The sequence below is a fragment of the Erwinia sp. MMLR14_017 genome (assembly GCF_033657285.1).
In the GTDB taxonomy this organism is placed as follows: domain Bacteria; phylum Pseudomonadota; class Gammaproteobacteria; order Enterobacterales; family Enterobacteriaceae; genus Erwinia.
The window spans coordinates 226507-340912 of the sequence record NZ_JAWVWP010000004.1 but is presented as its reverse complement, the minus strand read 5'-3'; the positions used below and the strand labels follow the sequence as shown (position 1 = coordinate 340912).

Sequence of the window (114406 nt, the reverse complement as noted above, 5' to 3'; positions counted from 1 at the left end):
CTCGGTGCTGACGCTGGAAAACCAGCCGGCGGTGATCGACTTCAGCAGCACCGCGTTTATCACCGCTATCGGTGAGCGCGTAGCGGATATTCGCGAAATCACGGCGGGCACCAGCCTGCGCGTTACCCCGCGATCTATCGGCGATACGCCAGGCAAGGCGTCGGTCCAGCTGGTGGTGGATGTGGAGGATGGCAAGCTGAATAAAAACACCGACGGCAGCGCGCAGGGGACGGAAAACGGCGTGATAAGCACGCAGGCGCTGGTGCAGGAGAAGCGTTCGCTGGTGATGGGTGGCTTTCACACCAAGCAGAGCGGTGATGATGAAGAGCGGATACCCATTTTGGGAAAAATCCCCTTTATCGGCAAGTTGTTCACCTCGAACAACCGTACCGCGTCACAGCGTGAGCGACTGTTTATCATCACGCCGCATCTGATTGGTGACCAGGTTGATCCTTCCCGCTATGTCGATGCAGAAAATCGTGACCAGGTGAACGACACGCTGCGTGATATCAGCCGTCGTCATCAGTTTGGTGATATGAAGCGCACCATTGAGGGCGCAATGCAGGACCTGGCAGAAGGCCGTGTACCAGGCGGACTTCAGGCCAGCCAGAACGGACTGACGCTCAGCTCGCTCTGTAATGTCCCGCTCACCTTCCGCAGCAGCGCCAGACATCAGTGGTACGGCAACGGATCTATGCAGATCGCCGTCGGCGTGCTCACTAACACCAGCGCTAAAGAGGCGCGTTTTGATGAAGCGGCCTGCCGTAACGATCGTACGCTGGCCGTCTCAGCCTGGCCGCATACCTCTCTTAAACCCGGTGAGTCGACCGAGGTTTACGTTGCTTACGATACGCAGATCCCGGCCCGGCCTTCACGCGTTTCGCTGTTGAAATCGCAGGATGGCTATCTGCCGGCGGCATCAGGGGTGTCGGGCAGCGGATCGTCCACCCGCCTGCTTTCGCGCTGATAATAGAGAGAGAGAAAATGAAAAAATCGCTGTTGATCCTGGCGCTGGCCATGCTGTTGACCGCCTGTGCGAAACCAAAGCTGCCCGGCTGTAACGATGTCTCCTGCCGGCCAGTGTCGGACGATCATACTATGACCATCTGGTGGCAGCCCGATATGCGTAATGGCGCGTTCGATTACACCCAGGCTTCGGTTAACGAATGAGTATGAGCATGGCGGCCTTTCTGGATGCCTGGCAGCGTGGTGATGCCTGCTGCCAGGCATTCCGGCCAGGCAGTGAGCTGAGTTTTTCACCGCTGCCGCGACCTACTCTTACCTTGCGCATTCACCCTTCTTTCCTGCACGACAAGCTTATACGCCAGGTCCTCACCTGGCGCTTCCAGCATCCTGGTCGCTACGACGGCTGCTTTATCAGCATGGAGGCCGACGGCTCTCTGGCCGTGCTCTGTCATCCCACGCCCGATGACGAAGCCTATGCGTTAATCGGTAAGCTCAGCTCCCTTTTGGATTTGCAGTAGCTTTCATCCTTTTGCCTTCCCTTCTCCTGACGCCCTGCAACGGGCCTTACAGCCTCTTCTCACCAGCCATAGCTGTTAATAAGTCTCAGAGTCGGAGAGGCGATAAAGGTTACAAAAGAGGGGCGTTTGGGCGGGCGGCTAACTGCGATCTGCCGGAGAGATCGCAGTTCGGATTGGTAGAAGAGTGGTCGTTAAGCAGTGGTGTGGTCTGTCAGAGAATAAAGGTTTGATCTCTTTGCCTTAATGGATGATGGCAATTTTTTTTAACGGGGAAGCGATCAGAATTGTAATTTACTTTGCGAGGCTGCGGTTGATTCTTTAGAGGAGGCATCCGCTACCGCATTGGTGAGATAATTAGTGAAATCCGTTTTCATTTTCTCCAGCATATCCTGCTGTGATTTCATCTGAATATTTTTCATTTGCTGTGCATAATCGTTCTGGGCATTATCTGATGAACTTAATGATTTAAATGTCATAACATTCTCCCTTCATCATTTGGCTGTTCGTTTAAAAGTATTATGCAGTGAAGCTGATAAAAAAGGGCCCGAAGGCCCTTTTTTTACTAATACTGGATTTTATTCTGGTTAGCCGCTGAAGCAGCAGTTGTTGCGCTGTTCGCCTGGCCGTTGGATTTAGCGAGGATACGATCCGTTTCTGCTTTCTGCAGGTTATCTTCCTGTGACTTCTTCATGATATCAGTCATTTGCGAAGCATAGTCTGCGCCATTGGTCGCCGTCTCGATCTGATTTTTTGCAGAAGAAACAGAGCTGATGCCTTGTGCCACATTGGATGAAATACTTGACATGTTATTATCCTCTCGCTGTTAAAGTATGAATACCCATGCATTCGTAATTTAAGTGGGTAACCGGCCAGAATGGTTCCAAAAAAGAGTAAACTAAATTCACTTTTTTTAATTGCAGCCGCTCAACTGAAAAATTAATCCTCTATCTCCAAAATACCGTCCAGCTGCTGCTCCTCCAGCTCCTTCAGCAGGCGATACACCTGCGCTACCGCTTTCAGCGTTTCACGCGGAATATATTCCCCTTCTTCTACGGTGCGGTAGAGCGTGCGCGTCAGCCAGATAAAGCGGATCACCGGGACGTTGCGACTCTGTGCTTCGGCAATAATATCCTGCGCCTCATAGCCTGCCGCCTTGAACACCATCGAGGGCAGCGGCGTTTCGCCCGGCCGGTAATAGAGCCCGACAGCATAGTGCGTAGGATTGACCAGCACCATATCAGCATCCTCCAGCGCAACTTCCCGCTTGGGTTTTGGCGCTTCGTTGAGAATTTCCTGCGACATGGATCGGCGGTGCCCTTTCATATGCGGGTCACCTTCGCTCTGTTTGAATTCGTTGCGGATATCTTCATGGCTCATACGCTGCTGCTTCAGGAAGAAATATTTTTGCAGGCCAAAATCCATCGCGCTCATCACCAGCAGCAGCATCAACGTTTCCCGCACAATCTTCTTAAACAGCGCCAGCACGGAAAGCCAGAAGCCGTTGAGATCGTCACCGTATGCCAGCTGAGCCAGCGGCCCTAAATCAGGTTTGATCGCCAGATAGAAGACGGTACCAATGGCGATAGATTTCAGCACGCTGGTCAGCAAGGTGGTCATCTGCCTGGCTGAAAACATGTTTTTAAGGTGGCCTACAGGGTTGATGGCATCAAATTTCGGCTGCAGCGCTTCGGTGGCAAACAGCGGACCAAACTGGATCCAGCCGCCAATTATCCGCAGCAAAAAAATCAGGGCGCAAACGATACCGCAAAAGTAGAGCAGCACCATCAGCCCATCCATCGCCACCTCCTGCATCGCATGGCCGAAGGGATCGTTCAGCCTGCCCAGCGGCAGCATAATCATCGCCTCAAGCCGCTGCATTCCCCCGTCGACCAGGGCAAAAACCGTTTCCATCACGCCGATACAGATCAGCAGCTTAGGAATATCTGGCGTCTGCCCTACCTGCCCCTTTTTTCGCGACTCTTTAAGCTTTTGCGGCGTGGCGTTTTCGGTTTTCTCTGACATTATTTGCTCCCCTGACCAAACATATCGGCGAGATGCGGGATCAAATCCTTGAGTTCATAAAGTTTTTCGCCGCCCACGTAGTTGAGGATCGGCAGATAGAGTACAAAGAACAGCATCCCCAGCAGGCATTTGGCGGGCATCGCCAGCACCGTTGCCTGCAGCTGAGGGCTGTAAATACTCAGAATACCGACGCTGAAATCCACCAGCAGCAGCAGAGCCACCAGCGGCCCGGCATAAAGCACCATATGCGTGAATACGCTGCCGAGCAGGTCGAGGTACACCCGGAAGCCCGCCTCGCTGGGGAACGGCATCCACTGCATGGCGGGCCAGAGACGATAGCTGTCCCAGATGATTTGCGTGATGGTTGAAAGACCCAGCCCCACCACCAGCAGCAGAATAATAGACTGCTGCATCAGAAAACCGAGCGGCGTAACGTCCGGCCCCAGTTGCGGATTGAGCTGCCCGCCCATCAGCGCCCCGCGCTGGTTATCAAACAGCGCGCCCACGGACTCGAACAGCCAGAAAGGCATCGCCATCAGCAGGCCAATCAGGATGCCGATGATCACCTCTTTCACCGCCAGCGCCGCCAGCAAAAACAGGGAGGGATCGTCAATCGAGAGCTGCTGCTGGATCATCGGGGCAGGAAACAGCGCCAGCGCCAGCACAATACCCGAGCGCAGTCCCCCTTTGATGGCGTTGAAGGAGAAGACGGGTGAAAGCAGCAGGCAGGGGAAGATTCTTGCCATCGCGAGCGTGACGGCAAGGATAAAATGGTAGCCATCGAACAGGGTGTTATGCCCCATATCAATACTTCACATTGGGCATCATGGCAAAAGCGCTCTGTGTCAGCTCCATCAGCTCCACGCCTATCCAACGCCCGGTCAGCGCCAGCGCCACGCCCACCGCCACCAGCTTAATGGCAAACGGCAGGGTCTGATCCTGCAACTGCATCACCGCCTGCAGCAGCGAGACGATAACGCCCACGATCACCGCCACAATCAGCGGTGGCGCAGAGAGCACCACCACCAGCAGCATCGCCTGACGAAACAGCGTCAAAATATCCATTCGTCCCTCACATATAGCTGTAGAACAGGCCATCCAGCAGACGCGTCCAGCCGCTGACCAGCACAAACAGCAAAATTTTCAGCGGCAGCGAGATAGTCATTGGCGATACCATCTGCATACCCAGCGCCAGCAGCACGTTAGAGACAATAAGATCCACCACAATAAACGGGATAAAGATCAGAAAGCCGATCTTGAACCCGTTCTGCAGTTCAGAGAGCACAAAAGAGGGGATTAGCAGCAGCGGGCTGTCATGCTGGACCGAGTCGGCCATCTCCTTCGGCCACATCCGCTGGGCGTTCTCCTGCAGATGGGTAAGAATATCGGGATCGGTATTTTTCACCATAAAGCGCTTTAAGGGTTCAACGCCGTTAGAAACGGTGTAATCGAGCCGGTCGGCAGATTGCGTATCAATCGGCACCGTTTTCACCCGCTGGCTCATCTCGTTAAACACCGGCGCCATGACAAACAGTGAAGCGGCCAGCGCGATGCCGTAAATCGCCATATTGGGCGGCACCTGCTGCACCCCCATCGCGTTTCGGGTCAGCATCAGCACCATCGAGATCTTCAGAAAGCAGGTGCAGACAATCATCAGAATTGGCACCAGCGACAAGGCCCCAAGAAACAGGGCCAGCGTCATTGGATTCAGCGACATATTCTCCATTGGCTAACGAGCCAGCGGATTTTGACTGCCGGGCAGCATATGGGTGATTTGCAGGCCCAGCCTGCCTTCCACATCCACCAGCTCACCCTTGGCTAACGGATAGTCGCCGTGGCAGAGAATAGCTTCGCCTGGCGTCACGTTGTTGATCATGACCATTGAACCCGGGCCAAGTTGCTGAAGCTCCCCCAGCGTGAGCTTCAGCTGTCCGCAACGAACCGACAGGGAGAGCGGTAACGGGGCAAAATCAGTTTCTGCCGCCTGCGGCTCAGCATCCCAGTGGGGATCAGGGGACGGTACGGGCGCGTGCTCAAACTCTTCAGGGGTAAGGGTCACGTTCAATCTCTCCATCTTTGTAAGAATATAATGGGCCATCTGGCCAGGCTGCTGCTGGATCTCCCCGTAAAGCAGATGAGAAGCACAACGGATAACGCCGCGTCCCTCAGGGGTGAAACAGGGCGCGGGCGGCAGCAGAACATCGCCTTCACGCAGCGCCAGCAGCGCGTCTGATGACAAGACGATCTCACCAACAGCCAGCGGCAAAGTCAGCGTCAAACTTTCCGGTAACGGGCAGAGGGTCTGCTGCCAGCCGCTTTTTGCCAGCAATGCCGACAGGCTGGCTGCCGGGAGTGCTAACAGGCTTCGCCCCTGCTGGCCGCCCCATGTCACTGACAGGGTCAGCAGCAGGTCGCCAGCTTCCGTTTGGTCTCGCTTATTAGCTAAGTGGCCGAACAGCGCAAGAAGTTCGGCTGAAAGTTGTTGATGCCACCGGGACCAGTACCAGGCCTGCTCCGGCAGGTCGGCGGATGGGGCAAACGTCGGGCATTGCGACATCAGAGCGAGCACGGACTGGGCATCGGAAAAATGCAGCATGCCCACTTCTGACTGCCAGTGGCTCATCTCGCCTGGCTGACGTCCATCCGCCAGGGTCAGAGAGAGCACGCCCTGCTCTCCCGCCAGCTCAAAAGGGTAAAAACAGCCTGCGCCGATACGCTGACGCAGGCTCGCTTCCTCACTACTCAGGCTTCGCAGACGCAATCTGTTCATCCTGCAGACTCCCGATCCTCATCCGCACGACGCTCAAAGCGTAATTTCACCCGACAGGCCATTTTCTGACGCAGCGAGAAACGGCAGCGCTCCTGATGGGGCAGCAAGGCCTGCCACGCGCCGGGTTGCAAATGCAGAGCGATATCCCAGCCTCCGCCCGGCAGCGAAGCCATCTGCGCCTGCACATTTCCCAGCTTCGGCAGCATCAGCGTCAGCATCATCTCCCCTGGCGGCTGTTCAGCCAGAGCGCCCGCCAGCGCAGGCTCTATCTCCTGCCACAACGCCATCGCAGGAGGCGCGCCAGAGAGCGACGATTCCTCCAACTGGGCAAATCCCTGCTGCTGATCCGATCCCTGGTCCAGCATCAGGCGGGGGGCCATCACGTCGTCAGCTTCAAGCAGCGAGCTGAATAACGAGCGATCTTCTGCGGCGGGACGGCGGGTTTCTTCAGGTTGCAGGCGCTTGCCAGCAGAAGGAGCATCCTGAGCCTGCGCAGGTTGAGGCGTCGCGCGCGGATCGTTACGCCGGGCATCGCGATTCTGCAAAAAAAGCTGGCGACTCTGGCGCTGTTTATCCCTTTGCTGCTGTGCCTGGCGTTCAGAGGCCTGCTGCTGTGCAGTGGTCTGAGAGAGAGAGCGGATCATCCTGTTACCTCGTTTTGCTCAAGAAGATACTCCAGCTTCTCGACGTCGCGCTGCCGCAGTCGGGTTTCCTGCTGAGCCTGCTCCAGGCGCTGCTGTTGCTCAATCTGCTGCTGCGCCAGCTGATGCAGGTTCAGGCGTTCGTTATCCACCTGCTCCGCCGCCTGCTGCTCGGTCTGCAACGCGCGTTCAAGAAGAAATTTTTGCTGCTGCACGCCGCCGTTATTCTGCATAAAGGTGGCGCGGATCTGCTGATAGGCACCCCGTTTTTCCGTCAGCCGCTGCTCCGTCTGCTGCGTTTCCTCGACCACGGCCCGCAGCGCCTGCTCCTCTGCCCGCTGCTGACGCTCGCTGCGGCTGAGCCGCTGACGGCGAATGGGCAGCAGCAGGTTAAGCGTGCGCTGCAGTTCTGCCGCAGCGGCATCAATTTCAGCTTCAGGTTCAGGCGGTGAGTGACGGCGCATAGCGGCTTACCTCCGACAGGTGAAGACAGGTTTGATCGAAATCTGACGGGTCGCGCATCGCCTGCTGCAGATAGCCGTTGATAGCGCTCTGCGCCTCTACGGCGGCGTCGGTCAGGCTGTCGTTGCCGGGCTGATACTCTCCAAGCCGGATCAGCATCTCCACCTGCTGCCAGGCGGCCATCAACCGGCGTACTGTTGTGGCCTCGCTGATCTGCTGCCTGGCCACCACGTTGGTCATGGTACGGCTGAGGCTGGCCAGCACATCAATGGCGGGATAGTGGCCCCGCTCCGCCAGTTTACGGGTCAACACAATGTGTCCGTCGATAAGCGAGCGCACCTCATCAGCGACCGGATCGTTCATAGAGTCCTGCTCGATAAGCACGGAGTAGAGCGCGGTAATGGCGCCGGTTGAAGTTTGTCCGGCCCTTTCCAGCAGCGTTGGCAGCAGCGTATAGACGGAAGGCGGCAAACCGCCGCGTCCTGGCGGTTCGCCCAGTGCCAGGCCAATTTCGCGCTGGGCACGGGCAAAACGGGTCAGCGAATCCAGGATCAGCAGCACGCTTTTTCCCTGGTCACGGAACGCTTCTGCAATGGCGGTGGCGGTAAAGGCGGCGCGAGCGCGCTCCATGCTGCTGCGATCGGAAGTGGCGCAGAGCAGCACCGTGCGGCTGCGCAACTCGCTGTCCAGTTCATGATCGAGAAATTCGCGCAGCTCGCGGCCACGTTCGCCAATCAGCCCGAAAACAATCACGTCGCACGGCGTATTACGGGCAAGTTCCGCCAGTAAGGTGGTTTTTCCGCAGCCCGCACCGGCAAAAATGCCGACGCGCTGCCCTACCCCCAGCGTTAATAAGCCGTCAATAGCCCGCATGCCGGTAGGAAGCGGCGTGTCGATTCTTGGCCGTTCAGTAGGCGGCGGCGCATCACCCAGCACCGGTTTTACCCCGTCAATCTCGCCCGGCTGCGCAAAGGCGCTGATGCTTCCCGCTTCAATGGGACGGCCAAAACCATCCAGCACGCTGCCCAGTAGCGCCTCGGAGACCCGAATACTGTGCGGCTGATAGAGCGGCGTTACTCTGGCCCCCTGCGCAATGCCATCCAGCTGTCCCAGCGCGGAAAGCAGCGTGTGGTGTGGATTGAACCCCACCACTTCGGCCAGCACGCGCGTATTGTTTTTGCCCTCAATGCGACACAGGTCGCCGATCCTTGCGCCCGGCAGGCTGCTTTCCAGCAGAATGCCGCTGATGCCGGTAATACGTCCGAAGATCTCCACCGGCGCGAAGCGTGTCAGCCGCTGTTGATGTCCATGGAACCAGCTATCCAGCTCTGCCTGCATTACCAGTTCACCTTGATATGTTCACGACCGGCGAATTCGATCTCGCTGGAGGTGATGGCGACCAGGCGGAGGTCATCGACTTCATCGCCGATAAACAGCCGTTCTCCGGCATCGGTCACTACGTTCGCCCGCTTCCCGGTGGTGATCTGCACGATGCGGAAAGGGAGTTTGGCATTATAGAGACGGGTATTGTTGACCAGCTTCGGTAATACGTTGTACTGCGCCTGAAAGCGAACCAGCATGCGTTCCAGAATTTGCAGCTGCTCTTTATTCAGCTCGCCGTTGAGGATCAGCGTGCCTTTGCCCATATCAATCTTGACGCCGGGCGTCAGTCCCCGATCCCGCAGCATCGCTACCAGCGGCGGGCGAACCTCCTGTAGCGTCTCCAGCACTTTACGGTTGGAGCCGGTGGTAGAGGTTTGCGCCACGGTCGGCTGGAGGATCCAGCTGATAATGGTGAAGCTGAGCAGTAAAATCAGGCTGATGGAGAGTACCTGAACACCGCGGGAGAAGGTGCGCGAAGGCACCGGGCTTTCCTTGGTTGTCACTGCCGCCACAGCGGGGGCCGTGGCAACAGGCTGCGGCTCACGGTTCATCGCTTCCCAGGGCCGATCTGCCGGCACGAAACTCAGCCAGGCCTCGCCCAGGGCAAAAGGCGTATCTGCGGGAAGAGGATCGATCGGCTCTGCCATCTCTTGCTGAAGCGTACGGATCTTGCCTTCCACCGGCTGCAACAGCCAACGATCTTCAGCAAAGATCAGCGTGGCATGGTGCGCCAGTACGCCCTCATCGCTCAGCAGCAGGTCAGCTTCTTCCGCGCTGCCTAATGTCCACTGACCGCCAGTAACCGGTAAGGCCGCCCCCTGATGACGACCTGAAAGTACGCGTAGCTCAAACATAATCAGCTCCTTATGCATCAAAGGACTCGGCTGAATCTTCCAGATCGAGGCGACCCACTACGTTAATCGACAGGCTGGACTGCAGTTCCGCAAACGACAGCACCGGCACCTGATGGAATTCGTCCTGAAGCAGGCCCCGCAGCGGGCTACGCAGATCCTGCGCCACCAGCAGCACGGCAAAAGCGGGGTTTTCCGGCGAAAAAGCGTGACGAAGCTGCGCCAGGATAGCCATGCTCTGCTCCTGAGCCAGGGCGAAAAAGACCTCGCTTTGCGTCTGGCGCAGCGAATCCCGCAGCTGCTCTTCCATCTCCGGCGTCAGCAGCCAGACGTGCAGACCATCTTCCCTGGTGTACTGGTAACAGATGTGCTCTTTCATCGAGATACGCACCAGGTCGCTCAGCAGGCTGATGTCCCGTTCATGCTGGCCGTGTTCAATCAGTGCTTCGGCGATGGCGCGCACCGAGCGCAGCGGGATACGTTCCGCAACCAGGTTTTGCAGCACGTTAGAGAAGCGGGCAATGGGCATTACCCGCTGCAACTCCTGCGCCAGTTCCGGCTGTTCCGACTCCAGCCAGCCCATCAACGCCCGCGTCTCCTGCAGGCCAATAAAGTTAGGCGCGCTGGCATGGATGGCATTTTCCATGCGCTGCATCAGCAGGTCATGGAAGCCCCAGCGTTGCACCTGATCGTTTTCTAAAAGAGGGTGCTCCGCAGGCAGCCAGATCAGATCCGCCTCACGCCGCGCTTCCGTCCCGACCACCACGCCCTCTTCCTCCGCCAGGTGCTCATGTCCCTGACGGCTGACGGCGAACAGGCCGACGTTGAAGGTGCCGATCACCCTGGGGATTTCATAGACCGAGTAGCGGAATTCGTCGGCTGGCAGCGAATCCTGAAACTCGATATCAAAGGCGGGCAGCGTGAAGCCGTAGTTGTAGACAATGCTGTTGCGCATCCGGCGGATAGCCTGAACCAGCTCCAGCGTCTGTGCCGTGCCGCGCGCGCTGCTGGGAAATTGCAGCAGATAAGGGCGCGTCGGATTGAACTGGCGCAGATCCTCCGTGCCGTTCAGCTCCGGCGGGATCACTTCGTTCTCCATCTGCGGCTGGCTGGAAATCAGCTCCCGTTTTGCCCGCCAGATCTGAAAACTGCCTGTCGCCAGCGTCAGCACCGCCAGCACGATAAACACGCCGGTGGGCATCCCTGGCAGCACGGCGAAACCGAACATGCCGATTGAGGAGAGGATCCAGGCTTTGGGCTGGCTGGTCAGCTGCTCGGCGATTTCCCGGCCGATATTGTTATCCAGGGTAGTGTCGCTGTCGGAAGAGACGCGCGTGATAATCATCCCGGCGGTCAGTGAGATAAGCAGCGCCGGGATTTGTGCAATCAGTCCGTCACCAATGGTCAGCACCGAGTAAGTATGCATGGCGTCCCCGGCTGGCATGCCCAGTTGCATAACGCCGATGCTGAAACCGCCGATCAGGTTGATAAACAGGATCACCAACCCGGCAATAGCATCCCCTTTCACGAACTTCATTGCGCCATCCATTGCACCGAACAGCTGGCTCTCTTTGGCCAGATCGACACGACGGCGCTTGGCGGTATTGACGTCGATCATCCCGGCACGCAGATCGCTGTCAATGGACATCTGCTTGCCGGGCATTGCGTCCAGGGTAAAGCGGGCCGCCACTTCAGCCACCCTTTCAGAGCCTTTGGTGATCACCAGGAAGTTCACCACCGTCAGGATCAGGAACATTACCATCCCCACCGCCAGGTTGCCGCCAACCACGAAGGTCCCGAAAGCCGCTACGATATGACCAGCATCCTGCTGAACCAGAATCTGACGGGTGGTAGAGATAGAGAGCGCAAGGCGGAACATGGTGGTCAGCAGCAGCACCGCCGGAAAGCTGGAGAACGCCAGCGGCTTTGGCAGGTACATAGCCAGCACCACCAGCAGCGAAGAGATACAGATATTCAGCGCAATCAGGGTATCAATCAGCCCCAGAGGCAGCGGAATGATCAGCATAAACACGATGGCCATAGCAAACATCGCGCCGATAATTTCAGAACGTTGCATCGCCACCAGAGCGATGCGGTTCAGGATCAGAAACATGCTGTTCATTCGTTCGCCCTCACCCTTTCGCCGCGGCTTTGTGCTCGTTATCCACCATCATGCCGATCGCGCTTCGTAACAGCTTCGCCGCCGCCGGGCGGTCGTTAAGATCGCGCCACAGCATCCGTGGCATGGCGTTCATCAGCGGCAGAAACCCGTTGAAAAACAGCATCTGAGCTGTGGCCTTTTCTCCGGCAAACTCTTTGCCTATGCCGGTAATGTCGCGCCCCTGCAATCCGGTTTCGGCCACGTTCAGCAACCGGCGGGTCATCTCAATACCGCCTGGCGCGGAGGCAGGAATTTTGCCGCGAGAACGCAGGTCGCTCAGCAGTTTGTCACTGCCGGCCAGCACATGCGTGAGCTGCCCGGCCTCGCTCAGGGCAAGGTGGATTTTGTGCAGCGAGCGGGAGGAGATGGAAGGCGTCAGTGCGGCAATATCTTCCGAGAGCGCACGCTGTAACGTGCGCAGACCGGGTTTAAACTGCTCCCGGCCAAAACGCTCCAGCAGACTGTCAAGCATCACCGCAGGCGACTGATGCTTCACAATGCTGTGATAGTAGAGATCCCGCATCCCCTGCTTTTCATTGGGATCGGTGGTGAAGCTGGCAACAGCTGGCGCGGTATTCAGGCCCGCACGCACTTTGTCGCCAAACTTTTCATGCAGGGCGTCCAGACCATTACTGGCGGCGGCAGCAGTCTGTATATCGCCAGTGCGGTCAGCTTCACGCAGCGTCATGCGCAGGAGTAAATCGCACCGCGCGGGGTCATTATCCGCCGCCTCTACCAGCGTCTCCGCTTCCGGTTCACTCTCTTTGCTGAGCACATCCTTCAGCGCGCTGAGGCGGGTTTCCAGCCGATCCTGCTGCTGCCCGTCCAGCATCTGATAAAGTTCACCCAGCCGTTCAATGCGTTCCACAGCCCCGCGATTACTGCGCAGATGCTGAGTATTGATCTGGCGACGGTTCAGCCCTTTGGTTTTTTTCTCAACCTTTTCGCTGAACATCATGCCGATCTCTTCCAGCGAATCGCTCAGCGAGGCGGCAGCAGACTGGGTGTTCACCGGCCGGGCACGGAGATCGGAACCCATTGCCCGAGGGCTATCCTGCTTGAGCAGCGTTTTTGCCAGGGCCTGCTGATACTGAAAGGAGGACTGAACTTTTATCATCTCGGGCTCGTCATTGATTTCGCGATTCCCTTACGTGGCTATCCTGCGCAATAAGTTCCCGAATAAAATGCCCTTTAACACCTATTTAAAATGTCTGATTCAGCTGAAACATTAAACCGCCGTTATTAGTGTCAATTGTTGCACAGCTATTTTTCGCAAATGGTCGCCATTTGTCTCAGATAATTCTTAACTCAAATAAAAAACGCTGAAATAATCTGGCACCACAGCCTTTTTCTTTTCTGGCACGCTCCTTGCTATATGACAACTCTCAGGCTGTTTATTAATTTCAGGAGCGTAAAAATGTTAACTTCTTCAACCGCAGGAATAGCTGAAGTCCCTGTTGTAGTTTTATGGCAGGAGATCCTTTGCCAGCAAAATCGTAAACTGCACAACTTTATTCGTAAGCGTGTTTCTAATCGTGAAGATGTTGAAGACATTGCACAGATGACCTGCCTGGAAGTGCTGCGCAACAGCCATAAATTTCTGGGGGCTTCCCGACCTGAAACCTGGCTGTTCGGCATCGCCGCCAATCTGATCCGCAACTACTACAAGACCCATCAGAACCGTTTTCTGTTTGACAGTCTGAATGAAGACAATCTGCTGGAGTTGATCCAAGAGTGTGATCCCAGTGACATTATTGCCAACGATGAGCTGCTGGACGTCATGGCGGTATCGATAGAGAAACTGCCTGAAGAGACGCAGCAGATGCTGACCATCCTGGTAGAACGTAACGGCAGCTATCAGGATGTCGCCACTTCTCTCGACATCCCTTTGGGGACGGTAAAATCCCGATTGTCCCGCGTGCGTGAAGCGCTGAAGAGCACAATAAGCTGAATAAAGTAAACTTTTCAGACTGAAAAACGCCATAATTATTTATCTGCGCGCTGCCTCAACTTTCAGATGAATAACAATGGTCAGCAGAGAAATTATTTGTTGTAATTGTTCCTTACCGACAAATTGTCGGATGAACTGTTCTCTGCGGTAATATAATCTATGCTTAGCGTAACGACATTTTTTAACCTTCAGAGAGAGAAATGCTTTCGTCTGAAATATTCAGCCTCAATGTGAGTAAAAATCCTGATGAGAGCCGGGCTATCCTGCCCGACTTTGCGCTTGACAAGGTCAATGACGCTATCTATTTAGTCGGCAAAAATGCCGCGCTGATCTATATCAATAATAAAGCCTGCGAAATGCTGGGCTATAAATATCAGGAATTGATCCGCTTAAGCTACGCCGATATTGATGGAGAACTGCTGGATCCTGACGTGGCGGGGCTGTGGTGGAAGCTCAGTATGCGCCCGGAAGGGATCCGCTTTACCTCTCAGCACCGGATGCGCTCCGGCGAGTTGATCCCAGTTGAGGTCAGCTCCAGTACCTATGAACACCAGGGACAAACCCTGGTGCTTAACGTAGTGCGTGACGTGCGGGAGCTGAAACAGCGAACCGAACGTTACCTTCAGCAGGAGCAGCAGTTTCGCTCCCTGGTTGAAAATTCTCCCGATCTTATTGCCCGCTTCGATACCGATATGCGCTGTCAGTATGCGAATCCGCAGGTACTGGAAGTGATTGGTTGCAGTGAAGAGAAGGCGCGCGGCTGGCGCTTAACCGACACCATTCCTTTTGATGAAGTAGGCATGCGTCTGTTCCGCCTGGTCTCCAATACGCTGGCCAGCGGTGAAAAAAGCGAGGCGGAGCTGGAAGCGCGCTTTGGCGACCGTGCCAGGGTTCTGCATGTTCGCTGCGTACCGGAATATGATTTGCAGGGGGATGTGATCTCTATCCTGGCGGTAGGGCGTGATATCAGCCGCCTGCGTGAAGTGGAAAATGAGGTGCGTGCCGCCCATCAGCAGATGCGGCTGCTGGCGAGCAATCAGCAGCAGCGCACCGAAGATGAACGCAAGCATATCGCCCGTGAAATCCATGATGAGTTGGGTCAGCACCTGACCAGTTTGCGCGCCGGTTTGTCGGTGATGGGTATGCAGGCTGATAACCCAGCCCGCGTGATACAACAGGCGGATTATTTGATGACGCTGATCGACAGCACCATTCAGGTAGTCAGAGATGTTTCCACCCGGCTGCGGCCCAATATGCTAAACATGGGCCTGGTTCCTGCGCTTGAATGGTTACGGGATGAGTTCGTGAAAAACAGCGACTGCGCCTGCATGTTAATCGTGCCGGAGGGCAAGCCTGTTGCGCTGAGCGATCAGGCCGTTACGGCGGTATTTCGGGTGGTGCAGGAGTCGCTGACCAATATTTCCCGGCACGCAAAAGCGAGTAAGGTCTCGATCATCGTACAGGCGAGCCGCGAGTCGGTGGTGGTACAGATCCGCGATAATGGCCAGGGCTTTAAAATGCAGGCGGTGCGTGAAGATGCTTTCGGCCTGCTGGGCATTAAAGAGCGGGTCGATATGCTGAACGGCTTTGCCTCTATCACCAGCGAACCCGGCCAGGGCACGCAACTGGAGATCACCCTTCCCCTTTCAGCATAATAGTCACAGCGAGCTGCTATATTTTGCGCTCGCATCAGGCATCTCCAACCAGGGAACCAGCATGAGTGAAGTAATAAGGTTAGTGATTGCCGACGATCACGCGCTGATGCGCGAGGGACTGAAACAGATTTTTGCGCTGGATGAGATGATTAATGTGGTCGGCGAAGCGGGCGATGGCGGCCAGGTGCTGGAGCGGCTGCGGCTCGGCGGGCTGGATCTGCTGCTGCTGGATATTTCGATGCCGGGGATCAGCGGAGAAGATTTAATCAACCGCATCCACTCTCAGTATGCGTCGCTGCCGATTCTGGTATTGAGTATGTTCAATGAGCCGCAAATCGCCCGTCGCGTGCTGAACTGCGGCGCGCTGGGTTATATCACCAAAGATAAAAACCCGGATGCGCTGCTGGCCGCCATCCGCAGCGTAGCCAAAGGGTCTCGCTATATCGATCACGATTTAGCCCAGGAGATTGTCTTTGCCGAATACCAGAACGGCAACCGCGCCCTGCACGAAACGTTAACCACCAGAGAACGTCAGATCCTTTTGATGCTGGCACACGGTGAGACCATCAACGCCATCGCCGATGCGCTGTCGATCAGCAATAAAACCGTCAGCACTTATAAATCGCGCATGATGGAAAAAATGCAGTTCTCAAGCAACGCCGATATTGTGAAATACGCCATCAACCACCAGCTGGTGCAGTAACCTCAGGCGGCTGAGCCTCAGCCGCTTCCTCTTCGGACGTTTCCGGCTGGAAATCTCTTCGTAAACGCTTACTGACCAGAAACACCGGCGCAGCCAGAAACAGCAGCAGGCTGCCAGCCATGCCGCACACCAACAGACTGATGCAGCCTGCCCAGCCCTCTCCTGCCGTTACGCCCGCAATCACCAGCGACAGAATAAAGAAAAACGAAAGGGTCAGGCTGACCGGCCAGATGTTGGTGATATCCATATCGCTTAACGCCATTTTCACCGGCTTTTGCGCCCGTTTTGCCGCCAGCGCCTCAGCTTTTATCGTTTCATTAATGGCCAGCAGATCGATACAGGGCGCGACGAAATCCCCGGCAGGCGCAGGATTATACAACTCGTTGAAGATGCGATCCGTTGGCGGGAACGTCAGCGGCCAGCTGCCGCTGTGAACGCCATAAGTGGTCAGCGCCGGAAGAGTGATTCGGGGCCACAGAACAGGTTGCAGATAGCGGTCGTTGAGCACGACCCAACTTTGCCGCGTCTGCCCTTTAGTGACGTGATAGAGGCGAAAGCGGTCTGCTGGCGGGTAATTCAGATTACTGACGCGCGCGGTAATAAAAGGAATATGGCGCTGGCGGCAGTAATTCACCCGGCTCTGCCCCTGAGCGGCAAGCAGCACGCCCAGAGCAGGCAGAAAATACCACGACGTGCTTTCTGCGGCATGAGGCCCATCCAGATGCTCCAGCAGCTTGGTTTCACTGGTGGCGCTCAGATGATCGGGCCACCAGCGCCAGCTTCGTCCGATAACCCGCTCGGTAGGGACGCGGAAAATCCCCAGCGGCTCCGTTTCGGCAGGCAGCATGGCAAAGGGAAAGATTTTGCTGAAGAAGGTTAAGGCATCGTCCGGCCCGTCCCACTCGCCGCTCGCTTCCAGGCCGTGCAGGTTGGCCGTCAGTTCGCCCCACCCCGTTTTGCCCAGCATATCGATCTGATATTTGGTATCCGCCAGGCGTTTACCCAGCCGCAGTATCTCCTGCGGGATACCCTTCAGCGGCAGCTCAGGAAGCAGCTGCGCCTGTTCTTTTTCATTTTCCATACTCTCCATCCCCAAAGGCAACTGCCCGCAAACCTGTTAATAAAAAGGATAATTAACCGTAAAAAAGAAAGGTGTTGGGTGGCCTGCGCCAAAAGGGGCAAAGTGGCTTAACAGCGGTTGTTATAATTATGAGTATAAAATTTGGCTTTAGTAAAAAAATCAAATACTTTCAAGGCGATAGTATACTTAGCAAACGGCTTTCATGGCAACTCCCGCCACCAAAATCGCGCCTTTATCAGGCAAATGCTCATGACCCGCTCAGGGATATTTTAACGACAGCGGCGAATTATTCGTTTAAAAATAGAGAGTAATCAGCGACGCAGGAGAGAGAGATGGATCGTATAGCAGGTGAAATTCGCATCGAGAGCAGCAGGCTTCAACGTTTAGTTCAGGCACTCTGGCAGCATGCGGGCAGCAGCGAGACGGAAGCCCGCCTGGTGGCAGAGCATCTGGTGCAGGCAAATCTGGCGGGTCATGATTCCCACGGCGTGGGAATGATCCCGAGTTATATGCTTTCCCGTAAGCAGGGACATTTACAGCAAAACCAGCACGTGGAAGTGGTAAAGGATGCAGGCGCCGTCCTCACCGTCGATGGGCATAATGGCTTTGGTCAGGTTGCCGCCAGCGAGGCGATGGCGCTGGGGATTGAACGTACGCGACAGTTGGGTATGTGTGCAATCGCGCTACGCCACTCCCACCATATCGGGCGTATTGGTCACTGGGCTGAGCAGTGTGCCCGCGCAGGGTTTATCTCTTTCCATTTTGTTAATGTCGTCGGCGACCCGATGGTGGCGCCGTTCAACGGCCGCGATCGTCGGTTTGGCACTAACCCGTTTTGCGCTATCTTTCCCCGTGACGGGCAGCCCCCTTTGTTGCTGGACTTTGCCACCAGCGGTATCGCATTCGGTAAGACCAGAGTGGCTTATAACAAAGGTGTTCCGGTTGCGCCCGGACATTTAATTGACGACCTGGGCCAGGCAACCACCGATCCGGCCGTGATGCATGAGACGCCTTACGGTTCGCTGTTAGCCTTTGGGCTGCATAAAGGGTATGGCCTGGCCGTGATGTGCGAAATTCTGGGCGGCGCGTTATCGGGCGGTAAAACGACTCATCAAAGCACGCTGCAAAACAGCGTGGCGGCCATTTTCAACAGCATGACCACCATCATTCTTGACCCGCAAGCCTTTGACGCCCCGCAGATGCAGCAGGAGGCGCAGGCCTTTATCGACTGGGCGAAAGCCTCACCTCAGGCTGGCGACCAGCCAGTTCAGATACCGGGAGAATTTGAAGAGGCGCAACGTGCAGAGCGGTTAAGTAAGGGTATCCCGATCGATGCCAATACCTGGCAGCAGCTCCTGACTGCGGCCCGCGAAGCGGGAATGCCGGAAGCCGAAGTGGCGGAGTTTTTACGCTGAGCATAAAGATCAGAGCTGGCTCGCTGTTCAGAGGTTGGTTTGCCAGCGGAAGAGGTTAAAACAGCCGCAGCCTGAGAGCTGCGGCTGTAGAGGGAATGCTGAACGAAGCGGTTTACACCACCATCTGCAACAACAGGCAGCCAATCAGTCCGCACACGGCGATCACCGTTTCTAAGCCGGACCAGGAGCGCATGGTCTCGCCAATGGTCAGGTTGAAATACTCTTTGAACAGCCAGAAGCCCGGATCGTTAACGTGAGAGAAGATCACGCTGCCAGACCCTACCGCAATCACCATCAACTCCGGGCTGACGCCGGTGGTGGCGATAATTGGCGCCACGATGCCGCCAGCAGTAATTGCGGCCACCGTGGCAGAACCCAGCGCAATACGCAGCGCAGCAGCGATTGACCAGGCCATCAGGATCGGAGAAATCGTGCTGCCTTCCATCAGGCCAGCGATATATTTGTCCACGCCGCTGTCCACCAGCACCTGTTTGAACGCCCCGCCGCCACCGATAATCAACAGCATCATGGCGATGATTTTGATTGAATCGGTCAGGGTGCCCATCACTTCATCCATGGTACGACCACGGTTCAGACCAAAGGTAAAGAGCGCAATCAGCACGGCAATCAGCGTGGCGATAATCGGGTCACCGAAAAATTCTGCGTAAGCCAGCAGCGAATGGCCTTTTGGCAGCACCATCTCGGCCACGGCTCGCAGCGCCATCAGAATAACCGGCACCAGAGAGGTCCAGACGCTGACGCCAAAGCCCGGCATCTCAGCTTCGGTAAAGGTTTTCTTGTTATACAAACCTTCCGGGATTGGCTTGTCGATGCTTTTCAGGAAGCGGGTATAAACCGGACCGGCAAGAATAACGGTTGGGATACCCAGCAGCGTGCCGAACAGCAGCGTTTTGCCCATGTCAGCATGGAACAGCGTGGCGATAGCGGTGGGGCCAGGATGCGGCGGCAGAAAACCGTGGGTAACGGAGAGCGCCGCAGCCATCGGAACGCCCACATAGAGCAGAGGAACGCGGGCAGAAGCGGCGATAGTCAGTACCAGCGGCAGCAGCAGCACAAAACCCACTTCATAGAACAGCGCAAACCCCACGGTAAAACCAGTAAGCACTACGGCCCACTGAATATATCTGGTGCCGAATTTGGCAATCATGGTAGTAGCAATACGCTGTGCCCCACCGCAGTCGGCAAGCAGTTTACCCAGCATAGCGCCAAAGCCCATAATCAGGGCCAGGCTGCCCAGCGTGCCGCCAACGCCAGCTTTGATCGAGCCAACAACCTTGTTAACGGGCATTCCCTGCATCACGCCGACCGCCAGCGCGACCAGGATCAGGGCTATAAATCCATTCAGTTTAAAGCGGATCATCAGCAGCAGTAACAGTACTACGCCAATCGCAACGATGACTAATGGCATAAATTCTCTCCGGTGCGTGCTCCGGACCGCAGTCAGGATCACGTAAATTTTCTCCCGCCTTGCTTCTGCGTGACGGGTATCAGTTTCAGGGCTGTCAGCCTGGGCTGACGAGGTGTTACCGGGAACATGTTAACGGTAACACCGCCAGGCTGATACGCCCCCGCAACGGTGAATTTACATTTTGAGATGAAGATCAAACTTTTGTCACAGGAGAGAGGGTTTGAGCATTTCACCGGGAGAGCAGAAGTTTAATGCCTGCAATAGCGAAAAATAGCGCAAAGAAACCTTCAATCCCCCTGCGACTTTTCAGATAGGCCTGGCTCAGGGTGGGGGTGGAGAAAAGCAAAGCATAACTACTGAACACCACAACACCAATACAAGCGCAACCGCCTACTATGAATGGCAAAACCCAGGGCGAGGCGTCAGCGTGAATGCCAAGTGAGATGATGGCCAGCCAGACTAAAATGGCTTTGGGATTGGCGAGATGCAGAAGCAGACCGCGTAAATAATATTTTCTTAATGGCACCACGGCAGATATTTTATGGTCCGGTATTTCAGCCTCGCCTTTTCTTCGGGCGCCCTTCGCTGCCTTAAAGGCCATATAAAGAAGATAAGAGCCGCCTGCCACCTTAATAGCAATAAGCGCATGAGTATAAGCTAATAATAAAGATGAAATTCCCGTGGCGACGATCAGTGCCCAAAACAGCGAGCCGGTAATAACGCCCGCGGCCATAATCAAGGCGGGAAGCCGGCCCTGACGCATAGCGAGGCCCATAATGGCAAGATTACTGGGACCGGGGCTTGCCGTACCAAGAAAGTAAGCGGCATATACGGGCAATAACGACAGCAGAAGCGTCATTTTTATCATTCCTTTAACATATCTCTGAAATCACACCTTAACTGACCAGGTATTGACCTTCGACAAAAAAATGCAGGTAACCGCCCGCATAAAAGTAACCAAATGTTTCTTAATGAATCAAAATAAGAAAATAAGCTTTAACATTTACAGGGTTTTTCATATTCGCCTCTGGTGCACGGCCACCTGTTACTTACCGATAACAACCCAGAGGAGTTCGTAAAATTTACCCCACCCATCGTTAACATTAAAACAACATTGCCGTTTACAAAGCCGCTGATTTCCCAATTAATTTCCAATTTGTGCCCTGATGCATCGCTATTATGTGCGAAAAAGTTATATGTCCGGGCGGTTTTATAAATAAAAGCAAAGTAATTTTCACACTTATTTTTCACCCCGCCTGCGGCCTGAGAGATAAAAAAAGGATGACCGGGCAGAAAAATACACTATTTTTACATCACAGCATCATCTGGTATGAATGAATTAACAGATCCTCAAAATACTTTAACGCAGCGATGAAACAATTCATCGCAAAGATCTATGCTGTTATAGGCATGTTCCCGATTACTGTTGCTACTCCTTCACCTGATTTGGTCTTAGGATCAAACCTTCGATGAAATATCCGCTTAACGGCAGCTTCATAAAGCTTTTATGTAGCCCTGTTGTTAATAGTCGGTAAATAAAAAAGAAAGGCAATTTTTTTATGTTAGATCGAGGTAAGCAATGTTTGGATTAGATGCGTTCCACCTGGCAAGGATACAGTTCGCGTTTACCGTCTCCTTCCACATCCTGTTCCCGGCTATAACCATCGGGCTCGCCAGCTTCCTGGCGGTGCTGGAAGGTTTATGGCTGAAAACCAAAAATGAGGACTATCGCGACCTTTATCATTTTTGGTCGAAAATTTTCGCCGTTAACTTCGGGATGGGCGTGGTGTCCGGCCTGGTGATGGCGTATCAGTTCGGTACCAACTGGAGCGGCTTTTCGCAGTTTGCCGGAAGCATAACCGGTCCGTTACTGACCTATGAAGTGCTTACCGCGTTCTTCCTCGAAGCGGGCTTTTTGGGCGTAATGCTGTTTGGCTGGAACCGCGTAGGCCGTGGCCTGCATTTCTTCGCCACCTGCATGGTTGCCCTTGGAACCCTCATCTCTACCTTCTGGATCCTGGCCTCTAACAGCTGGATGCAAACGCCTCAGGGCTTTGAAATACAGAACGGTATGGTGATCCCGGTTGACTGGTTCAAGATCATCTTTAACCCTTCCTTCCCGTTCCGCCTGCTGCATATGTCTACTGCCGCTTTCCTGGCCAGCGCCTTCTTTGTCGGCTCTTCTGCTGCCTGGCACCTGCTGCGCAAAAACGATACGCCAGCGATCCGCAAAATGCTCTCTATGGCGATGTGGATGGCGCTGATTGTGGCACCGATTCAGGCGGTACTGGGCGATGCGCATGGTCTGAATACGCTTGAGCATCAGCCTGCTAAAATTGCGGCGATTGAAGGCCACTGGGAAAACCCACCCAATGAGCCAACGCCGCTGATCCTGTTCGGCGTGCCGGATATGGAGCAGGAAAGAACCAAATATGCGCTGGAAATTCCCTATCTGGGCAGCCTGATCCTGACCCACAGCCTGGACAAACAGGTTCCTGCGCTGAAGACTTTCCCGAAAGAAGATCGCCCTAACTCCACTATCGTCTTCTGGTCCTTCCGCGTCATGGCCGGTTTGGGAATGCTGATGATTCTGCTGGGCGTTTGTAGCCTGTGGCTGCGTTTTCGCCAGCGCCTCTATACCTCGCGTCCGTTCCTGTGGTTTGCGCTGCTGATGGGGCCATCCGGTCTGATTGCGCTGCTGGCAGGCTGGTTCACTACTGAAATTGGTCGCCAGCCGTGGGTGGTTTATGGCCTGCTGCGCACCAAAGATGCCGTCTCGGCGCATGGCGAAATGCATATGAGCATCAGCCTGCTGGCCTTTATTCTGGTTTATTCATCTGTATTCGGGGTGGGTTATATCTATCTGATCAATCTGATTAAGAAAGGACCAAAACCAGGGGAAGGGAATCATGATGACGAAGGCGGTCCGGGTACAAGACATACCCAGGCACGTCCGCTGTCTGCCGTGAAAGAAAAGTTAGCCACGCCGGAAGGGGATAAATAAAGTGGGTATTGATACTTCAATTATCTGGTTTACCATCATCGTCTTTTCGACCCTGATGTATATCGTGATGGATGGTTTCGACCTCGGTATCGGCATCCTGTTTCCGTTCAATAAGGATGCCACCGAACGCGATATGATGGTGAATACCGTTGCCCCCGTCTGGGATGGCAACGAAACCTGGCTGGTGCTGGGCGGCGCGGCGCTTTATGGCGCCTTCCCGCTGGCCTACGCGGTGATTCTGGACGCGCTGTCCGTGCCGCTGACCGCCATGCTGATCGGCCTGATTTTCCGTGGCGTGGCGTTTGAGTTCCGCTTCAAGGCGACGGAAGAGCACCGCGCATTCTGGGATAAATCCTTTATTGCCGGCTCGATTCTGGCTACCTTCAGCCAGGGTGTGGTTTTGGGCACCTTCATCAACGGTTTTGAAGTCACTAACCGCGCTTACAGCGGCCCTGAGCTGCTGTGGCTGACGCCCTTCTCGCTGTTCTGCGGACTGGGTCTGGTGGTGGCTTATGCTCTGCTGGGCAGCACCTGGCTTATCATGAAAACTGAAAATGAACTGCACCGCAAAATGACAGCGCTGACCAAACCGCTGCTGCTCGCCCTGTTGGCGATCATCGTGATAGTGAGTATCTGGACGCCGCTGGAACATGCAGACATCATGAAACGCTGGTTCACGCTGCCAAACGTCTTCTGGTTTGTTCCGGTTCCGGTACTGGTTGTTCTGGCCTCATGGGCGCTGATGCGCTCGCTGAACCGTCATGCGCACTATTCGCCGTTCCTACTGACGTTGGCGCTGGTCTTCCTCGGCTTTACCGGCCTTGGCATCAGCATCTGGCCAAATATTATTCCACCGCATATCACTATCTGGCAGGCGGCTTCTCCGCCGCAGAGTCAGGGCTTTATGCTGGTTGGCGGCCTGCTGATTATTCCGGTTATCCTGGCGTATACCTTCTGGAGCTATTACGTATTCCGCGGAAAAATTAACCCGGACGAAGGTTACCATTGATTAACCAGCGGTTTGTAAACGCCGTGAGATGAAAAGTATTGGGAGGAAACGATGAGAGTTGCAACCGAAACTCAGCAAGTGACAAAATCCCCGGCGTGGAAACGCCTGCTATGGATGATTGTTATCTATGCCTGTAGCGTTATGGCACTGGGCGTTGTGGCTACCCTGTTCCGCTTTATGATGACCGCTGCCGGCATGAAGTCACACTGATATTCTGACTGCCAGTCATGCGCAAAGGGCCGACAATTGTCGGCCCTTTTCTTTACGTTCGTCATAAATAGTCACATAACCGGGGCGGTATAACGCCAGGGATGGTCTACGCTTAGAGTTCTTCCATGAGGAATCATGCCAACACAAAGGAGACAGTATGAGTCTTTTAGATAAAGCGAACGATAAAGCAGACGAAGCGCTGGGCAAAGGTCAGGAGCAGTTTGGTAAAGCTGTCGATTCTCCAGAGCATGAGTTCAAAGGGCGTGTGCGCCAGGGCGCAGCGAAAGCGACCTATGCGGTGGATGATGCGCTGGATTGCGTGAAAACCAAAACGCAGGACGCGCCGTTTGTCTCGCTGGCGATTGCCGCTGGCGTGGGCTTCCTGGCGGCGAAGATTTTTGGTCGCCGTTAATCAGCCCAGGGCGGCTTAACACTGCTCTTCCAGAAAAGGCCGACATTTTCGGCCTTTTTTATGCCTGCAGCCTTTTGAAATACAGCATTTTCTCTCCTGCTGTGTCCACTTATTGACCACGCATCGGAAATCAGCCCAAAGATCGGGGCTATTAAAAAACAGCCATCGGGCTGTTTTTTTGTTGAGATCCTTATCCCCAGGCTTCAGCCAGGCGAATGGAGATCACTTCTTCACCCCGGCAAACTCTTCCCGGTACTGGCTGTTCTGTACTTAACGCGCGGCAGATATACGCTCAAGTGCCGCCTGAGCCAGAAATCCCGAGCGGCTCTTAAACTCGGGGTTCGAAGCAACACAGCGATCAATCCGGTCAATCAGCGACTTGGGCAACGTGACGTTGATTTTTTCAGAGCCGCCCAGCAAACGGATAACATCCACATCAACCAGCGCCCATATATAGCCTGCATAGCCAGGATTAGCAGCTAATGCCTCAATAGTGGAGACTGGCGGAATGTCATGCCCAAGCTCAACGGATAATTCGATATGTCCGGTAATCGCCTCTTTTGCATTTGCTATGGCCTCATCCAGGGTGTTACCAGCGGAGAAACACCCTGGCAGATCTGGAACGGTAACGCCATATGCGTGTTCGCTGTCGCCAGCTTCAATGGCAATTGGATAAAACATAGTCATCCTCCTCAAGTAAGTAGGGGGTTAAACTCCCGCTTGTTTCCTGATGCTTTTTACCGTGCCAATCGGTAAATCTTTTTTGGGGTGAGGTATTGTTACCAGTCCCGGTTTTGTCGGGTGAATAAAATGGTGATGGCTCCCATTTACTCTTACCAGAATCCAGCCATCGGCCTTGATTTCTGCCATTAGCGTCCTGCTGTTCATCCTCTTGCCCTGTGATGTCCCGGTAAATGAATAATAACCCCAGTAACCCCGAAAAACCACCTTTTCAGAGTTATTGGGGTTATTAATTTCCGGCTTTTTTTATGCCTGCCTTTCCGCAACCCTCTTTTTAAGAAAGCCGTTCTCCGCTCTGCTACCGCCTGTTTCCCTTAAAGTGTGATCCACTTTGAAATTTTGCACTAAATCCATACTTTGCTAATCATTTCAGCACTAATTAAAACAACTAAACAACCGTTTAATGCTCTTATTCGCTCTGTTAAGGCCGCAGGTTCAGGCTTATGTCAGCACTTCCCCCCTACACAGATCCCCTGAGCAGGAGAAAATGCTTAAAAAGCAGCAAGGCCGTAACGTTCCCTGCCCGACGTTATGAAGGACAGTGTTATCCCTATAAAAAGAAGGTGTTTCACCATGAAAAGCAAGCTCCCGCAAACCACGTTAAAAAGATCGGTGGCGTTCTGTGGTTTTGGACTGATGCTGGCATCCGGCTCTGCGCTGGCAGATTTTACGCCGCTAAGCCTGGATTCCCCCTATGCATTTGGTGACTGGGAAGGTTACCGCAGCCAGTTAAAAGAGGACGGCGTAGAATTCCAGGTAAACTACACCATGGAATCCGCCAGTAATTTCTCCGGTGGTTACCGGGACTCGACCACGGCCCGTTACACTGATCAGTGGGGCTTTGGCACCACGCTGGATCTGGACAAGCTGCTGAACTGGAAAGACACCCAGTTCCAGGCCACCATCACCAGCCGTAATGGTCAGAACCTGACGGATCAGATTAACGATCCCCGTTCAGGTGGCCTCTCCTCAGTGCAGGAAGTGTGGGGACGCGGGCAAACCTGGCGTCTGACGCAGTTCTGGTTGAATAAAGGCTTCTTTGATAACGCTGTAGAAGTGAAGGCCGGACGCGTCACCGTGGGTGAGGATTTTGATACCTTCGACAGTAATTTCCAGAACCTGGCGTTTGGTAGTGGACAGGCGGGGAACTGGCGCGGCGACCGCTGGTTCAACTGGCCAGTATCCCAGTGGGGTGGCCGCGTGAAGTTTAACTTCACGCCAGAGCTTTTCTTCCAGGTGGGCTTCTACAATCAGACAGCATCAAACTACGACACCGCCAACGGTTTCCGTCTGGATACCAGCCCGACGCTTGGCAATATGGTGCCGGTCGAATTAGGCTGGCGACCTTTCCTGGGTGCTGACAAGCTGCCGGGTAACTATCGCATCGGCATGTACTACTCTTCAATGAAAGGTGATAACTACAGCTCTTACAGCAATGGCGAATATGGCGAGGAGAACCACGCTTACGGCGGATATTTACTGCTGCAACAACAGCTGACGGCGATGGATGGCGACAACAATCGCGGGCTGGGCATTAACGTTCAGGCCGTTATGAACGACCATAAAACCTCGAAAACCGATAACTACCAGTCGGTAGCGTTCGTCTGGAAGGGGCCGTTTGACGCGCGTCCGAAAGATGAGATCGGCGTCGGTGCCGCCCGTATTCACGTTAATGATGACTATGGCAATATGCTGCGCGAAACCAACCGGGAAAATGGGGTAAACGATTACGACAACCCGACTTACCTGCCGATACAGAGCGGCTCCGAATATAACTATGAAATCTACTACAACGCTCAGCTCACCAACTGGCTGAAACTGCGGCCAAACCTGCAATATGTCACTTCACCAGGTGCGGTCAGCGAAGTAAAAGATGCCTTTGTCGGCGGCATCAGCGCCAATATCAACTTCTGATTTGGCCCTGGAGGCGGATCGCCCGATCCGCCTCTCTTTTACGTTTAACGCAGCTGCGCCCGCGAGGTAAAGAAGCGGCGGTATGCCAGATAACCGGCGATAATCGTCGAGAGACTGGCGGTGCCCAGCAGCATAAACGTCACCATAATCTGATATTTAATCGCTTTTACCGGATCGATGCCGGCAAATATCAGGCCCGACATCATGCCCGGCAAACTCACCAGCCCCACCGTTTTGGCAGCATCCACCGTTGGGATCATTGCGGCGCGAATGCTGTCGCGAATAAGCTTCCCCGAAGCAACTTTCACTGACGCGCCCAGGCACAGCATCTCCTGAATTTTCTGCCGGTTATCGGCAAAACGCTGATTGAGATTGCTGTAGCAAAGCCCCACCGCCACCATTGCATTGCCGGCGATCATTCCTGAAACAGGGATAACCTGCATCGGCATAAACTCAATTGACCCGCTCAGCACCAAAACCAGCAGCGTCAGCGTGGTGCTGGTGGTAATAGCGATAAACGACAGCACAAAAGCGTTGCCGATATTTCGGCTGCGCTTGCGGGCGTTGAGCGCGGCATTAACGCAGATAAAGAGCACCATCACTACCGTCAGTATCGCGTTGTTCAGCTCGAAAATGTACTTGAGCAGATAGCCAACGATAATCAGCTGCACGATGGCGCGACCAACGCTCCAGACGATATCCTTCTCCAGCCCGAGCTTCTCTCGCTTGCTGACCAGCAGGGCAATCAGCACCAGAACCAGCGCCAGTGCCAGCGACTCGTTGGTAATATTATGCTGACTCATCGTTTCCCTTCCCTGACGGTGGCGTTAATGTCACTACCCGGTGTGCCTGCTCTGTTTCCGCCGCGTCATGACTGATCCAGATTACCGCCACGCCTTTCTCCCTCACCAGTCCGTGGATCAGCTGGTTAATTGTCCGTTTGTTTTCTTGATCCAGCGCGCTGGTGATCTCATCCAGCAACAGCACCTGCGGCAAAAATTGCAGATTCCGCAGCAGAGCGACGCGCTGTTTCTCGCCGCCAGAGAGCTGCTCACACTTTTTATCCAGCATCTCTTCGGGCAGATTCACGCTTGTGAGCCACCTGCTGAGCACAGCCCTGTCAGCTTTTTTCTGTCGGATGTGCCACGGCAGCGCCAGATTGTCATACACCGTCTCGCCAAACAACGTGGGGGTCTGAAAACAGTAAGAGACCTGCTGACGATAGTGTTCCGGCTTCAGCTCGCGAACAGGCCGCCCTGCGAAGCGGATCTCGCCCTGAGAGGGTTCAAGTAGTGAGGCGATGATTTTCAGCAATGTGCTTTTACCACTGCCGGAAGGACCGGTCAGCAGGAGAAACTCCCCCTGACTGAGGCGCAGCGAAACGGGGGCCAGCAGCGTCGTGCCATCCTGAGCATAGCCAATATCCTGCACATCCAGCAGGGGAGAAGTTTGCGACATGAGTCAGTCAACCTGATTGAAATAAACGCCCGAATGATAACGCCTGGCGGGAAAAAAGCAGGCGTTTTTTACGGTGAAAGAGAGACAAAAAAAGGGCAACCGCCGAAACGGTTGCCCTGCTCAATTCAGCATCCAGTCTGCGGATGCCGGGAAGTGCTGTTACTTCGCGTCGTCAGGCAGCGCGTAGGCAACGATGTAGTCGCCAAGCTTGGTGCCGAAGGAGCCATGACCACCCGCTGCGATCAGCACATACTGCTTGCCGTTCACCTCGTAGGTCATTGGCGTTGCCTGGCCGCCAGCGGGCAGACGAGCTTCCCACAGCGCTTTACCATTGGTGACGTTAAACGCACGCAGGTAGTTATCTGCGGTTGCGCCGATAAACATCACGTTACCCGCCGTAGAGATTGGCGCGCCCAGCATAGGCATACCCATTTTGAACGGCAATGGCACCGGTGAGCTGTCACGAACGGTACCGATGCGTTTTTTCCACACGATATCGTTGGTTTTCAGGTCCACCGCAGAGACATAGCCCCACGCAGGTTGCTTACAAGGGAAGCCCAGCGGCGACAGGAACGGGTTCAGGGTCACGCCGTATGGCACGCCATACTGCGGCTGAACGCCGGTTTCTGTCCCGCTGCCGCCCTTGTCGTTCTCGCCAGGCCACAACGGGTTATTTGGACCACGTGGGATCAGACGGGAAACAAACGGCAGCGCCATTGGGTTGGTCACGGCGATCTGGCGATCGGTATCCACTGAGATACCGCCCCACTCGAACATGCCCAGGTTACCCGGGAACACCAGCGTGCCCTGCTCTGAAGGCGGAGTAAACGGACCTTCATAACGCAGGCTGTGGAACATCACACGACAGATCAACTGATCGTAGATAGTCGCGCCCCACATGTCTGCACCAGACAGTTTGGCTTTTGGACGGTAGGTCAGCCCGGAGAAGTGCTGAGTAGGATTGACATGGTCACCCTTAGCAGCGCCCTGCGGCACCGGCGTTTCCGGAGCCGGAACGACTTCTTTACCGTTACGGCGATCCAGAACAAAGATGTCGCCCGTTTTGGTTGGGACATAAATTACCGGAACGCTGCTGCCGTTTTTATCGGTAATGTCAGCCAGAGTCGGCTGCGCCGGTACGTCCATATCCCACAGATCGTGGTGCACCGTCTGATAGAACCACGCCAGTTTACCCGTAGTGGCGTTCAGCGCCAGCAAACCGGTAGCGAAACGCTCCATTTCCGGGGTGCGGTTGCCGCCCCAGATATCAGGCGTCGCCACACCGATTGGCAGGTAAACCAGATCCAGCTTCGCATCATAAGAAGCGGGCGCCCATGAGTTTGGTGAGTTAGCCACATAGTGCTGGTCAGCTTCCGGCAGCACATTAGGCTCTTTAGCGCCGGTATCGAAGGCCCACAGCAGTTTACCGCTGTTAACATCGAAACCACGGATGACGCCGGAAGGCTCTTTTGTGGAGTAGTTATCGGTCACGGCACCAGCAATCACAATCACTTTATCAGTGATGATTGGCGGTGAAGTCGGCTCGTAAGCACCGGCACGGGCGTTAGGCATGTTCTGCTGAAGGTTCAGCTTGCCGTTTTCGCCAAATTCCGGGCACAGCGCGCCTGTTTCCGCGTCCAGCGCATAGAGATGACCATCGTTCACCGGCAGGATGATGCGGCGTGCGCACAGCGCAGGTTTGCTGCCAGCTGGCAGGGTTGCCACTTCAGGTGTCTGGTAATAAGAGACACCGCGGCAGGTCACGTGCTGGAAGGACGGGTCGGTTTTCAACTGTGGATCAAATTTCCACTTCTCTTTACCGCTAGCGGCATCCAGCGCAAACAGGATCTGGTGCGGCGTACAGAGGTAAAGGGAATCACCGATTTTGATTGGCGTCACTTCATCGGTAAGCTCACCCGGATCGGTTGGGCGCTTCATGTCACCGGTACGGAAGGTCCATGCTTCCTTCAGCTGACCAACGTTTTTGTCGTTGATCTGCTTCAGCGGCGAGTAGCGCGTTCCGGCCTGAGTACGACCATAAGCAGGCCAGTCTCCGGCAGCGATGCCTTCACCAGACTTCTCAATGTTTGCAGCCTGTTCAGGGCTGAGGGAACCGTTGATTTCCTGCGGATCGTTAAAGACCGAGTAGACCAGCGCGATAACGGTCACCACCAGTACCAGGCTCAGCGCGCCACGGGCAAATTTGCCCTGGCTCAGGCCACGGTACACAAACGGCAGAACCAGCCACAGGCCGAGGAAGAAGGTGACGTCAAGACGCGGCGTCAGCGCCCAGAAATCGGACCCCACTTCCCACAGCGACCAGACCAGCGTCGCCAACAGGAATACCGCGTACAACAGCAGCGCTGAAGAGCGGCGACGGAACAGCAGCCAGGCGACAACCAGCTCAATCACACCAGCGATGATGTAATAGAACGAGCCGCCGATTTTTGCCAGCCAGATACCGCCAATCAACAGGTACAACCCGCTGAGGACGGCGAATACAGCCGTAATCATCACGAGGATCCGTGATAACGGTGCTTTACTTTGCATAGTATGGACCTTACCAAAATTTAACGTCTTCGATTTAGATCGTATGCTAAATCGCAAAAAACACTCGGTTAATACCGCTTATCCATCCCGGTGTTTTGAACCCACCGCCAGGCTTACGCTGAACGGCAGGCTGTGCTGGATACTTGATTACAGGAACGTATAAGAGAGCGTAGCGCCCACGCCGTAATTACGCCCTGGCGCTGGCTCGTAGTAGCGACCATTGCCTTCGTTGACGATCGCTGAGCCTACATATTCTTTGTCAAAAAGATTATCGACGCGGCTGAACAGGTCCAGAGACCACTTATCCCAGCCAAATTTATAGCCCGCGTTCAGGCCCACCACCGTATAAGAGGGCGCTTTTGCGTCGTTTTCATCATCAGCCTGAATGCTGCTCATGTAGCGAATATCGGCGCCCGCATGCAGACCCTGTTCTGGCAGCCAACCCAGCGAAGCATAGCCCATATTCTTCGCTACCCCCGGCAGACGATTGCCGGAAGGGGTACAGTTGCCATTGTTATCGCAGGTTTCATTACGATAGGTGGCATCCAGCCAGGTCCAGGCCATTTTCATCTGCCAGTTTTCAGCAAACTGCTGATCGAAGGAAAGCTCCACGCCACGGCGGCGGGTTTTACCGGCATTTTTGTAGACGGAGCGTCCGTTGCTGCTTTGTGCCACCACCAGCTCGTTATCGGTGTTGGTCTGGAAGAGCGCCGCAGTCAGCAGGCCATAACCGAGGCGGGTTTTACTGCCCAGTTCAAAGGTGTCGCTGGTGGCGGGCTTCAGGCCCAGGTTCAGACCGGTCTGGCTGCCATCTACCGAGCGGTAGGAGAGTTCATTAATAGTCGGCGTCTCAAAGCCACGCCCCGCCGAGGCATAGAGATTCCAGGCATCGGTTACCGCATAGTTCAGCGAGCCCATCGGCAGCAGCTTGTGGTAACGCTTGCTGCCGCTGTCATCCCCGTTGCCGGAAGTGACATAGTAATCTTCAGAATCAAAGCTCACCGTGCTGTAACGCACCCCTGCATCCAGCGTCCATTTTGAGGTCAGTTCCCAGCTGCTCTGCAGGTAGGGGTCCAGGTTCCACATCACATTCTTTTCGTTGCGGCGCTGGCTGCCCTTCTCGCCAAATTCCGGTACGCCATTCACAAGATTGTAATTCTCAAATCCCTGACGACGTTCGGTCATGGTCTCGTAATCCAGCCCGCCAGTAATGCTGAACGGCACCGAGCCAAGCTGATCCTGATGCTTCCAGCGGGTATCGACGCCGGAATATTTGCGTTCCAGCACAATCACGCCGCCAGGGTAAGCGGGCCTGAGCTGTGGGGCCAGCGGAATAGACTGATACTGCGTGGTATGCCGCTCCCCGTGCCAGGTGGTCAGCGTCAGCTGGTCGTTCTCGCTCATCTCCCGCTGATAGCGCAGGCCAACCTGAGTCTGGTCGAGGCTTTTGCGGGTATTGAAGTTATCACCGCGTGGCGACTGGCGAGGATTCGCTTTCCACTCTTCACGGGTGAGGCCGCCCGGATCGTTGGCATCAACCGAAACGCTGTTCAGCATCAGGGTGAGCGTGCTGACATCATCCAGGCGCACACCCAGCTTGGCGTTGCCGAGGTTTTTCTGGGTGCCGCTGTGGTCACGGTAGCCGTGCGTGGTAAAGCGTGAGCCGGAAATGGTGTAATTCACATCGCCCGCCCGGGTACCGTCACCGGTAGCGCCGCTGGCCTTAACACTGTTACGCCAGCTGCCGTAGCTGCCGTAGTAAGTCCCCGCCGTCAGCGTGGTGGGCTGGCTGCCGGTCTGGGTATCGATATTGACCACGCCGCCAGAGGCATTGCCATAGAGAGCGGAGTAAGGGCCACGCAGCACGTCGACCTTATCAATGGAGTTAATATCAATGTTAGAAGTCTGCCCCTGCCCGTCCGGCATGGTGGCGGGGATGCCGTCCACATAGACCCGCACGCCACGAACGCCATACATTGAACGGCTGCCGAAGCCCCGCACGGAAAGCTGAAGATCCTGGGCATAGTTCTGACGATTCTGGATCTGCAAACCAGGAACGCTGCCTAACCCTTCCGAAAGATTGACCTGCGCCATGCTGTTGCGCAGATCGTCTCCGCTGACTACGCTGACGGCAGCAGGCGTGTCCAGTTCAGACAATCCGCTACGCTGCTTAACAACCATCAGGGTGTTGCCCTGCGCGGCAGCCTCTCCGCGCTGATCGGTTGGCGACTGAGCATAACTCACGACAGGTTGCAGTAAAAACAGCGGCGTAATTAACAAGGCAGAGGTTTTGTTGTTCACAGGATCGGTTCGTTGTTTAAAAGTTTATCCGTCAAAAGTTCCCCAACTGGCCTGCACAAAAAACTTTTTGTACAACCCAACGCCGTTGAGAAACGCACACAACCATGCTGGAAAAGTATACAAGCAGTTTTGAAACTTGCCCGCCAATTCCCCCTACAAAATAGAAGGCATCAGCGCAATCAGTCGAGTAAAACGGCTGTTCAAATGCAGAGAATAAGGGGAAAGTGTCAAAATCGGCAAAGAGTGTAGCACTCAATAATCGCTTTGCGAACCGTTGTTACCTTTTTAGCTGAATTGATTCAGTTTTACCCCACAAAATGATAACAAGAGGCTTACAAAGGCGCTTAAGGCGCGCTTTCACCCTTTAATTGTCAGGGTTTTCAGCAAGGGGAAATTTAACAAACTCCCCGCTATACTCAACCCATTACCCGATGAAAAGGATGCATTATGGTGTGGCAGGATAAAGCCATTTTTAACGAGACGGGATTCAGCCGGAGAGTAAGGCGAATTGGCGTCGCCGCCGCGTTGGTGTTGTTAACAGCCTGTTCAGGCGGTGAGCAGGGAATGATCTGCCAGGGAAACCTGCAGACGCTGGATGGACGCAATCTGGGCAATCTTGAAGGAAAAATTGTTGACCGTTTTACCTCTTTCAGCGTTACGCTGCCGGAAAAGGTAGTGGAAAGCGGCCCTTTGCACTCGGCCGACCGGCAGCAATATGTGCCTGCCGCCGTGACCAAAGAGGGCTGGCTGGCGATGCGCCTCTCCGATACCCGCTTTATGGTGGTGAATGCGCCGCAGGACAAAGTTTTTACCTTTAGCTGCCCTTCCCGCTCGATTTGATCTTTAGCCTGCTGGCAAGGTAGCCTGTCTGCTCTGTTTCTGACCCTACGGGAAAACCCATGAGCACCAGCCAGATGATAGCTAACCGTCATACCTTTTTTGGGCGCGGAAGCCTGCGTGAACTGCTGCCGTTGCTGCAGAAAGAGGTTCAGCCTACCTTACTCTTTTGTGGTCGCTCCTTCCTGCAGAGCGCGAAGTGGGAGGCGCTGAAAGCCGATCTGGCACCGCTGCTGCTGGGGCATGAGATTGTCAGCCACGAGGCTTCGCCTGCTGAGATCGATCAATGGGTTACCCGCTGGCGTGGCAAGGCAACACGGGTGGTCGCCATTGGCGGCGGTAGCGTGCTGGACGCCGCTAAAGCCTTTGCGGCGCTGAGTCAGCATCCGCTCAACACGCTGCGATATCTGGAAAAAGTCGGCGACACGCCGCTGACTGGCGCAACGCTGCCGCTGATTGCTGTGCCTACCACTGCGGGCACCGGCAGCGAGGTGACGCAGAACGCGGTGGTTACAGACAAAGCAGAGATCAAAGTTAAAGCCTCGCTGCGCCACGCCAACTTCGTCCCTGACATTGCGATTCTTGACCCCGACCTGTTACAGGGCGCGCCCGATCACGTGCTGGCGTGCTGTGCGATTGACGCCTTCACCCATCTGTTTGAAGCCTACCTTTCCAGCAAAGGCAATTTCTTTAGCCGTCAGACAGCCCTGACGGGAATGCGTGCATTTATCAGCGCCTGGCCGCATCTGAATCGCGATGATGAACAGGGTGACAGAGCACGCGAGCAGATGATGTTCGCTTCCTGGCAAGGAGGATTGTCGCTGAGCATGGCGGGTTTAGGGGTGATCCACGGCATTGCCGGAGAGCTGGGGGCGATAAAGGATTACCATCATGGTGAAGTGTGCGGGCGTTTACTGCTGCCCTTCCTGACCATACTTAACAAGACGGAAGATGAACAGCAGCAGGTATTAATGGACGATTTAGCCACGGCCCTTTTCCCGGGGTTTACCTTGCCGCCCGCCAGAATGTTGCAACACTGGCTAAAGGACAACGCTATCACCCCCTTCTGGCACGATGCGCAGCCGCTTACGGCAGCGGAAGCAGACTGGATCCTCTCCCGCTCCAACAGCAAAAATTCGCTGGTCAGCTACAGCGAAGAGGAGCAGCGCTTTATGCTGGAACAGGCTTATTCGATAGCTTGACAAGAACCGGCTTATTCCGTCGCCAGGCAAACTATAGCTTAGCCCCGAAACAGGCCCGTTCTGTTGCAGAGCAGACTACGCAGTAATGCCCGCCCACTCCTGTTTCAACGCTTGATAAAATATGGCGTCCGGGTTGCCTTCCGGACGTCATTTCTCTCACATCCAAGGCTCAGCCCATTTCGTTTAGTCTTTCAAGCGCCTGAGCAGGTAAAGTCAGCCTGACAGCCGCCATATTTTCCTGCAGATGCGCCACCGAAGAGGTGCCGGGGATCAACATAATATTTGGCGAGCGCTGCAACAGCCAGGCCAGCGCTACCTGCATTGGCGTCGCCTTTAGCTCCTGAGCGACGTCAGACAACCCGGCAGACTGCAACGGCGTAAATCCACCCAGCGGGAAGAACGGCACATAAGCGATACCCTGTTTCGCCAGCGTTTCCACCAGCTCATCATCCTGCCGGTTCGCCAGGTTATAGAGATTCTGCACGCAGGCGATCGGCGTCATCCGCTGAGCATCTTCAACCTGTTTTGCCGTAACGTTGCTTAACCCAATGTGGCGGATCAGGCCACGCTCTTTCAGTTGCAGTAACGCTTCCAGCGGCGCCTCAAGAGAGCCTTCCTGCGGTTTATGCACGTTTAACATACTGCGCAGGTTGACGACCTCCAGCCTCTCCAGCCCCAGGTTTTGCAGGTTCTCCTCCACCGCACGGGTCAGCTCTTGCGCACTAAAAGCGGGAAGCCAGCCCCCTTTTTCATCCCGACGGCAGCCCACTTTGGTAACCAGAGCGAGCGAGCTGCCATAAGGGTGCAGCGCTTTTTTGATCAGCTGGTTAGTGATATGCGGACCGTAAAAGTCGGACGTATCGATCATTTCAACGCCGGACGCTACGGCGGCACGCAGGACTTCCAGGGCAGCCGCCTGGTCTGAAGGAGGGCCAAAAACGCCAGGACCAGCGAGTTGCATGGCGCCATAGCCCATCCGGTTAAGCTGTCGATCGCCGAGCGTATAAGTAAGTGAAACAGTCATAGCAGATCTCCTGAGTAAGTGACCCACTGATTGTAGCGACCCCGTTACTGTGCAACTATCCGGTAAAATAACGACACACTGTACGGAGAGACGGACAATGAAGCTGGATATCACGCTGTTGCATGCTGTGGTGGCGGTGGCTAAAGCGGGGGGCTTTCGTGAAGCCGCACGCGTTACCGGCAGTAATTCCTCCCGTCTGAGCGATGCGGTGCGGCGCGCGGAACAGCAGCTCGGCGTCAGGCTGTTTCACCGCACGACCCGAACCGTAGCGCTGACCGAGGTTGGCAGATCGCTGATGGAACGGCTGCTGCCCGCCATGAACGAGGTGGAATCTGCGCTGGATGATATTAATCGTTTCCGTGAAACACCCGCAGGCACGTTAAGGCTCAACGTGCCGGTCAGCGCATCCCGGCTGATCCTGCCCGCTCTGGTACCCGCCTTCCTGGCCCGCTATCCGGATATTCAACTGGAAGTGGTAGCGGAGAGCAACGTTCAGGATGTCTTCCGCGACGGATGTGACGCGGGGATCCGCTATGACGAAACGCTGGAGCAGGATGTGATAGCCCTTCCCATCGGCCCGCGCCAGCAGCGTTTCGCCCTGGCTGCCTCTCCGGCCTATCTCGACCAGGCTGGACGCCCCACCCACCCGCACGAGCTGATACAGCACCGCTGTATTCGTGGTCGTTTCGCCAGCGGCGTGGTACCGGAATGGGAATTTGAAAAAGAGGGCGAGCGGCTAAAGGTAAAACCTGGAGGCCAGCTACTGGTAAGTATCGGCAGCGGCATGGATTTAGCCGTGGATACCGCTGTTGCGGGCGGAGGAATAATCTACCTGTTTGAAGAGTGGCTAAAGCCTCTGCTTGAGAGCGGTAAGCTTGAACCCGTCATGCAGCCCTGGTGGCTGACCTTTCCCGGCCCCTGGCTCTACTATCCTGACCGCCGTCTGATCCCTGCCCCCCTGCGCGCCTTTATCGATTTTGTGCGTGAAGGTGGCGGCTAGCGCCCACGCTTAGTCAGCTTTTTGCAAGCTAAGCGTAAATTTAGCGTTAAGGGCGCTGTTCTTAAGATTATTCATCTTGTTCTTCGGCAGCTAACCCGCCAAATTGGCTTTATCAACAAAAAGTTGGGCGATACCAACAAGGGAAAAAAGATGAAAAAATCAGGCATTGTTATCCTTTCTGCGCTGCTGTTTGCCACCACCAGCCTGGGCGCATTTGCGGAGGGTCCGCAGCAGGGCCATGGCGAGCAGTCGGTGAAACGGCCACCAGAGGGCGGCCAGCAGCAGCATGGCCAGCCCCAGGAGCATAACGCACAGCCTCGCCAGGCTGAGCATCGTGAACCGCAGCACCAGCAGCCAAACCATCAGCAGTCGCACCATGCAGATTTCCACCGTGGCCGTCCGCTTCCGGAGAAGTATCGTGGTAAAAGTTATCAGGTTACCGACTGGCATAAACGTGGTCTGAAAGCGCCACCGGCTGGTCATCGCTGGCAGAACGTCAACGGCAACTACGTGCTGATTGCGGTTGCTACTGGCGTGATCACCTCCATCATCACGCATCAGTAACCTCTCTTCTCTGTTAAGAGGAACGTAAAAAGGCCCCGCCAGACGCTGGCGGGGCCTTTTTGTTACTGCCGGAAAAACGTTGTGGCCATGGGGGATAACCCGGCGTACGGCTGAAAGCGCCTTTTCTTCAGAGCGGGCGCAGATCCTCAACGTTGCTGAGGATCAGAACGAACTCCAGTTATCCGTTGCCAGTTCAGCTTTAAGCATTGCAGGTTTAGACAGCGGTTTCGCCAGTGCAGGCTGTTTTACCGCTGGCATCGTGCTGCCGCTCTGGACTTTAAAGGCGCCGACCAGATTGCTAAGCGTAATCGCCTGCTCCTGCAACGATTGCGACGCAGCAGAAGCCTGCTCCACCAGGGCGGCGTTTTGCTGGGTGACGCTATCCATCTGGCCTACGGCAAGGTGCACCTGTTCAATACCCTGGCTCTGTTCCGAAGTGGCGGCGGCCATCTCACCTACGATGTCAGCAACCTGGCGGATAGATCCCTGCACTTTGGCCATATTATCCCCAACGTTCGCCACCTGAACGGCACCGCTCTGCACCAGCTGCGCAGAGGTGACAATCAGATCCTTGATCTCTTTCGCTGCGGTTGAAGAACGCTGAGCAAGATTTCTGACCTCGCTGGCCACCACGGCGAAGCCACGACCCTGTTCACCGGCACGGGCAGCTTCTACCGCTGCGTTCAGTGCCAGAATATTGGTCTGGAAAGCGATCCCTTCAATCAGGCCGGTAATATCGGAAATCTTGCTGGAGCTGGCTTTGATGTTGTCCATGGTGTTGACCATCGCCGATACCGCATTGCCGCTCTGTTCCGCCATCTCGTTGGCGTTGCTCGCCAACAGGCTGGCCTGTTTGGCATTTTCAGCGCTCTGCTTCACCGTATCATTGAGCGCGCTCATGCTGGCAGAGGTTTGCTCAAGCGAAGCAGCCTGCTCTTCTGTCCGCGCAGAGAGATCTTCGTTACCGGCAGCAATCTGCGTGGAGGCCGAACTCACCGACTGGGCAGAAGCGGTTACTGCGGTCATCGCTGCGGCCACGCGCCCCATCAGGGCGTTAAAAGCAAAGGCGGTTTTACCAATTTCATCGCTACGGCGGTCGTCAGCCTTGCGGGTCAGATCCAGCGACTCACTGGTTTCCACCATCACCTGCTGAATATTATTCAGGCTGCGGCGAACGCCAAAAATGGTTTTGCAGGCCAGCGCCCCCATCAGCAGGATCACCACGGCAGAAAAGCTCAGCAGCCCCCAGAACACGCGGGAGTAGAGAGCATTATTTACTTTACGCAGCTCTTCACCCAGTTGAATATTGAACTCAATCTGCGACTTAAGATCTTGCGTTAATTTACGCACCGCAGCGCCAATGCCCGCTTCACCCTGTAACATCGGCAGCGTGACGGCATCACTGTGCGCCAGGGATGCGGTAATGTACCCCGGCAGTACGCTCTGAATAGCCACGATATCGGCCAGCGCGCCTTCGCTCATCTCTTTATCCCGCTCGTTAGACACATCGTTTGCCAGATAGTAATTCACCTGCGTTTTAAGATCGGCGATCAGACCGTCGATCTTTTTCTCCGCCAGATTCTGTTTCCCGCTCTCCGTTTCGCTCTGATGCTCATAGAGCGCTACATTGAGCTTGCTGGCGGTGCTGATGGTCTTATCCAAATCTTTGATACTTGGAATAGCATTCCGCTGAACATATTCAAATCTGGCCTGGAACCCAGTGATGGCATACAGAGAAAAACCGGCCAGTAAACACATAGCCAGCGCAAGCAGGGAAAAAATAGAGAACAATCTTTTGGTGATACTCATGCGGGAACCTCAACATCAATGACTGGCTTGCTTTTAAATAGCTGACGGACAGCGTCCCTCACCCATTGGATGAAAGCCGGGTCGAATCGAAGCTGGAATCAAGGCCAGAGAACGGCCTTAGTTGAGGTTATCGGTAGTGAAGAGGATAAACTTTACCCTGATTAAATTATATTCATCAGCGCGGCGATAAAGGCGAGCGAAGAGGGAATTAAAACGGTAAAACGGCTGGCACAAGCTGTACCAGCCGTCCGGGAAACTTAGTTGAAGGCGTTATTCAGCAGGATAGAGGTAATGATGCCGGTCGCTGCGGCAATCAGCACATAGTTGCCGTCAATGTAAGCCCAGTGTTCACCACGAGGCGGCTCACGCAGACCACGCTCGTGCCAGTTACTCACGCGATAATCGTCACCGCGGAAGCGTGGCGGCATGCGTTCCCCACGACGGAAGTCATGGCCCTGCCAGGCAAAGCGGTCACGCGATTCATAATGACGATCGGGACCCCGTCCACGATCGTCATGACCATGATAGTCGCCACGGCCATCATGTCCATGGTCCGGGCCACGACCTGGAGCACCGTGACCATCATGGCCGCCGTGCCCGTCATGACCACCCTGCTGATGCCACTGCTGTCCCGGAGGCCCTTCAGCCTGGCTCAGGGGAGAGAACAGGGTGCTCGCTGTAAAGACGGTCATTAAAAGTGCCAGAGTCGTTTTTTTCATGGGTCTGTCCTCATTTTGCTCACGGCTTCTGTTGCGCCGCTGAAGGAGACTATCGGCTACTCTGACCCGGAAACATAGTTCCAAATGTCTTAAAACCCAGAGACTTACGCTATTTTACTCCTTCTTATCACTTCCTTAACACTATGAATGGATTAAGGAGCTGGTTGACGGCAATGATTTGTGTTAAGGCGGCTCACGCTGCCTGAACGACCTCCACGATAAATTCCCTGACCTGCTGCGCCTGCAGAATAAATCCCTGCAGGCTTTGTGTGAACAGCCTCTCATCCAGGGTCGCCACGGCAAGCTGGCTGCACAGCCTCAGGCTCTCCTCAGCGTCCAGTGCCAGCCAGCATCCCCGCATGGCATTCATCTCGAAATTCAGCGCAAGCAGCGTTTTCAGCATCTGCGGAGCGGCATCGCCTTGTAACGTCTCGATCCTGCAATGAAAGAGCACGCTGTCGCTCCCCTGCGGCAGCTCTACAATCGCCACCTCCTGATGGTGGTTATCAAACAGGGCGCATACCCCCTGCTTTAAACTCAACTGCGCCCCTATCTTGCGGCCATAAAAATGCAGAAAATGGTTAAGCTGTTCAGTCGCTGACATGATTATCCCTTGAGTACAAAATCGTTTTCCTGCCCTTGCTGCAAGGCGGCGGCAAGTTCTGTGGTAGCTTTGGCAATGCGCCCATCCAGCGCGTACTGGGTTGGCGTGTTCTGGTTCTCTCCGTAGCTGAAAGTGATTTTTCCCAGGTTACGTTTCATAGAGACGGAGGCGTTATTGGAGCCGCCCAGCAGAAAAGCGGGGGTGGCAAAACCATCCGTTTTGATCTGCGATTTGGTAAAAGCGATCGATTTCAGCCGCAGATTATCGCGGTTGGTCAACTCTGCCATCATCTCCTCCGGGCTGTTGCCCTGTTCCAGCCAGCGCTGCTCAAGCTGCTCCCTGACGTCATCTTTCAGCTCCAGCGTGACGGTAGCGTCGGTGCTGACGTTATCCTGCAGGGTGGCAATCAGCGACTGGAGCTGATGATCGCTGCTCATCAACTCACGGATTTTGGTGGCGTTGCTGGCATTCAGCTGACCATCAAGCAGGTGAGAAAGCTGGTGCCACAGGTCATTGCTGTTGACCTTACTGAGATTGGCATAGGTGGTCTGGTACTCGCCGTTTTGCAGCAGTCTCTTGCCCTGCTCCGCCGCTTTTTGCTGCCGAAGATGCTTATCAAGATCCCGTAGTACCGCCTGCTGCCCATTATTGAGCATGGTTCGGTCGCGTGGAGCAAAATGCGCTACCAGTCTGTCGAGCTTTTGCCGGGGCGTAAAGGGAACCGTCTGTTCGTCATCGCTTTTGTCCTTGAGTTTTTCCAGCAGCCCGGCGCTGGCGGGATCGCTGAAGGTTTTTCCCAATGTTTCCATGAGTTTGTCGATATGCACCGGCTCAAGAGGACGGGCATTTTTTGTCTCCAGCGACAGGCTCTGTTTGGTGCGGTTATCGATAGAGAGCTGAACGCTGGCAGCAGGACCGGCGAAGAGCGGCAAGCGCCCGTCGTCGCCTCTTACCAGCACCCCTAAGGGCAGCGCAAAGTTAGCCCCGACAGAGGCTTTATTTAAGCCGCGCGGGCGATTGTTGCTGCGGCTGAAGGTGCTGCTCTCCTCTTTGCTGGTAGTCCCGCGCTCGCGGGTTCCTGAAAGGACGTTTACCCCGGCATAAGCGCCGCCACCTACCCGGACGCTGGCGGGCGTCTCCTTCTCATGCTTGCTGGTCAGCGGAATGCCGGCAGAGGCCAGGGCCGCCGCGTTGGCATCCAGGCTGACGTTCATCACATCGCCATGCTTAACGCTGTGGTTGATGCCACGATTCATCAGCGTCAGCGGATCCAGCGTTCCTTCGGTCAGCCCCTGAATAAAAGCAGGAAGCTCCGCTTCGGTGATGTCGAAACTGATGCTGTTCTGCTTTTTCACATCGAGCGGCGTTGCCGAGATCACGCCGCCAAGACGCACTGCCGGAGCCAGATTGCGCTCATGATCGATCGGCACGGTATGCGCAGAGTCCTGCATAAAATCGGTCAACAGGTTATAGCCAAACCCGCTGAAGGCTGTCACGCCGCCGCCGCCGTCACGGCCGAAGCTGACCGTGACGCCGCCTTCGCCTCGCGTCAGGCTCATGCTGTAGCCGCGATCGATATTGCCCCTGCCGCCCACGCCAGCTATCACCTGGGTACCTGGCACCCCGGTGATGGTGGTGGCCGCGCCATAAGCCCGGCTGAATGAGATGCTCTCCCCCTTCTCCATCGACAGCACCGTCCCCTCCATACGGCGAGCCAGCGTCTGCTGATCTTCAGCCTGCATCACCGTACGGGTGGTGACATTCATGGCATGATTCTCTTTAGTGAAGGCTTTAGTCATGGACTTGATGGCATCGTAATTGGACTCCAACTTGTCGTTACCGGTAAAACCCTGGCTGGTAACCTGCTTAAGTGGATTGCCTTCCCATTCGCTTTCCCGCAGCTCGCGAAACTCCCTGCCCAGGGCATTTAACGCTTTTTCACGGGTCTCGCCCTGCAGCGCCATTGCTGTGGCGAGCCGTCCGGTGAGATCGTGCATTTTGGCGTTAGTCAGTCCGTCAAGGATCAGACGTGATTTGATCAGTCCCATGGTGTCATGTTTATCACGATGCAGGCCGAGGGGGATCTCTTCCGTGGGTTTCTGGTGCGAAAGCTGGACGCCTTCACTCTGTAGCGAGGAGAGCGCCAGCTGCGCCAGATTCCCTTTGCCGCTGGGCTGTAATGAGAACAGCTGGGTCAGTTTTGTGGTTAAATCTTCACGCTGGGTGCTGGCCGGATTCATGCGGCCGGTCACTGAAGCAAGCTGCTCCTTTATCCCGCCCGAAGGCTTACCGTAATGCTGCTGTAACAGGCGAGCCTGATGGGCTGCGCTGTCGGCCAGCGTGGTGTTAAATTTCTGCATTTCGCCGAACCAGTCGGGCAGGTCAGGTTTGGCGGCAAGGGTTTTAAGCTTCAGGCTCAATGGCTCTTCCGGTCTGAGCGCGCCCGGCGCCTTAAAACGCTGTAGCCGCTGTAAGTGCTGGTTAAGATCCCGCATCTGCTGCTGTTGCTGCTGATAAATCACTGAGAGCCCCTGCCTGCCGCCGTGGGCATGCTGAATCAGATGCCCCATATTCTTTAGCGGTCGGGGGGTCGCCATGGTCGGGCGAAAAACAAAGGTGCTGAGGCGCGTCCGGAAAGGCGTATGAACTTTATGACCATCATGACCGGACTGCCCAAAGGTGTTAACTTCACGTTTGAAGGTCAGCCCGGTTTTCCCTAATTTTGCGTCACGGGTGGCCGCGCTCAGCCGATCGTAATGCTGGTCTGCCAGACTTTCTGCCTCCTGTACGCCAGGCGAATGGTCGCCACTCAGGCGTTCCCAGCTACCTGCGTTCAGCCTCAGCATCTTGCCGTTATCCATCTCTAACAGCAGAGAGCCTTTCTGATTGCCATGGAGCTTCTTTGGCTTCGCCGCTTCGCCAGGTTCGCCGAAAGCGGCCTCATCGCCAGCTGGCAGTGCTGGCATCCTCTCTTCACGCATTGGCGAAAGCTGCCCCTTTTCCCACGCCTGCTGCGGCAGGCTGAAAAGCTTGCCTTTGTCGCTCAGCAGAAACAGCTGATTGTCCGGCCCCGTGGCGATATCGGTCAGCTTGTGCTCCAGGAGAGGCTGACGCGAGTCGATAAGGTTTACTGGCCGGTTCATCGCCTGGCTCAGCGCCTGATGGCTCAGCGTAACCGTCATTTTTTTGTCGCGGCGGCTTTCGCTGTCTACCTGATGGAAATGCACCTCGCCGCTCTCCTGTAGTGTCAGGTATCGCCCGCTGTCCAGCACCGCAGCGGCCAGCGTTTTCTGATTTTTATCCAGGCCGGGCAGCGCCAGCTCGTCGCTGACGCTTTTCTTAACCTGATGAAGAGCAAAAACATTTTGGTTAAAGTTGAGTTTGTTACTGGAGAGATTCACCTTAAGGCGCTTGATCTGATTATCTTTCAGCACCCAGGCCTGACCATCCTGCCCGGCGATAAGACGATCCGCCTTTACTTCTGAAGCTTCCCACTGGCGGGTGGTTTCATTAAAGAAATGGACTTTGCCCTCCTGCAGGGCCAGTTTGCCCGCCATGCCGATATTCACCACATCCATCCGGCCGGGCGAAACCGACGGCAGCCCTTTCTGAAAGTCCATCACCAGGCTGTCGCTGAGATTCCAGGCCGAAGCAGCCTCTGGCTGACGCGGCGTGAGGTTCAGCGCTATGGCATGCTGCCGATCCATGCCATCTTTCACCAGCGCATGCAGACGCCCGCCTTCTCCCTGGATAAAGTCAGTGACGTGAAAGCGATCGCCCGTCACCGCCGCAATTTGCTGGTGCAGCTGATTACGCAATACCTGGTTCTCTTCCCTGCCGAAATCCAGCGCCGTCCTCTGCGTGCCGGGGCGGCTGGCAACCAACAGACGACCGTTATGATCGGCAGCAATTACCTGGCTGGGAGTTTGGGTCAGGCTTGCCAGCGTGGTGCCGGATGGAAAGAGGTTAAGCGTACGATGCGTCTCTGCAGGACTCTCTGCACGGGCCAGCCATTTCACACTTTGCTCTTTGCTCTCTTCCCCGGTCAGCAGCAGCAGCGCCTGGCCATCCTGCGCAACGGAAAAGTGGCTGATTTTCTCTTCGAAACGCGGGCTTTGCGTCTGGGTTTGCAGATTGTGCAGATGGTGGCTGTCATGGACCAGGTAAAGAGCATTATCAGCCTGACGGGTGAGTTTTGACTGATCCTTCTCTTTATCCAGCAGCGGAGACTCTGCCTGCTTCCACCCCTCCTCCTGCGACGTCATCTGCCAGAGTTTATCTTTATGCAGGCGAAACTGCGCCGTACCGCTGGCTGTTGTCTGCTGATAAACGCCAGAAAGCTGGCTGAGTATCCCCTTATCGGGCAGCGAGATCTCGCTAGCAGGACGCCCTGCAGGCGCGCCGTTACGGTTGATCCGCACCTTTTGTTGATCCTCACTCAGAGTCAGCGCATGGTCGGTTACTACCGCGGGACGTCGTCTCGGGAAGGTGGTTCCCGGCGTCTCTTCCCGCTGCCACCCTGGTTCCGCTTTACTGTGCGCTAACCCGATGAGACTGCCGGGGGAGGAGTGCAGTGAAAGAAGCCGACCGCTGTCATCCAGCAGGGTGTGCTGCTGCCTGTCGGCACTGGCGGCCACGCTTTGATAGTGCATTTTGGCGTGGCCCAGCGTTTGCCTGATTAAGGCACTCTGAGGGTTGCGCGTTGCCGGAGCCGCAACCAGAAGCTGGCGTTTGCTGTCCAGACGAAGAGTGACTGGCGAGGTCGCCACATCAGGCGACGGAGCGGCATGCTGATTGCCGGGCTGCGCGGGCGGGAGTGAAGGTTGAGCAGGCGCTGATACCTCCTGCGCGGAGGGCTGAGCGCTCGGTGCGTTATTTTGCGCCTGAGGCTGCGCATTAAGAGAATCCAGCCCCGCCTGCAGTTCGCGATCCAGCCAGCCCGCCTGCGAGGTGGGAAGAGAAACATTCAGTCGATCAACAGGCTGCATTTCGATAACTGCTGCGCCATTTTGCCCCTCCGCTCTGGAGAGGGTTCCCGGTCCGGCGATAGCTGCTGGAACCGCATTCCTTGCACTGTTGCCCGCCGGGCTGCGGCGGAAAAGCCGATGTTGCGTGAAGGCTTTAAAACGTCCCCCTCCTGTTGCACGCTCTCTGCTGCCCTGATGAACCTCCTCTTCTGCTGGCGCGCCCTGTTCACGGGCATGGCCCGCGAGCGTGCCACCACCCGTCTGCCTGGCCCGCACTTCCTGCTGAACCACGGCTCCCTGCCGCTGCTGAACCCTGCCCGTTCGCTGAACGTTTTGCAGTGTTGCTGCGTTAAATGCTGTTCTGATCCCCGATACCACGATGTTCTCCCCGGCGAATGAAAGCGTTTTTAGCTGGTTCTGTGTGGACAGAAAACCGGGTCGGTTCCGTGACATCTTCATGACAATTACAGATAAGAGTGGCGCTGTCGCGACGAGATCCAGGCCACAGATTGAGGAAAAAAAGGGAATAGCGTAAGGAAGAGAAAAAAAGAGAGGCTTTAAGCCTCTCTGTATATGATAACGAAATGTCATTCGTGCTTTAAATTTGTCCTTCAGAGAGAGGTATTGCACCTCTCTCTGAACATGCCCCAAACAAGGCGGACCTATTTTTGCAACGTTTTTCTGACTTTCGCCACTTCATCTGCGGTAACGGCAGAGGCTTTGTTGCTCCAGCCCTGACGAATAAAGGTAGCCAGCTTCGCCACTTCATCATCGCTCAGACGTTTAGCAAACCCTGGCATCGCCAGCGTCGAAGGCGCTTTCGCTGTGGAAGGCTGCTGCGCACCGGCAAGAATGGTATGAATCAACCCACCCGGATCGCTCGCGTTAACAATCGTCGCCTGGTCCAGCTCAGGGAACACGCCTGGCGCACCTTTACCGGTCACGAAGTGACAGGCACCACAGTTATCCAGATAGAGGCGCTCGCCTGCAGAGAGGTTTTTGGCTGCCGTCAGCTTCGCTTCCGTTGGGCTGATTGCCGTTTCCTGCGCAGCCGGAGCCGCAGGATTGCCACCCAGGAACTTCACGTAGGCCGCAATAGCTTTCAGGTCCGCATCACTCATATGCGAAGTACTGTGCTCAACCACAGAAGTCATCTCGCCACCCACAGCGGCTTTATCATTGCGTCCGGTTGCCAGATAATCCACCGTCTCCTGCTCGGTCCAGCGCGGCAGGCCGCGCAGTGAAGGCACTTCCCAACCGTTCAGATTGCCGCCCGCCAGGAAGCTGCTGTCGCTGCTGTCGAGCGCTTTCTCATTCATGCCGAAACCACGAGGCGTATGGCAACTGCCGCAGTGCCCCAGGCTTTCAACCAGATAAGCGCCACGGTTAACCTCAGCAGAGGCGCCGCCTATAGGCTGGAACGGCTTGTCCGTAGCGAAGGCCCAGTTCCAGAACCGCATACCCCAACGCTGACTGAACGGGAAGCTCAGATCGGTTTCAGGCGCGGCTTCCGCAACGGGCTTTACACCCTGCATAAAATAGGTGTAGAGCGCATGCATATCCTGATCGTTGATTTTGGCGTAATCAGGATAAGGCATCGCCGGATAAAGACGCGTGCCGTCTGGCAGCAAGCCTTTACGGACCGCATCATTAAACTGCTGCTCGGTATAGTTGCCGATGCCGTGCTCTTTGTCCGGCGTGATGTTGGTCGAATAAATAGTGCCCAGATTCGACTCAATCGCCAGCCCGCCGGAGAAAGCTGGTTTACCGGGAAGTGAGTGACAGGCGCTACAGTCACCCAACCGGGAAATGTACTCGCCCTGCTTCACCAGCGCCGCATCATCTGCCTGCGCCATCTGCATAAAACCGGCACCCAGCAGCACCGCATTGGCGATTAAAAAACGCTTTAATTTCATCTTCATATCGCTTATGCCTGTACCAGTGGACCGGGATTTTTCAGATAGTGATCTTTGATAGCCTGTGCCGCCATCAGCGTGATTGCGCCAATGGTGTCGGTCGGGTTCGCCTGGAAGTTCTGCGGGAACGCATTACCGCCCGGAACAAAGACGTTATGGACATCCCAGCTCTGCAGGTATTTGTTCAGCGCGGAAGTCTTCGGATTATCACCCATCACCGCGCCACCCACGTTGTGGGTAGAGACATATTTGGTGAGGTCAAAGTGCGCATCCATCGGCAGGAAGCTTTCGCTGTAGCTGTCCGGGTTAAGCTCTTTGGTGATATTTCCCACGATCCCTTTCAGATACTGCTGCAGCTTAAGTTCATTCTCTTTCCAGTCGAAGGTCATACGCAGCAGCGGGTAGCCATACTCATCTTTGTAGTTCGGATCCAGGTCGAGATAGATATCGCGATAGGACTGGCAGGTGGTGGTGATGCTGATCTTCATGGAATGGCCATACCACTCCTCCATCCCCTCTTTCCAGCCCGATCCCCAGGTTGGCGTGCCTTTAGGCAATGCGGTGCTGATTGGCGTACCGGTTGCCTGAGAACTGTGGATTTTTGCTCCGCCGATAAAGCCCAGCGATGGGCCATCAAAGTTGCCTGGAGAGATATCGTTAAACATCTGTCCGGTAGCGCCAGCGGTGGCAAACGGGTTGAAGTTTTTATCTTTAAAGAACAGCGTTGAGCCGCCGTTGCTCAGGAAGGCATAGTTACGACCCACCACACCCTCTTCGGTGATTGGGTTGTAAGGTTTGCCAATGCCGGAGAGCAGCATCAGCCGCACGTTACAGAACTGGAAGCTGCTCAGTACCACGATTTTCGCCGGCTGGAAGCACTCGTTGCCCTGCTCATCGATATAGATCACCCCTTTCGCGGTTTTCTTATCATCATGCAGCACCACTTTCATTACGTTGGCGTGGACTTCATATGAGAAGTTATCCATACGCTTTAACGCATCCATTACCGCAGTCTGCGGCGAGGCTTTAGAGTAGTTCAGGCAAGGATATTTACTGCAATAGCCGCAGTAGTTGCACGGCGCGATCTGGTTGCCGTAAGGGTTAGTCCAGGCGCGGGAAACGCAGGCAGAAGGGTTAGGGAACGGGTGATAACCCATTTTCTTCGTCACTTCGGCGAACATAGTGGTGTTCAGCGTATCTTCCAGCGCTGGCAGAGGATAGGGCGCAGAGCGCGGCCCCTCAAACGGGTCGCCCCCTTCCAGGATCTGCCCACGCAGGTTACCGGTTGTGCCGGACTGACCGCAGATGTTCTCAAATTTGGTGTAATACGGCTCAATTTCATCCCAGGTGAAGGGGAAGTCCATGATGCGCATATCTTCCTGCAGGATGCCCGGCTTGTAGGCCTCGTCCGCATAGGTTTTCAGTTTGATATCGGTTGGCGTTGGACGGATCAATACCGCTGTCCAGTGCAGGCCCGATCCGCCTACGCCGGTGCCCGGTGCAAAAGCACCCCATTTACGGGTTGGCAGTGCGGTTTCACTCATGTTGTAGCGAACGGTAACGGCAGCTTCAGCCGGGGTTGCCATCACTTTGTTACGCACGCCGTAGGCGTATTCATCCGCCGGTTTCGGGTAGGCGAAATCTTCGTAAGTCCTGTCACCGCCACGCTCAAGCGCGCGGACTTTCAGACCGGCCAGCGCCAGTTCAATGCTCATCAGCGAGCCAGCCCAGCCCAGGCCGACGACTACAACGTCGACTTCTTCTTTATTTACAGTTGCCATCTTAAATTAATCACTCTCAAAAAAACGGAAATAGCTTACTCAGGCTTGCAAGCCCAACAGGCTGACCGGGCCAAGCGGATAAGGCACGTTGTGCTGCTTTACCCATTCGGTAAAGCTGGCCCGTGCGCCAGGGAAGCCGATGGCGATCCACGCCTTCATGCCTTTGTTTCCGCCGTAGATAGGATCGGCGAGGTAACCGTGCTTGGTATCGCTCAGCAGTCCGCTAAAGAACTGCGATCCTTTCAGCGATCCTTCGCCCAGTTCGGAGAAGCTAATCTTGTTCTTCTGAACCTGTGTCAGTACGGCGTCTTTGTCCGCATCAGAGAGTTCGTGGAAGGATTTTTGATGGTTTGTCTGGCACCAGCTCTCAACCAGTTTGATACCGGTCTTATAGATCTGCTGCGGACGGAACGGGATCTGATAACCCATAGTGGCGGGCGCGTTAGTATTGAACGGCCCCTGCATATAGATCTCTGCGCCCATATCGGTATGCATCTGCTGATCGATAAAGATCGGCACGTTGGTTTCCAGAGCGCCGGGCGCTTTGCCGTTGCCGCCAGCAGGGATCAGACGATCGCAGGCGGCCATGATGAACTGCCACTCATCAGCGCTAAAGAAAACAGGTTTATAATCCACTAATTCAGGGGCGGCCATTTCCGCAGCCTGAGCTGCAGTTATTCCCTTAAGTACCATATCGCCCAGCGGTAAAGCCAAAAGCGATCCTATTAAAAACTTACGACGGGTAGTTTCTTTTTGAAGGAGCATAACACCACGACTCTCACATGCTAATAAAATGTAATTTGAGTTAATTAGTATCGTTATCGACGAATCTTCGCGTAATGTTATGGATACAAGAGTTACAAAATGTAAATTTTAAATTCAGCATATATATAGTTAAGTTTTTATCACACTGTTAAATTTTATATTGATAATGATAATGCCATGTTATGGTTAAAAAAACCGCTTACCCCTTACGTTTATGCTGATTAGAAGCTAAATTCCGCACAAATTACCCGGTTATAATTTATTAGCGTGACAATGACCACCCTGAATAAATGGAAAAAACTCGTCTGAGGTTAGTTTTTAACCTTAACCTGATATGAACATTGAATTAACAAATAAAAAACATTATCGGCTTTGTATTTCCCCGCTGGCGGGGAAATTTAAATAGCGAGGGCAATCAGTGGCGATTAAGGCGGGAATGAAGAGAGTAAACGTTATTTTCTGGTTCGCTCTCTTCAGGGGGAGCAAAACGGGCGTTATAACGCAGACGAAACGCCTGCATCTCCTGAGCATCCGGCTCCAGCTCACGCAGGAAAGTCATAGCCAGACGAACATGCTCATTGCTGAGTTCAAGAGGTAAATAAGCTTTGCGCAGCACGCCCCGCCAGAACAGCAGGCTCTCTTCTGACTCATCCACAATAAATACCTGATAGATCAGCAGAACGCTGGCACCATTAGCGATATGCGCTTCATTATCACGGGCCAGATAGTGCACAAACTCCTCCCCTGCGGTTCGGCCCATGGCGCTGATAAGCGACTCCACGTGTACCGGCTCCAGGTTCAGCCGTTTTGTCAGCGCCTTTGTCGCGCGTCGTGCCTCTGAATTAAGCACGCGAAATCCAACGATAAAAACCACGACCAGGGTCGCAAGCATCAGCCAAATCATCAACTATCCTGTTTCAGGCGTGCGCCGCCCCGTTTCATTCGGGCCGCGCTGTCAGCGGGGCGTCAGAGTAACAGCACTCCATCGGGCCTGGCAACCATGAGAAAAGGCTGCCCTGAGGCAGCCCTGAGATCACTGTTTTTTCATGCAGCAGAGTGGACATAACCGGCTGCTGCCATACCGTTTGTTTGCTGTAAGTAATGCATCTGCTGAAGTGTAAAACGTGCCTAAAAACTCTCTTTGTCTGTTCAGGATACTTAGCTTCAGGCATCCGGATCGGTGGACAACTTTGAGAGCTTCCTGGCGCGGTTTCTGCTCCAGATAATAGTAATCGCCCATTGTTATCTCTTTGTCATAAAGTGCCCGACAAAGAGACAGTACACCGGTGAAGGTGATAAAAATGCCTTTATGTTCAGCTTTTAGCCAGATTCAGAACTATTACCAGGAAAAACTTCAGGTCAACGGCGCAGGGCGGAAGGAGTAATGCCATAGACACTTTTGAAGCGGTTGCTGAAATGGCTGGAAGAGTTAAAGCCACAGGCTAGCGCGATCTCTGTCAGCGGTTGCAGCGTATGCCGTACCAACTGGTCGGCCCTGACCATTCTTCGCTGCATAACATATTGATGAGGCGCCAGTTTCAGCGACTGCTTAAACATTCTGGCGAAGTGAAATTCGCTCAGTCCGGCCTGCAGAGCCAGTTCCGCCAGCGTTAAAGAGCAGGCCAGGTTCGCTTCTATAAATGCCACAATATTGCGCAGTATGGCGGGCGCCAGGCCACCGCGAACGGCAGGCAGCTTCCACAACACCTCACTGTAATGTTGCAAAATATGGGTCATTAACAGAGAGGAGGCGCTGCTCAGCATCAGGTGATTGGCCGGTTGCTGCCAGTCGCAGCTCAGCAGAAAGTGACGGTAGAGCTGCGTAATACGCTCATCCTCTGCAAAGATACGCTCATCCAGCGAGAGAGCTGACGGGCTTTTATCCCATATCTGTTCGGCCAGCTGCCGCAGGTGCACGTTGGTGCAGTAGAGATGCACAAAGGAGAACTCGGAGCGAATATCCCAGGTAGATTCGCTGTTTTCCGGCATCAGGCAGAACCGATCCGGTCCACCACCGTTTTGCCAGCCTGTACGCGTTTTATGCCAGGTGTTGAAACCTGCATCCACATAGAGGCTCAGAGTATGGTGATCGCTACGCTGCGTAACGCAGTCAAAATCATTTCGCCATGCCGCCAGTTGGATACCGGAACCAAGCTGGATAGTGTTCTGCAGGCGAGTGCGATGCTGACGCAAGTTTTCAAAAGCCTGATAAGACATAGCAAGAGTTCCGGAAGCGATAGAGAGAGTCAGTGTAAGTAGCCTCCGGTTGAGACTCCAGCGCTTATCCCCCTTGCGCTAAAAAAAACCGCAAGATTCTGCAAGTCGCCGCAAAGGGGTGAAAGCACCTTCGCGCCCTTCACCCGATACTGACGCTATTGATGCGGCGAAAGAGGTAGTGATGAACGGACTTTTATATCTGTTGGTGGTAGTGATTTGGGGGACGACCTGGATAGCCATCGTGATGCAGCAGGGCGTGGTGTCGGTGACCGTTTCTGTTTTCTGGCGCTTTCTGGTCGCGGCCCTGGCGATGGCGGTAGTGTTGGGGCTGCTGGGGCGGTTACGCAAAATCAGTCTGCACGATCATCTCTGGTGCCTGCTGCAGGGCTGCTGCGTATTTGGCTTTAACTTTGTCTGTTTTTACCATGCTGCTTCTTATATCAGCAGCGGTCTGGAGTCGGTGATTTTTTCAATGGCAGTACTCTATAACGCTTTGAACAGCATGCTGTTTTTCCGCCAGCGTCCCCACCCTAACCTGCTTCCGGCTGCCACACTGGGTATTATCGGTATTGTTGCGCTGTTCTGGCATGACCTGGCGGCAACCAGCATGGCTCCTTCCCTGCTCACCGGCATTGGCCTTAGCGCACTGGGCACCTTTGGCTTTTCGCTGGGGAATATGATCAGCACCCGCCACCAGCGGCGAGGGCTGGAGATCCTCTCGACAAATACCTATGCCATGTTCTACGGCGCGCTGGTAATGGCCGGGATCAGCCTGTTTTACGGCGATCAATTTATTCCCGACCTCTCAGTACGCTACCTGGCATCGCTGCTTTATCTGGCCATTTTCGGGTCGGTGGTTGGATTTGGCGCTTACTTCACGCTGGTGGGGCGTATTGGCGCCAGCCAGGCGGCCTACAGCACGCTGCTGTTTCCGCTGGTTGCGCTGACGCTTTCCACACTTTATGAAGGTTATGTCTGGCATACCAACGCGGTGATTGGCCTGCTGATGATCCTGCTCGGCAATCTGGTTATGTTTGCTAAACCCGGCTTTTTCAGGCTTCGTCGTTGTGCAGCGGTGCCGAAAAGGTCGTGATGCAACAAGCTTATGTTGCTGCAACGCCAGCAGATAAAGGCAGCCTGACTCTTCTTGCCTGATATAACAAACGGGCTGATTTTTGCGCCAGCCCGTTTGTTTACAGCGGATCAGCGAGGCGCTTCTTCCAGCACTTTGTGGATCACGGCGGAGAGCTGATTGATCTCAAATTTCGCCACATAGCCATTGGCCCCCACTTTACGAACGTGATCTTCGTTGGCGCTGCCGGATAAAGAGGAGTGGATCACTACCGGGATTTCCCGCAGCGTAATGTCGCTTTTGATATTACGGGTGAGCGTAAAGCCGTCCATCTCCGGCATTTCCAGATCGGTCAGGACCATGGAAATTTTGTCGCGGATCGAGACGCCTTCTTCTTTAGCCTGCCGCGCCATCACTTTAATCTGCTCCCAGGCTTCCAGACCGGTGTTATGCATCTTCGCCGGGATACCCATCGCTTTCAGCCCCTGCTCCAGCATCTGGCGAGCCACTTTTGAATCTTCCGCCACAATAGCCACCGAACCCGGTTTGATAGCGAACTCTTTCAGCTTGATATCGCCCTCTTTCACTTCACGCACCGAAGGGATAACGTCATGCAGGATCTGCTCAACATCCAGCACTAACGCCATAGTGACGTTTTGCTTGTCGCTGTTGAGACAGGCGATACTGGTGATATTGCGGCTGCTTACGCCCGCTTCCGCAGCGTGCACCTGGCTCCAGTCCAGACGCACGATATCTTCAACAGACTCCACGGCGAAGGCCTGCGTGCTGCGGGCATACTCGGTTACCAGGATCAGGTTCAGACCGGTTGTTGGCGTACAGCCCACCACAGCCGGAAGATCGATAACCGGGATAAACTGTCCACGGATATTAGCCATTCCCAACAGCGGCGACTTCATACCGGCCGCTTTGGTGATAGTGGTCATGGGAACAATTTCACGCAGCTTAAAGACGTTGATACCGAATAACTCAGATTTTTCTTCGTTGAGATCGGAGCCTAAGCGAAACACCAGCAGTTCAAATTTATTCGATAAGGCCAGATTTGCCCGCTCGTCGATCTCTTTCTGAAAGTTATCCATCGTTACCCTCTACGTTAACAGTGTGCGCCGCGGTCTTATGCACTCACGCAGGTCAGGGATCGTACTCTTGCTTCCTGAACGCCGTTGCGCGCGTCAAATCATTCTTAATGAGTTATCGGCAGCGCACGAGAAAAGTACAGGGGAGGTTTATCCCCTGTAAGGGAACAATGAAGAATGTCACAGCTGAAGGTTTTTACTGCTTTGCCGCGGCCACCAGCGAATCGCGGGTTATTTCGGCAATACTACTGGCACCGGTCAGCGTCATGGCAACGCGCATCTCTTTTTCGACCAGGTTAAGAAGATTGGTGACGCCCGCTTCCCCCGCTGTTGCCAGGGCATAGATAAAAGCGCGCCCCAGCAGAGCCGTATCTGCTCCCAGCGCAATCATGCGCAGTACGTCCAGCCCGCTGCGCACGCCGCCATCAGCCAGAATAGTGATATCCCCTTTTACCGCATCTGCAATGGCAGGCAGCGCGCGGGCAGAAGAGAGAACGCCATCAAGCTGACGGCCGCCGTGATTGGAGACCACAATGCCATCGGCCCCGAAACGCACGGCGTCACGGGCATCTTCAGGATCGAGAATGCCTTTAATGATCATCGGCCCTTTCCAGAAATCCCGTATCCACTCCAGATCCTGCCATGAGATAGAGGGATCAAAGTTTGTCGCCAGCCAGCCAATATAATCCTGCAGATTTGTCGGTTCGCCGCGATAGGCGGAGATATTGCCAAGATCGTGCGGTCTCCCGTTCAGCCCCACATCCCAGGCCCATTGCGGGTGCGTTACCGACTGAAGATAGCGGCGCATGGCGGCTTTTGGCCCGCTCATGCCGGAATGGGCATCGCGATAGCGTGCGCCCGGTACCGGCATATCGACGGTAAACACCAGCGTGGAGCAGCCTGCGGCTTGCGCCCTCTCCAGCGCGTTGCGCATAAACCCACGGTCGCGCAGCACGTAAAGCTGGAACCACATTGGCCGGTTCATCGCGGGTGCGACCTCTTCAATCGGGCAGACAGAAACGGTTGATAGGGTAAAAGGAATACCTTTTTTATCCGCAGCACGCGCGGCCTGGACTTCACCACGCCGGGCATACATGCCGCATAATCCCACGGGGGCCAGCGCAACCGGCATCGACAGCGTTTCGTTAAAGAGCCGGGTCTCAAGACTCAGAGAGGACATATTGCGCAGGATACGCTGACGCAACGCAATATCAGCCAGGTCTTCACAGTTGCGCTGTAGCGTTTGCTCGTCGTAAGCGCCTCCGTCGGCATAGTGAAAAAGAAACGGTGGGATCCTGGTTTTAGCGGCTGCGCGGTAATCTTTGGCTGAGGAGATAATCACAGGTGTGCCTCACTTTATAGGGGAATTAGTGTCCGGGATACGCAGGCTGCGGGCATGGCGCGCCTCCTGCTCGGTCAGGCTATGCAGCGTCCTGGCGACAAACTCCAGATGGAGCAGGGTCGCCTCGCGCGCCGCATCAGCCTCACCTGCGGCAATGGTCTGGTAGATAGTCAGATGCTGAGCGGAAAGCTGCTCCAGGATATCTGGCTCGGCATACATTTTCTGACGACTCTGCATCACTGAAGATTGCAGAAGATCAAACAGGCCGCGCATCGCCTGGAGCAGCACCAGATTGTGGGCAGCTTCAGCAATGGCCAGATGAAAACGCACGTCAGCATGCGCAGCAAGGTCAGGATCGTCGCGATCGGAGATAGTCTGCATCGCCTCGAAACAGAGCTTCAGACGGGCTTTATCCTCAACGGTGGCGCGGCTGGCTGCGTGCCAGGCCGTTCCCGGCTCAATCGTCATACGCGCCTCCAGCACGTCATAGCGATAGCCGGGATCGTCAGCCAGCAGCGCGCTCAGCGGCGTGACCAGCCGCGCTTCGCTCCAGTCACTCTTCTCTTTCTGAAGCCAGGTGCCGCCACCGCGACGGCTGAACAGCATCCCCTGGCTTATTAGTTGCTGCATCGCCTCACGCAGCGAGGATCGTGAGACGCCAAGCTGCTGCGCCAGCTGGCGTTCAGCCAGCAGCCGTGCGCCAGGCTGAAGCTGATTGTTATAAATCCAGGCCTGCAGGCGCTCAACAAGAAGTGGGTTGCTCATGGGAATTGGTCCTACCAAAAAGGGCGTTTCCCGATGATTGTTTCTCTTTTACCGCCTAGGGATCAACAACTGCGTAACATTACAGGTTGAAAGCATTAGCAAAGTCACAAAGAAGCGGAATTGGTAGGACCAAAAATAACGTGTGCGGCGAACCAGAACGGGAGAAATAAGGGGGAGTTTTAAATTGAGTAAAGCGATGCCGGGAGAGCAGGCTCCCGGCAGGGAGAGAGCTTATTTCAGTTCGCTGATCATGCAGACAGCGCGGGCGGCTTCAGCCCCCTTTTTGATGAAATGCTCACTGTAGAAACCGGTGAACTCATCGGCAGGCTGGAAGTTATGCGGCGTCAGAGAGACAGAGAAGACCGGCACATCCGTGGCGAGCTGAACATCCATCAAACCGGTTACCACAGCCTGAGCCACGAAGTCGTGACGATAAATTCCCCCATCCACCACCAGCGCGGCGCAGACAATGGCATCCACATCACCCCGTTTCGCCAGGCGCTGTGCCAGCAAAGGCATCTCAAAAGCCCCCGGCACATCGAGCACGGTGATCTGACAGTCAACGTCTCGTGCTGCCATCTCATTTTTAAAGCCGGTCAGTGCCTGATTAACGATATCGGCATGCCAGTTAGCTTTGATAAAAGCCACTTTCAGCGAGGAAACCATTCATTACTCCTGTCAAACGGGCGACGATAACCACCCTGAAGCGGGCTAGTTTAAGCCCCGCCGCCGCAATCGGAAAGCCTGTTTCTAAAACATTTCATAAATGTTGACGGCTAAGCTACTTATCCTGGAAGGGATCGTGCTTATCATCGTCACTGTCATCACGGGTGCGGGGAATTTCACCATGCTGGTCAGGCGCATCTTTTGCCGGGTGATCCTGCTCGCCAGGCTGGGGCTTTTTCTCTTCATTACTCATAGCATTCTCCTTTAACGTTTTGTTATCTAAGCGTAGTCGATAGCGCTACTCTGCAACGGACTCTTTGCTTCTCTTTAAGGGTAAAAACGCCACAAATGACCCATTTATTTACACTTTTAAGGCGCTTAAAGCCCCTGCCATAACAACAGGTTATAAAAAACATGCCCTTACCGCCTTGCACTCCTGATGCGGCATGCCACAGTTAACATGATGTTTTTTAATAGAATTAAAGCCTGACAGGAGGACGATATGAGACGTTTTCAGCAAAAAGTAGTGGTGGTCACAGGGGCAGGTTCAGGAATTGGTGCCGCTGCGGCTAAGCGATTTGCCAGCGAAGGTGCTTCTGTGGTGCTGGTTGGCCGCACCCGTGAAAAACTCGAAAAGACGTTGGCTACTCTTGCTCAGGGAGAACATCTGGTTGCTCCCTGTGATGTTGCCGAAGCCGACCAGGTAAAAGCGCTATCAGAAGCCGTGTTAAAGCAATTTGGCAAAGTTGATGTGCTGGTCAACAACGCGGGCGTGATAGTGCAGGGCCGCATTCATGAGATTGATTTAGATGAATGGAAAAAATTAATGAGTGTGGATTTGGATGGTGTCTTCCACTGCGTGCACTATTTTATGCCGGCGCTACTGAAGAGCCGGGGCAACGTGGTGAATATCTCCTCTGTTTCCGGCCTGGGCGGAGACTGGGGCATGAGCGTTTATAACGCCGCCAAGGGCGCGGTGACCAATTTCACGCGTTCCCTGGCGATGGATTATGGCTCTGAGGGCGTGCGGGTTAACGCCATTTGTCCCGGCTTCACGCTGACCGATCTTACCGAAGATATGAAGGATAACCAGCCGTTAATGGAGAAGTTCTACGAGCGTATTCCGCTGGAAAGAGCGGGTCAGCCGGAGGATATTGCCAGCGCCATTGCCTTTATTGCCAGTGAAGATGCCAGCTATATTACCGGCGTGAATCTGCCGGTAGATGGCGGGATTATGGCTTCAAATGGCCAGCCCAAGCAGGCCTGATAACCTTCTCTCAAGGTTTATTCCGCTGCCCTGTTCCCCGTATGGTCCGCTTTACCGGTAGAGCAGGTGCCGGTTCGGGGACAAAAAAGACCCGGCTCTCAGGCCGGGTCTTTTTCTCATCTGAGCAGATGCTGAGATTAATCAGCAGCGGGTTTACAGTTTGAGTAAACGTAGCTCTCGCTCTTGTTTCGCAACACGTAGCTCTCTTTCAGCTTAACGAAGGTGACATCTTTCACTTTCGCCGCCATAGCTGTCTCACCGTCATCCATCTTCAGAGGCTGAAGCTCCGGGCTGGTTATTCTTTTCTGTCCGTCGGTGGAGAAAGTGAAACTTTTTCCCTCATCCGTTACGGCCGAATGGGTGTTAACAATGGAAACTTTCGGCTGCTGGCCTGGTGATTCAACGCTGTGTGTCAGGCTGCAGGTTAACGACTGAGCCGCAGAGGCTGACAGTGAAACAGCGGAAAGGATCATAATGAAAAGTGCATTTCTTGTGCGCATAGGCCTCCCTTAAAGTCTCTGTTAAGGGTAGCAGAGGTTGCCCCGCAACTGACCACGGATAATTCCGAGAGCGCCGTCAGCCTCGGTCGCCTTTCCATCAGGCATAAAAAAGCCCGGCACCAGGGCCGGGCTGAAAAATCAAAACTGGGTAACCAGTAACTCTCATCTACACACCCACAGTGTGTATAGCAATCAGAGTGTAGAACAATTTTTAGCTGCTTCAACCCGGAAGTGACGGAGGGGTTTATTCTGACCGGGCAACAGGCTAAGCACCCGGCATCCAGGCCCCACTGGCGATAAACCAAACCAGTAACGCTATGCCAGCGACACCAACAATTGCCGGAAAGATATAGCCAATTTTCATGCTTTTCTCGTCAACCTCTCAGAGTGGGACAGGAGATCACCAGGGATAATTTCCTCCGGTCATCACCATAAACAGAGCAAAAAAAACCACAATAACTAGTAATACAGGTATCAGTAAGTGTTTCACTGTCACCCCCAGTCTCACGTTTTGTTTGTTCATCCAGAGTGACACCGGAACGCTCCCGTCGCCACAGAAAAACGAGGAGATAATAGCATAAACGGCGCTCCGCAGCCCAAAGCGGGCAAGCAAGCCCTTAGTTCCTGAGGCGCATCAGCGGGTTGCCAGATACAGGGCCAAGGTCTTAACCGATCGCCATAAAAGAAAGAGGCCGCCCGGGGGCGACCTCTGAAATACTGCTCCCCACCCGGCGCTTATCTCCGGCACTCTTAATGGCTTAGCTCTTGAAGGGGGCGAGGGAGAGTATCTCGTAAAAACCAACAGTATACTTAGCGATTATTGCCATTGTTATTATAAACAGGCTAATTATATAAACTATCAAATGCTGAAGCCCCTAATAAACATCGTTATTATTGCGATCTCCTCATTCTGATCTTAAGCTCACTGCACATGATTTTCGGCGAATGAAGTAAGGGAGAGTTTTATGTCCGATGAAGAGAGAATCAAAAATTTAGAGGAAACGGTAAACCGACTGAGAGTCGAAACTACAGTACTTAAGGAGATTCTGGGGCAGCAAATTGCGCTGAATAATCTTAACTATAAGGGCAAGTTTGACGATGTTCTTGAGGCACTGGCAAAAGAATATGCCGAACGGGAAACAGGCGAACTTGATAATCGTCAAATCCACGATGCCATTCGTGAATACATCAAATACCAGCCTTCCGTAGAGTAAATGAATTAAAAAAGGCCTGAGTCCGGCTGCTTGCCAAACCCAGGCCCTGCTTATCGCCCGCTCAGCTTACTTTCAGCGTAAGGGGCATCAGGCTCTTACAGCGCCATATCGTGCTGAGCGGCAGGTTTTTCCTGCGCTTTTGCCTCAGTAGTCGTCGGCTTGCCAGCCTGCATTTCAATAACCGGTGGTTTGGTCAATTGCAGCACAGCGGCGGTCTCATCCCAGACCTTCTGCGTCAGCGCCACGTTTCCGTTCAGCGTCTGGCCATAGCTTGGGACAATAGTGCGGATCTTGCTCTGCCACTCAGGAGAGTTGAACTGCTCCGGGAAGAGTTTTTTCATCACGTTGATAGAGATGGGTGCCGCAGTAGAAGCGCCCGGTGAAGCGCCAAGCAGCGCCGCCAGCGTTTTCTGTTGATCGGTGACAATCTCGGTGCCCAGCTTCAACACGCCACCCTTGTCAGCATCTTTTTTGATGATCTGCACTCGCTGACCAGCCTGAATCAGCTTCCAGTCCTCTTTACGGGCTGAAGGATAGTACTCTTTCAGCGCGGCAAAGCGGTCATCATCGCTTAACATAACCTGACCGATCAGGTATTTCACCAGATCGAAGTTATCCATACCCACGTCGGTCATCGGGATAACGTTTTTGGTAGTGGTGGTACTCAGCAGATCCAGGAAAGAGCCTTGCTTCAGGAACTTGGTCGAGAAGGTGGCGAAAGGCCCAAACAGCACCACGCGCTTGCCATCAAGGAAGCGAGCATCCAGATGCGGAACGGACATCGGCGGTGCGCCAACAGAAGCCTGGCCGTAGACTTTCTCAGCATGCTGACGGGTGATTTCCGGGTTTTCGGTCACAAGGAATGAGCCGCCTACCGGGAAGCCAGCGTAATTATCCGCTTCCGGAATACCGGTTTTCTGCAGCAGCTTCAGCGCGCCGCCGCCTGCGCCGATGAAGACATATTTCGCATCAACCGCGTGGGTTTCCCCACTTTTTACATCTTTAACCGTGACGTGCCAGGAGTTATCCGCGTTACGGGAAAAGTCAGTGGCTTCGGTAGAGGTTTCGAGCCTGAAGTTATCATTTTTCTTCAGGCTGCCAATCAGCTGACGGGTAATTTCTCCGTAGTTAACGTCTGTCCCTACCGGCGTCCAGGTGGCGGCCACTTTCTGCTGAGGATCGCGACCTGCAATAATCAGCGGCGCCCACTGTTTAATCTGGTTCTGATCGGTAGAGAATTTCATCCCCTGAAACAGGGTAGTTTCCTGCAGCGCTTTATAACGCCTGGTCAGGAAGTCGACATTCTTGTCGCCCCAGACGAAGCTCATGTGCGGCGTGGAGTTAATAAAAGAGTGGGGATTTTGCAGCACGCCGCGCTGAACCTGGGTGGTCCAGAACTGACGGGAGATCATAAAGGCTTCGTTGATCTCCAGCGCTTTGCTGTAGTCAATAGAACCATCCGGACGCTCAGGCGTGTAGTTTAACTCCATGTTCGCCGAGTGACCTGTTCCGGCGTTATTCCAGCCGTTAGAGGATTCGAGCGCGACGCCATCGAGTTTTTCAACCATCATCTGTTTCCAGTCTGGCTGCAGCTCTTCCAACAGCGTACCGAGCGAGGCGCTCATGATGCCGCCGCCAATAAGCAGGACGTCAGTTTTTTCAGCAGGCGCTTCAGCGTGAACGTTGGCGCAGACGAGCAGGGCCAGAAAAGAGACTACGGGAAGGGCTTTTTTTGTCTGTGACATTTTGGCAACTTACTTAAGCAATAAATGAAAAAAAATAGTCATTTATTTTAACCAAATCATTAACAAATCCCAGACGCATTTAGCTACAAATAGATTTCTTTAGTTACTTTAGCTATAAGACAATTAAAAACAAAAGGTTATATTATTCAGACTTCCCTCCCCTGTGATTTGAGATAAGTAAATATCTGCCTGGAAAATTTATAAAATAAGACCGGTTTTTCAGGGTTATATATCTTTTAGCTGCTCAAATACATTTCACCAAAATTCAGGCACACCTTACAAAGAGCGCCCCGGTCAGCAACCGGCGGCCTGTCAGCGCCGGAATAAAGAGAGGAAAGGCAGTAAAGCCGCCTCAGGGCGACCCCGGATAATTTTTGCGCGTCAAAGTTAGCGGCACTGACCGGTAACGCTGTCGATGCCATTGGGACAGACGTCGCCAGAAGGCAGTAAGGTGGCTAAACCCGATGCGCAGCCTGACAGGATCAGACAGATGAACAACATCATGATGATTTTCATAAATACCTTTTTAAAAACGGAGTTCTGAGGGGCTGCCCAGGCGTGCTGGTAAGGTTGCACCCTTCCCCACCATCAGCATCTGAAGCCCACCAGACATTTATAAGGGGGATTGGCCATAAGATCCTCCTTTATCGCACTAATCAGCCCTTTTTAAGATCTGGTGGTCAATAAGACGCCATAAAAGCTCGCTTTGTGAGGGCGATCACGCCTGTATTGTTATTGCTTTGTTAAAGTCCCTGCGGGTTACGAATGAAAGTTAATAAATTTCGTTCGAAACAACGTTACTCAACCTGGAGGTGCGGTTATGGACGGTACATTTACTTCTGCGAAGCTGCCTGCGGATCATAAAGCGAATATTCGCCTGATGAAGCAGCAACTCCGTAAACAGATCGGTGATGTTGAAGGGCTGTTTCAGCAGGTTAAAGCTAAAGTTCAGCAGGCTATTGCTGACGCCAAAGCAGAGGAGGCAGCCAGGGGAACCGCGTGGCCTGTGATTCACTGGCGTGATATTGCCAGTAACAAGGTTTCTGCAGAGCAAATTGCCGCCATCCATCGCCGTGGCTGTTTAGTGGTACGGCAAAACTTTGACCGTCAGCAGGCGCTTAACTGGGATCGGTCGATGCTGGACTATCTGGATCTGAATGACTTTGACCAGCAGTACCGTGGGCCGGGTGACGCCTTTTTTGGCAGCCTTCAGGCGGCAAGACCGGAAATATTTCCTATTTACTGGTCAGCAGCGCAAATGGAAGCACGGCAGAGCGAAGAGATGGCGGTCACCCAATCTTTTCTGAACAGGCTGTGGAAGTTTGAAGCGGGCGGCATTCGCTGGTTTGATCCCGACAGCAATATTCTCTACCCGGACCGCATCCGCCGCCGCCCGCCGGGAACGACATCATCGGGCCTGGGGGCACATACGGATTCCGGCGCGCTTGAGCGCTGGCTTTTGCCGGAATATCAGAAAGTCTTCCGTAAAATTTTCACTAATCAGTTTGATGATTACGATCCCTGGGACGCTTCTTACCGGCCTGAGGTTAACGAATATGATGTGGATAACACCACCAAATGCTCGGCATTCAGAACCTTTCAGGGCTGGACAGCGCTCTCTGATATGGAGAGAGGACAGGGTCTGCTGCACGTTCTCCCCGTTCCGGAGGCGATGGCCTGGGTCCTTTTGCGACCGTTACTGAATGACGTGCCGGAAGATGAGCTTTGTGGCGTTGAGCCGGGCAAAGTTTTGCCAATTTCAGAAAAATGGCATCCCGAATTAATGGCTGGGTTATGTTCAATTCCCTCACTACAGGCGGGCGACTCCGTTTGGTGGCATTGTGATGTCATCCATGCGGTGGCACCGGTGAAAGATCAGCAAGGCTGGGGAAATGTGATGTATATTCCTGCGGCTCCGCGTTGCCCTAAAAACATCGCTTACGCCGCTAAGGTCGCGCAGGCTTTTGCCGATGGACGCTCTCCGGCGGATTTCCCCCGTGAAAATTATGAGCAGGCGTGGAAAAACCGCTTTATGCCCTCTGATCTTAATGCTATTGGCCGCAAAAGCTTAGGGCTGGAAAGTTAGCAGGCATCGCCCGGTGTGGTGGATACCGGCCGGGCAACCTGCCAGAGGTTCAGGTTTCCCAGTAAGCATATCCCTGGCGGGCAATCTGCCAGCGCATCGGGTTCTCTGATAAACTGAGCGGGTTATCCTCACAGGTCTTATTGCAGCAATGATGAACAGTCGCCATGAAAAGATAATTCAACTGGTTAACGAAAGAGGCAGCGTCAGCGTTAATGAACTCTCTCAGCTCACGGGCGTTTCCGAAGTCACCGTTCGTCAGGATCTCAACATCCTTGAACGCGGTGATTTTTTAAGGCGCGTGCATGGCTCTGCTGTGGCCCCGGAGAGTGATGACGTCAATTCACGGATGCGCACCCGCTACAAAATTAAGCAGGCATTAGCTGACTTTGCGGCGTCGCTCATTACCGAAGGCGAAGCGGTCTTTATTGAAGGCGGCAGCACTAATGCCCTTCTTGCCCGCACGCTTGCTTCCCGCAAAGATTTAACCATTATTACCGTCAGTCACGCTATCGCCCACCTGTTACGCGACTCAGAATGTGAAGTAATTATTCTGGGTGGCCAGTATCAAAAGAGCAGCGAGTCTGTGGTAGGGCCGCTGACGCGTTATTGCCTGCAGCAGCTGAATTTTCATAAAGCGTTTATCGGCGTGGATGGCTGGCATCAGGAGACCGGCTTTACCGGACGCAATATGCTGCGCTGTGATGTGGTGAATGCTGTGATGGCAAAAAGCACCCATACCGTTGCCCTGACAGACTCATCAAAATTTGGGGTGATCCACGCTTATCCCCTTTCACCAGAACATACTTTCGATCAGGTGATCACCGATGAGGGGCTGCCAGAAGCAAGCCGTGAAGCGCTGAAGCTTGAAAACATTCCTCTGACTTTGGTTCCGCTTAATGAACAGCAGTAAGCCTGCTTAAAGAGGGCAGAGAGAAGGATTTTACAAAAGAAGAGGACAGGAGGTCTGAGGCGCAGTGGACGACTTCGTTCACAACGCTATGTGGGAGGAAACTAATTACTGCGGATTTTGCTGTTGCTCAGTGAAGCGTATTATCGCCACCCTGCTTTTTCTTCACTTCATACTGTCGGTCGATCAAGGTGCTGTTTTTACGCACTTGCCGGACCGCCTCAAGACATGCCTTACGTCTGGGAATGTCAGATTCATTCGCCGCCATCTGCATCAATTGCTTGATCACGCTTTCGTTATTCAGGGGACGCTGATCGGCGAAAAGGGCAATCACTGCCTCGCCCAGTACGACATCCCTGAGCTGTCGGATCTCGTCATTACTCATACTTCTGTCTCAGAATAAAGATAAAAATGCCCCTGGGTAGTGGGGTCTTACTCAGCTGTTTATCAATTTCCTGCTGTCGACTCATACTGCTGAGGCCCGTAAATCAGCAGGAAATTGATCCCTCGCCTGGTCAGGTTATTTTTCACGACCAAACAGCAGGCTGATCAGTTCCTTGTGATGATTTTCCTGATCGGGAGTCGTGGATTCCGATAAACGCGCCAGTAATTTGGTGCAGATAGAAGGCCTGCTTACCGCCATTCCTCCCTGAAGAATTTCCATTACCACCTGGCCCAGCGTTTGCTCAAGAGAAAAGTACTCTCCTTCATTTACGCTGAAATCCCTGGCTGAATCAGAGCTGAGTTCCGCTTTTAACCTGTTGTGATGCATGGACGGATCCTTTTTATCAGATGAATTAGCACTTAAAAGGAATAGGAATTTTTTTGTACAGCTTCCAAAAACCTGTACAAAATATTAAAAAAAGCGCCAGAATTTTTAGCATTTTGTGCTATCTGGTTACCATTTTGTTACTTTTTAGACCTAGTTTTAGATCAGGCTTATTTTAGCGATAACATAAGGAGTCACAGTGGACACTGAACTGAAACAAGCAGCAGAAAAAGCAGGTGAACTTCTGCTTAAAGCAGAGTGCAAAGTTGCCACTGCAGAATCTTGTACAGCAGGATTAGTGGGCATGTCTCTGGGGGCCGCCGCGAACAGCGGTGACTATTTCACCAGCGGGTTTATTACTTATACCGATAACGCCAAACACAAGTTACTGGGGGTGAATAAAGAGACGCTGGCCATTCACACTGCCGTCAGCGAAGCCGTGGTCAGAGAGATGGTTAAAGGGGCGGTAGCGGTTTCCGGCGAAGCGGTCAGCCTGGCGGTGAGTGGCTACGCCGGACCGGATGGCGGCGATGACGGCACGCCTGCAGGCACTATCTGGTTCGCCTGGCACCTTCCCAACCAGCAGGTGCACGCTGAGGTGCGCCATTTTGACGGCGACCCGGAAAAGGTGGTCAGAGAAGCCGCCTTGTTCTCTCTGCAGATGCTCACTACGCTGCTGTCTGATACTTCGTCTTAACAGAATCCCAGTAAGTAATGCGCCTTTCGGTTATTTCATTTTCCCTTTCCTGAGCCTTACAGAGCGCCGGGAAAGGGATAAGAGATTTGCTAAATCCTGAAACTCTTTTCTATGCTTTATAAACCAAACAAACCGCACAGAAGGAGTGAACGATGAGCAGCAAGAATGGCATCCCAGCCTCACTGAATCAAACCGATGCAGATCGTTTCCCTGCACCGCCGTTTGAACATCAAATACAGCCTTTCCCGGGCCTTGCCTGTAAAATGATTCCGCGTCCCGATCATGGTGAAACCACCTATAAGGGAAGCGATCGCCTTGCAGGTCGAAAAGCGCTGATTACCGGGGGAGATTCTGGCATTGGCCGCGCAGCGGCTATTGCTTACGCTCGTGAAGGGGCCGACGTCGCGATAAATTACCTGCCTGCAGAAGAAGAGGACGCCCGCGAAGTGATTGAGCTTATTCGCGCGGCCGGGCGCAAAGCAGTGGCTATTCCGGGTGATATCAGGGAAGAAGCCTTTTGCCAGCAGCTGGTCAAACAGGCCGCAACGGAATTAGGCGGCCTTGATATCCTGGTGAACAATGCGGGCCGTCAGCAGTTCCGTGAGTCTATCCGCGACCTGACCACGGAAGATTTCGATGCCACCTTTAAAACCAACGTCTATGCCATGTTCTGGATAACCAAAGCGGCGCTGGAGTATCTGCCGCGCGGGGCATCAATTATCAATACCTCCTCCGTGCAGGCTTATCAGCCAAGCGACAATTTGCTGGATTATGCCCAGACAAAAGCAGCGATTGCGGCCTTCACCAAAGCACTGGCTAAACAGCTTGGTCCGGAGGGCATTCGGGTAAACGCGGTAGCGCCTGGCCCTTACTGGACGGCTCTTCAGATCTCCGGCGGCCAGCCACAGGAGAAAATTGAGAAGTTCGGGGGTTCTGCCCCGTTGGGCCGTCCGGGCCAACCGGCAGAAATTGCGCCGCTTTATGTCACGCTGGCCTCTACGGAAAGCAGCTACAGCTCCGGCCAGGTCTGGTGTTCTGATGGCGGCACCGGCACGCTTTAATACTCCCTTTCTGAGGCTCTCCGCAGAGAGCCTCAGGCGTAGCCGTAACGGTTACCTCTCCTTCCCCGCTGTTGCTGTTTGGGCAGGTGGTTCCTGGCAGTCACCTCCCGTGAGCGCCTCCCCCTACCCGCCGGAAGGTTTTTGTTGCCACAGAAAACCACTCTGCATGGTTTTTCCCCTTACTCTGGAGCATATCTAATGAAAGCCTTAACCTATCACGGCCCGCATAAAGTCAGCGTGGATACCATGCCTGACCCGACGATTGAAGCTTCTGACGACATTATTCTTCGGGTGACCGCTACGGCGATTTGTGGCTCTGACCTGCATCTCTATCGGGGCAAAATCCCCGGCACCGGGCATGGCGATATTTTCGGCCACGAATTTATGGGCGAAGTCGTCGAAACAGGCAGAGACGTTACCGCAGTGGCCAAAGGAGACCGGGTGGTGATCCCTTTTGTGATTGCCTGCGGCGACTGTTTTTTCTGCCACCTGCACCAGTATGCAGCCTGTGAAAACACCAATAGCGGTGGAGGAGCCACGCTCAACCGGAAAAGCATCACCCCACCCGCCGCGCTGTTTGGCTACAGCAAGCTCTATGGCGGGATACCGGGCGGCCAAGCTGAATACGTTCGGGTTCCCAAGGCCAATACCGGTCCGTTCAAAGTTCCCGATTCGCTACCGGATGAAAAAGTGCTGTTCCTCTCCGACATCCTGCCAACGGCCTGGCAGGCGGTGAAAAACGCAGAGGTTAAACAGGGTTCCAGCGTGGCAATTTATGGCGCAGGTCCGGTAGGATTGCTCAGTGCTGCCTGCGCACGGCTGGCCGGAGCAGAGCAGATATTCATGATCGATCACAATGATTACCGGCTCGCCTTTGCCCGTGAGCGCTACGGCATCATCCCCATTAATTTCGATGAGAATGATGATCCTGCGTCCTGGATTATCGACAATACCGCAGGCCATCGCGGCGTGGATGCTGTTATTGATGCTGTAGGGTTTGAGGCCAAAGGCAGCCTTACCGAAACGGTGTTAAGCAATCTGAAAATAGAAGGCAGCAGCGGCAAGGTGTTACGTCAGTGTATCGCTGCCGTACGTCGTGGCGGTATTGTCAGCGTACCTGGCGTTTATGCCGGTTTTATTCACGGCTTTATGTTCGGGGACGCCTTCGACAAAGGATTGACCTTTAAAATGGGGCAAACGCACGTTCACGCTTTCCTGCCGGAGCTGCTGACGCTGATTGAAAAAGGCCACCTGACGCCTGAAGAGATCGTCACACATCATCTTCCTCTTGAGGAAGCGGCGCGTGGTTATAAGATCTTTGAAAAGCGTGAAGAGGAGTGCCGTAAGGTCATCCTGGTGCCGGGAATGCATGCCAGTAACGCGACAGTCTGAGCCGCTAACAGGTACGGTTAAGGTGTTGGAGGCGGGAAAAAACCGGCGGTACGCCTCTGTTATTAACATCAGCTTACAAAGCCAGCGCAATATTATTTTCTGTCGGTATAAAGCGCCGTCAAACTTTAATAATTACTGTTCCGATAAATGCTCCGGTATCAAGGACTTCCTGCAAGGAGATAGCGAAACAGGAAAAAATTCGAATATCTCACTTGCAAGGTCGCCCACCTTTGCTAGATTTAATAACGCAAGACGTTCACTGGCTTTAGAAATATGAGATATTTTTTCTGAGGATATTTTCAGTGAGAACCTTAATCACGAAGAGGATTATTTATGACTCAGCATCGTGGCAATTCAGGTAACTTCGCAGAAGATCGTGAGAAAGCATCAGAAGCTGGCAAAAAAGGCGGACAGAGCAGCAGCGGCAACTTTAAAAATGACCGCGAAAAAGCGTCCGAAGCCGGTAAAAAAGGTGGGCAGAACAGCAAACGTAGCTAACCACCAGGGCGAGGGAACGCCTGTCGGGCGCAGGTAAACCCGAACGCAGCCCGCCATTACCTTCAGGGGAATGGCGGGTTTTGTTTTGTCCGGCCACTGGCAAGGGTGAAAGTAAAACAGTTAAACAATTATTTAACAATAACATCATCTCATCGCCTTATTAGATGTACAGCAGACGGCCTCGCTGTACAAACTTCCCCGGCGCATGACGGTAAACCTCTTTTGATTTCTGGTTGTTATGCGCCCCAAAATTATGACCAGGAATAATCCTAATATTATTTAAGCCTGAATAGTTTCCCCACACTCTATATTTAGCGTCTATCCTTTAGCTGTAGTCACCCATAGCGTAACGCTGGGCGTAAAAATATTAACTTTGTATTGTGATGGAGATCAAAATGACAATTAAAACTCTGGAAGACTTATTTATCCACGATTTATCAGACGTCTACAGCGCAGAAAAACAGATAACACGTGCTCTGCCTAAAATGGCACGCGCTGCTACTGATGAAAAACTGGTTGCTGCCTTCAAACAGCATCTTGAAGAAACCCAGGGCCAAATTGAACGCCTCGATCAGCTGGTTGAAATCACTGATGGCGTGAAGATTAAACGAATGAAATGCCACGCCCTGGAAGGCCTGGTGGAAGAGGCGCAGGAGATTATTGATTCTGTGGAAGCCGGTCCTGTGCGTGACGCAGGTCTGATTGGGGCGGCGCAGAAAGTAGAACACTACGAGATCGCCACCTACGGCACCCTGTATGCCATGGCTTCAAGGCTGGGCTACAAAGAGGCCGCCAATTTGCTGGCTGAGACGCTGAAAGAAGAGAAAGCGACGGATGAGAAGCTGACCATTATCGCTGAGAGCCAGGCTTAAGAGAGGAGTTCGCTATGACACACGAAGAGAACTATCTGATGTGGGTAAAAGATGCTCACGCAATGGAGAAACAGGCAGAAAGCATGCTCGAAAAGATGGCCTCACGCCTGGAGCATTATCCCGATCTGCGTTCCCGTATCGAGCAGCATATTGAAGAAACCCGTCAGCAGCAGACCCTGGTGCAATCGGTTATTGACCGCTATGACACCTCCAGCTCGACGCTGAAAGATACCATGGGCAAGGTAGCTGCCTTTGGCCAGGCGATGGGCGGCATGATGGCTGATGACGAAGTCGTTAAGGGTGCTATCAGCGGTTACGTCTTCGAGAATCTGGAAATTGCCAGTTATACCTCGCTGATTGCGGCGGCGGAGCTGGTGGGTGACCAGGAAGGCGCTCGTATTTTTGAACAGATCCGCGAACAGGAAGTGGCAATGGCCGACTGGTCACTGAAGCATCTTCCGGACGTTACGGAACAGTTTATGGTGCGTTCAGCCGCACCCGGTGTGGAAGCAAAAAAATAATCCGCAGCACCAGCGGACGGCCTGTCTTTGCGCAGGCCGATTTGTCGATTAAACAACCGGAGTGAGCCATGTTCAGACATGTAAAACAATTGCAGTATACCGTACGTGTTGCGGGTCCCAATCCGGGCCTTGCAAACCTTTTACTTGAGCAGTTTGGCGGACCTCAGGGTGAACTGGCAGCAGCCTGCCGTTATTTCACCCAGGGGCTGGGCGATGATGATCCAGGGCGTAAAGATATGCTGATGGATATCGCAACTGAAGAGCTGAGCCACCTTGAAATTATTGGTTCGCTGGTCGGAATGCTGAATAAAGGGGCAAAAGGCGATCTGGCGGAAGGCACCGAAGAAGAGGGTGAACTTTATCGTTCGATTAGCGGCAAAGGTAATGACAGTCACCTGACCCAGCTGCTTTACGGCGGTGGCCCACCGCTGACTAACTCAGCAGGTGTGCCATGGACAGCCGCCTACATTGATACCATTGGCGAAGTTACCGCTGACCTGCGCTCCAACATTGCTGCGGAAGCCCGCGCGAAAATTCTTTACGAGCGCCTGATCAATATGACGGACGATCCGGGTGTTAAAGATGCCCTGGGCTTCCTGATGACCCGTGAAGTAGCGCACCAGATGTCGTTTGAAAAAGCGCTCTACTCTATCCGTAACAATTTCCCACCGGGCAAATTGCCGCCGATTGAGCAGTATTCCAACGTCTATTACAACATGTCGGAAGGTGGAGAAGTTCGCGGTAGCTGGAACTCCGATGAAAACTTCAACTACGTGGCCAATCCTACACCGGCAGTGGATGGCGGCGATGGCAGCGCCAGCGTGATGCTGCCTGCAGAGCAGAAGGCTAATCTGGACAGTATGGCTACCCGTACCGCTTCCGATCCTTCTATCAATCCGGTAACAGGTTCCGACCTCGGCTCTGTCGCCCCGATTGAAAACAACGCTCAGTCTGATACCAAACCCAAGTAAGTACTACTTTGTCTAAAGGCGGCCAGTTCTGGCCGCCCTTTTCAGAGATTACGTATGTTAAAAATGATAAAAAACCTCTTCAACAGTCCTGAAAAGCTGCTGAGCGTTATGTCGCGTGGCGATATGCAGGAGGCTAAAGATGACAAGGACCGCATCCTGATCGATGAAGATGGCAATGCTGCCGTGAATCTTGAAAGCCCCGATGTCCATGAAGATTTTGCCCGCCATGTTTCCGCCCTGCAAAGGGTAGAAATTATCCCTCCCCTGTCAGGGCAGAAAAATCGCTCCAGCCCCCCAGGCGACAACAATTTATCGCAGTAAGATCGTGGCACTGCCGTTTATCTCCCTTTCTGTATGCAGTGCCAATAATATGCCCCAACCCCTCTCTCCCGTTGCAGTGACCTCAGCAAAACGTGACCGTTAGACTAAGGTTCTAAAGGATTAATAAATTTCAAAAGGGAATCCTATGCTTCGCCACCTCTGCCTGCTTCCGAGCCTCCTCTTTTTCCCCTTTATCGCTTCCGCCAGCACCTTTGTTATGGGTCAGCATCTCCCTCTGGCTGTCATTATTGATGATGGCGTGATCCACTACTCAGGCGGAGAGTTCAGTTATCAGCCCTGGAACAGTGCGACATTAACCGGAAAAGTACGGGTGGTGCTGCATCTGGCAGGCCGCCTCTCTGCCAAAGAGGAGAATGCGTCGCTAACGGAGAAGTTACAGGCGGCAAATTTGCCCAGGGAACGCTTTCAAACCACGCTTATCGTAAATACTCAGGACGCTATTCCCGGCAGCGCTCTGTTCGTTCGTGCCAGCCTGAAATCCAGTAAAAAGCAGTCGCCATGGTCACAGTTTATTATTGATAACTCAGGCGAAGCACGACGCACATGGCAGTTGAAGGAAGGGGGATCGGCGGTGGTAGTTTTAGATAAATCGGGGAATATTCGCTTTTATAAAGAGGGCGCCTTATCCCCTCTGGAAGTGAACCACGTCATCTCTTTGCTCAGCACCTTATTATCCTGACGTCTCTGCTTCTTTCCCTCCAACTGGCATTGAATCGTTCCTGTGTGCTTTTTTTTGCCATGGAATCAGTACAGAAGCGCAATAGTATTCTAGCCTTATCACTGAGCAACATACTTTTTCCTGATATGGCCAGAAATTTAGCACCGGCTTTAACCCTTTTTTGATGCTAATAAGAGTGACCATGAGCTTAACCGCAGAAAAATCTTTTTATTCTGACAGCGAACTGCTGGCAATGCGTGAGGCAGTTAACCTTCGCCTTGATTGCCTGTTGCCCTTATCGGGGGATCGCGTCAGCGCTGCCATGCGTGAAGGCACCTTAACACCCGGCAAGCGCATTCGTCCCCTGCTTCTGCTGCTAATGGCTCGCGATATGGGTTGCGAACGGGCGCACGCAGGGCTTCTGGATCTCGCCTGCTCCGTGGAGATGATCCACGCTGCCTCGCTGATGCTGGATGATATTCCCTGCATGGATAACGCCAGGACGCGCCGTGGCCGACAGACTATTCATCTGCAGTTCGGCCAGGATGTGGCCATTCTGGCTGCCGTGGCGCTGCTCACTAAAGCCTTTGGCACGGTGGCCTCAGCTGAAGGGCTTTCTGCCGGATGCAGGGCTGAGGCGGTGGCGGAGCTTTCAGCCGCAGTGGGTCTTCAGGGGCTGGTACAGGGGCAATATCAGGATCTGAGCGAGGGCGCGACCCAGCGTTCCGGGGAGGCGATAACGCGCACCAATGACCTCAAAACCAGCGTGCTTTTTGAAGCTTCGCTACAACTGGCCGCTCTGGCTGCCGACGCCTCGCCTGCCGTCTCACAGCAGCTGCGTCACATCGCCCGCGAACTGGGCCAGGCCTTCCAGCTGCTTGACGATCTCTCCGACTGCCATGACGGCACGGGTAAAGATATTAATCAGGATGCGGGCAAATCCACGCTGGTCGCTTTGCTGGGGGTGGACGAAGTTCATCAGCGTTTGCGAAGGCATCTTGAGAATGCCGACCACTATTTTGACGGCGTTTGTCATCACGGTCAGGCAACCCGGCACTTCATGCACAGCTGGTTTAACCAGCAGCTGGCCGCGTTCCGTTAATGCCAGCCAGACCCTACAGGATTTTTTCACCGGAGAGTCAATGAAGAACGCGGAACTGATCCAGCGAAAAAATGATCACCTGGATATCGTATTAAATCCCGCGCAAGCGGTCAGTCAGATTGCCACGGGATTTGCGCAGTGGCGCTTTTCACACTGTGCGCTGCCGGAGCTAGATTTCAACGCTATCGATATCAGCACCTCACTGTTCGGAAAATCTCTTAAGGCGCCGCTGATGATCAGCTCCATGACCGGAGGCGCCCGGCGTGCGCAGGCGATCAATCTGCATCTCGCTGCCACTGCTCAGGCACTGGGCCTGGCGATGGGCGTGGGATCGCAGCGTGTCGCCCTGGAGAGTAAAGAGGATTATGGCCTCAACAAAAAACTGCGCGCTGTCGCTCCCGATATTCCTTTGCTGGCGAATCTGGGTGCGGCACAAATCACCGGCCCCCACGGCTATGATTATGCTCGCCGGGCAGTAGAGATGATTGATGCGGATGCGCTGATTGTGCATCTCAACCCTCTTCAGGAAGTGCTGCAAACTGATGGCGACCGCGACTGGCGCGGGATACTGGCTGCCCTTAGCCAACTGGTAAACAAGCTGGCCGTTCCGGTTGTCGTCAAGGAGGTGGGCGCAGGCATTTCACCCGCCGTAGCGCTACGGCTTGCTGAAGCAGGCGTGGCAATGATTGATGTGGCGGGCGCGGGCGGCACCAGCTGGGCGGCGGTGGAGGGAGAGCGCGCGCGGGACCCTCGCCAGCGTGCCGTTGCCATGGCCTTTACCAACTGGGGGATCCCCACTTCTCAGGCGCTAATTGGCGTAAGAAAAGCGCTGCCAAAGATGCCCGTTGTGGCATCCGGCGGCATTCGCGACGGTATTGATATCGCCAAAGCCCTGCGTCTCGGTGCCGATTTTGCTGGTGTGGCAGCGGCGATATTACCCAGCGCTACCCTCTCCAGCGAGGCGCTGAATGAGGCTTTCCTCACGCTTATCGATCAGCTTAAAACGGTCTGTTTTTGCACCGGCAGCGCCGATCTGCAAGCGTTGCGTCAGGCAGAGATCTTCTACACGGCAGGCGACTTATGAGTCACTATGCCGTGATCTCTCCCCCTTTCTACAGCCATCTTCATGCGCTGGAGGCGCTGGCACAGGAATTAATGCTGCATGGCCACAAGGTGACTTTTATCCAGCAGGCTGGAACCATGCCCTGGTTAGGAGAGAAAGGCCCTGATCTCTATACGCTTAAAGCCGATCCCCGGCCTGAAAAGACGCTCGCCCGCACGCTGCATCTGGCCTCTCATCCGGGCGGCATGGCGGTACTGACGCTGATTGCCGATATGGCCCGCCATACGGATATGCTGTGCGAAGTGCTGCCTGGAGTGCTGAATGAGCTTGCCGTAGATGGCTTAATAGTCGATCAAATGGAGCCAGCGGGAGGCCTGGTGGCGGAAGCTCTGGGCCTGCCTTTTGTCTCCGTTGCCTGCGCGTTACCGGTTAACCGGGAGTCGGGCCTGCCGCTACCTGTGATGCCGTTTAACTACGCCACCAGCAGCAGAAGCCAGAAAATCTATCACTCCAGCCAGCGCGTTTATGACTGGATGATGCGTAGTCATAATAACGTTATCAATCGTCAGGCCCGCCGTTTTGGCCTGCCTTCGCGTGAAGGATTACATGAGTGCCTCTCTCCGCTGGCGCAAATCAGCCAGACCATTCCGGCGCTCGATTTTCCCCGTAAGGCACCGCCAGAGAACTTCTATGCCGTTGGCCCGTTGCGCCAAAAAGTTACGGCTACCGCCAGCCAGTTCTGGCCCGCCTCTCCGGAACGCCCTTTTGTCTTTGCCTCACTCGGTACGCTACAGGGACACCGGTTCAGGCTGTTCAAAACTATCGCTAAAGCGTGCCGCAGCCTGGATACCCAACTGCTGATTGCTCATTGCGGAGGACTGAACAGCGCCCAAAGCGAACAGCTGCAACAGGCTGGGGCAACCTGGGTAACCGACTTTGCCGATCAACCCGCCGTGCTGAAGCAGGCGCAGGCGGTGATCACCCACGGCGGGCTGAATACGGTGGCCGATGCGGTCAGCACCCAAACGCCGATTATCACGGTTCCGCTGGCGTTCGATCAGCCCGGCGTGGCCGCTCGTGTGGCCTGGAGCGGCATTGGCCGCCGGGTTTCCCGCTTTTGTACCAGCGAAACGCTGGCGGACAATCTGCGTACAGTGCTGGGCGATGAAAGTTATCAGCAGCGATTATCGGCTATGCAACAGCAGCTTGCTGCTGCTGGCGGCGTCACCAGAGCCGCTGAGATCGCCAGTCAGGCGCTCAGCCCGGCCACTGAGGCTATATGTTGAAAAAATGGGACCTTATTCTCGCCGGTGGTGGACTGGCAAACGGGCTTATCGCCTGGCGCCTGCTGCAGCGTCAGCCGGCGTTATCCATTCTGATGCTGGAGGCGGGCCAGCAGGCAGGCGGTAATCATACCTGGTCATTTCATCAGAGCGATCTCACACCCGATCAGCTTGAGTGGCTGCTGCCGCTGGTCGCCCATCGCTGGGAGGGCTACGAGGTAGCTTTTCCTGACCTTAATCGCACTTTGTCTGGGGGATATCTTAGTCTCACCTCGGACCATTTTGCCGCAATGATGAGCCAGGCGCTGGGTGAAAATCTTCGCCTTAACAGCCAGATTGTAGACCTTTCACCCGGACACGTTGAGCTGGACGACGGGCAGATTTTTTATGCCCGCACGGTAATTGATGGACGTGGCTACCAGCCTAATCCTGCCATGCAGATTGGCTATCAGTCCTTTCTGGGCCAGCAGTGGCAGCTTACGCAGCCGCATGGTCTGAAGCGCCCTATCCTGATGGATGCCACAGTGGACCAGCTCAACGGCTACCGGTTTGTTTACACCCTGCCGCTGACGCCCGACACGTTACTGATTGAGGATACGCACTACATCGACAGTAAAGCGTTTGATGTTGATGAAGGGCGGAAGCGCATTCAGCACTATGCCACTGAAAAAGGGTGGGAACTGCAAACGTTACAGCGTGAAGAGCAGGGGAACCTGCCGATTACGCTGGCCGGTAAGCCGGAGAGCATCTGGCAACAGGAACCTCAGCAGCCATGCAGCGGTCTGCGCGCCCTGCTTTTCCATCCCACCACCGGCTATTCGCTGCCGCTGGCCGTAGCGCTGGCAGATCTGATCGCCAGCCAGCCGGTGCTGGAAAGCGGAACGCTGTATGAGACGATCAAAACCTTTTCGCTGCGGCAGTGGCAGCAGCAGCGCTTTTTCCGCCTGTTGAACCGTATGCTTTTTCTGGCCGGTTCACCGGCACGACGCTGGCAGGTGATGCAGCGTTTTTATGGACTTGATCAGGGGTTGATTGCCCGCTTTTATGCGGGAAAACCCACCTGCTTTGATATGGCCCGCGTGCTCACGGGAAAACCACCGGTTCCGGTTGGTGAAGCGTTGAGCGCCGTGCTGAAGAAAACACCCCGTTTGCGAGCTTTTTAATGAACAAAACGATTGTTATGGGCGCCGGATTTGGCGGACTGGCTTTGGCCATCCGCTTACAGGCAGCCGGCATTCCCACTCTGTTGCTGGAAGCAAGGGATAAGCCTGGCGGGCGCGCTTACGTTTATCAGGATCAGGGCTTCACTTTTGACGCCGGTCCCACGGTGATAACTGACCCGACGGCCATTGAAGAGCTGTTCAGCCTGCGCGGGAAACAGCTCGCTGACTATGTTGAGCTGATGCCGGTCACGCCGTTTTACCGGCTGTGCTGGGAGTCAGGCAAAGTGCTGGACTATGATAATGACCAGGCGAAACTTGAAGCGCAGATCGACCGCTTCAACCCCGCTGACGTGGAAGGCTACCGGCGTTTCCTGAGCTATTCGCAGGCGGTGTTCAGAGAGGGTTACCTTAAACTTGGCACGGTACCCTTTCTCTCTTTCCGCGATATGATCAAAGCTGGCCCACAGCTGGCCCGCCTGCAGGCGTGGCGCAGCGTCTACAGCATGGTGGCTTCCTTTATTGAAGAAGAACACCTGCGTCAGGCCTTTTCTTTCCATTCGCTGCTGGTGGGCGGCAATCCGTTTGCCACTTCTGCAATCTATACGCTTATCCATGCGCTGGAGCGTGAATGGGGCGTCTGGTTTCCGCGTGGCGGCACCGGCGCGCTGGTGCAGGGCATGGTAAAACTGTTTGAGGAGATGGGCGGCGAAATTGAGCTTAACGCCCGAGTTGCCCGGCTTGAAGCCAGCGGGAATAAAATCACCGGCGTAGCGCTTGCCGATGGTCGTACCCTACCCGCCGCTGCCGTGGCTTCAAATGCTGACGTGGTCAATACCTATGCAAAACTACTTGGTCATACCCCACAAGGGAAAAGCCGGGCCGGTGCGCTAAAACGTAAGCGGATGAGCAACTCGCTGTTTGTGCTCTACTTCGGCCTTAATCACGCGCATACCCAGCTGGCGCATCACACGGTCTGCTTCGGCGCACGCTACAAAGAGCTGATTAGCGATATTTTTAACAGCGATATGCTCTCTGAGGATTTCTCACTCTACCTTCATGCGCCCTGCGTAACGGACCCCTCACTTGCTCCTCCGGGCTGCGGAAGCTACTACGTGCTGGCGCCGGTACCGCATCTTGGTACGGCAGACATTGACTGGGAAGTGGAAGGCCCGCGCCTGCGTGACCGTATTTTTGCCTATCTTGAAGAGCGCTATATGCCTGGCCTGCGGTCGCAGCTGGTCACCCAGCGCATGTTTACGCCTTTCGACTTCCGTGATGAGCTGGATGCTCATCACGGCTCGGCGTTTTCGATAGAACCTATCCTGACGCAGAGTGCCTGGTTCCGTCCGCACAACCGTGACAGCCACTTCGACAATCTCTATCTGGTTGGGGCGGGCACGCATCCCGGCGCGGGCGTACCCGGCGTGATTGGCTCAGCGAAGGCGACGGCCAGTCTGATGCTGGAGGATGCAGCCCGATGAATCAGCCGTTAATGACCCATGCCACGGCAACCATCGAGGCAGGTTCCAAAAGTTTCGCCACTGCGGCAAAGCTGTTTGATGCACAAACCCGTCGCAGCGCGCTGATGCTCTACGCCTGGTGCCGTCATTGCGACGATGTGATCGACGGTCAGGCGTTAGGATTTGCAGCGCCAGTGACCCTGCCAGCGCAGCATTTTCCAGCTCCGGCCTCCGTTACCACGCCGGAGTTACGCCTGGAAGAACTGCGTCAGCAGACCGCGCAGGCTTTTGCCGGCGCCCCGATGAGTGAGCCAGCCTTTGCCGCTTTTCAGGAAGTCGCGCTGGCACAGGAAATTCCGGCGCGACTGGCTTTTGATCATCTTGAAGGCTATGCCATGGACGTGCGGGAAGAGACCTACCTCACCTTCGACGACACCCTGCGCTACTGTTATCACGTGGCGGGCGTGGTCGGTCTGATGATGGCGCAGGTGATGGGCGTACGTGATGAGGCGGTGCTGGATCGTGCCTGCGATCTGGGGCTGGCGTTTCAGTTAACCAATATTGCCAGGGATATTGTGGAGGATGCCCATGTTGGGCGCTGCTATGTTCCGCTGGCGTGGCTGGCAGAAGAAAACCTGACGCTGGAAAACTACGTTGATCCCTCCCAGCGCAGCGCCCTGGCCCGTGTGGCGCAGCGGCTGATTAGAGAAGCGGAACCCTATTATCACTCTGCGCAGGCGGGCCTGCACGGACTTCCGCTGCGTTCAGCCTGGGCGATTGCTACCGCGCGAGGCGTTTACCGGGAAATTGGGGTGAAAGTCAGAAACGCCGGAACGGCAGCCTGGCAGCAGCGCCAGGGTACCAGCAAAGCGGAAAAAATCGGCTTGCTGATTGCTGGCGCAGGTCAGGCTATGGCTTCGCGCAGGGCTAAAGCTTCTTCTCGTCCTGCGAATTTGTGGCAGCGTCCTCGTTAAGCGGTTTGGCATGCCGCTGTCGAAGCGCCTGCTGGAGCTTCGACAGCGGCGGCGCATAGAGAAAACCAAAAGAGACGCAGTCCTCTTTGCCCCGCACGGCATGATGCAACCGGTGTGCCATATATAACCTTTTCAGGTAGCCCTTGCGGGGAATATAACGGAAGGGCCAACGCTGATGAACCAGCCCATCGTGCACAATAAAATAGAGCGCGCCATAGGCCGTCATGCCTGCGCCAATCCACTGCAAAGGCCAGTAACCGATGCTGCCCAGCCAGATGAGTACCACAGCCAACACCGCGAAGACCACGGCATAGAGATCGTTCAGCTCCAGCCCGCCTTCATGTGGTTTATGGTGTGAGTGATGCCAGCCCCATCCCCAGCCGTGCATGATGTATTTGTGAGAAACGGCAGCGACAATCTCCATAATGATAATGGTGACGACGACAATCAAAATGTTGCACAGCAGAAGCATAATTCTCTCGCGGATATTTCACATGCCTAAAGCGTAATGCATTCATCTGCACCTGACAGGATTACTGGCAATAAAGCGCAAAAAAAAGCGCCGTTTGCACGGCGCCTCTTACTGTTTACGTTGCTGAGAACTAAATTTGAGCATTAGCCTCATTCATTACGTACAGATCAGAACTTCTCTTTTCCGGTTACATCATCTGTCAGGCGATTTTCACCAGCGCGTTCAACTTCCACTTCCTGACGACGCACACTGTCTTTAACCGTCTCCACGCGGGTCGTTTCTTCACCACGCAGGCCAACTTCTTCTTTAACCCGGGCGGTTTTCGCCACGGTTGGCACTTCGTGAGACTCTTCCACAACTACCGTTTTGTCAGACCAGTCCACATCATTCAGGTAGGCTGGCTCATCAACAGCTCTGCGGAAAACTTCAGCGTGCTGCTCGTAGAGGGAAACATCTTCAGCTACTTCATCTTCAACCGTATAACGACGCAGTTTCACTGCGCCATCGCTTACCTGACGTTTACCGACTTCGATATTCTCTTCCGCCAGTTTTAAGCCATCACGCTCAGCATCGACACCGGTCAGGGAGTTACTACCGGTAGCAAAAGCATTGCCGGTAGCAGACAGGTTACTGGTGCCTGTTAATGTATCATTTTTCGATGCCAGGCTACCTGTAGGGGAACCCAGACGATCGTCAGTCTCGCCAGCAAACTCGCCACCACTCAGCGGCCCACGGTCATTTTCAGTAGAGGCATAATCTGCTGCGAAAGCTGAAAGCTCATCTTCAATGTGGCTGGCCTGATCTTTAGGCGCTCTTACGGTCAGCAGCACGCCGCCTGCCTGCATCGCTTTGCTATATTCGGCTGCATTATTATCATCTACGTCATCACCGAACAGTCGCTGCCAGAAGCTTGGGTGGCGGATCTCTTTCCCTTCCACCTTCAGGCGCTCACCTGAAATAATATCGATATTCTTTTCTGCAATACCTTCGACGATCAATCTTTGTTTGGCCGATTCTGCCTGCTGAATCTGGTTGAATGCGGTTACGATTTTTTCGTGTGCCATAAAATAGATCCTCGTAGTTTGGTTAATCAGTTTTCGTCTTTGATGATAGTGACTTCCTGATGCCGCAGAGTAACATTCTGCGTATATTTTTCCGATGTAGTGTTTTTAAGGATGTGTATTTCTTCCTTAAGAACTTTCCGACGAACAATTTCAACTTCTTCTTCAATAACAGGAATAATCAGCAGGTCTCCTTCCTGACGCATTTGCGGAATTTCATCATCGGCTAACCTCTTATTAAAAGGTATATGCGTGATATGAACTTCTTCCTGCATCAGTTCAGAGGCCAGCGCCTCCTGCCGGGTGTGAGTAGTGCGGCTTACCTGAATTTTAGCATCCACATGGCGGTGCTTGATAATTTCCGCCTGCTCTTCAGCTAAGGGTAACGTCTCACTGTAATCAGACTGTTCGGCCAATGGCTTTTCACTCTTTCCCATATATAGAAACTCCTTCAGAGAAAATTTTAATCTGCCAGTGGTTGAGCATCCTTCTTACTACCTGCACTACACACTTCGCTTTCACCCTTACAATGGTAGACGAGCTAAAAAATAATATTGTGATTTGGTGATGTAGAAATGTAACAACAATTTAATGAGGATATTATCTTAATGTGGGATAACGAATAATTATCCTCCTCTGTAATTAATTTGAACAAATCCCTTTTCTTATTGTCATGAGAAAATCATCCCGCATGATATCAGCGGATATGAGTAATCCAGATAAATGATAAAATTGCTGGCGCGGCTAATGGTTGCGACCATAATTATTATGCTGCTTTAGTCTGACAGGCAATCTGAATGAACTATGCTTTTTTCCTGACTTAAAAACAGGAGAAAGCAATGAAATACAGACAACTTGGCCGTTCCGGTTTACTGGTATCAGAACTGACGCTGGGAACACTAACCTTTTGCGGGAAATCGGGTTTTGAAAAAACGGGCAATGTCGATGTCCGTCAGGCACGACGTTTCCTGGATATCGCGCTGGAACAGGGGGTCAATACTGTAGACACTGCCGATCTCTACTCGCTGGGCGGCGCTGAAGAAGTGGTTGGTGAAGCGCTGGCCGGAGCGCGCGATCGCGTCATTCTTGCCACCAAAGCGCGTAGCCCGTTAAGTGAAGACCCGAATAACAGCGGCGCCAGTCGCTTTCATCTGATCAAAGCCTGCGAAAACAGCCTGCGCCGTCTTAAAACAGACCATATCGATCTCTACCAGATCCATAACTGGGATGGTGTTACGCCGGTTGAAGAGACGTTGCGGGCGCTTGAAGAGCTGATCCAGAGCGGTAAAATCCGCTACTTCGGCACCTCTAACTACAGCGCCTGGCAGATGATGAAAACGCTGGGCAGCGCAGAACGCAACCATCTTAACAGCCCAGTCAGCCAACAGATCTACTACACGCCGGAATCACGTGAGGCAGAATTTGAGCTGCTGCCTATGGCGCTGGACCAGAATATCGGCACGCTGATTTGGGGTCCCATGGGCGAAGGTTTGCTGACAGGCACCGTACAGCGCCATCAAAAAACACCGGACAGTTCGCGCCAGGGCAACGGCTGGCCTGAACCCTATGTTCACGACATGGAGCATGCGTGGAACGTCATTGAGGTGTTGGGTGAGGTGGGAAAAGAGCTGAACGCCTCTACGGCGCAGGTCTGCCTGGCCTGGCTGCTGACCCGCCCAGGCATCAGTTCACTGATTGTTGGCAACCGCACCGAAAAACATCTGCAGGATAACCTGGCCGCTGCTAACCTGACGCTGAACGAAGCGCAGCGTAAACGGATTGAACAGGTTACGCGCCCGGCGCCCCGCTATCCCTACTGGCATCGCTTTACCAGCGGCATGGACCGAATCGATCCCGCTGAAAAAGTGTTCCTGGATGAATATAAAGAGACGCTGGATAACAGGAAAGATCTGGAAGCGAAGTAGGTTTTTTCTGCGCGCGATAGAGTCTTAAAACATACCTATCGTGCGCATTCCTGGTTAATTGTTAATCTGCGGTATCTATCTGGATATATCCCTGTATGGTGAGGCCTCTCATCTCTGATGAGTTGAGAATTTGATTACCCCTTGTATCGATTCTATGCCTGTGTAACGCAGGTTTTTTTTGTACATACAGAATTCATGAACAAGCAGGATACTCCTACTATCCTGCGAGTGAGAAGAAGCCTGCTCCTGAGCAGGCTTTTTTTCGTCTTTCACAAAGCGCTGCGGTGAATGCTTGCAGAAAAAGGGTGTAACAGCAGCCAGAGATTTGAACCATTCTGGGCTGCTTTCAGCGCAGCATCAGGAGTTTTCCATATAATAGCGCCTGCGGTTTTGCCCGTTTAAGGTGAACAGAAATTATCTCCTTCAGCTTATTCACACTGCTTTGCTTTCAGAAGGATGCAGCAGGCTCGGCCGTGTGCATCACTCTCCATGTGCTGAAATAGCACGCTATAATCATTACCTGGCTAACGATTTTTGGAGGCGTGATGAGCAACTATCAGTGTTACTTTCTGGATGGGCAAAATAAAGGCGAGGTGAGAGCCTTTCCTACTCCCCTGAGCGATGGCGGAAAAGTTTCTCCGGTTGAATCAGAGATACAAAGTCTGGGTGGCAGAAGACCTCCGGGACAGCATCCCACAGTGCCGGAATACAATACCCTCGCCGTCCACGATCAGGGTAAAACCTATTTTCTGGGCACGCAAAGCGACCGAATCGAGTCTCAGCAGCTTGCTTTGCAGCAGGCTATTGCGGCCGGGCTGCAGCCCCATGGTTAGTTAGCAAAAAAGGTTATAAGACCTGCGATATTTGAATAATCCTCAATTTCTTCCAGGCTTAAAAGGTACATTTTAACTGAGGAGAGATTATGCTTACGCAATATCAGGAATGTATTGATGCTTGTTACCTGTGTGCTACTGCATGCGATAACTGTGCGGCTTCATGCCTTAAAGAGGAGAACCTTGAAATGATGCGCGACTGCATACGGCTCGATATGCAGTGCGCCAATATCTGTCGGCTTTCGGCACAGTTTATGGCGCTTGATAGTGAGTCAGCCAAAAAACTCTGCGCTGTCTGTGCAGAGATTTGCCAGCAGTGCGGTGATGAATGCGGTAAGCATCAGCATGATCACTGCCAGCAATGCGCCAAAGCGTGCCATGCCTGTGCTGAAGCCTGCCGAAAGATGGCCGCCTGATAAGCCGCTCGCCGATACAGCCCGCCAGATGCGGGCTTTTTTTCTGCCCGAAAATCGCCTGGTGATTACGTGTGGTCTGCCCCAGGGAACAGATAGCGTTCTCAATGTGTCAGGCCAGTAACCTGATCCTTCGCCAGCCAGCACACAGCTACCAGATGTGCAGATGATGAAATTGCTGAGATACCATTTTGCATCAGGTGCCTGGAAGCAGAGAAAACAGAGGTGCCTGAATGAGACGACGACACTGAAAACGATCTCTTGCGAGCTGTTAACCCTTATCGTCAGATAGTGAATCTCATATCAAATGAGTGATGATCTCTGCTGCGAGCGTTTTTATTTCTGCTAACCCTCAAGTTTTGTGGGGAATTGTCGATAATGTGTTCACCTGATGCTGCAAGCTGACGGATGAAAACTAAAAAGACGAACCACAGCAAAACTTAGCCCGCCTCGTTGCGGGCTTTTTTGTCGCTGTCGCAGCAACGCCTTTTTTATCAGCCAGCGCTGAACCAGGCATCAGAAAACTCTGAACTTTCAAACCCAGGAATGTCCCTGGAGTAATAACCCGCGCTGCCGCGTAGGCTGGATAATCTACACACGCAGAGGATTGCGGGTGTGGTTCAAGAGTAATAATCACTTCTTTCCCGACCTTTATGGTCGGGTTTTTTGTGGCTACAGCCGCAGCTCACCCACTGCGGATTCCACTGACATATCGTCATCAACCTCACTTAACAAGAGTGCCATCTCACGCACGCTATCGTTTGACAGCTCCCTGCCCTCTGCCAGAACCTGATACACGGCCTCGCCCAGCACTTTCACTACCTCATCTTGCGCGTCAGCCATCTCGGTAAATCCTCCTCTGGTTGAGTTATAACCATAAAGCAAACCAGCCGGAAAATAAATAGCCTTAAATATCAACAGGTAGAACCTCACCTGCTGTTATTAAACTTAAGGGTAGACACATAAATCCCGCCCTGTTTCTTACGCCAACTTGCGAACGTGGTATCGGAGATACCAGCTTGCGGCAGAGATCCGCCACTGACGTGCCCAACCCGGCCTGCTTAATGGCAGACAAGCTGCTTTTCGGTAAATCGTGATTTTTTATCGGCACAATCTCCGCTCAAAGGTTGTTTAGCATGCCGGAGTTTTGTTTCTGAATGGGGCAGCATTCTGGGCCAGGGTCATTTCCATGCGCTATATGCTGAGATAGTTGCCAGGAAATAAGCCTGTAAATTGACGTAAACGGTTAGAAAATGCACGGCGGGACATATTACGTTGATGGGTGAATCAATGCTGCTCTTTATCCTTTGAGATTTTTCGCCTGCCTGTTAACGTTGCTCTTAAGCTTAGCATCAGGCAAAAAAGCAGTGTGCTAAAGACTATAAATAATGAGGCCCGGAAGCTGCCGCCACAGATATAAGCGTTACAGATTGGGCAACTCACGCTGCCCTTACTACAGACCTGTTTCCAGTAAAAAAGCTCATTACTATTTTAAATTCTTCAGCACAGGCGGCGTACCGTGAGTGTGGAAAGTGTCAATGGTCTTAAGACCCCACGCCTGTCCTTTCTTACGCTCGGTTTCAGTCCATACCACCGTTTGCCAGTCTGGGGCCAGAATCAGGCGAGCACCTGAGTTGGCCAGCTCCACGCGGTTGCCTGCTGGCTCCCAGACATAGAGGAAAAAGGTCCCCTGGATCGCATGCTTATGCGGGCCGGTCTCAATATGTATACCATTTTCTAAAAAGATATCAGCAGCGCGCAAAATGTCTTCGCGGGAGTCTGTAGCATAGGTAACATGGTGAAGACGCCCGTTACCACCACCATGCTCTTCAGTGCAGGCCAGATCGTAAGTTTTATTATTGATGGTAAACCAGCAACCACCAATACGGCCATTATCCAGCTCAATCATCTCTGTAACCCGTGAGCCCAGGCAGGTTTCCATAAACTTTTTGAATTCACGCACGTCTGCGGCCAGCAGATTCAGATGATCCAGGCGGCGAGGAGAAGCTCCACGACCATGGTAGCGCTGCGCCAGGTTTTTAAGCGACGGGCGTTCATTCTCCTCAGCCTCATAGCGCACGGTATCGTAGTAAATTTCAAATACATGGCCAAAGGGATCTAAAAAACGGAAGGCACGCCCGTGTCCCTGTTCATCATCCACCCACCCAATAACTTCATAATTGCTGGCTTCAATCGCTGCCACACGACGCATCAAGGCGGTTTCAGAACTTGTTCGATAGGCAATATGTCCCACACCTGTAGAGTGATGGCGTGTCAGCTTCAACGTATGAAATTCGTAGTCATCCCAGGCTCGCAGCCATGCATGGTGCTCATTTTGAGCCGAGACGGTAAGCCCATAAACATTGACAAAGAAATTGAGACTCTCTTCAAACTTGTCGGTATAAAGCTCAACGTGACCCAAATGTGCAATGTCAAAACAGGGTTCCGGAAGGTGATTTGTCATGATGGTCTTCCTGTAAGTGTAGGCACAGCAATGTTGTACAGTTATTTTTGGAACAGGTTAACCGTTCATCATTCTGTAAGACAGTGAGTTAAATTTTATTGAGGCATGATTTCCATTTATAATGTGACGGTGTTAACATATTTAACCTTCCGACACCGGAAATTTCCGCTGACAAAATGGGATGGCGTGTAAATCATTACCATTAATAAGAAAAATATTTAATTTAATGGCCCCCGATACAACCATGACGAGTGGCCAATAAAAACAATAAGAGAGTGGGCTATCCAATAAAATATTCAGCCACATCCAAAAATCACTGTCATTTAACTTTCATCAAATCAACGCCAGTTGCATTTGGAAGGCATAATGCGGCAATAATCCCCACACAATAAGAAACTATTGCAAGACCTCCCATTGCATAGCCTAAATGAACCTGACTTGATATAATGCCTACCAGTGCGGGCATTAATGAGCCAAAGCCGCGTCCGAAACTGGCGCAAAACCCTGCCCCACTACCACGAATATGTGTCGGGTATAGTTCGGTAAAAGCGGGCGTTAAACCCGAAGCTAAACCGCCCTGTAAAGCACCGAGAAAAAATCCCAAACCAAGGGTAATATTCAGGCTAATGTCTGCAAACATATAGATACTGACAACGGCCATCTGACACAGTAAAAAAAGAATAATGGTTTTCCATCGGCCAAACTTATCGCTTAACCTTCCATAGAGGAACGGACCAACCAGTGAGCCTAAAATATTTATCGCTAAATATCCAGACATTGACACCACTGGCAGGCCTAATTCCATACGCAGATACGTTGGCAGCCATGTTATCATTATATAAGCGCCACCAAATATTCCGCTAGCTAACAGAGTTGCCGTTACGGTTATACGCCGGTGTTTTGCCTGAAATATTTCCGTTATTTTTTTTGGCTGCTTATTTTTAGGCGTGTGCGTAAAAACGGGCGATTCAGGTACCAAACGACGAATGAACCATACCAAAATAGCCGGAACGATACCGATAAGGAAAAAAACTTTCCAGGCAATTTCCTGCGGGAAAAAATTCAGTAATACTGGCAAGACGGACAAAGAAATAGCATAGCCAAGCGCGTATCCACTCTGAATCGAAGCGCCAACGCGGCCACGATAGCTGGCACGGATGACTTCGCTAATCAAAACACCGCCCACAACAACTTCTCCACCGTAACCGAGGCCCTGCAAAAAACGCACAAACAGAAACTGCCAGAATTCGCCGCAGAGTGCGGTGAGTGCAGTGAAGCAGGCCACCCATAACACAGTTAACTGCATAACGCGTATACGTCCCCAACGATCGGCCAGCATACCTGCGCTCCAGCCGCCCAGAGCGCTACCAATCAAAGACGCCGAGCCTAAAATACCCGCTTCCGATTTAGTCAGTATTGCCAGACTTAATAATATTGGCATGACTAATGAATAAATGGTGCTGTCCATCGAATCCAGAGTATACCCCCCCAGACAGGCCCACCATGTTTTCTTTTCATCCCTGTTTAGTTCACCGTACCATCCTGTTTTCATTTTTCACCTGACATTGGCTAAAAAAATAAAAAATGCGCCGCTCTTTTCAGCGCCGCTCGTTATTAATGGAATACATCGTAAAAATTAGATTAAAATTCTGTTTATTAACAGGCCTCTTATGACCTTTTGTGATCGTAGTCTCGTTGATTTTATAAACTAAATAATTTCACTACTGCTTTTCATAAAACAAAAAATAAAGGTATTCATAAATAGTTTTCAGGGCATGATTTTTATTTATAAAGAATACTCATCAGAAAAAGTCAAGCTTTTACTGTATAGGTATTGTGGCGTTCAAAGAGCTGAACTTCCAAGCGGTAAGACTAGCTATTTTACCGTTATATTTTAAGTTTAGTGGCTTTGCTCTCTCATTACATTCATATAATTGTATAGTCAGCACACCCATACGCATTCATCTTTGGCTGCGGAGAGTTATTTTTCCCTTCAGGCAGAAAAATTAACCGCATCTCGCTCAGGTAAACCTTCTGCACACAATGAGTCAATATTCCCCCACCATTAAGTAAGCAAACAGAAAATCATCACTTTCATGTTGAATTATAGTACCTAAACCCTGTCTGTTAGCGTGAATAATCGGGACCGTGCCGACGATTAGTGATTCAGGCATAAGAATATATTTTTTGCTTATAGCTTGGTAAAAACTTACGTTATCGGAAAATCAGACAGGCTTTAAGGTAGTAATGAAAAAAAACAGTGTAGCCTTAATCATTCTTGCCAGTTCTGCGGCTTCGGGCGCAGAAAATTTTACGATGAAAGATATTCATTTCGAAGGACTTCAGCGTGTCACCCCCGGCGCGGCACTGCTGAGCATACCGGTACACGTTGGCGACACGGTAAATGACGATGACATCAGAAATATCATTCGCTCAATGTTTGCTACCGGCAATTTTGAGGATGTTCAGGTTCTGCGAGACGGTACAACACTGATTATCCAGATCAAAGAGCGACCTACCATTGCCGCTATCACCTTCACCGGTAACAAAGCGGTAAAAGAGGAGCAGCTCAAAGAGAATCTCGAAGCATCAGGTATAGGTGTCGGCGAAGCGCTGGACCGCACCAGGCTTTCTTCAATCGAGAAAGGTCTTGAAGACTATTATTATAGCGCCGGTAAATATAGCGCCAGCGTAAAAGCGGTCGTGACGCCGCTGCCACGTAACCGTGTCGACCTGAAGCTGGTGTTCACTGAAGGCGTCTCTGCCAAAATCCAGCAGATAAACATCGTGGGTAATAAAGCGTTTAGTTCTGATGAACTGATTTCACGGTTCCAGCTGCGCGATGAAGTGCCGTGGTGGAATCTGACAGGCAATCGCAAATATCAGAAGCAGAAGCTGGCGGGCGATCTTGAAACCCTGCGCAGTTTCTACCTCGATCGCGGTTACGTACGCTTTAATATCGACTCAACGCAAGTGAGCCTGACACCAGATAAAAAAAGCATCTATATCACCATGAACATCCACGAAGGCGTCCAATACAAGATTGCTGGCGTGATTGTGAATGGCAGCATGGCGGGCCACTCGGCAGAGATCGGACATCTGACTACCATTCCTGCGGGCGAACTGTATAACGCCACCAAAGCGACGCAGATGGAAGATGCCATCAAAAAGCTGCTGGGCCGTTATGGTTATGCCTATCCGCATGTGGTGACGCAGCCGTTAATCAATGATGCTGATAAGACAGTAAAACTGCAGATCAATGTCGATGCGGGTCACCGTTATTATGTGCGCCATGTTCGCTTTGAAGGTAACGACACTTCACAAGACTCGGTATTGCGTCGGGAAATGCGTCAGATGGAAGGGGCATGGCTGGGCAGCGATCTGATCGATCAGGGTAAAGATCGCCTGAACCGCACCGGCTATTTTGAGACAGTGGATGTCGACACGCAGCGCGTCCCGGGTTCTCCCGATCAGGTTGACCTGCTTTATAAAGTTAAAGAGCGAAATACCGGTACCCTCAACTTCGGCGTCGGTTACGGTACGGACAGTGGTGTCAGCTTTCAGGTGGGCGTAACGCAGGATAACTGGCTCGGTACTGGTAACAGGGTAAGTTTCAGCGGCACCAAAAATGACTATCAGACTTACGTTGAAGTTTCGGCGACCGATCCCTATTTCACGGTAGATGGTGTCAGCCTTGGCGGGAAACTCTCTTATAACGATTACAGTGCAGAAGATAACGATCTTGCAGAATATAACCTGAAAAGCCTGGATTTAGGCACTACGCTGGGATTCCCTATCAGCGAAAACAGTAACCTTAACTTCGGCCTTGACTATGTTTATAACCATTTAAGCGATATGTCACCCCAGGTATCCGTATGGCGCTATCTTAACTCTCAGGGGATCAACCCTGGCGTGACGACCCGCACAGTCGATGATGATGGCAGCAGTGACGAAACTTACAGCGCCAATGACTTCTTTTTTAGTACCGGCTGGAGTTATAACTCGCTCGATCGCGGCTTCTTTCCGACTTCCGGGGTAACCGCCGGTTTTAATACCAAGATTACCCTGCCCGGCTCGACCAACAGCTATTTTAAAAGCACGCTGAGTGCGAATAGTTATCTGCCACTCAGTGACGACCACAGTTGGGTGTTGATGGGGCGCGCTAAAGCAGGATATGCAGAGGGGCTGGGCGGTGGTGAAGTCCCCTTCTACGATAATTTTTATGCGGGTGGTTCGAGTTCAGTACGAGGTTTTTCATCCAATACCATCGGACCAAAAGCCGCTTACTACCGCTGTAACGGCACTGAAAGCAACACCAGTCTCTGCCCGGTGGAAAAATCTGATGATGCAGTGGGCGGGAATGCGATGGCTGTTGCCAGCGCAGAGCTAATAATCCCGACACCTTTTATCAGCAGGCGTTACGAGACGGCATTGCGAACTTCACTATTTGTGGATGCCGGTACAGTCTGGGATACCGAATGGCAAAATACGGCGCAAACGCAGGCTGCAGGCATTCCCGATTATAGCGATCCGACGCATGTCCGCGTTTCAACCGGCGTAGCGTTACAGTGGCAATCACCACTGGGACCCTTGGTGTTCTCCTACGCATTACCGGTTAAAAAATATGAAGGGGACAAAGCTGAACAGTTCCAGTTTAATATTGGTAAAACCTGGTAAAGAGAGAAGTCATCTTCTCTCTGTTAAAATGCCAGTATAATAGCCAGCTGACGACGCATGACTTTAATTTAAGTCATCGTACCATCAAAAGGTGAAATGCTCAGGGAAAGAGCGTTCGCACTCCACCATTACCATTCATTTGCCTGTACCCTTTTAAGCATGGAATTAATGGCATTTATTCTGTTTCTTAATTAAGGGTAAGTTGTTTTATATTTTTATGCATATTTAAATATGCAGGATGCACTATCATGCTTTAAAAATCGTGAAAACATTTTAAAAGAGATGCGCACCTTTCAAATTCATCTGTTTACCAGGTGAGTGTTTAATCGCCAACAGTCAAAATCTGGTCGTTGTATTGCTGCTGTTTTTAATGCCATCTTAGTTCCTGGCAATAGCAACACAGTGCTTATTTGTCTTATTCATTTAAGCCATTCACCTGGGTTTAACGCTTTTACTTTACTTCAGGCTATCGACCACATTCTGCCAGATGAAGGGGGAAAAATCGTTATAAGGGATGTTCTTCTTCCCCATTATTGCCGGTAACCGGGCCTGCACCTGCTGCGTTGCCTGGCTCATCGCCGCCGTCACACCAACGTCCTGCAATGTCTTTACCACTTCGCCCATCTCTTCAGCGCGACGAACGCCATGTTCCGCGACACGGCTGATTAAATAGTGTGGCAGCCGATCGTTCCATCCCAGAGACGGAAAACTGGCATGCAGCGAGTCCAGAACAGCCTCTTCAACACCATATTGCCGCGCTGCGCTAAGGCACTCCGTAGTTAACGCCTCCAGTCCTTTAATCATCACGCTGCGACACATTTTTATTGCCGAGACGTCGCCTATGCGCTCGCTGGCAGCCCGTGCGTTGCAGCCCAGCATACTTAATTTTTGCGTGACGCTGCTTGCCTCTGCTCCGCCAATCAGCAGCGGCGTAGCCAGACGTTTTGGCGGTACCGGTGCCATGACCGCAACATCCACATAATGGCCGGCACCCGCAGCCACAGCATTAGCCGCTGCACGTTTGGTTTCAGGCGAGACGGAATTAAAGTCCAGAAAAACCTGCCCCGTACGCAGCAGCGGCGCAGCCTGTTCAGCTACGTCGAACGCGCTGGCCGCAGTCACCAGTGATAACACCAGACTCGCGCCGTCCAGCGCATCAGCCAGAGAAGCTGCTGGCTGCACGCCACTCTTTACAGCCAGTCCGCGTAGAGTATCAGCGTGCAGGCCGGGAAATTTTTTATCCCATACCCGCACATCCGCTGCACCAGCCAAATCCCGGGCATAAATTTGTCCGGCTTCGCCAAAGCCTATAATCGCAATGCGCATCATTTTGCTTTCCTTATTTACCTGACCAAACCGAACCAGGAATGGCGACGCGACCATCAAACAGCAGCCGTGCGGTGCGAATCAGACCGCTGTTAATGACGTTGCCCGCCGCGTCCCGCGTCAGCATTACGCCAAACTCACCGGAGGGATGTTCTACCGCCAGACGCTGCTCAGGAGCGTTGCTGATCTCTGCGAGCCCTTCAGTAACAGATCCAGGGATCAGACAAGCTGTTGCCACGCTTACCGCACCTAACACGCCAATTGATGCATGGCAGCGGTGAGGAATGAAGGTTCGCGTGCTAATGCAGCCGCCGTGCGTTGGTGCAGCGATTAACGTCATTTTAGGTACAGTGCGCTGCGAAACATCCCCCAGGTTCATACGTGGGCCTGCCTGTAAGCGAATCGATTCCAGACGCGTTTTTAGCTCAGCATCATTATCCAGCTGTTCACGCGTTTCCAGACCGCTGCGTTGCAGATCGGCTGCACGTATCAGCACCACCGGCATGCCGTTATCGATACAGGTCACCTCAATGCCATCAAAACGGTCGCGCGCGTTGCCAGTTGGCAGAAGCGCGCCACAGCTTGAGCCCGCAATATCCTGAAAATTCAGTATCTGCTCTGCAGCGCAGCCCGGCACGCCGTCAATCTGCGCATCACCTTCATACTCCACCTCCCCGTCTGGGGTGGCAATTTGCGCTACAGCAATCTGCCCAGTATTCACCATAAAGATGCGCACCGACGTCACCGCACCTTTACTCGCCACCAGCCCTTTCTCAATGGCAAACGGCCCCACCGCCGCGAGAATATTGCCACAGTTCTGGCCATAATCTACGCTCGCTTTATCCACATTTACCTGAGCGAACAGGTAGTCAACGTCCGCATCCGACCGCGTTGATGGGGAAATAATCGCTACTTTACTGGTCAGCGGATCGGCACCGCCGATACCGTCAATCTGCCGCCTGTCTGGCGACCCCATAACTGACAGCAATACGCGGTCGCGCGTGGCAACATCGGTTGGTAAGTCAGCCGCCAGAAAGCAGGCGGCTTTTGAGGTTCCACCGCGGATCAGCACGCAAGGAATAAACGTCTGTTTCATCAGCTATTTTTCAGCTCATCAAGAGAATCAACATAGCGCAGCCCCTTTTCGGCGAGCTGCGGGCGCATCTGGTAAATATCCAGTCCGAGTTCACCCGCCGCCAGGCGCTGGCGCTTGCCCTCTTCTGCCTCTTCACGCTTTTGCGCCGCCTCAGCTACCTCTGCGGCCCGCTCACGCGGCACAATAACCACGCCATCATCATCTGCTACTACGACGTCGCCGGGGTTCACTAACTCTCCGGCACAGGTAACCGGCACGTTCACCGATCCCAGCGTGGCCTTAATCGTGCCCTGGGCATAGACGGCACGTGACCAGACAGGAAAATTCATTTCACGCAGCACCTGGCTGTCACGTATACCGATATCACCCACCAGTGCTACAACGCCGCGCGCCTGTAAAGAGGTTGCCAGCAGATCGCCGAAAAAACCATCATGGCACTCTGAGGTTGGCGTAACCAGCAACACATCGCCGGGCTGACACTGCTCGACCGCAACATGAAACATCCAGTTGTCGCCGGGTGAGACAAGTACCGTCACTGCACTGCCTGCGATAGCGCGATTCTGCTGAATGGGCCGTATACGCACATCCAGTAATCCACTGCGGCCCTGCGCTTCATGTGTAGTTGCCACGCCATAGCGCGCAAAACGTGAGATCAACCTGGCTTCAACACGGTCGATGTTTCTTACCACTACTCCCTTTTTATTTACCAGGCTCATGACAAATCCTCCGTCACGCGTGGAAACAGGCTTTGATAGCCTTCACCATGGCTGATCACTTTTGCCGAGGCGATGCCTACATTGCGTTTCGCCTGAACACCACGCTGTAACGCTACGCGGGTGTAGTACTCCCACAGATGCTCCTGTCCCGCCATGCACTGGATCGCAGCGTATTTCTTATCCCATACGGAGGTGATATCCAGCAGCACGTCTGGCTTCCAGTTACACTGCTCCGGCTGATGAGGCTCAAAACAATAGACTGGCGGCGCTCCGATGATCGGCTCACCCGGCCGGTAACCTTCAGCCTGAGCGATGATACGCGCCTCCTGTGTCAGGTTAGCGGCCAGCGGATGATCGTAGTTGTAGGGGTCGTTTACCGAATGGGTCAAAACGAAGTGCGGCTGTACCTTACGGAACACGTCAGCTAACCGGAACAATGTCTCTTTATCGGCACGCAGTGGATAATCACCAAGATCGAAGAATTCAATACTGGCACCCAAAATTTGCGCCGCAGCTTCCGCTTCCTTCTGACGGTTTTGCTTCACCAGAGCCTCAGTCATATTCCCTTTGCGCCACAATTTGGCCGATTCGCCACGTTCGCCATAGGAGAGACATACAACATGCATGTCGTATCCTTGTGAGGCATGTAGCGCAATAGCACCACCTGCACGCCAGACAAAATCAGCAGAATGTGCACTGACCACTAAGGCACTCTTTTTTGGGTTCATTTCCATCTTCTATTCCTGCGTTTACTGTTTTATTTATCCTGTCATGAGGCCCACAGCGCGAATAATGCCTTTCATTGCGTGAGCTATGAATTCTATTTATGTTGTGATTCAGACCTCATAAAAATTGTTGAGAAAATGGAAAACAAAAAAGAGAGTAATTTTTTAAAAATCATGCAAATACGTGCCTTCTGCATGATTGCGGAACGCGGTACCGTATCTGAAGCCGCCAATAAATTATTTCGCACGCAGTCAGCCGTTACCCGTTCAATACGTGATCTTGAACACACTTTAGCTACGCCCTTGTTCGAGCGTCACGCGAGCGGCATGATGCTGACAGAAATGGGAAAATGTGTCCTGCCACGTGCCAGACGCGCCATTCAGGAACTTCATCTGATCCCACAACTGCTCAGTAAGCTAAAACAGCGCGACAGCGGCCGCGAAGAAGTTGAGCCGATCTGGCTGTTTAACCTGCGACGTTTGCAAATTTTCCTGGCACTTTACCGGCTCCACCACACGCAAAGCGTGGCCAATTCGCTGGGCATTAGCCAGCCGGCAGTCAGCGCGGCGTTGAAGGTGCTGGAAAAGGGAGCAGATGTGCCTTTGTTTCAGCGCACACCAAAAGGGATGATGCCGACCACCGCTGGACGTGAAATAGCGCCGTTTATCAGCCGCGCGTTAAATGAAATCCGTCATATTCCCGAAGACCTTGCGGCACAGAAAGGCGTATTAACCGGCACCGTGCATGTGGGTGCGTTACCGCTATGCCGCAGCAATTTGCTGCCGCTGGCGATTACGCGCCTGGTAAGGCGTTATCCCGGCATTAAAGTAGTAACCAATGAGAGCGCTTTTAACGCCCTGGTGACGGAACTGCGGGCTGGCGACATTGATTTTATCATTGGCGCACTGCGTCATAATGATGTCGTGCTGGATATTCATAATCAGGTTTTGTTCGACGAGGAGCTTATTTTACTGGCGCGACCGCAACATCCGCTTGTCGGACGCCCACTTACACCTGACGATCTGGCGCTGACACAGTGGGTCTTGCCACGTGATAACACCCCCGCCCGTCATCTGCTGGATCTTGCTTTGCAGGCATTAGGCATGCATGCACCGCAGCCGGTAGTTGAAAGCGGCGATCTGGCGATAGTCCGGGGGATTTTGCTTCATTCCGATATGGTCGCGGCGGTCTCCTCGCATCAACTGGAGTATGAATTACGCGCTGGGATCCTCAGCCCTTTGCAGCTTAGTTTACCGAATACACGCCGCGAAATTGGGTTAACTTTTCGTCAGGGGGCACTGCACTCCCCGGCGACCAAAGCATTACTGCGCTGTATCAGCGAAACACTGCAATCCACAACCTAAACGAAATTCATATAGTGCCGAATCAAAAATCTCCTCAGACTCCTGTGTATAAAGGCTCTGAGGAGGTTTATAGCGCTTAATGACATGTTAAATGCATCACAATATAAAGCTAACTCATACTTCTAAAAGCCTTTTTTGACAGACACTGCCGCTCACCACGCTTACCTTGTTGCTGGATTGTTACCTTCTCTTAACACAACGATAGCTGCCGCAGGCGGCACAAAAGAGAGCATACCCAATGACAGCAAATAACCTGGTCAATGTAAAAGCGTGGATTGATGAGCGGCCCGTCTCGTCCTTTCAATGGCGCGTGTTGCTGCTGTGCCTGATCATCATTATGTTTGACGGCTATGATGCCGCCGTGATGGGCTTTATCGCCCCGGCTCTGATAGAGCACTGGGGCATCAGCCGCTCAGCAATGGGACCCATTCTGGGTGCAGCAATGTTTGGTGTGGCGCTCGGTGCGCTAATCGCCGGGCCGATGTCCGATCGCTATGGCCGCAAGCGGATAATTTTACTGTCGGTGCTGATGTTCTCAGCATTCAGCCTTGCCTGTGCTTTTGCCGCTACGCCAGTGCAAATGGCGCTACTGCGCTTTATTGCCGGACTTGGACTGGGTGCGGTGATGCCGAACTGCGTAACGTTACTGTCGGAATACATGCCCGAGCGCCGTAAAGGCATCATGATTACCCTGATGTTCAGCGGCTTTAATATTGGTTCTGGCCTGGGTGGATTTATTGCCGCTGGGTTGCTGGCGCACTATCACTGGCCTGCGGTGCTGATTTTTGGCGGTGCAGTGCCGTTACTGATGCTGCCGTTTATTGCCTGGTTGCTGCCGGAATCAGCACTGAATTTAGTGGTACGCAAGGCGCCCCGTGCGCAAATCGCCGCCCTTCTCAATCGCATGGGCGGTAATTTCAGCGGTGATAATGCTTTTATCCTTAATTCACCCGGCGTAAAACGCAACAGCACTATTGCCGAGCTGTTTCGTCATGGTTTTGCACGCGGCACCATCATCCTTTGGCTGACCTATTTTATGGGTCTCTTCGTAATTTATCTACTGAACGGCTGGTTACCAACCATCATGCGATCTGGTGATATTTCACTGGAGCAAGCCGCCATTATCGCCGGGCTGTTCCAGCTTGGTGGCCCGCTGGGAGGACTTATTGTCGGTGCGCTGATGGATAAGCTACGTGCTAAATGGGTGATCGGCGTTGTGTATTTAATTGGCTGCGCCTGTTTGATCACGCAAGGTCTGTTCGGCCTGAGCGGCGTCGCGCTGGGTGTCATTATTTTTATCACTGGCATGTGCATCAATGGCGCACAAAACGGCCTGCAGGTCTATTCTCCAGCCTATTATCCTACTGAAATTCGCGCTACAGGGGTGAGCTGGATGCACGGCATTGGTCGCATCGGTGCCATTCTCAGTTCATCACTGGGCGGCCTGTTAATGGGCGCGTTTCCTGGTCAGTCAGCGATCTTTTATCTACTTGCCTTACCTGCTCTGCTTGCCGCGATCACTATTGTTTTTCATCGCAACGTTCAGCTGAGCATGAAAATAAAAGGTGCGGGACTCGGTGAAATACCAGCGCTGTCGCAAACGATGAATAACCGATAAATGAAGTTGCCGTTATGGCGATCGTTACTGGCGGCTCGAACCTGAATATTGATGCTGATATGCATGGCATATCACAGGAAAATTTATGCAGATACACAACCAATGGGTAAGATACCTGGCAGCCGGAAAAGTTAAATTAAAGATAGAGGGGGCAGGTTCACCCCCAACATTTCTGAAAAATAACTTTTCAGTCTCAGCCTGACACAACGATATTAATAACATTATAAACAACATATAAAACTGGATGCAGGCCAATTACAGAACACTCATACCTTATGGATGAAGTTAACTGTAAAGTGACGAATGAGATAAATTCTAATGTCAACTCTCTTCTGGGTGACATGAAGTAATGTAAGGCGAGATGGTTTTCAATTTAAAATGAAATATCTCATTAAGATGTATTATTTTATAAGACAGGAATCATATGAACATTCAAAAAAGTATCGAAAAAACACTTTTATCCGTTGGAATAAAAGAAACAACAGAAGTCATTTATAACCCTGACTATGACCTCCTTATAAGGCATGAAACTTCACCGCAGCTGGAAGGCTTTGAGCGCGGCGTGTTGACATCCTCCGGTGCTGTTTCAGTAGATACAGGCGAATTTACCGGGCGTTCACCTAAAGATAAATATATTGTGCTGGATGATACCACCCGCAAAAGCTTGTGGTGGGCTGATTCCGGAGCAGGACGTAACGATAATAAACCGCTGTCGCCTGAAGTCTGGTCACAACTCAAATCACTCGTCGCTGAACAGCTGTCAGCTAAAAAACTCTATGTTCTGGACGCCTGGTGCGGAGCGAGTCCTGACACGCGCCTGGCTGTCCGCTTTATTACCGAAGTCGCCTGGCAGGCTCATTTCGTTAAAAATATGTTTATTGCTCCTACTGCAGAGGAGAGTGAAGAGTTTGAGCCAGATTTTATGGTGCTGAATGGTTCAAAATGCACCAATGCCGCCTGGCAGTTACACGGCATGAATTCCGAAAATTTTGTGGCCTTTAACCTGACAGAGAATATTCAGTTAATCGGCGGAACCTGGTACGGCGGAGAGATGAAGAAAGGTCTTTTTTCCGTGATGAATTATCTTCTGCCACAGCGCGGAATCGCATCAATGCACTGTTCTGCGAACCGTGGAACCAGCGGTGATGTGGCGCTTTTTTTTGGTCTGTCAGGAACGGGTAAAACCACGCTCTCTACGGATCCAGAACGTCAACTTATCGGTGATGATGAACATGGCTGGGATGATGAAGGTATTTTTAACTTTGAAGGGGGGTGTTATGCAAAAACGATTAATCTCAATAAACAAGCTGAGCCTGAAATTTATAAGGCTATCCGGCATGGGGCGTTACTGGAAAATGTAGTAATCAGGGAGGATGGAAGTGTGGACTTCGCTGATGGCCGTAAAACGGAAAATACGCGCGTCTCTTATCCACTTTCGCATATTGATAATATTGTCACCCCGGTTTCACGCGCAGGACATCCGGCACACATTATTTTTTTGACGGCAGATGCCTTCGGCGTATTGCCTCCAGTTTCTCGTCTGACGCGAGAACAGATGCAGTATCACTTCCTTTCTGGTTTCACCTCAAAACTGGCGGGTACCGAAAGGGGTATTACGCATCCTACCCCTACTTTCTCAGCTTGCTATGGTGCTGCATTTCTGTTGCTTCATCCAACCCAGTATGCCAGCGTGCTGGAAGCAAAAATGATAGAAATTAATGCAGAGGCCTGGCTGGTTAACACAGGCTGGAACAGTAAAGGCGAGCGTCTTTCTCTTAGCAATACCCGCAACATCATCAGCGCGATCCTGAATGGTTTTCTCAGCGAGACCGCTTATACAAAACTCCCGGTGTTTGGACTTTCTGTGCCTGACAACGTACCGGGCATAGATTCTACCCTGCTTGATCCCCGCAATAGCTGGGAGTCAGAAGATCTATGGCTTGAGGCAGCACACAAGCTGGCACAGCTTTTTATCAACAACTTCAGGCAGTACAGTGATACAGAAGCTGGCAAAAAATTGGCACTTGCCGGCCCTGAATGCAGTGAGCAACATTAACAAGCGGTTTGACTTTAAACCTGCGCGTCACGCTCAGTCCGGCAGGGATCCAAAAAACTGATGCTTCGGCAATGACGCTTTTCCTGATTTCTTGCATATAGTCAGCCTGAGTCTAAGCTTTATCTCCTTCCGTCATAAAGGGGAAACAGAATGTATCATTCCGACCCACAGATGTTGCTACTGCTGTACTTCGTTCTGCCCGTCTGGCTTATTGCCGGTTTTGCCGACTGGCTTTGCCACAGAGCAACGGATATTGAAACGACAACCGGGCTTAAAGAAACTTACATACATATTCTGATGTTTTTAGAGATGGGCCTGCCATTACTTGCGGCCCTGTTTCTGGATGTCAATTCGCTGGTTATAGCCTTTATGATTGTGCTGTTTTTCTGTCATGAGGCGACTGCTTTATGGGATGTCAGCTATGCCGTGACTGCAAGGCGGGTTTCCCCGATTGAGCAGCACATACACAGCTTCCTGGAAATGGTCCCCCTGATGGCGCTCCTGCTGGTCATTTCACGTCACTGGCCACAGTTCCTGGCATTATTCGGTTTTGGGGACGAGCCTGCCCGGTTTGAGCTGAAACAAAGAGATGATCCGTTGCCTGCTGGTTACATTACTGCCGTGCTTTCAGGCATCTTTTTTCTGGAAGTGCTGCCTTATCTGGAGGAATACTGGCGTGGGAAAAAAGCCAGCAAAGGTGGCTCAAGGAGAGGTTAAAAAGAAGGGCAAAGTCGGTGGCGATTCCGGCTTTCACTGTTTTACAACCTGACTCTGTTACGCTAATTACAGGCTGCGAGGCCATGCTTTTCAGCGGCCCCTTCGCCAGGCCAAACAACGGTTTGGGCAGGAGGCTTAGCTGACCATCACCCCCAGGAAGCGCCAGTCGAATAATCCGGTATCAGGATAATCAGTAATTTATAAAGCGATAGCTGATCTGTAACGTGACACCCGGATATTTTCAGCGAGAATAAAATAACAACACCAGCAACAATTCTACCAAAAAAAATTTACCCGTATGGCACTTAAAGGTCATTAATAAAAAACGATGCCAGCCCATTAAAAGCATAAGCAGAACGCAGCTTTGTCAGAATTAAATAATATCCCCTTACGGAGCAGACATGATTGTGACGATAAAAGATGAACGGAAGTAAATGTCAGTTAAAATAAGACTGCCCGGAACGTATAATTTTATTTATACGCCCCGGGCAGTCATACACTTAAGGTTAGCTTAATCAGAAACAAATAGCCTGAGCTGACTGTTTCATATTAAGAAGCGACACGCTGTTACTTTTCTTTACGGCCGCCACCGTGGCTGTGTTCGCCGCCTTTCTTACCGGCTTCGGAGGCTTTTTCACGGTCGTTAGCGAAGTTACCGCCGCTATTCTGGCCGCCTTTCTTGCCCGCTTCAGAGGCTTTTTCAGGATTTTCTGCGAAGTTACCGGATCCACCGCGATGTTCAGTCATAAATACCTCTCATTTTGAATGTACTAGTTTTAACTTCCAGGTCAACGGCAGGTTATCAGAGAGTTATCCTGCCTGCCGTCACTCAGTAATTAAGCATAGCCGCTATGTTTTTTTATGCAAAAAAAATTTATAAGCGAAGCGCTGAAATATCATGGAATAAACAACTTTGTACTTTGTGGTTATTACTACGGCCTAAAAATAATAGCCTCTTAAATTAAATGTTTACGTCGCACTCCTGATCCTGTTGTTTCAACAGCAGCTAAAAATGTTTTAAGATGAAAAAAATCATTACTTAAGGTATTAATTGTATAAAAGGAAGTAGCAATTCAGATAAAGATCATATAAATCAAAAAAATATACATCCTGTTGAGATATTCGTTATCAGTGCGAAACAGCGAAGGAAAAAAAGCGCCTGAAGAAGTGAGCAGCCGATAGATGAGCAGATGCGCTGGCAGCATACCGAAGGTGCCTCAGACAATCGCTACGCCCACAGCCCGGTGAGGCCGGGACGCAGAAAAGCGATCTCATACCGACTCTCGTCCCTGGACATTGGATCCCAACTACAGCGTCTGCTCTCTTTTAGCGGCTTAAAATCAAACCCCGTACAGGCCATGCGGCGAACCATTGCTCTCTGCGGAACAGCGGGTAATGCGCGGCACCAGAACCGTCCAGGATATGCCGCACCCGACAGTCCCGAACGGGGTAACGATTAGCTGTTGACGTCACAAAAGGCATCTCACCGGCACGCTTTGATGGTAAAGGTCACCACACCAAATATCTCCAGCTCATCCTCAGATTTAAAGGTGATTGGGGAGTATCGGCTATTGTGCGGCAGGAGATGCAAAAAGGGACGTGTGCGTAATTCCTTAACGGTAAACTCGCCAGAGACGGAAGCCACCACGAAATCGCCATGTGTGGCGGTAAGAGAGCTGTCCACCACCAGCATATCGCCGTCGGTTATCCCGGCATCAATCATCGAATCCCCGCTTACGCGGACAAAGTATGCCGCGCTGGGCTTCTGTATAAGCAGATTATTCAGGTCAATGCGTTGCTCAACATAGTCCTGGGCCGGGCTGGGTAAACCGCAGGGTACGCGGTCGATGAACAATGGCAGAGTAATGACGGCTCTGATTTCAGCAGGTTTTAAAAATTCCATAATGAGTGACCGGTTAATTACTGTATGTATATACAGTAATATCGGTTGGTACTGGCTATCAAGAAAAATTTTAGCGCTCGTACACTTTGCGCGGTTACCCCGGATAGCATATCGGCCATTATTGCTTAATAATCATGATGATTGCTAAAAGGATGAATAAAAGTAATGAACACATGCCGCAGTTCAGCAGAAGGTGGTCAATGTCCCGGATAAAAATAGTTATAACGTCCGAATGCGGCTGAAAGCTTTACACCACCCGACCGTCGAACTTTAATGTAGGTAACCAGTTAACGCTGTAACTATTGGATAACCCTGTAGATAAAAATCCGCTGACAGGGGCAGTTAAACATCGTTGCTTTGCCGCCATTGTAGGATCATCTCTCTGGTAACTTCCTTTTTATAGCAAATTGGTGCATAGCCACCAGCTTTGCTCCATGCACTTCGTCTGCCGCAGCTACTGCCATTTCTTGCTGAATTAAATGGACAAGCACATACGCCTGGATACGAAGCAATGGATTGATCAATAAGCTGCTGTTTAACCTGATCGTCACTCAGACGAGCGTTTTTTGCGAGCACCATTTCGGAAGAAATGAGTCCATATAAGATGATTACTGCTAACGAGATATTTCTGACAAGCATGGTCATTCCCTCCACAGTGGAGGTTAAAAGTTAACCGGTAGTGTTACGATTCAATCGGTCAATTAAGCATCATTTCATGCCTGTTTATCGTTCCCTTGTATCCTGGTACCTGCTCAAATGGCGGAGGATTTGTAGCGATCGTCAGCGCCTGCGATGGGGAACGATCCATCTAACGCTTACTGTGAGAGAAATCAGAGGGGCGGCCTGGCGGCCATCACGTCATTTTTATTGTGCCTGTTATCCAGCTCTTCGCGCTTCATCAGGAGCGAACTCATTCACCAGAAAATTCCGAAGTTTCAAACCTAAGAATGTCCCTACAGTAATCATCCTTGCTGCCTGGTAGGCTAAATAAACTACACATGCGGATGAATGCGTGTGTGATACAAGAGTAATATTGATTCCTTTCCCGACCACCATGGTCGGGTTTTTTGTGCATGTTTCTGAAACTACCTGCGCCCTTACCCATAAGGCATCTCCTGGTGATGACCATAAGGCGTACAAAAACTCAACGCCTGTTCCATCCTATCGCAAACCAGGACTACCAGAATAACGTCCCCGCGATATACTCCAGTCAGAAGGGTAACCAATGCCATACACCGTAGCAGCACGCAGCAAAGAAGTGCGGGGAAAGATTAGCGTCAGTCTGGCCGCGCCATGAGACGCTTACAGGGGGCATATAAGCCCCCTGGTTCTGACATATGAAGTGCAAGCTGGCGCAACTGCATGACGACTTTTCAGAGCGGTTTCACTACTACCGCAACGAGTTGATGACAATTTGCAGGATAATTCCGCTTTATCAGAAGGAGGCTAAACGTGAAGAAGACAATATATCTACCTCAATACGATAAAAAAGCAGAGGCGCATATCGTTGGGGATAAAATAAAGGTGCGATACGATGAAAATGAAGACTTCCCTAAACGTCTTAAAGTAAAAGACCAGTTTTATGTCGTCATTGACGGTGAGGAGAGAATTATGGTGCTCACCAGAAGCCCGATTGGCTCATGGCATTTTACTCTACAGTAGAGTGGAGTGTTAACGACCTCGCCCTTTACTGAGAAATTCCCAGTAATGGGCGGGTAAAATAGAACGGGCATAGAAAATATAATCAAATAATTTTGCAACCCGTTAAGGGAAATCCTCTCTATGCCCGATTGCTCATTCTGTCAAAAGTTTTTCCGCCACGCTTTAGCGCCGTTTCACCACTACCATAACAATGCCCTGCTCGATGCCACGGCCACATTACCCAGGAAGCTTCTCTTACCTTAAACTGTATTGGTAGCTGTCTGCCAGGTTCTGCTCAGGTTAAAAACAAAATTAAGCGCGTTAACCCCCTGTTAGATAATACTTCTTTGCATGAAGATATCACACTGATATTCCATAATATCACCTCACTTCTTACTTAGCGCCTTTCCTGGTGTGTCATTGCAGCCAGCTGGATTGGATAGCCTTACGAGGCTAGTTAGATTATTTATCTTATTCACAGGCCACATTATGGCCTCTGAATATCATCATCCCAGGATAAATATCCGTTTGTTGAGCTTTTAAGATGTTTCCGTTATGAAAGAAGAACCAATATCTTTTGATTCATGTATACCCACCATAGGAATTTTTAGCATTGATGCCCATGCATTTTGCATGTGGAGCGCAACCCGAAACTAAACCAGCCAAAGCAAATGCAACAAATAACTTCTTCATACCCTCATCCCTTAACGTAAATGATGGAATGAATCCTAAAGAGGATCTGATGCAATAGGAAGCAAAAAAATGGGGATTTGGCTTTGACCGGAAAGGAAAAACCCGCCGGATGGCGGGCTATTGGAGGGGTTGATATCTATTAATGGTTCTCACATCCTAACTGAGACTTATCGATGATCTGTGTACCTTCTACACGGAATCCGTAAGTCCCAAACAGGAAGGCGTGATTAAGCTGGTAGATAACAACATCGCTCAAACCAACAGCGCACTTATCTTTTTCAATAGCGCGGTCCATTGCAGTTTTAACGCTAGGAATCCCAAGAGGGAAAATCACGATTGGCGCCTTATCCTCACCAATTACGCGAGCGCCCTTTTCGAATTTAGCGGCATTTAGATTGTAGTTTTTGGTGCTACCAACAGTCATGTCGGCAACGCGAACGGTACAACCAGAGAGTAAAATCGCACAAGCAGCCACAGCTAAAGTTAATTTTTTCATTGTTCTTCGTTTCCAGATAAGTGAAATTGTTCAATGCAAAAGCTTTATCGACAACTAAAGCCAAATCATTAGCGTTTTAATGAAAAACTAATGATGAACATTATGCTGCTTCCGCCAGCTTTCTTGCTTTCTTTGCTATGTAATCATCGACCACGGAATCATACTCATCGCGAGTGAATCCCTTTTGGTTTAGGTACTTGGCGTTAAGCATAAGCTGAAACTCTGTCATGCTGAGCTGTTCCGCTTCTGACCGGCTAATGCTGCGGTACCCGGATATACGAAACCAGAGAGTCATGTGAGTTGATGAAGAGGCGAACATCAAGTGCAGGTCATTTGTTCAGCTTGAGTGTGAAGAGGTTAGGCGCTAGAAATATAGCTCCATAGCTGAGTAAATATCCGGTTTACCAGAAGAAGAAAGGCAAATGAAAATAACTCTGACATTTGATGATACTGGCACTGAAAAGGAACATGATTTTGACTCCGAACCTGGCGCCGGTGAGTTAGTGACGTGAGTTCGTGAGGGTAAAGGAGCGAATTAAATTGTTTTAACTGAACCTGAACCTGAACCTGAGCCTGAATCTGACCTTACCTATGACAATGGGAATAATGGCTATCCCACAACGGCCAGGGTTCGACCATCATAGTAATACCAACCGCTCACCGAGGCGTTTTTTATGCTAAGAATCAGTAATCTGCTATATGTAATAACACAATGAAGGCATTGAACGTAAAGTGTGGGGCGTGAGCTGGCGCTTAAGAACCGGCAGAAATCGAAACTGCCCTCATCTACCTGTCGTAACGGAGATTAGGTGCAAAATTGACTCACTTTTGGGTGATAACGACACAAATACGACACAGGGGGAAAATCAGGTGGGATTGAAACTAGCGTAACTGCCTGAAAAGTAATGGTACGCCCTACAGGATTCGAACCTGTGACCTACGGCTTAGAAGGCCGGTGCTCTATCCAACTGAGCTAAGGGCGCATGGAGAACTGAGGCGAATTATACGGTGCGAACCTGCTGAGTCAACGATTTATCGGGCGGAAGCGGTCTGTTGCTGCACTATTGAACAGTCTTGCCTGAAACTGTGCCTGACAGCAGCGCCCGCTTCTGACAAAATAGGCACCAATCCCCGTATTAACTCAACACAGATGGATCCCCTCTCTGATGGTAGCAAAGATTATTGACGGTAAAACGATTGCGCAGCAGGTGCGTCAAGAGGTTGCGGAAAAAGTCCGCCAGCGTCTGGCAGCCGGAAAGCGTGCTCCGGGCCTGGCAGTTGTTCTGGTTGGTGAGAACCCCGCTTCGCAGATTTATGTCGGCAGTAAACGCCGCGCCTGTGAAGAAGTCGGGTTCCTCTCCCGCTCTTACGATCTGCCCGCTTCCACCAGCGAAGCCGATCTGTTAGAGCTGATCGACAAGCTGAACAAGGATAGCGAAATCGATGGGATCCTGGTGCAGTTGCCTTTGCCGGCAGGCATCGATAACGTAAAAGTGCTGGAAAGCATCTCGCCTTCGAAAGATGTGGATGGCTTCCACCCTTATAACGTTGGTCGCCTGTGCCAGCGCGCGCCAAAGCTGCGCCCATGTACGCCCCGTGGCATCGTGACGCTGCTGGAGCGTTACAACATCGATACCTTTGGCATGAATGCCGTGGTGGTTGGCGCCTCTAACATTGTCGGACGCCCGATGAGCATGGAGCTGCTGCTGGCTGGCTGCACCACAACCGTTACCCATCGCTTTACCAAAAATCTGCGCTTCCATGTGGAGCACGCCGATCTGCTGGTGGTCGCGGTAGGCAAACCAGGCTTTATTCCGGGTGACTGGATCAAGCCAGGGGCGGTGGTGATTGACGTGGGTATTAATCGCCTTGAAAGTGGCAAAGTGGTGGGTGATGTTGATTTTGCGGCGGCTTCAGAGCGTGCCTCTTATATTACCCCAGTTCCAGGCGGCGTAGGCCCGATGACTGTGGCAACGCTGATTCAGAACACCCTGCAGGCCTGCGAAGAATCTCATGATGGAGCAGTAAAATAATGGCAACGTTCTCTTTAGGTAAACATCCCCATGTCGATCTGTGCGATCTGCTGAAGCTGGAAGGTCTGGTGGAAAGCGGCGCGCGCGCCAAAACGCTGATTGCAGAAGGCAACGTCACCGTCGATGGCGTGGTGGAAACCCGCAAACGCTGCAAAATTGTAGCGGGCCAGACCGTGGTATTTGAGGGTCAAAGCATAGCGGTTACGGCATAAGCCTGCCCTTTTCCGGCAGCGTTTCGCTGCCGGATTTCTCTTAATCTTCCCAGGCCCAATCCGGTACAGCCCCTTCCTCTCTTCATGCGCAATACCCTATTTCTCGTAAGGCAATAGCCGATCGACTTCAAACTATCACTATTTCCTCTAGCTGAAGATGAAAATCCTGTTGCAGCAAAATCACGCTTCTCTCACGATAGGTAGAACGTTCTACTAAAACGTTCTACTTACAATAACAGGGTGTGGAAAACACCACCGGGGGAAGGCAGCATGAGTCTGATATCAGGGTTTGTGAGATCGTTATCAAAATTATCCATGATTGGTCGCGCGTTAATGCTGCCAATCTCTTTGCTTCCGGCCGCAGGGCTGCTACTGGCCTTCGGCGACAAGTTTCACCTGCCGCTAATGATGAACGCGGGGGGAGTGATTTTCGATAATCTGCCGCTACTGTTTGCCATCGGTTCCGCTGTAGGTCTGGCTTCTGAATCGGGTATCGCCGCCCTTTCGGCCGCCGTATCGGTATTTATCACCAACATCACCATCGGGACGCTGCTGGGCATAACGCCAGAGATGGCTTCCCAGGGCGGAAAATACGCCATGGTGGTGGGCATTCCGACACTGCAAATGGGCGTGTTTGGTGGGTTGATCTGCGGTATCCTCGCTGCCTGGTGCTATAACCGTTTTCACACCCTGCAACTGCCGGAATTCCTTGGCTTCTTCTCCGGTAAGCGCTTCGTCGCCATTGCAACAGCCTTTCTCTCCTTTATTCTGGGGCTGCTGCTGCCCTATGTCTGGGAACATGTTCAGAATGGAATCGATGCGCTCTCCGTGGTCGTTAACGGCAATAACCAGGCCGCCTCAACCTTTATTTTTGGCCTGGTTGAACGTGCGCTTATCCCGCTCGGCCTGCACCATATCTGGTATCCCTCTTTCTGGTACTCGTTTGGCGACTATACAACCCTGAGTGGCCAGGTGATCCACGGCGATCAAACTATCTGGTTCAAGATGCTGGAAGAGGGAAGTAAAACCTTCAGTAGTGATACTTACCAGAATGCCGGTAAGTTTATGCAGGGCGAGTTCCCGCTGATGCTGTTCGCGCTGCCTGCCGCCTGTCTGGCGATGTATCATGAGGCGCACACCAAAAATAAGAAAATCGCTTCCGGTATTCTCTTCTCTGCGGCCCTCACCTGCTTCCTGACGGGGATCACCGAGCCGGTAGAATTTACCTTTATTTTTGTTGCGCCGGTCCTTTATGTCTTTAACGCTATCATGGCTGGCGTGGCTTATATGTCTATGTATCTGCTGCATGCACATATCGCTAAATCGTTCTCCGCAGGCCTGATTGACTATATCTCCTTCGGCATTCTGCCCTCATTTAACGGCTATCAAACCAACTATCTGAACGCCGTGATTGTCGGCGTGCCGATGGCGCTGATCTATTACTTCACTTTCCGGTTTGTCATCCGTCGTTTAGATGTTAAAACACCGGGACGGTCAGAAGTGACCGCCACGACAGATGATAAAACCGATGACGAACTGGCTACCGAAATCATTACGCTGCTGGGCGGCGCGAAAAACATCGACTCCGTGGGCGCCTGTATCACTCGTCTGCGCCTTGAAGTGGCAGAGAGCGAGAAGGTAGACAGAGACGGGCTGAACAGTCTTGGGGCGCGCGGCGTAGTGTTTGTCGGTGACAATGGCATTCAGGTGATTTTCGGCGCGAGAGCACAGTTTATTGCCCAAAGCATGTCTGAAAGGACAAGCAAATAATAAGATGTCACTCTGATACGTCCCCGGTAATACTGGGGACGTTTTCATCTCAGGCGGACAGGGGCGCGATTTCAGGGAGGGGATTTGAAGAAAGTCAGTATCACAGATGTCGCAAAACGCGCGGGCGTATCGGTTTCTACCGTCTCGCTGGTGCTGCGCCGTAAAGGGAAAATTTCGGATGCGACGATAGAGAAAGTTCAGGCCGTCATTAACGATATTGGCTATGTCCACAACGTCGCCGCCGCAAACCTGCGTTCCAATACCTCTAATCTTATCGGTCTGATCCTGCGGGATTTCAGCGACAGCTTCTCAATTAAAGTGATGGCAAGCCTCGTGCAGGAGCTGGAAAAACAGGGTTATATGGTTTTTCTCGGCCAGCCGCTTAACGAGGATGAACATCTTGAGCGCTGCCTGCTCTCGTTCAGGCAGCAGGGCGTTGCCGGAGTGATTTATCTTTCCTGTGACGTGCGGTCATCACGTTTGCCCGCACAAATTCGCGACTGTTCGCTACCGCTGGTTGTGGTTTCTCAACTGAAGCTGGAAGAAGAGTGCAATCTGGTAATGCGCGACAACCGGCAGGCGGCGAATCTGGCCGCGCGCTACCTGATTGAGCGCGGCCACCGTCAGATCGCCTATATTGGCGGTACCGAAGGTGATCTGATTCGCCAGCAGCGGCTTGCAGGATTTCGCAGTGCCATGAACCAGTATGGTCTGGTCTTAAGAGAGGACGCGACCCCCGCCTGTAGCGATGATACCCGTGCAGCGGGCATCGTCACGCGGCAATTGCTGGAAAAACATAACACTCTCACCGCCCTGCTCTGCCATTCTCCCGATGCCATGATTGGCTCAATTGCCGGTATTCATAATGTAGGGCGCACCGTAGGCAAAGATGTGTTTTTAACCCAGCAGGTGGCGCTGATCGGCTTTGAGGATATGCTGCACGTTAATCTGACTTCTCCGTCGTTTACCTATGTTTCTTCTGCCAGTGAGGAGTCGGGACGCCAGGCTGCCGCGCTAATGATCCGCAAGCTGCAGGATCCGCAACTGCAAACGCAACGGATTACGCTTTCCGGGCAACTTGTTGCACGGGAATCGGCATAAGCCGCAGCATGCTCTGGTAACAAGCGTTAATGTGCTGACAGGCAATTCAGGCTGAAATAAAAAAGGGGCTTTCGCCCCTGATAGTGATACACGCTGAGATTACTTGCGGCGCCAACTGGTTCCCTGCGGGCCATCTTCCAGCACGATGCCCATCGCCACCAGCTTATCGCGGGCCATATCTGCCTGCGCCCAGTTTTTATCTCTACGGGCGTCCAGCCGCATTCTGATCAACGTTTCGATCTCGGCAACTTCATCATCATTACTCTGCGCGCCGTTTTGCAGGAACAGTTCCGGATCCTGCTCCAGCAGCCCGAGCACGCCAGCCAGCTCGCGCAATTTTGCCGCAAGACCGTTGGCCGCCGTCATATCTTCCGCTTTCAGGCGGTTGACTTCACGCGCCATATCAAACAGCACGGAATAGGCTTCCGGCGTGTTGAAGTCATCATCCATCGCCTCACGGAAACGGGCTTCAAAGAGTTCGCCGCCCGCTGGCAGTGCCTGAATGTCGGTGTTACGCACTGCGGTATAGAGACGTTCCAGCGCAGAACGGGCCTGTTTCAGGTTCTCTTCGCCATAGTTCAACTGACTGCGATAGTGGCCGGACATCAGGAAATAGCGCACAGTCTCCGCATCAAAATATTCCAGCACGTCGCGCACTGTGAAGAAATTGTTCAGCGACTTGGACATCTTTTCACGGTCTACCATCACCATGCCGGAGTGCATCCAGTAGTTCACGTACGGACCGTCATGGGCGCAGGAAGATTGGGCAATTTCGTTCTCGTGATGCGGGAACATCAGATCGGAGCCGCCGCCGTGAATATCAAAATGCTCACCCAACTGTTTGCAGTTCATGGCTGAACACTCGATATGCCAGCCCGGACGGCCTGCGCCCCACGGAGAAGGCCAGCTTGGCTCGTCAGCTTTGGACATTTTCCACAATACGAAGTCCATCGGATTACGCTTGACGTTGGCCTCCACTTCCACGCGGGCGCCAGCCTGTAGCTGATCCAGGTCCTGGCGGGATAACAGGCCATAATCGGCATCGCTGGTAACAGAGAACATCACATCACCATTGCTGGCAATATAAGCGTGATCGCGATCGATCAGTTTAGTGACGATCTCAATGATCTCTGCGATATGACGCGTGGCGCGCGGTTCCTGATCCGGTGGCAGGATATTCAGCGCAGCGAAATCCTTATGCATCTCGGCTATCATCCGGTTGGTCAGCACTTCGACCGTTTCGCCGTTTTCATTGGCACGTTTGATGATCTTGTCATCAATATCAGTGATATTACGCACATATTTCAGCGAGTACCCCAGATAACGCAGGTAGCGAGCCACCACATCAAACGCGACGAAGGTCCTGCCATGGCCAATATGACACAGGTCGTAAACGGTAATGCCGCACACGTACATGCCGATCTGACCAGCATGAATAGGTTTAAATTCCTCTTTTTGACGACTCAGGGTATTAAAAATCTTTAGCATTGAGACATTCCGTTTTGACGTGTGCGGGTTAAAACCAAGGGCATATTCTGCCGTATTGTTATCGTAAGCGCCACGCAAAGCAAGCTGCTCCAGACCGCAGGGTGTTGAACGCCTGACGTCGGGCCAGGTTCTGTATAAGCATGATAACCAGAGAAGCTATTGGTTAACCTTATCCTTTCCTGCCTGCTCTGCCATTCGCACGCCTGGAGGCCTGCACCTGCCGGTTGCCTGGATTTTACAAAGCGATGTCGTCTGAGCGCTGATAACCGAATAAAGCCTGATCTACACTTTATTCTTTAGCAAATGACGTCAGCTTTTGGCCCGGCCAGGTTTATGCAGTGATGCTGACTCGTCATCACATTTTGTGATATAAAAGCCCTCTGTTAATAGCGTGCTGGGCTCACAAGGTCGCCGGCACCGCCTTCCCATTCACCACTCCAACCTTTACAGGATGAGAATATGGTCACTTTCCAGACAAATCATGGCGATATCGTTATCAAAACCTTCGATGACAAAGCGCCAGCTACCGTTGCAAACTTCCTGGATTACTGCCGTGAAGGTTTCTACGACAACACCATTTTCCACCGTGTTATCAACGGCTTTATGGTTCAGGGCGGCGGCTTCGAACCGGGCATGATCCAGAAAGCAACCAAAGAAGAGATCCGCAACGAAGCCAGCAACGGCCTGAAAAATACCAAAGGTACGCTGGCTATGGCGCGTACTCAGGCACCTCACTCTGCTACCGCCCAGTTCTTTATTAACGTGGCAGATAACGACTTCCTGAACTTCCGTGACGAAAGCCTGCAAGGCTGGGGTTACTGCGTGTTTGCTGAAGTTGTTGAAGGCATGGATGTAGTAGAGAAAATCAAAGCGGTGGCTACCGGCCGTAGCGGCATGCACCAGGATGTGCCTAAAGATGACGTTGTGATCCAGAAAGTCACCGTCAGCGAATAATGCCTCACACGCTGTTTATCGCAGATTTGCATCTGTGCAAAGAAGAACCGGCAATTACTGCCGGTTTTCTTGCTTTTTTACGCCGTGATGCGCTGAAAGCCGACGCGCTCTATATCCTCGGCGACCTGTTTGAAGCCTGGATTGGTGATGACGAT

The 114406-nt window shown here is 52.9% G+C and carries 109 protein-coding genes, 1 tRNA gene and 2 pseudogenes (2 of these 112 running past the window's edge); 52 read left to right on the top strand and 60 right to left on the bottom strand.

Going from position 1 to position 114406, the window contains the following annotated elements:
* The 3 genes in view from sctC to SD961_RS09230 are tightly spaced (at most 17 nt apart) and all read left to right on the top strand, a layout consistent with a single transcriptional unit that may run on beyond the window.
* On the top strand, positions 1-967 hold the end of the coding sequence (gene sctC / locus SD961_RS09240; RefSeq protein ID WP_412916672.1) for a type III secretion system outer membrane ring subunit SctC. It extends 1097 nt beyond the left edge of the window; the window shows 967 of its 2064 coding nt (coding positions 1098-2064); its start codon lies beyond the left edge, outside the window; it ends in the stop codon at positions 965-967.
* A gap of 17 nt (positions 968-984) precedes the next feature.
* The gene (gene hrpT / locus SD961_RS09235; RefSeq protein WP_318790079.1) at positions 985-1170 is read left to right on the top strand and encodes an HrpT family type III secretion system protein; all 186 of its coding nucleotides are present in this window, start codon (positions 985-987) and stop codon (positions 1168-1170) included.
* 8 nt (positions 1171-1178) lie between these two features.
* A complete protein-coding gene (locus tag SD961_RS09230; protein WP_318790078.1) occupies positions 1179-1484 on the top strand; it encodes a hypothetical protein in 306 nt (101 codons plus the stop codon).
* A gap of 278 nt (positions 1485-1762) precedes the next feature.
* Here the strand turns inward: SD961_RS09230 and SD961_RS09225 are convergent, their stop codons facing one another.
* The 13 genes from SD961_RS09225 to sctW form a co-directional block, all read right to left on the bottom strand.
* Entirely contained in the window at positions 1763-1960 is a 198-nt protein-coding gene (locus SD961_RS09225) for a hypothetical protein (RefSeq protein ID WP_318790077.1), read from the bottom strand.
* A gap of 86 nt (positions 1961-2046) precedes the next feature.
* Positions 2047-2289 (bottom strand): hypothetical protein, encoded by a 243-nt coding sequence (locus SD961_RS09220; protein WP_306207136.1) that lies wholly within the window; start codon positions 2287-2289, stop codon positions 2047-2049.
* A gap of 131 nt (positions 2290-2420) precedes the next feature.
* Complete coding sequence (sctU, locus tag SD961_RS09215) at positions 2421-3506, bottom strand: type III secretion system export apparatus subunit SctU (protein WP_318790076.1); 1086 nt, start codon at positions 3504-3506, stop codon at positions 2421-2423.
* Positions 3506-4309, bottom strand: a complete 804-nt coding sequence (sctT, locus tag SD961_RS09210; RefSeq protein ID WP_318790075.1) for a type III secretion system export apparatus subunit SctT — start codon at positions 4307-4309, stop codon at positions 3506-3508. The genes sctU and sctT overlap by 1 nt, the downstream gene beginning before the upstream one ends.
* 1 nt (position 4310) lies before the next feature.
* Positions 4311-4571: a type III secretion system export apparatus subunit SctS gene (gene sctS / locus SD961_RS09205; protein WP_318790074.1), complete on the bottom strand. Its 261-nt coding sequence runs from the start codon at positions 4569-4571 to the stop codon at positions 4311-4313.
* 7 nt (positions 4572-4578) lie between these two features.
* Complete coding sequence (sctR, locus tag SD961_RS09200) at positions 4579-5232, bottom strand: type III secretion system export apparatus subunit SctR (RefSeq protein ID WP_318790073.1); 654 nt, start codon at positions 5230-5232, stop codon at positions 4579-4581.
* A 3-nt stretch (positions 5233-5235) separates the two neighbouring features.
* On the bottom strand, positions 5236-6276 hold the full coding sequence (locus SD961_RS09195) for a FliM/FliN family flagellar motor switch protein (protein WP_318790072.1): 1041 nt from the start codon (positions 6274-6276) through the stop codon (positions 5236-5238).
* On the bottom strand, positions 6273-6920 hold the full coding sequence (locus SD961_RS09190) for a type III secretion system HrpP C-terminal domain-containing protein (protein ID WP_318790071.1): 648 nt from the start codon (positions 6918-6920) through the stop codon (positions 6273-6275). Before SD961_RS09190 ends, SD961_RS09195 begins: the two co-directional genes overlap by 4 nt.
* Entirely contained in the window at positions 6917-7381 is a 465-nt protein-coding gene (locus SD961_RS09185; RefSeq protein WP_318790070.1) for a type III secretion protein, read from the bottom strand. The genes SD961_RS09190 and SD961_RS09185 overlap by 4 nt, the downstream gene beginning before the upstream one ends.
* On the bottom strand, positions 7359-8717 hold the full coding sequence (gene sctN / locus SD961_RS09180) for a type III secretion system ATPase SctN (RefSeq protein ID WP_318790069.1): 1359 nt from the start codon (positions 8715-8717) through the stop codon (positions 7359-7361). The genes SD961_RS09185 and sctN overlap by 23 nt, the downstream gene beginning before the upstream one ends.
* On the bottom strand, positions 8717-9616 hold the full coding sequence (locus SD961_RS09175) for an FHA domain-containing protein (RefSeq protein WP_318790068.1): 900 nt from the start codon (positions 9614-9616) through the stop codon (positions 8717-8719). Before SD961_RS09175 ends, sctN begins: the two co-directional genes overlap by 1 nt.
* Before the next feature lie 10 nt (positions 9617-9626).
* A complete protein-coding gene (sctV, locus tag SD961_RS09170; RefSeq protein WP_318790067.1) occupies positions 9627-11735 on the bottom strand; it encodes a type III secretion system export apparatus subunit SctV in 2109 nt (702 codons plus the stop codon).
* A 10-nt stretch (positions 11736-11745) separates the two neighbouring features.
* Positions 11746-12891, bottom strand: a complete 1146-nt coding sequence (sctW, locus tag SD961_RS09165; protein WP_318790066.1) for a type III secretion system gatekeeper subunit SctW — start codon at positions 12889-12891, stop codon at positions 11746-11748.
* 300 nt (positions 12892-13191) lie between these two features.
* Between sctW and SD961_RS09160 the strand changes: the two genes are divergently transcribed.
* The 3 genes from SD961_RS09160 (at position 13192) to SD961_RS09150 (ending at position 16083) form a co-directional block, all read left to right on the top strand.
* Positions 13192-13725: an RNA polymerase sigma factor gene (locus tag SD961_RS09160; protein WP_318790065.1), complete on the top strand. Its 534-nt coding sequence runs from the start codon at positions 13192-13194 to the stop codon at positions 13723-13725.
* Between the two features lie 230 nt (positions 13726-13955).
* Positions 13956-15380: a PAS domain S-box protein gene (locus SD961_RS09155; RefSeq protein ID WP_318790064.1), complete on the top strand. Its 1425-nt coding sequence runs from the start codon at positions 13956-13958 to the stop codon at positions 15378-15380.
* Positions 15381-15441: 61 nt separating this feature from the next.
* Complete coding sequence (locus tag SD961_RS09150; RefSeq protein WP_318790063.1) at positions 15442-16083, top strand: response regulator transcription factor; 642 nt, start codon at positions 15442-15444, stop codon at positions 16081-16083.
* Here the strand turns inward: SD961_RS09150 and SD961_RS09145 are convergent.
* A complete protein-coding gene (locus tag SD961_RS09145) occupies positions 16061-17164 on the bottom strand; it encodes a hypothetical protein (protein ID WP_318790062.1) in 1104 nt (367 codons plus the stop codon). The genes SD961_RS09150 and SD961_RS09145 overlap by 23 nt on opposite strands.
* Before the next feature lie 341 nt (positions 17165-17505).
* Here SD961_RS09145 and SD961_RS09140 point away from each other — a divergent pair, with 341 nt between their 5' ends.
* Positions 17506-18579, top strand: a complete 1074-nt coding sequence (locus SD961_RS09140) for a malate/lactate/ureidoglycolate dehydrogenase (protein WP_318790171.1) — start codon at positions 17506-17508, stop codon at positions 18577-18579.
* Positions 18580-18691: 112 nt separating this feature from the next.
* Here the strand turns inward: SD961_RS09140 and gntT are convergent, their stop codons facing one another.
* Positions 18692-20008: a gluconate transporter gene (gene gntT / locus SD961_RS09135; protein ID WP_318790061.1), complete on the bottom strand. Its 1317-nt coding sequence runs from the start codon at positions 20006-20008 to the stop codon at positions 18692-18694.
* Positions 20009-20237: 229 nt separating this feature from the next.
* Positions 20238-20867, bottom strand: coding sequence for a LysE family translocator (locus tag SD961_RS09130; protein ID WP_318790060.1), 630 nt, complete (start codon positions 20865-20867; stop codon positions 20238-20240).
* Between the two features lie 720 nt (positions 20868-21587).
* Between SD961_RS09130 and SD961_RS09125 the strand changes: the two genes are divergently transcribed.
* From SD961_RS09125 to SD961_RS09110, 4 genes are all read left to right on the top strand, one after another.
* Complete coding sequence (locus SD961_RS09125) at positions 21588-23012, top strand: cytochrome ubiquinol oxidase subunit I (RefSeq protein ID WP_318790059.1); 1425 nt, start codon at positions 21588-21590, stop codon at positions 23010-23012.
* A 1-nt stretch (position 23013) separates the two neighbouring features.
* On the top strand, positions 23014-24021 hold the full coding sequence (gene cydB / locus SD961_RS09120; RefSeq protein WP_318790058.1) for a cytochrome d ubiquinol oxidase subunit II: 1008 nt from the start codon (positions 23014-23016) through the stop codon (positions 24019-24021).
* Positions 24022-24072: 51 nt separating this feature from the next.
* Positions 24073-24231 carry a DUF2474 domain-containing protein gene (locus SD961_RS09115; RefSeq protein ID WP_318790057.1) on the top strand — a complete coding sequence of 53 codons (159 nt, stop codon included), beginning with the start codon at positions 24073-24075 and terminating at the stop codon, positions 24229-24231.
* A 157-nt stretch (positions 24232-24388) separates the two neighbouring features.
* Positions 24389-24643, top strand: a complete 255-nt coding sequence (locus tag SD961_RS09110) for a CsbD family protein (protein WP_318790056.1) — start codon at positions 24389-24391, stop codon at positions 24641-24643.
* A gap of 270 nt (positions 24644-24913) precedes the next feature.
* On the opposite strand, the gene SD961_RS09105 is transcribed toward SD961_RS09110, so the two are convergent.
* Positions 24914-25324: a type II toxin-antitoxin system HicB family antitoxin gene (locus tag SD961_RS09105; RefSeq protein ID WP_318790055.1), complete on the bottom strand. Its 411-nt coding sequence runs from the start codon at positions 25322-25324 to the stop codon at positions 24914-24916.
* Between the two features lie 27 nt (positions 25325-25351).
* Positions 25352-25531, bottom strand: a complete 180-nt coding sequence (locus SD961_RS09100) for a type II toxin-antitoxin system HicA family toxin (RefSeq protein WP_318790054.1) — start codon at positions 25529-25531, stop codon at positions 25352-25354.
* 426 nt (positions 25532-25957) lie between these two features.
* Here SD961_RS09100 and SD961_RS09095 point away from each other — a divergent pair, with 426 nt between their 5' ends.
* Entirely contained in the window at positions 25958-27298 is a 1341-nt protein-coding gene (locus SD961_RS09095) for a carbohydrate porin (protein ID WP_412916666.1), read from the top strand.
* A gap of 44 nt (positions 27299-27342) precedes the next feature.
* Here SD961_RS09095 and fetB read toward each other — a convergent pair whose 3' ends face one another.
* From fetB to pqqU, 4 genes are all read right to left on the bottom strand, one after another.
* Positions 27343-28101 carry an iron efflux ABC transporter permease subunit FetB gene (fetB, locus tag SD961_RS09090; protein WP_318790053.1) on the bottom strand — a complete coding sequence of 253 codons (759 nt, stop codon included), beginning with the start codon at positions 28099-28101 and terminating at the stop codon, positions 27343-27345.
* Positions 28088-28756 carry an iron efflux ABC transporter ATP-binding subunit FetA gene (gene fetA, locus SD961_RS09085; protein WP_318790052.1) on the bottom strand — a complete coding sequence of 223 codons (669 nt, stop codon included), beginning with the start codon at positions 28754-28756 and terminating at the stop codon, positions 28088-28090. Before fetA ends, fetB begins: the two co-directional genes overlap by 14 nt.
* A 159-nt stretch (positions 28757-28915) precedes the next feature.
* The gene (locus tag SD961_RS09080) at positions 28916-31306 is read right to left on the bottom strand and encodes a glucose/quinate/shikimate family membrane-bound PQQ-dependent dehydrogenase (RefSeq protein ID WP_318790051.1); all 2391 of its coding nucleotides are present in this window, start codon (positions 31304-31306) and stop codon (positions 28916-28918) included.
* A gap of 147 nt (positions 31307-31453) precedes the next feature.
* On the bottom strand, positions 31454-33607 hold the full coding sequence (gene pqqU, locus SD961_RS09075; RefSeq protein WP_318790050.1) for a TonB-dependent receptor PqqU: 2154 nt from the start codon (positions 33605-33607) through the stop codon (positions 31454-31456).
* 447 nt (positions 33608-34054) lie between these two features.
* On the opposite strand from pqqU, the gene SD961_RS09070 reads away from it, so the two are divergent.
* Together SD961_RS09070 and SD961_RS09065 are read left to right on the top strand one after the other, a co-directional pair.
* Positions 34055-34447, top strand: coding sequence for a hypothetical protein (locus SD961_RS09070; protein ID WP_318790049.1), 393 nt, complete (start codon positions 34055-34057; stop codon positions 34445-34447).
* A 59-nt stretch (positions 34448-34506) separates the two neighbouring features.
* Positions 34507-35646, top strand: a complete 1140-nt coding sequence (locus SD961_RS09065) for an iron-containing alcohol dehydrogenase (protein ID WP_318790048.1) — start codon at positions 34507-34509, stop codon at positions 35644-35646.
* Between the two features lie 169 nt (positions 35647-35815).
* Here the strand turns inward: SD961_RS09065 and SD961_RS09060 are convergent, their stop codons facing one another.
* Entirely contained in the window at positions 35816-36670 is an 855-nt protein-coding gene (locus tag SD961_RS09060; protein WP_318790047.1) for an aldo/keto reductase family oxidoreductase, read from the bottom strand.
* A 97-nt stretch (positions 36671-36767) separates the two neighbouring features.
* Between SD961_RS09060 and SD961_RS09055 the strand changes: the two genes are divergently transcribed.
* Both SD961_RS09055 and SD961_RS09050 read left to right on the top strand, forming a co-directional pair.
* Positions 36768-37670 carry a LysR family transcriptional regulator gene (locus SD961_RS09055; RefSeq protein ID WP_318790046.1) on the top strand — a complete coding sequence of 301 codons (903 nt, stop codon included), beginning with the start codon at positions 36768-36770 and terminating at the stop codon, positions 37668-37670.
* Between the two features lie 150 nt (positions 37671-37820).
* Entirely contained in the window at positions 37821-38234 is a 414-nt protein-coding gene (locus SD961_RS09050) for an RcnB family protein (protein ID WP_318790044.1), read from the top strand.
* A gap of 162 nt (positions 38235-38396) precedes the next feature.
* Here the strand turns inward: SD961_RS09050 and SD961_RS09045 are convergent, their stop codons facing one another.
* From SD961_RS09045 to SD961_RS09005, 9 genes are all read right to left on the bottom strand, one after another.
* Positions 38397-40043, bottom strand: a complete 1647-nt coding sequence (locus SD961_RS09045; protein WP_318790043.1) for a methyl-accepting chemotaxis protein — start codon at positions 40041-40043, stop codon at positions 38397-38399.
* Positions 40044-40300: 257 nt separating this feature from the next.
* On the bottom strand, positions 40301-40762 hold the full coding sequence (locus tag SD961_RS09040) for an RcnB family protein (protein ID WP_318790042.1): 462 nt from the start codon (positions 40760-40762) through the stop codon (positions 40301-40303).
* Positions 40763-40955: 193 nt separating this feature from the next.
* Positions 40956-41366 carry a type III secretion system chaperone gene (locus SD961_RS09035; RefSeq protein ID WP_318790041.1) on the bottom strand — a complete coding sequence of 137 codons (411 nt, stop codon included), beginning with the start codon at positions 41364-41366 and terminating at the stop codon, positions 40956-40958.
* Between the two features lie 2 nt (positions 41367-41368).
* On the bottom strand, positions 41369-46792 hold the full coding sequence (locus SD961_RS09030; RefSeq protein WP_318790040.1) for an AvrE-family type 3 secretion system effector: 5424 nt from the start codon (positions 46790-46792) through the stop codon (positions 41369-41371).
* A gap of 203 nt (positions 46793-46995) precedes the next feature.
* A complete protein-coding gene (locus SD961_RS09025; protein WP_318790169.1) occupies positions 46996-48249 on the bottom strand; it encodes a cytochrome c in 1254 nt (417 codons plus the stop codon).
* Positions 48250-48260: 11 nt separating this feature from the next.
* On the bottom strand, positions 48261-50030 hold the full coding sequence (locus tag SD961_RS09020; protein ID WP_318790039.1) for a GMC family oxidoreductase: 1770 nt from the start codon (positions 50028-50030) through the stop codon (positions 48261-48263).
* Positions 50031-50069: 39 nt separating this feature from the next.
* Positions 50070-50795 carry a gluconate 2-dehydrogenase subunit 3 family protein gene (locus tag SD961_RS09015; protein ID WP_318790038.1) on the bottom strand — a complete coding sequence of 242 codons (726 nt, stop codon included), beginning with the start codon at positions 50793-50795 and terminating at the stop codon, positions 50070-50072.
* A gap of 415 nt (positions 50796-51210) precedes the next feature.
* Positions 51211-51699 (bottom strand): DUF1198 family protein, encoded by a 489-nt coding sequence (locus tag SD961_RS09010; RefSeq protein WP_318790037.1) that lies wholly within the window; start codon positions 51697-51699, stop codon positions 51211-51213.
* 455 nt (positions 51700-52154) lie between these two features.
* Positions 52155-53012 (bottom strand): AraC family transcriptional regulator, encoded by an 858-nt coding sequence (locus SD961_RS09005; protein ID WP_318790036.1) that lies wholly within the window; start codon positions 53010-53012, stop codon positions 52155-52157.
* Between the two features lie 181 nt (positions 53013-53193).
* On the opposite strand from SD961_RS09005, the gene SD961_RS09000 reads away from it, so the two are divergent.
* Positions 53194-54105, top strand: a complete 912-nt coding sequence (locus tag SD961_RS09000) for a DMT family transporter (RefSeq protein ID WP_318790168.1) — start codon at positions 53194-53196, stop codon at positions 54103-54105.
* Between the two features lie 110 nt (positions 54106-54215).
* Here the strand turns inward: SD961_RS09000 and SD961_RS08995 are convergent, their stop codons facing one another.
* From SD961_RS08995 to SD961_RS08975, 5 genes are all read right to left on the bottom strand, one after another.
* The gene (locus SD961_RS08995) at positions 54216-55181 is read right to left on the bottom strand and encodes a chemotaxis protein (protein WP_318790035.1); all 966 of its coding nucleotides are present in this window, start codon (positions 55179-55181) and stop codon (positions 54216-54218) included.
* Positions 55182-55374: 193 nt separating this feature from the next.
* Positions 55375-56520: an FMN-dependent L-lactate dehydrogenase LldD gene (lldD, locus tag SD961_RS08990; RefSeq protein WP_318790034.1), complete on the bottom strand. Its 1146-nt coding sequence runs from the start codon at positions 56518-56520 to the stop codon at positions 55375-55377.
* A gap of 9 nt (positions 56521-56529) precedes the next feature.
* The gene (lldR, locus tag SD961_RS08985) at positions 56530-57285 is read right to left on the bottom strand and encodes a transcriptional regulator LldR (RefSeq protein WP_318790033.1); all 756 of its coding nucleotides are present in this window, start codon (positions 57283-57285) and stop codon (positions 56530-56532) included.
* A 231-nt stretch (positions 57286-57516) separates the two neighbouring features.
* Positions 57517-57951 (bottom strand): 6,7-dimethyl-8-ribityllumazine synthase, encoded by a 435-nt coding sequence (locus SD961_RS08980; RefSeq protein ID WP_318790032.1) that lies wholly within the window; start codon positions 57949-57951, stop codon positions 57517-57519.
* 115 nt (positions 57952-58066) lie between these two features.
* The gene (locus tag SD961_RS08975) at positions 58067-58204 is read right to left on the bottom strand and encodes a hypothetical protein (protein WP_318790031.1); all 138 of its coding nucleotides are present in this window, start codon (positions 58202-58204) and stop codon (positions 58067-58069) included.
* A 249-nt stretch (positions 58205-58453) separates the two neighbouring features.
* Here SD961_RS08975 and SD961_RS08970 point away from each other — a divergent pair, with 249 nt between their 5' ends.
* Positions 58454-59218, top strand: a complete 765-nt coding sequence (locus SD961_RS08970; protein ID WP_318790030.1) for an SDR family oxidoreductase — start codon at positions 58454-58456, stop codon at positions 59216-59218.
* A 137-nt stretch (positions 59219-59355) separates the two neighbouring features.
* Here the strand turns inward: SD961_RS08970 and SD961_RS08965 are convergent, their stop codons facing one another.
* Both SD961_RS08965 and SD961_RS08960 read right to left on the bottom strand, forming a co-directional pair.
* Positions 59356-59718, bottom strand: a complete 363-nt coding sequence (locus tag SD961_RS08965) for a hypothetical protein (RefSeq protein ID WP_318790029.1) — start codon at positions 59716-59718, stop codon at positions 59356-59358.
* Between the two features lie 265 nt (positions 59719-59983).
* Positions 59984-60082 (bottom strand): YoaK family small membrane protein, encoded by a 99-nt coding sequence (locus SD961_RS08960; RefSeq protein ID WP_318790028.1) that lies wholly within the window; start codon positions 60080-60082, stop codon positions 59984-59986.
* Positions 60083-60683: 601 nt separating this feature from the next.
* On the opposite strand from SD961_RS08960, the gene SD961_RS08955 reads away from it, so the two are divergent.
* Positions 60684-60932 carry a hypothetical protein gene (locus SD961_RS08955; RefSeq protein ID WP_318790027.1) on the top strand — a complete coding sequence of 83 codons (249 nt, stop codon included), beginning with the start codon at positions 60684-60686 and terminating at the stop codon, positions 60930-60932.
* A 95-nt stretch (positions 60933-61027) separates the two neighbouring features.
* On the opposite strand, the gene mqo is transcribed toward SD961_RS08955, so the two are convergent.
* Positions 61028-62677, bottom strand: a complete 1650-nt coding sequence (gene mqo, locus SD961_RS08950; RefSeq protein WP_318790026.1) for a malate dehydrogenase (quinone) — start codon at positions 62675-62677, stop codon at positions 61028-61030.
* Positions 62678-63064: 387 nt separating this feature from the next.
* On the bottom strand, positions 63065-63193 hold the full coding sequence (locus tag SD961_RS08945; protein ID WP_318790025.1) for a hypothetical protein: 129 nt from the start codon (positions 63191-63193) through the stop codon (positions 63065-63067).
* A 304-nt stretch (positions 63194-63497) separates the two neighbouring features.
* On the opposite strand from SD961_RS08945, the gene SD961_RS08940 reads away from it, so the two are divergent.
* Positions 63498-64763: a DUF1479 domain-containing protein gene (locus tag SD961_RS08940; RefSeq protein ID WP_318790024.1), complete on the top strand. Its 1266-nt coding sequence runs from the start codon at positions 63498-63500 to the stop codon at positions 64761-64763.
* Between the two features lie 151 nt (positions 64764-64914).
* Positions 64915-65673: a DNA-binding transcriptional regulator YciT gene (locus SD961_RS08935; protein WP_318790167.1), complete on the top strand. Its 759-nt coding sequence runs from the start codon at positions 64915-64917 to the stop codon at positions 65671-65673.
* 127 nt (positions 65674-65800) lie between these two features.
* Here the strand turns inward: SD961_RS08935 and SD961_RS08930 are convergent, their stop codons facing one another.
* Both SD961_RS08930 and SD961_RS08925 read right to left on the bottom strand, forming a co-directional pair.
* The gene (locus tag SD961_RS08930; RefSeq protein ID WP_318790023.1) at positions 65801-66055 is read right to left on the bottom strand and encodes a hypothetical protein; all 255 of its coding nucleotides are present in this window, start codon (positions 66053-66055) and stop codon (positions 65801-65803) included.
* A gap of 135 nt (positions 66056-66190) precedes the next feature.
* On the bottom strand, positions 66191-66442 hold the full coding sequence (locus SD961_RS08925) for a two-component-system connector protein YcgZ (protein ID WP_318790022.1): 252 nt from the start codon (positions 66440-66442) through the stop codon (positions 66191-66193).
* Between the two features lie 196 nt (positions 66443-66638).
* Between SD961_RS08925 and SD961_RS08920 the strand changes: the two genes are divergently transcribed.
* From SD961_RS08920 to crtB, 15 genes are all read left to right on the top strand, one after another.
* A complete protein-coding gene (locus tag SD961_RS08920; protein WP_318790021.1) occupies positions 66639-67136 on the top strand; it encodes a CinA family protein in 498 nt (165 codons plus the stop codon).
* Positions 67137-67288: 152 nt separating this feature from the next.
* Positions 67289-68197, top strand: a complete 909-nt coding sequence (locus SD961_RS08915) for an SDR family oxidoreductase (RefSeq protein WP_318790020.1) — start codon at positions 67289-67291, stop codon at positions 68195-68197.
* Between the two features lie 198 nt (positions 68198-68395).
* On the top strand, positions 68396-69589 hold the full coding sequence (locus tag SD961_RS08910) for a zinc-dependent alcohol dehydrogenase (protein ID WP_318790019.1): 1194 nt from the start codon (positions 68396-68398) through the stop codon (positions 69587-69589).
* 333 nt (positions 69590-69922) lie between these two features.
* Positions 69923-70087, top strand: coding sequence for a general stress protein (locus SD961_RS08905; RefSeq protein WP_318790018.1), 165 nt, complete (start codon positions 69923-69925; stop codon positions 70085-70087).
* A gap of 395 nt (positions 70088-70482) precedes the next feature.
* Positions 70483-70959 carry a ferritin-like domain-containing protein gene (locus SD961_RS08900; protein ID WP_318790017.1) on the top strand — a complete coding sequence of 159 codons (477 nt, stop codon included), beginning with the start codon at positions 70483-70485 and terminating at the stop codon, positions 70957-70959.
* 14 nt (positions 70960-70973) lie between these two features.
* Positions 70974-71480, top strand: coding sequence for a ferritin-like domain-containing protein (locus SD961_RS08895; RefSeq protein WP_318790016.1), 507 nt, complete (start codon positions 70974-70976; stop codon positions 71478-71480).
* A gap of 68 nt (positions 71481-71548) precedes the next feature.
* Positions 71549-72451 (top strand): manganese catalase family protein, encoded by a 903-nt coding sequence (locus SD961_RS08890; protein ID WP_318790015.1) that lies wholly within the window; start codon positions 71549-71551, stop codon positions 72449-72451.
* Positions 72452-72505: 54 nt separating this feature from the next.
* Complete coding sequence (locus SD961_RS08885; protein WP_412916665.1) at positions 72506-72772, top strand: hypothetical protein; 267 nt, start codon at positions 72506-72508, stop codon at positions 72770-72772.
* A gap of 145 nt (positions 72773-72917) precedes the next feature.
* Complete coding sequence (locus SD961_RS08880; RefSeq protein ID WP_318790014.1) at positions 72918-73472, top strand: YtfJ family protein; 555 nt, start codon at positions 72918-72920, stop codon at positions 73470-73472.
* Between the two features lie 181 nt (positions 73473-73653).
* Positions 73654-74553: a polyprenyl synthetase family protein gene (locus tag SD961_RS08875; RefSeq protein ID WP_318790013.1), complete on the top strand. Its 900-nt coding sequence runs from the start codon at positions 73654-73656 to the stop codon at positions 74551-74553.
* 40 nt (positions 74554-74593) lie between these two features.
* Complete coding sequence (gene fni / locus SD961_RS08870; RefSeq protein WP_318790012.1) at positions 74594-75637, top strand: type 2 isopentenyl-diphosphate Delta-isomerase; 1044 nt, start codon at positions 74594-74596, stop codon at positions 75635-75637.
* The gene (locus tag SD961_RS08865) at positions 75634-76902 is read left to right on the top strand and encodes a glycosyltransferase (RefSeq protein ID WP_318790011.1); all 1269 of its coding nucleotides are present in this window, start codon (positions 75634-75636) and stop codon (positions 76900-76902) included. The genes fni and SD961_RS08865 overlap by 4 nt, the downstream gene beginning before the upstream one ends.
* Positions 76896-78062 carry a lycopene beta-cyclase CrtY gene (gene crtY, locus SD961_RS08860; RefSeq protein ID WP_318790010.1) on the top strand — a complete coding sequence of 389 codons (1167 nt, stop codon included), beginning with the start codon at positions 76896-76898 and terminating at the stop codon, positions 78060-78062. The genes SD961_RS08865 and crtY overlap by 7 nt, the downstream gene beginning before the upstream one ends.
* Positions 78062-79543, top strand: a complete 1482-nt coding sequence (locus SD961_RS08855) for a phytoene desaturase (protein ID WP_318790009.1) — start codon at positions 78062-78064, stop codon at positions 79541-79543. The genes crtY and SD961_RS08855 overlap by 1 nt, the downstream gene beginning before the upstream one ends.
* Positions 79540-80496 carry a 15-cis-phytoene synthase CrtB gene (crtB, locus tag SD961_RS08850; RefSeq protein ID WP_318790008.1) on the top strand — a complete coding sequence of 319 codons (957 nt, stop codon included), beginning with the start codon at positions 79540-79542 and terminating at the stop codon, positions 80494-80496. Before SD961_RS08855 ends, crtB begins: the two co-directional genes overlap by 4 nt.
* Here crtB and SD961_RS08845 read toward each other — a convergent pair.
* The 3 genes from SD961_RS08845 to SD961_RS08835 all read right to left on the bottom strand — a co-directional run bounded on the left by SD961_RS08845 (position 80450) and on the right by SD961_RS08835 (position 82466).
* A complete protein-coding gene (locus SD961_RS08845; protein ID WP_318790007.1) occupies positions 80450-80968 on the bottom strand; it encodes a sterol desaturase family protein in 519 nt (172 codons plus the stop codon). The genes crtB and SD961_RS08845 overlap by 47 nt on opposite strands.
* 167 nt (positions 80969-81135) lie before the next feature.
* Entirely contained in the window at positions 81136-82032 is an 897-nt protein-coding gene (locus SD961_RS08840; RefSeq protein WP_318790006.1) for a YsnF/AvaK domain-containing protein, read from the bottom strand.
* A gap of 26 nt (positions 82033-82058) precedes the next feature.
* Positions 82059-82466: a YsnF/AvaK domain-containing protein gene (locus SD961_RS08835; RefSeq protein WP_318790005.1), complete on the bottom strand. Its 408-nt coding sequence runs from the start codon at positions 82464-82466 to the stop codon at positions 82059-82061.
* A 402-nt stretch (positions 82467-82868) separates the two neighbouring features.
* Here SD961_RS08835 and SD961_RS08830 point away from each other — a divergent pair, with 402 nt between their 5' ends.
* The 3 genes from SD961_RS08830 to SD961_RS08820 all read left to right on the top strand — a co-directional run bounded on the left by SD961_RS08830 (position 82869) and on the right by SD961_RS08820 (position 85203).
* Positions 82869-83954, top strand: coding sequence for an aldo/keto reductase (locus SD961_RS08830; RefSeq protein WP_318790004.1), 1086 nt, complete (start codon positions 82869-82871; stop codon positions 83952-83954).
* Between the two features lie 545 nt (positions 83955-84499).
* Positions 84500-84787 (top strand): hypothetical protein, encoded by a 288-nt coding sequence (locus SD961_RS08825; RefSeq protein ID WP_318790003.1) that lies wholly within the window; start codon positions 84500-84502, stop codon positions 84785-84787.
* Positions 84788-84876: 89 nt separating this feature from the next.
* Complete coding sequence (locus SD961_RS08820; protein ID WP_318790002.1) at positions 84877-85203, top strand: four-helix bundle copper-binding protein; 327 nt, start codon at positions 84877-84879, stop codon at positions 85201-85203.
* 669 nt (positions 85204-85872) lie between these two features.
* Here SD961_RS08820 and SD961_RS08815 read toward each other — a convergent pair.
* The 3 genes from SD961_RS08815 to SD961_RS08805 form a co-directional block, all read right to left on the bottom strand.
* The gene (locus SD961_RS08815) at positions 85873-86043 is read right to left on the bottom strand and encodes a hypothetical protein (RefSeq protein WP_318790001.1); all 171 of its coding nucleotides are present in this window, start codon (positions 86041-86043) and stop codon (positions 85873-85875) included.
* A gap of 643 nt (positions 86044-86686) precedes the next feature.
* The gene (locus SD961_RS08810) at positions 86687-87664 is read right to left on the bottom strand and encodes a VOC family protein (RefSeq protein WP_318790000.1); all 978 of its coding nucleotides are present in this window, start codon (positions 87662-87664) and stop codon (positions 86687-86689) included.
* Between the two features lie 319 nt (positions 87665-87983).
* Positions 87984-89216, bottom strand: coding sequence for an MFS transporter (locus tag SD961_RS08805; RefSeq protein WP_318789999.1), 1233 nt, complete (start codon positions 89214-89216; stop codon positions 87984-87986).
* A 695-nt stretch (positions 89217-89911) separates the two neighbouring features.
* On the opposite strand from SD961_RS08805, the gene bamA reads away from it, so the two are divergent.
* Positions 89912-92341, top strand: coding sequence for an outer membrane protein assembly factor BamA (bamA, locus tag SD961_RS08800; RefSeq protein WP_318789998.1), 2430 nt, complete (start codon positions 89912-89914; stop codon positions 92339-92341).
* 456 nt (positions 92342-92797) lie between these two features.
* Here bamA and SD961_RS08795 read toward each other — a convergent pair whose 3' ends face one another.
* From SD961_RS08795 to galB, 4 genes are read right to left on the bottom strand one after another with little or no spacing between them, the layout of a single operon-like run.
* A complete protein-coding gene (locus tag SD961_RS08795) occupies positions 92798-93670 on the bottom strand; it encodes an NAD(P)-dependent oxidoreductase (protein WP_318789997.1) in 873 nt (290 codons plus the stop codon).
* A gap of 10 nt (positions 93671-93680) precedes the next feature.
* On the bottom strand, positions 93681-94763 hold the full coding sequence (locus SD961_RS08790; protein ID WP_318789996.1) for a 4-oxalomesaconate tautomerase: 1083 nt from the start codon (positions 94761-94763) through the stop codon (positions 93681-93683).
* On the bottom strand, positions 94763-95479 hold the full coding sequence (locus SD961_RS08785) for a 4-carboxy-4-hydroxy-2-oxoadipate aldolase/oxaloacetate decarboxylase (RefSeq protein WP_318789995.1): 717 nt from the start codon (positions 95477-95479) through the stop codon (positions 94763-94765). Before SD961_RS08785 ends, SD961_RS08790 begins: the two co-directional genes overlap by 1 nt.
* Positions 95476-96213, bottom strand: a complete 738-nt coding sequence (gene galB, locus SD961_RS08780; RefSeq protein WP_318789994.1) for a 4-oxalmesaconate hydratase — start codon at positions 96211-96213, stop codon at positions 95476-95478. Before galB ends, SD961_RS08785 begins: the two co-directional genes overlap by 4 nt.
* 129 nt (positions 96214-96342) lie before the next feature.
* On the opposite strand from galB, the gene SD961_RS08775 reads away from it, so the two are divergent.
* The 4 genes from SD961_RS08775 (at position 96343) to SD961_RS08760 (ending at position 101960) form a co-directional block, all read left to right on the top strand.
* Complete coding sequence (locus SD961_RS08775) at positions 96343-97569, top strand: LysR family transcriptional regulator (RefSeq protein WP_318789993.1); 1227 nt, start codon at positions 96343-96345, stop codon at positions 97567-97569.
* A 238-nt stretch (positions 97570-97807) separates the two neighbouring features.
* On the top strand, positions 97808-99187 hold the full coding sequence (locus tag SD961_RS08770; RefSeq protein WP_318789992.1) for an aromatic acid/H+ symport family MFS transporter: 1380 nt from the start codon (positions 97808-97810) through the stop codon (positions 99185-99187).
* A 424-nt stretch (positions 99188-99611) separates the two neighbouring features.
* Positions 99612-101243 carry a phosphoenolpyruvate carboxykinase (ATP) gene (gene pckA / locus SD961_RS08765; RefSeq protein ID WP_318789991.1) on the top strand — a complete coding sequence of 544 codons (1632 nt, stop codon included), beginning with the start codon at positions 99612-99614 and terminating at the stop codon, positions 101241-101243.
* Between the two features lie 150 nt (positions 101244-101393).
* Complete coding sequence (locus SD961_RS08760) at positions 101394-101960, top strand: diguanylate cyclase (RefSeq protein ID WP_318789990.1); 567 nt, start codon at positions 101394-101396, stop codon at positions 101958-101960.
* Between the two features lie 567 nt (positions 101961-102527).
* Here the strand turns inward: SD961_RS08760 and SD961_RS08755 are convergent.
* From SD961_RS08755 to SD961_RS08745, 3 genes are all read right to left on the bottom strand, one after another.
* Positions 102528-102707, bottom strand: a complete 180-nt coding sequence (locus SD961_RS08755; protein ID WP_318789989.1) for a general stress protein — start codon at positions 102705-102707, stop codon at positions 102528-102530.
* 736 nt (positions 102708-103443) lie between these two features.
* The gene (gene umuD / locus SD961_RS08750; protein WP_318789988.1) at positions 103444-103863 is read right to left on the bottom strand and encodes a translesion error-prone DNA polymerase V autoproteolytic subunit; all 420 of its coding nucleotides are present in this window, start codon (positions 103861-103863) and stop codon (positions 103444-103446) included.
* 342 nt (positions 103864-104205) lie between these two features.
* A complete protein-coding gene (locus tag SD961_RS08745; RefSeq protein ID WP_412916671.1) occupies positions 104206-104442 on the bottom strand; it encodes a hypothetical protein in 237 nt (78 codons plus the stop codon).
* An 873-nt stretch (positions 104443-105315) separates the two neighbouring features.
* On the opposite strand from SD961_RS08745, the gene SD961_RS08740 reads away from it, so the two are divergent.
* Together SD961_RS08740 and SD961_RS08735 are read left to right on the top strand one after the other, a co-directional pair.
* Entirely contained in the window at positions 105316-105525 is a 210-nt protein-coding gene (locus SD961_RS08740) for a hypothetical protein (protein ID WP_318789987.1), read from the top strand.
* A 120-nt stretch (positions 105526-105645) separates the two neighbouring features.
* Positions 105646-105902, top strand: a pseudogene (locus SD961_RS08735) (IS4/IS5 family transposase); the annotation flags it as partial.
* 434 nt (positions 105903-106336) lie between these two features.
* On the opposite strand, the gene SD961_RS08730 reads toward SD961_RS08735, so the two are convergent.
* The 3 genes and pseudogenes from SD961_RS08730 to SD961_RS08715 all read right to left on the bottom strand — a co-directional run bounded on the left by SD961_RS08730 (position 106337) and on the right by SD961_RS08715 (position 107676).
* The gene (locus SD961_RS08730; RefSeq protein ID WP_318789986.1) at positions 106337-106693 is read right to left on the bottom strand and encodes a hypothetical protein; all 357 of its coding nucleotides are present in this window, start codon (positions 106691-106693) and stop codon (positions 106337-106339) included.
* A gap of 100 nt (positions 106694-106793) precedes the next feature.
* A pseudogene (locus tag SD961_RS08725) lies at positions 106794-106952 on the bottom strand (DUF6246 family protein); the annotation flags it as partial.
* Positions 106953-107599: 647 nt separating this feature from the next.
* Positions 107600-107676 (bottom strand) — tRNA-Arg (locus SD961_RS08715).
* A gap of 183 nt (positions 107677-107859) precedes the next feature.
* Between SD961_RS08715 and folD the strand changes: the two genes are divergently transcribed.
* The 4 genes from folD to malI all read left to right on the top strand — a co-directional run bounded on the left by folD (position 107860) and on the right by malI (position 111809).
* The gene (folD, locus tag SD961_RS08710) at positions 107860-108726 is read left to right on the top strand and encodes a bifunctional methylenetetrahydrofolate dehydrogenase/methenyltetrahydrofolate cyclohydrolase FolD (protein ID WP_318789985.1); all 867 of its coding nucleotides are present in this window, start codon (positions 107860-107862) and stop codon (positions 108724-108726) included.
* The gene (gene ybcJ / locus SD961_RS08705; protein WP_318789984.1) at positions 108726-108938 is read left to right on the top strand and encodes a ribosome-associated protein YbcJ; all 213 of its coding nucleotides are present in this window, start codon (positions 108726-108728) and stop codon (positions 108936-108938) included. The genes folD and ybcJ overlap by 1 nt, the downstream gene beginning before the upstream one ends.
* A gap of 270 nt (positions 108939-109208) precedes the next feature.
* Positions 109209-110708 (top strand): PTS transporter subunit EIIC, encoded by a 1500-nt coding sequence (locus SD961_RS08700; protein ID WP_318789983.1) that lies wholly within the window; start codon positions 109209-109211, stop codon positions 110706-110708.
* Between the two features lie 84 nt (positions 110709-110792).
* Complete coding sequence (gene malI, locus SD961_RS08695) at positions 110793-111809, top strand: Mal regulon transcriptional regulator MalI (RefSeq protein WP_318789982.1); 1017 nt, start codon at positions 110793-110795, stop codon at positions 111807-111809.
* Positions 111810-111908: 99 nt separating this feature from the next.
* Here the strand turns inward: malI and cysS are convergent, their stop codons facing one another.
* On the bottom strand, positions 111909-113297 hold the full coding sequence (gene cysS, locus SD961_RS08690; RefSeq protein ID WP_318789981.1) for a cysteine--tRNA ligase: 1389 nt from the start codon (positions 113295-113297) through the stop codon (positions 111909-111911).
* Positions 113298-113756: 459 nt separating this feature from the next.
* On the opposite strand from cysS, the gene ppiB reads away from it, so the two are divergent.
* Both ppiB and lpxH read left to right on the top strand, forming a co-directional pair.
* A complete protein-coding gene (gene ppiB / locus SD961_RS08685) occupies positions 113757-114251 on the top strand; it encodes a peptidylprolyl isomerase B (protein ID WP_306207298.1) in 495 nt (164 codons plus the stop codon).
* On the top strand, positions 114251-114406 hold the beginning of the coding sequence (gene lpxH, locus SD961_RS08680) for a UDP-2,3-diacylglucosamine diphosphatase (RefSeq protein WP_318789980.1). 570 nt of this gene lie beyond the right edge of the window; the window shows 156 of its 726 coding nt (coding positions 1-156); the start codon lies at positions 114251-114253; its stop codon lies beyond the right edge, outside the window. Before ppiB ends, lpxH begins: the two co-directional genes overlap by 1 nt.

Bases quoted from the DNA above. Each gene is read 5' to 3' on its own strand.
- hrpT (WP_318790079.1), top strand. From the start codon at position 985: ATGAAAAAATCGCTGTTGATCCTGGCGCTGGCCATGCTGTTGACCGCC.
- SD961_RS09230 (WP_318790078.1), top strand. From the start codon at position 1,179: ATGGCGGCCTTTCTGGATGCCTGGCAGCGTGGTGATGCCTGCTGCCAG.
- SD961_RS09225 (WP_318790077.1), bottom strand. From the start codon at position 1,960: ATGACATTTAAATCATTAAGTTCATCAGATAATGCCCAGAACGATTAT.
- SD961_RS09220 (WP_306207136.1), bottom strand. From the start codon at position 2,289: ATGTCAAGTATTTCATCCAATGTGGCACAAGGCATCAGCTCTGTTTCT.
- sctU (WP_318790076.1), bottom strand. From the start codon at position 3,506: ATGTCAGAGAAAACCGAAAACGCCACGCCGCAAAAGCTTAAAGAGTCG.
- sctT (WP_318790075.1), bottom strand. From the start codon at position 4,309: ATGGGGCATAACACCCTGTTCGATGGCTACCATTTTATCCTTGCCGTC.
- sctS (WP_318790074.1), bottom strand. From the start codon at position 4,571: ATGGATATTTTGACGCTGTTTCGTCAGGCGATGCTGCTGGTGGTGGTG.
- sctR (WP_318790073.1), bottom strand. From the start codon at position 5,232: ATGGAGAATATGTCGCTGAATCCAATGACGCTGGCCCTGTTTCTTGGG.
- SD961_RS09195 (WP_318790072.1), bottom strand. From the start codon at position 6,276: ATGAACAGATTGCGTCTGCGAAGCCTGAGTAGTGAGGAAGCGAGCCTG.
- SD961_RS09190 (WP_318790071.1), bottom strand. From the start codon at position 6,920: ATGATCCGCTCTCTCTCTCAGACCACTGCACAGCAGCAGGCCTCTGAA.
- SD961_RS09185 (WP_318790070.1), bottom strand. From the start codon at position 7,381: ATGCGCCGTCACTCACCGCCTGAACCTGAAGCTGAAATTGATGCCGCT.
- sctN (WP_318790069.1), bottom strand. From the start codon at position 8,717: ATGCAGGCAGAGCTGGATAGCTGGTTCCATGGACATCAACAGCGGCTG.
- SD961_RS09175 (WP_318790068.1), bottom strand. From the start codon at position 9,616: ATGTTTGAGCTACGCGTACTTTCAGGTCGTCATCAGGGGGCGGCCTTA.
- sctV (WP_318790067.1), bottom strand. From the start codon at position 11,735: ATGAACAGCATGTTTCTGATCCTGAACCGCATCGCTCTGGTGGCGATG.
- sctW (WP_318790066.1), bottom strand. From the start codon at position 12,891: ATGATAAAAGTTCAGTCCTCCTTTCAGTATCAGCAGGCCCTGGCAAAA.
- SD961_RS09160 (WP_318790065.1), top strand. From the start codon at position 13,192: ATGTTAACTTCTTCAACCGCAGGAATAGCTGAAGTCCCTGTTGTAGTT.
- SD961_RS09150 (WP_318790063.1), top strand. From the start codon at position 15,442: ATGAGTGAAGTAATAAGGTTAGTGATTGCCGACGATCACGCGCTGATG.
- SD961_RS09145 (WP_318790062.1), bottom strand. From the start codon at position 17,164: ATGGAAAATGAAAAAGAACAGGCGCAGCTGCTTCCTGAGCTGCCGCTG.
- gntT (WP_318790061.1), bottom strand. From the start codon at position 20,008: ATGCCATTAGTCATCGTTGCGATTGGCGTAGTACTGTTACTGCTGCTG.
- SD961_RS09130 (WP_318790060.1), bottom strand. From the start codon at position 20,867: ATGACGCTTCTGCTGTCGTTATTGCCCGTATATGCCGCTTACTTTCTT.
- SD961_RS09125 (WP_318790059.1), top strand. From the start codon at position 21,588: ATGTTTGGATTAGATGCGTTCCACCTGGCAAGGATACAGTTCGCGTTT.
- SD961_RS09115 (WP_318790057.1), top strand. From the start codon at position 24,073: ATGAGAGTTGCAACCGAAACTCAGCAAGTGACAAAATCCCCGGCGTGG.
- SD961_RS09110 (WP_318790056.1), top strand. From the start codon at position 24,389: ATGAGTCTTTTAGATAAAGCGAACGATAAAGCAGACGAAGCGCTGGGC.
- SD961_RS09105 (WP_318790055.1), bottom strand. From the start codon at position 25,324: ATGTTTTATCCAATTGCCATTGAAGCTGGCGACAGCGAACACGCATAT.
- SD961_RS09100 (WP_318790054.1), bottom strand. From the start codon at position 25,531: ATGAACAGCAGGACGCTAATGGCAGAAATCAAGGCCGATGGCTGGATT.
- SD961_RS09095 (WP_412916666.1), top strand. From the start codon at position 25,958: ATGAAAAGCAAGCTCCCGCAAACCACGTTAAAAAGATCGGTGGCGTTC.
- fetB (WP_318790053.1), bottom strand. From the start codon at position 28,101: ATGAGTCAGCATAATATTACCAACGAGTCGCTGGCACTGGCGCTGGTT.
- fetA (WP_318790052.1), bottom strand. From the start codon at position 28,756: ATGTCGCAAACTTCTCCCCTGCTGGATGTGCAGGATATTGGCTATGCT.
- SD961_RS09080 (WP_318790051.1), bottom strand. From the start codon at position 31,306: ATGCAAAGTAAAGCACCGTTATCACGGATCCTCGTGATGATTACGGCT.
- SD961_RS09070 (WP_318790049.1), top strand. From the start codon at position 34,055: ATGGTGTGGCAGGATAAAGCCATTTTTAACGAGACGGGATTCAGCCGG.
- SD961_RS09065 (WP_318790048.1), top strand. From the start codon at position 34,507: ATGAGCACCAGCCAGATGATAGCTAACCGTCATACCTTTTTTGGGCGC.
- SD961_RS09060 (WP_318790047.1), bottom strand. From the start codon at position 36,670: ATGACTGTTTCACTTACTTATACGCTCGGCGATCGACAGCTTAACCGG.
- SD961_RS09055 (WP_318790046.1), top strand. From the start codon at position 36,768: ATGAAGCTGGATATCACGCTGTTGCATGCTGTGGTGGCGGTGGCTAAA.
- SD961_RS09050 (WP_318790044.1), top strand. From the start codon at position 37,821: ATGAAAAAATCAGGCATTGTTATCCTTTCTGCGCTGCTGTTTGCCACC.
- SD961_RS09045 (WP_318790043.1), bottom strand. From the start codon at position 40,043: ATGAGTATCACCAAAAGATTGTTCTCTATTTTTTCCCTGCTTGCGCTG.
- SD961_RS09040 (WP_318790042.1), bottom strand. From the start codon at position 40,762: ATGAAAAAAACGACTCTGGCACTTTTAATGACCGTCTTTACAGCGAGC.
- SD961_RS09035 (WP_318790041.1), bottom strand. From the start codon at position 41,366: ATGTCAGCGACTGAACAGCTTAACCATTTTCTGCATTTTTATGGCCGC.
- SD961_RS09030 (WP_318790040.1), bottom strand. From the start codon at position 46,792: ATGAAGATGTCACGGAACCGACCCGGTTTTCTGTCCACACAGAACCAG.
- SD961_RS09025 (WP_318790169.1), bottom strand. From the start codon at position 48,249: ATGAAATTAAAGCGTTTTTTAATCGCCAATGCGGTGCTGCTGGGTGCC.
- SD961_RS09020 (WP_318790039.1), bottom strand. From the start codon at position 50,030: ATGGCAACTGTAAATAAAGAAGAAGTCGACGTTGTAGTCGTCGGCCTG.
- SD961_RS09015 (WP_318790038.1), bottom strand. From the start codon at position 50,795: ATGCTCCTTCAAAAAGAAACTACCCGTCGTAAGTTTTTAATAGGATCG.
- SD961_RS09010 (WP_318790037.1), bottom strand. From the start codon at position 51,699: ATGATTTGGCTGATGCTTGCGACCCTGGTCGTGGTTTTTATCGTTGGA.
- SD961_RS09005 (WP_318790036.1), bottom strand. From the start codon at position 53,012: ATGTCTTATCAGGCTTTTGAAAACTTGCGTCAGCATCGCACTCGCCTG.
- SD961_RS09000 (WP_318790168.1), top strand. From the start codon at position 53,194: ATGAACGGACTTTTATATCTGTTGGTGGTAGTGATTTGGGGGACGACC.
- SD961_RS08995 (WP_318790035.1), bottom strand. From the start codon at position 55,181: ATGGATAACTTTCAGAAAGAGATCGACGAGCGGGCAAATCTGGCCTTA.
- lldR (WP_318790033.1), bottom strand. From the start codon at position 57,285: ATGAGCAACCCACTTCTTGTTGAGCGCCTGCAGGCCTGGATTTATAAC.
- SD961_RS08980 (WP_318790032.1), bottom strand. From the start codon at position 57,951: ATGGTTTCCTCGCTGAAAGTGGCTTTTATCAAAGCTAACTGGCATGCC.
- SD961_RS08975 (WP_318790031.1), bottom strand. From the start codon at position 58,204: ATGAGTAATGAAGAGAAAAAGCCCCAGCCTGGCGAGCAGGATCACCCG.
- SD961_RS08970 (WP_318790030.1), top strand. From the start codon at position 58,454: ATGAGACGTTTTCAGCAAAAAGTAGTGGTGGTCACAGGGGCAGGTTCA.
- SD961_RS08965 (WP_318790029.1), bottom strand. From the start codon at position 59,718: ATGCGCACAAGAAATGCACTTTTCATTATGATCCTTTCCGCTGTTTCA.
- SD961_RS08960 (WP_318790028.1), bottom strand. From the start codon at position 60,082: ATGAAAATTGGCTATATCTTTCCGGCAATTGTTGGTGTCGCTGGCATA.
- SD961_RS08955 (WP_318790027.1), top strand. From the start codon at position 60,684: ATGTCCGATGAAGAGAGAATCAAAAATTTAGAGGAAACGGTAAACCGA.
- mqo (WP_318790026.1), bottom strand. From the start codon at position 62,677: ATGTCACAGACAAAAAAAGCCCTTCCCGTAGTCTCTTTTCTGGCCCTG.
- SD961_RS08945 (WP_318790025.1), bottom strand. From the start codon at position 63,193: ATGAAAATCATCATGATGTTGTTCATCTGTCTGATCCTGTCAGGCTGC.
- SD961_RS08940 (WP_318790024.1), top strand. From the start codon at position 63,498: ATGGACGGTACATTTACTTCTGCGAAGCTGCCTGCGGATCATAAAGCG.
- SD961_RS08935 (WP_318790167.1), top strand. From the start codon at position 64,915: ATGAACAGTCGCCATGAAAAGATAATTCAACTGGTTAACGAAAGAGGC.
- SD961_RS08930 (WP_318790023.1), bottom strand. From the start codon at position 66,055: ATGAGTAATGACGAGATCCGACAGCTCAGGGATGTCGTACTGGGCGAG.
- SD961_RS08925 (WP_318790022.1), bottom strand. From the start codon at position 66,442: ATGCATCACAACAGGTTAAAAGCGGAACTCAGCTCTGATTCAGCCAGG.
- SD961_RS08915 (WP_318790020.1), top strand. From the start codon at position 67,289: ATGAGCAGCAAGAATGGCATCCCAGCCTCACTGAATCAAACCGATGCA.
- SD961_RS08910 (WP_318790019.1), top strand. From the start codon at position 68,396: ATGAAAGCCTTAACCTATCACGGCCCGCATAAAGTCAGCGTGGATACC.
- SD961_RS08905 (WP_318790018.1), top strand. From the start codon at position 69,923: ATGACTCAGCATCGTGGCAATTCAGGTAACTTCGCAGAAGATCGTGAG.
- SD961_RS08900 (WP_318790017.1), top strand. From the start codon at position 70,483: ATGACAATTAAAACTCTGGAAGACTTATTTATCCACGATTTATCAGAC.
- SD961_RS08895 (WP_318790016.1), top strand. From the start codon at position 70,974: ATGACACACGAAGAGAACTATCTGATGTGGGTAAAAGATGCTCACGCA.
- SD961_RS08890 (WP_318790015.1), top strand. From the start codon at position 71,549: ATGTTCAGACATGTAAAACAATTGCAGTATACCGTACGTGTTGCGGGT.
- SD961_RS08885 (WP_412916665.1), top strand. From the start codon at position 72,506: ATGTTAAAAATGATAAAAAACCTCTTCAACAGTCCTGAAAAGCTGCTG.
- SD961_RS08880 (WP_318790014.1), top strand. From the start codon at position 72,918: ATGCTTCGCCACCTCTGCCTGCTTCCGAGCCTCCTCTTTTTCCCCTTT.
- SD961_RS08875 (WP_318790013.1), top strand. From the start codon at position 73,654: ATGAGCTTAACCGCAGAAAAATCTTTTTATTCTGACAGCGAACTGCTG.
- fni (WP_318790012.1), top strand. From the start codon at position 74,594: ATGAAGAACGCGGAACTGATCCAGCGAAAAAATGATCACCTGGATATC.
- SD961_RS08865 (WP_318790011.1), top strand. From the start codon at position 75,634: ATGAGTCACTATGCCGTGATCTCTCCCCCTTTCTACAGCCATCTTCAT.
- crtY (WP_318790010.1), top strand. From the start codon at position 76,896: ATGTTGAAAAAATGGGACCTTATTCTCGCCGGTGGTGGACTGGCAAAC.
- SD961_RS08855 (WP_318790009.1), top strand. From the start codon at position 78,062: ATGAACAAAACGATTGTTATGGGCGCCGGATTTGGCGGACTGGCTTTG.
- crtB (WP_318790008.1), top strand. From the start codon at position 79,540: ATGAATCAGCCGTTAATGACCCATGCCACGGCAACCATCGAGGCAGGT.
- SD961_RS08845 (WP_318790007.1), bottom strand. From the start codon at position 80,968: ATGCTTCTGCTGTGCAACATTTTGATTGTCGTCGTCACCATTATCATT.
- SD961_RS08840 (WP_318790006.1), bottom strand. From the start codon at position 82,032: ATGGCACACGAAAAAATCGTAACCGCATTCAACCAGATTCAGCAGGCA.
- SD961_RS08835 (WP_318790005.1), bottom strand. From the start codon at position 82,466: ATGGGAAAGAGTGAAAAGCCATTGGCCGAACAGTCTGATTACAGTGAG.
- SD961_RS08830 (WP_318790004.1), top strand. From the start codon at position 82,869: ATGAAATACAGACAACTTGGCCGTTCCGGTTTACTGGTATCAGAACTG.
- SD961_RS08825 (WP_318790003.1), top strand. From the start codon at position 84,500: ATGAGCAACTATCAGTGTTACTTTCTGGATGGGCAAAATAAAGGCGAG.
- SD961_RS08820 (WP_318790002.1), top strand. From the start codon at position 84,877: ATGCTTACGCAATATCAGGAATGTATTGATGCTTGTTACCTGTGTGCT.
- SD961_RS08815 (WP_318790001.1), bottom strand. From the start codon at position 86,043: ATGGCTGACGCGCAAGATGAGGTAGTGAAAGTGCTGGGCGAGGCCGTG.
- SD961_RS08810 (WP_318790000.1), bottom strand. From the start codon at position 87,664: ATGACAAATCACCTTCCGGAACCCTGTTTTGACATTGCACATTTGGGT.
- SD961_RS08805 (WP_318789999.1), bottom strand. From the start codon at position 89,216: ATGAAAACAGGATGGTACGGTGAACTAAACAGGGATGAAAAGAAAACA.
- bamA (WP_318789998.1), top strand. From the start codon at position 89,912: ATGAAAAAAAACAGTGTAGCCTTAATCATTCTTGCCAGTTCTGCGGCT.
- SD961_RS08795 (WP_318789997.1), bottom strand. From the start codon at position 93,670: ATGATGCGCATTGCGATTATAGGCTTTGGCGAAGCCGGACAAATTTAT.
- SD961_RS08790 (WP_318789996.1), bottom strand. From the start codon at position 94,763: ATGAAACAGACGTTTATTCCTTGCGTGCTGATCCGCGGTGGAACCTCA.
- SD961_RS08785 (WP_318789995.1), bottom strand. From the start codon at position 95,479: ATGAGCCTGGTAAATAAAAAGGGAGTAGTGGTAAGAAACATCGACCGT.
- galB (WP_318789994.1), bottom strand. From the start codon at position 96,213: ATGGAAATGAACCCAAAAAAGAGTGCCTTAGTGGTCAGTGCACATTCT.
- SD961_RS08775 (WP_318789993.1), top strand. From the start codon at position 96,343: ATGGAAAACAAAAAAGAGAGTAATTTTTTAAAAATCATGCAAATACGT.
- SD961_RS08770 (WP_318789992.1), top strand. From the start codon at position 97,808: ATGACAGCAAATAACCTGGTCAATGTAAAAGCGTGGATTGATGAGCGG.
- pckA (WP_318789991.1), top strand. From the start codon at position 99,612: ATGAACATTCAAAAAAGTATCGAAAAAACACTTTTATCCGTTGGAATA.
- SD961_RS08760 (WP_318789990.1), top strand. From the start codon at position 101,394: ATGTATCATTCCGACCCACAGATGTTGCTACTGCTGTACTTCGTTCTG.
- SD961_RS08755 (WP_318789989.1), bottom strand. From the start codon at position 102,707: ATGACTGAACATCGCGGTGGATCCGGTAACTTCGCAGAAAATCCTGAA.
- umuD (WP_318789988.1), bottom strand. From the start codon at position 103,863: ATGGAATTTTTAAAACCTGCTGAAATCAGAGCCGTCATTACTCTGCCA.
- SD961_RS08745 (WP_412916671.1), bottom strand. From the start codon at position 104,442: ATGGTGCTCGCAAAAAACGCTCGTCTGAGTGACGATCAGGTTAAACAG.
- SD961_RS08730 (WP_318789986.1), bottom strand. From the start codon at position 106,693: ATGAAAAAATTAACTTTAGCTGTGGCTGCTTGTGCGATTTTACTCTCT.
- folD (WP_318789985.1), top strand. From the start codon at position 107,860: ATGGTAGCAAAGATTATTGACGGTAAAACGATTGCGCAGCAGGTGCGT.
- ybcJ (WP_318789984.1), top strand. From the start codon at position 108,726: ATGGCAACGTTCTCTTTAGGTAAACATCCCCATGTCGATCTGTGCGAT.
- SD961_RS08700 (WP_318789983.1), top strand. From the start codon at position 109,209: ATGAGTCTGATATCAGGGTTTGTGAGATCGTTATCAAAATTATCCATG.
- cysS (WP_318789981.1), bottom strand. From the start codon at position 113,297: ATGCTAAAGATTTTTAATACCCTGAGTCGTCAAAAAGAGGAATTTAAA.
- ppiB (WP_306207298.1), top strand. From the start codon at position 113,757: ATGGTCACTTTCCAGACAAATCATGGCGATATCGTTATCAAAACCTTC.